The sequence below is a fragment of the Chryseobacterium metallicongregator genome, assembly GCF_031324065.1.
Lineage (GTDB): Bacteria > Bacteroidota > Bacteroidia > Flavobacteriales > Weeksellaceae > Chryseobacterium > Chryseobacterium metallicongregator.
This window is the reverse complement of the sequence record NZ_JAVIXS010000006.1, coordinates 57,672-173,014: the sequence shown is the minus strand read 5'-3', so window position 1 is coordinate 173,014 and position 115,343 is coordinate 57,672. Positions and strand designations below refer to the sequence as shown.

Genomic DNA, 115,343 nt, shown 5'->3' with positions numbered 1-115,343 from the left:
ATCATGCAAAAATAAAATAAATTTATTTCAATACGCTGAAATCAAAAATAAATTTGATGTTACATTTATAAAATCTAACAATTTCATTGCGGTACAGCTAAACCCACAGACAAAAATCGTACCATAGAAACTGTTTAAGAGGGCGATATTTATCTATGTAAATTCTTTATTCCAGCTGTTTTTTCTTTAAAAGAAATATTAAATCTTTATATATCAATCTTTTTCAATGAACTGATTGTTTTTTTTCCTAAAAGTCATACGTCAAGTTTTTTTTATTTATTAATATTTAGTCAAAAATATCAATTATTTTCTCATACTCAAAACCTTTACTCATCAAATATTTTATAGTTTTGGTTTTTTTTTGATATTCTTTCAAGCCAGTTTGTTTGGTGTAATAATCATCAAAAATTTTTCTGATGGTTTTCTCATAATCTGAGTCATCAATCTCATCAAAACAAGAGCTTATCAGCCTCTCTGAAATCTGTTTTTGTTTCAGGCTGATCTTAATTTTGGTCTTTCCCCAGTGTTTGATGTAAAATTTCCCTCGGATATAGCTCCTGGTAAATCTTTCTTCGTTCAGAAAATTTTCTTTCAGCAGAAATAAAATAATTTCTTCTTTTGCTTCATCAATAAGCAGAAACTCTCTCATCTTTTGTTCCACTTCCGCATGGCAACGGTCCTGGTAAACACAATAATTAACAAGCTTCTGTTTAATTTCGTCGAAAGTATAAGATTTCTTTTCCATTGTAATAAAAAAAGAATGAGCAGTTTGCTCATTCTTTATATGATATTGGAATATTTGTTAGTAATTGAACAGAGCTTTACCTTCCATTAATTCGTTAACTTTCTTTCTTACAGATCCAAGAACTTCTTCATTCTTGATATTGTCTACCACTTCAGAAATTAATCCCGCAATAGTATCCATATCATTTTCCTTAAGTCCTCTGGTTGTAATAGCAGCAGTTCCTAATCTGATACCAGATGTTGTAAATGGTGATTTATCATCGAAAGGAACCATGTTTTTATTACAAGTAATATCAGCAAGTACTAATGCTTTTTCAGTTTCTTTACCGTTTACTCCTTTATTTCTAAGATCTACTAACATCAGGTGATTATCTGTACCACCGCTTACGATATCAAAACCTCTGTCAATCATTGCTTTTGATAACGCCTGAGCGTTAGATTTAACCTGTTTTGCATAGGTTTCGAACTGTACGTCCAATGCTTCACCGAAAGCTACCGCTTTACCAGCAATTACGTGCTCAAGAGGACCTCCCTGAATACCTGGGAATACAGCTCCGTCAAGTACCTGGCTCATCATTTTGATTTCTCCTTTTGGAGTTTTGTGACCGTAAGTATTTTCAAAGTCTTTACCCATCATGATCATACCTCCTCTTGGTCCTCTAAGAGTTTTGTGAGTAGTGGTAGTTACTACATGACAGTGCTCGAATGGTGAATTTAATAAACCTTTTGCCACTAAACCAGCCGGGTGAGCGATATCTGCCCAAAGTGTAGCTCCAACTTCGTCTGCTACTTCTCTGAATTTAGCATAGTCTAAATCTCTTGAATACGCTGAGAAACCTGCGATAAGCATTTTTGGTTTTTCTCTCAATGCAACTTCTCTCATTTGGTCATAGTCGATAAGACCTGTTTCCTGCTGAACTCCGTAAGAAACTACGTTATATTGAATCCCTGAGAAATTCACTGCAGAACCGTGAGTAAGGTGTCCTCCCATTGAAAGATCCATCCCCATGATTTTGTCACCTGGTTTCAAAACTGCAAGATAAATGGCTGCATTTGCCTGAGAACCGGAATGCGGCTGAACATTCACATAGTCTACTCCGAAAAGTTCTTTAGCTCTGTTGATCGCTAAAGTTTCAACCTCATCTACTACTTCACATCCTCCGTAATATCTTTTTCCGGGATATCCTTCAGCATATTTATTTGTCAGTACACTTCCCATTGCTTTCATCACGTTTTCAGAAACAAAGTTTTCTGATGCAATAAGTTCTAAACCATGGGTTTGTCTTTGTCTTTCCTTTTCAATCAGGTCGAAAATAATATCCATTTTACTTTTAGTTTTTGAAATTTTCACCCCAAATGTACGGAATTTTCGTCGAGATTTCTCTATTGAAAAAATGATTTTTAAACACTAAAAAATGAAAATACCTATGGACAAATCCAATATTATGATTGTTTTAATTGTAGTAAAAAGCCTCTAAAATTCTTCATCTGATAGTTCCTTATTTACCACAGCACCGGCAAAATTTCCTTGTGCAATTGCATTGGCTACAGAGCGCATCATGGTTACATTATCTCCACAGGCAAAAACTCCTGGAACGGTTGTTTTCTGCATCATATCTACCTTAATAAATCCCTGTTCTGTCAGTTCACACCCCAAATCATCGGATACATTGATATTCTGTTCAAAAGGGATTTTAGCATATAAGGCCTGTAAGGGAACTTCTTTTCCATTTTTGAAAATAATTTTCTGAATGGATCCGTTTTCATGTTTTATTTCTCCAATTTCCTCCTCGTTCAAAGTGATTTTATTCTGCTTCAGTTTTTCAATCTGTTCATCAGTAAGAACAGCCTTTCCATTGGTGAATAAGGTAAGGCTTTTGGTCAGATTAAAAATCAGTTTTGAAAATTCGTAGGCCATATCACCATTAGAAAGAACACCTGTTATTTTGTTTTTTACTTCATATCCATGACAATAGGGGCAATGTAAAACAGAAATCCCCCAACATTCTGCAAATCCGGGAATGTCCGGCATCAGATCCTTCACTCCTGCAGCAAGGATCAGCTTCTTGGTATGAAATTCTTTTCCGGATGAAGTTTCGATCACAAAACCTTTGGCTGTTTTTGCTGTTTTTATGACTGTTCCGTTATAAAACCTTACAGTGTTATATCTTTCTACATCTTCTTTTGCCAGCTTTGCAATTTCCGCAGGAGTTTTCCCATCGTGAGTCACAAAATTATGAGAATGAGGAGTCTGTCTGTTACAAGGTTTTCCGTTATCAATAATCAGAACATTTCTTAAAGATCTTCCCAAAGACATTCCTGCCGATAATCCTGAATAGCTCCCTCCTATTATAATAACATCAAAGTTTTTGTTTTCCATAGCTCAATTGATAGTTGATAGTTGATAGTTGATAGTTGATAGTGCAAAGATAGTCTAAAATCAATTAACGCAATAAAGTTGCAATAACATTTATCTATTAACTTTATCTTGTATACAAATCATCATTTCCAACTTTATTGAAAACTATTTCCATTCATTTTTAACTTCGATGATTTCGTTCTGAATTCTTTTATTGATGTCTATTTTAGCTCCCTGTAAACTGAAAATAGCCGTTCCTCTTTCTCTTGCATACGGATTGGCAATAGAGTCTTTTAATGTTGAAACTTCAAAAAAAGAGCCGGATTCTTCAAGTTCTTTCCCTGCTTCAGAGGCATCTTTAACTCTGATCACATTTTTGTATTTCTTGCTTAAATCTATCCAATTAATATAGTCTGCATGAAATGACATAGCTATCACTCCAGCTTTTGAATAATAATTAATCGCTCCGGTCTGTCCATAATTATCACAAAGGACCATGGTATTTCCGCTTTTTGATAGTCTGGAATATTCTTTATCTACTTTTTGAGCAAGTTCTTTCCAACCCTGCATATCGGCAAAATCCTGTGGCAGTGGGTGATCTTTTCCATCTTCCCAGCGAAGCAGTCCGAATTTTTTGTATTGATCCTGATGGGACTCAATATATTGAGGACTTTTATTTGGAAAAGCTACATTATATAGAGGAAGGAATAACAGTATTGGGATAAGTATACTGACCGGTTTTAAAAACCTTTTCCATCCTTTTTCAAACACATATCCAAGAAAAACAGCACCAAAAGCAATATAAACAGGATAAAGTCCTATTGCATAATAATCCTTCGCTTTAAAAAATAAAAAAAGAGTAATCGTAATGATATAACTCCAAAAGAAAAACCTGAATTTTTCAAAAGGTTTGTACAACAGTAATGCTCCCCAACCTGCAATCGTTACAAAAATAACTCCAACAAAAAATAAAATCTGTGATTTCATAAAACCCATTCGATCTACATGCACCAATTGTTTTTCAGAAAGTTCTTTCATATGATGAATAACCGGAAACTGGTTCTGATACTGCCAAAGAAGATTAGGGAAAATAATAATTAAAGCTAAAAGAGCAGCCCAATACACATGAGACTGCATAAAAATCCGCCTTTGCTCTGTCAGCAATAATGCAGGAATAAGCCCTAATAATGAAAAAGCAATATTATATTTGTTTAATATTCCTATTCCGACAATGATGGCACCTATATACAACCATTTTACTTTTTGAGAATTGAAATATTTAATCAGACTGTAGTAAATAAACAACCAAAGTAAGATCTCCAGAGATGTGGGCTGGAATAACATATTTACCCGAAGAAGTACAGAAAATAATAGCCCTAAGGAAGCCAATACTTTAGCAAACAGGTTTCCATTGAGTTCTTCAACAACTTTCCATGTCAGCACAATTGTCAAAGCTCCGAACAGCGCTGGAAAGAATTTAACCCAAAAAATAGAATTTCCCAACATTTTAATCATCCAGGCCAACCAGGAATTAACAGGAGGAACAGAGAGATATCCCCAGGCAAGATGATTGGCCTGATCAAGATGCAGATATTCATCTCTGTGAAGTTCATACTCAGGGCTTATCAGTGAGTATTGGAGTGCAAACTTTGCAATGATAAAAAGAAACAGAATCCAATAGTCTTTTTTCATGGAGATATTGTTTGAAGTTTAAAAGTAAGACAGTCTAAATCTCTTTTTTGTTACACTTATATTATTTTAAAGCTATTATTCATAATTTCAGTTTTAATCTTCTGAATATTGCCAGACCAATACTTAATTTCTTCAACCTTTTTAGGACATTCTTCTATAGGAGTCTTCTGACAGGCAGCTAAATATTCCTGATACGTTTTCAAAACATCATTCAGGTATGTTTCGTAGTCTTTAGGATTTTTAGGAATATAGCCTATTCCATCACAGCCACAGCTATGAAAGCATTTTCCAGTTTTAAAAAGACTTTCTATGATTTTCCATTCTTTGGCTGCTGTTTTTTTAGGGGCTTTGAAATCTTTTCCAAGATCAGCCATCACACTCGCGCACTCAGGACATTTTATAGTTCTGTTTTCAATCTCTGAAACAATTTTCTGAAACTCTTTTGTTTCTGCTTTTGTAAAAACGTATCCTATTTTACGAATTGATTTCCCATCGGGTTCATGATATATTTTCTCTTTTTCAATCCGACGTAAGATATCCACACTATCAGGTTGTTTAAATGATTTTCGGCATTTAAAACATACGTAATGTGATTTATAAGTTTTCCCTGCGTATCTGCACATTTTTCATAGATTATCCAATTCAAATATAGGAATTTACGCTTGTAAAAGTTTTGATCTAAAAAAAGAATCCCGGAGAAAAAAATTTCTCCAGGATTCACAGTTTAAAAGTGTATAGTGTAGTTTATTATTTTTTATTTGCTTTTTCTTTAAGCTCTTCTTTGTCTTTATCAGAAGGGTTCCAAACTTTCACTTCAGTATCTTTTGTGATATTTGATCCCGGAAGAATCTGAACGTTGATCCCGTCACTTGCTCCCAGTTTCACATATACTTTTTTGAATTTCCCATCTTTTTGTTTTGCCTCTACGAAAGGTACATCTTTTCCTTGTTTCTTTTCATACTGAACCAAAGATTCATCCAATAATAATGCATTTTTCTGAGAACTCAATACAATTTCACCATTTGCAGAAAAACCTGCTCTAATATACTCATTATTAGGATTAGATACGTTTCCTTCTACCGGAAATTTAATAGTTCCTGCATTATCTTTACCTTTTGGAGCAATCATCGTCAGTTTTCCAGGGAATGTTTTATTTTGAAGTGCACCGATCACAATGTTCATATCCATTCCTTCAGTTAGTTTTCCGGCTTGTGCTTCATCGATTTCACCTTTAAAGATCAAAACATTTAAATCAGCCACAGAGCAGATGGTAGTTCCGGCGTTAAAGTTGTTCGCTTCAATCACCTGACTTCCTGCTTTTACAGGAACTTCAAGTACGGTACCTGAAGCTTTGGAACGAATTTCTGTAGTTGCCAGACCTTGGCCTTTAAGTTCAGGGGTTGCTCCTGTTTTAGCAATCTGTAATCTTTTTTGAGCCGTATTTAATTGTTGCTGAGCGTTTTTCAACGTCTGCTGCTGAGAGTACAATTGCTGCTGAGAGTTGAGATACTCCTGTTTAGAAGCTACTCCTTGCTTGTAAAGCTTATCCTGCATTTCAAACTGCTTTTGCATATTTCCTACATTCATCTGAGCATTACTGATCTGGATCTGTGCATTCTGAACTTCTTGCTGAGCAGCGTTTACTTCGGAGATACTTGGAACAATTTTTACAGTAGCAATCAGCTGTCCTACTTCAACTTTATCTCCTTCTTTTACTAGAATCTTATCGATAATCCCTGCAATATTGGGTTTGATTTCAATTTCTTCTTTTGGAACAATTTTCCCTGTTGCCATTACTTTATCATCCATATTCTGGATAGTAGGTTTGCGGGTAAGGAAAGCCTCACTTTCTTTGGAGTTTGATTTGATAAAATAGCCAAGCCCTGAGAACAATGCCACTGCAAATAAAAGCCCCAAGACTATATAAATGGCTTTTTTCCAGGTGAATTTCTTTTTCATATGTATAGTTTATTTTTTATTAAATAGATGGAAAGATTTAAAAATTAAAAGATAAGTTCGTTATTTATGAACTGGGCACTTTCATTTCCAAATTGTATCATTTTCAAATTAATTATTCTGTTCTTAATGCTTCAATAGGTCTGATCTTTACCGCTCTCTGCGCAGGAATCATCCCGATTATCAATCCTAAAACCACCATTACAGCCATCGCTGCAAATACGTTTCCATAGTTAACGGTCGGATTATAAAAAGGAAATGAATCCTGACCCTGGGTAACAGCATTAAGGATCATAAGGACAAAAATTCCAGACATAAAACCTATTAATCCTGAGGAGAGTGTAATCACAACACTTTCCAGCAAAATCTGATTTCTTACTTCAGCAGGCTTTGCTCCCAATGCTCTTCTGATTCCGATTTCTTTGGTTCTCTCTTTTACCGTAATCAAAAGGATATTTGAAATAGCGATTACTCCTGCAAGAATAGTCAGTGTACCAACAATAATGGTCAGCAACTGCATTCCTGTAAGAAAACCGGTCAGTTTTTTAAACTCTTTTCCAAGGTTGAAACTTCCGAAAGCATTGGTATCTTCAGGTGAAACTTTATTCTTGGTTTTTAAAACCTGTTTCACTTCTTCTTCCACAGAATTAACGTTAGCATTAGGCTTGCTTACAATAGCAAACAGGTCGATCTGGTCTCCTGCATTATACATTTTCGTATAAGTGGAAAGTGGAATGAAAGCTGTCTGATCATTTTCAAAGCCGCCTCCTTTTTTAACACGGAAAACTCCGATGACATTAAAGAAGAGACCTTTAATATTAATTGATTTTCCTATTGGATTTTCTTTTTTCTTGGAATCAAAGAAGTTTTTATAAATTTCTTCTCCAATAACTACTACATTTTTATTCCCGGAAACATCGGCATCATTGATGTAGCGTCCGTAGATCAGTTTTTTTTCGGAAATTTTATTTCCTACAGAGTAGTCTCCGGTAAGCGAATAGGTTCCGTTTTTCCCGTTTCTTGACATTGCTTCTCCCGGTGTTCCGGTAAAACTTCCTCTGGCATTTTGGGGTGATATATAATCTATGGCAGTTACTTTTCTTTTCAGCATGTCCATATCAGTTAAGTTCAGATGAACTTCTCTTCCTTTAGGAAATCCTTCATATGGAATAGACGTTTTCTGTGCCCACAAGAAGATTGAGTTGGTAGCAAAACCGGAAAATAATTTATCAAAACCATTCTCCATTCCTTTTGCGGCTCCAAGAAGGCTTACATACAAAAACATCCCCCATCCTACGCCAATCATGGTAAGAAATGTTCGGAGTTTATTATTCCTCAATGAATAATAAATTTCCTGCCAAGTATCTTTTTTAAATATGATATTCACCTTTTTGAATTATAAGTTATAAGTTATAAATTATGAGTTATGAATTCCACCAAACTGATTTATTTGCCTTTGAGCTTATTTATCTGTTATTCTGTTCTCAATGCTTCAATAGGTTTGATTCTTGAAGCTCTGTATGCAGGCACAAATCCAGCAATCAATCCGGAAAAAATCAGTGCAATAAATGCCATAATAATAGATCCCCATCCTACACTTGGGCTTTTAATGAAGAATTCTTCAAGACTATCCCCAATAAGACTTAATGTCAAAACACCTATTCCTACTCCTACAAGTCCGGATACCACTGTAATTACAACGCTTTCCTGAACAATCAGACCTACGATTCCGCTTGGCTTTGCTCCAATAGCTTTTCGGACTCCGATTTCTTTGGTTCTTTCTTTCACGATATACACCATGATATTACTGATCCCGATAATTCCCGCAAGCAATGTCCCAAGACCAATGAATCCAACAATAGCAGTAAGAACTGCCATAAACATAAATGTATCATTCATATTCTTGGCGTTATTCCATACACGAACTCCATTTTCATCATCAGGAGAAACATTTTTTCTGGATTTCAATTTATCTTGTAACTCATCACCATATTTTATGGCCTGATCCGGAGTCAACTTATCATCATAAGTAATATATGCTATATTTACAGTATCAGAACCTTTTTTCATCTGCTGTAAAGTAGTAATAGGAACTGTAATATGCCTTTCATCTCTGTCTCCTCCATCATCTGAAAAGACTCCGATTACCTTGTACATCGTTCCATTAATATCCAGCTCTTTTCCAATAGGATTTCCATTTTTGATCAAATCCCGCTGAACCATTCTTCCGATTACGGCAACATTTAACTTCCTTGTTAAATCCATAGATGTCAGATAGCGACCATCAATAATTTTTCTATTTTCAATAACCTGCTCCCCCGGCTCAGCTCCATTGATCTGATAAAGACCACTTTCTTTCCCATATTTCACCATTAAATTGGCACTATACCTGGGACTTGAAGGACCCGCTTTTTTCTTGTCTGCATTAATCAAAAAATCATAGTCTGCGTTATTCATTGTAACATTTCTATCAGACTGTAATCCCTTATACGCTAAAGTGGCTTTCCCTGTTGAAATAATAATAAGGTTCTTAGCATCTCCGGCAAACCCTTCAGAGAAAGCATTCTGAAGTCCTTTTCCAATTCCAAAAAGTACAATGAAAATAAACAGTCCCAAGGCTACTGTAAACCCTGAAAGTACCGTCCTAAGTACATTACTTCGGATAGAACTGAATATTTCCTGCCAACGATCTAGGTCAAACATTTTTTATTGGTATTTAAAGATTGAAAAATTTAAAGATTAAAAACTGAATCAGTAAATTTTCACATTATCTTATTTTCAAATTATCAAATTCCTAAAGCACAATCTGCTTAATAAACTCATCACTTTCAATAATCCCGTCCTTCAGTACTACATTCCTTTTGGTTTGTGCAGCAACGTCCGGTTCATGGGTTACAACGATGATTGTTTTTCCTTCATTATTGATATCCTGAAGAAGTTTCATAATATCATGAGTAGTTTTGGAATCCAATGCTCCTGTAGGCTCATCCGCCAGTACTACTTTTGGGTCTGTAATCAAAGCTCTTGCAATAGCGACTCTTTGTTTCTGACCTCCGGAAAGTTCACTCGGAAGATGGTTGGCCCATTGTGCCAATCCTACTTTCTCCAGATATTCCATAGCTTTCTGATTTCGCTCTTTTCTCGGTACATTCTGATAGTACAGAGGAAGTGCTACATTTTCTAAAGCCGTTTTATAATTAATAAGATTAAAAGACTGGAAAATAAATCCTAGAAACCTACTTCTGTATTCCGCAGCTTTTACTTCAGATAAATGCTCGATAGGAACTCCATCCAATTCATAAGTTCCTGAATCTTTTTCATCCAGAATCCCAATAATATTAAGAAGCGTAGATTTTCCGGAACCGGAACTTCCCATAATAGAAACAAACTCCCCCTCAGAAATATTCAGATTAATTCCTTTGAGAACATGAAGTTTACTTTTCCCTGTATCGTATGACTTATTTAAATCCTGAATTACTAACATTAAGTGATGTATGTTTTATACCCAATAAGTAGATGATATTTTCAAATTGTTACAAGAATAAAAATTTATTCAAATATTTTTTTGTTTAACACTGTAATCCTTTATTTATAATACTTTATAAAATATCGTTTAACTGTAACTCAGTATTTGTATCTATTTATCCTCAAGATTGCTGTCTAGCCTATTATTCGAGCCAGTTTCATGTAAATGTGGAAAACTTTTCAGGCTAAAAGTCAGCCTATTAGTATTTACCTCTTTCAAAATCAGTTCTTTTTTTCGAACTTTGCTATTAGTTCTTTACAAGAAATATGGTTTTGTGAAAGTGAATAACTTTATTTTACAACGCACAGACAAACAAAAAGTTAAGTATTTCCGGAACGTTATCCACAGAGATCTAAATTATTTAATTATATAAATTTAATATGGGAATTTTTGATAAAAGAGTAAGTTATAAGCCATTTGAATACCCGGAGGTTCTTCAATTTGTAGAGGCAATCAACAAATCGTTCTGGGTACATTCGGAAGTGGACTTTACTGCAGATGTTCAGGATTTTCATTCGCAGTTGGAACCACATGAAAAGCATGCTGTGAAAAATGCGCTGTTAGCCATTGCACAGATCGAGGTGTCTGTAAAGACATTCTGGGGGAATTTATACAACCACCTACCAAAGCCGGAATTCAATGGATTAGGATCTACTTTTGCAGAATGCGAGTTCCGTCATTCTGAAGCATATTCCCGTTTATTAGAGGTATTAGGATATAACGACGAATTCCTTAACGTGATCGAAATTCCTGCTGTAAAAGGAAGAATCGAGTTCCTTGGAAATGCTTTAAAGCACGCTAATTCTGCTACACCTAAAGAGTATGTTTCTGCTTTACTATTATTCAGTATTTTAGTAGAAAATGTTTCTCTTTTCTCGCAGTTTGCCATCATCCTTTCTTTCACAAGATTCAAAGGTTTCATGAAAAACGTTTCCAATATCATTGCATGGACTTCCGTAGATGAACAAATTCACGCGAATGCAGGAATCTACCTGATCAACAAAATCCGTGAGGAACAGCCTGACTTATTAACAGACAGCGATATCGAAGACATTTACACTTTAGTAGATGAGTCTATCGCAAGAGAAGGAGACATTCTTAGCTGGATCTTTGAATTGGGAGAAATTGACAACGTTTCTAAAGAAGATCTTCTTAACTTCATGAAATACCGTGTAGATGACAGCTTGAAGAAAATCAACATGAAAACAAGATACAACATTACTCCTGAGCAATACAGACCAATGGTATGGTTCGAAGAGGAAGTTTTCGCCAATTCATTAGATGATTTCTTTGCAAAAAGACCTGTAGACTATACGAAGCACGATAAAAGTATTACAGCAAACGATTTGTTTTAATATTGGGGCGCGAGCGAAGCGAGCGTCAAAGCAGTCAGTATCAGGATTACCCTTTTCTGATTAATAAGTGGAATTGCTGTTCATGAATAAAGCACAAATACAAAAGAAATGATCAATGTAATAGTAACCTATACGGTAAACCCCGAATTTGTTCCAAATAATAAAACGAATATTCAACAATTTCTGGAAGATTTCAAAAATTTAGATCCTTCCACCTTTGAATATAAAGTTTTTGTAAAGGAAGATGGTGTTACTTTTGTACATTATTCAAACTACATCAATGAAGAAGTTCAGCATGAAGTTTTGAATGTTCCGTCTTTTAAAGAATTTCAGAGATTAAGAGATGAAAGCGGACTGAACGGTTCCCACAAAGTAGAAATTTTACAATCAATAATATAAAAAAACAAAATTCCGGAGTGATTCTCTCATTCCGGAATTCGAAAATATAACATCTATGGAAGAGCAAAATTCAAATATATGGTGGCTCAATGAAGAGTCTGAGCAAATGCTGAACAGAGGATATCTGTTGAAAGGTGAAACGGTAGACGGAGCTATCGACAGAATTACCACTGCTGCAGCAAAAAGGTTATACAAACCTGAACTTCAACCAGCATTCAAAGAAATGATCACAAAAGGATGGATCAGCTTCTCTTCTCCTGTATGGGCTAATATGGGAACAGAAAGAGGTCTTCCTATCTCATGTTTCAACGTTCACATTCCGGACAGCATTGAAGGAATTACTCATAAAATGGGTGAAGTCATCATGCAGACTAAAATCGGAGGTGGTACTTCAGGATATTTTGGAGAATTAAGAAACAGAGGAACAGCTGTTACGGATAATGGAAAATCTTCAGGAGCAGTTTCATTCATGAAGCTTTTCGATACGGCTATGGATGTTGTTTCTCAGGGAGGAGTAAGAAGAGGTGCCTTTGCTGCTTACTTAGATATTGACCACGGAGATATTGAAGAATTTTTATCCATTAAAGATATCGGTAGCCCGATTCAAAACCTGTTTACCGGAGTATGTGTACCAGATTACTGGATGCAGGATATGATTGACGGTGATATGGAGAAACGTAAAGTTTGGGCAAGAGTATTGGAAAGCCGCCAGCAAAAAGGTCTTCCTTATATTTTCTTCACAGACAACGTAAACAGAAATAAACCTCAGGTGTATAAAGATTTGGGAATGACGGTAAATGCAAGTAACCTTTGTTCTGAGATCATGCTTCCATCTACAATGGAAGAATCTTTCATCTGCTGTCTGTCTTCCATGAACCTTGAATTGTACGATGAATGGAAAGATACAGATGCTGTAAAATTAGCGGTATACTTCCTTGATGCTGTATTATCTGAGTTTATTGACAAAACTGAAGGTAATTATTATCTGCAGGGAGCAAGAAACTTTGCGATGCGTCACAGAGCTCTTGGATTAGGAGTTTTAGGATACCACTCTTATTTACAGAAAAATATGATTCCGTTTGAAAGCTTTGAAGCGACTCAGTTCAACGCAAGAGCATTCAGACATATCAAAGATCAGGCTGAGCAGGCTTCAAGAGAACTTGCCAACATCTATGGAGAACCAGAAGTATTGAAAGGATACGGATTGAGAAATACCACAACAATGGCTATCGCTCCTACCACTTCAAGTTCTGCAATCTTAGGACAGACTTCTCCTGGAATTGAGCCTTTCTCTTCTAATTATTATAAAGCAGGTCTTGCGAAAGGAAACTTTATGCGTAAGAACAAATACCTTGCACAACTATTGAAAGAAAAAGGACTGGATAACGAAGAAACGTGGAGAACAATCATGTTGAACCACGGATCTGTACAGCACCTGAACGAGCTTACTCCTGAAGAAAAGGCAGTATTCAAAACGTTCAAAGAAATTTCTCCAATGGAGATTATCTCTCAGGCTGCACAAAGACAGCAGTACATTGACCAGGCACAGTCACTGAATCTTCAGATTCCTTCTACAATGCCTGTAAAAGATGTCAACTACCTTTATATTGAAGCTTGGAAAAAAGGAGTAAAAACCCTTTACTACCAAAGAAGTTCATCTGTTTCAAAAGAAATGATGGTTAACTTCGTATCATGTTCAAGCTGTGAGGCATAGGACCAAGTAATAAACACGCTATATTTACAAAAGCACGCCGAGAGGTGTGCTTTTGTCGTTTTCATAGGCCTTTAGTTTCCCACAGATTGCACAGATTTTCACAGATGATTGGTAAAAATTGAAAAAATTTCACTTCAGCTCCTAATGTTGATAGGTTTTGGCTAAAGCCGTCGGAATTGGTCTTTATTTTTTAAACAGGCTGAAGCCCGTTCCTATTGAATAATTACAGTTTGTATATAATTACTTTGAGCATTTCCCACAGATTACGCAGATTTTCACAGATGATTGCGTGTATTTAAAATGATTTAGTAAGCATAAAAATGTATGCCTTTTATTGGTAAAATTCATCATTCATCATTCATCATTCATCATTCATCATTCATCATTCATCATTCATCATTCATCATTTATAAAAAAAGGTCCGGAAAGAAAATCCGAACCTTTGAAAAAGAATTATATGAAGTAAAATGTAAAAGCGTGATTAAAAATTATATCGAACTCCCAACTGAGCCTGAAATCTTGATGCAAACTGATCAATGGTATAAGGTAGCCCCGGAGTTTTAAAATTATAGGTAGGGTCTCCCGAAGAGGGTTGTCCTGTAGCTACATTCCCAACCTTTGTTAATCCTACACTTGCTGTTGAATTGAAAGTATTAGGTACAAAATATACTTTACCCCAATCTTTGTTCAACAGATTGGTAAAATTGATGATACTTAATGAGACCTGTATATTATTCTTGGACTTCTTACTCAATCTTATCTCATCCATGATTCTGATATCTGCCTGAATATTCCATGGGGTAACATCACCGTTTCTTTCTGTGAATTTGCCTCGTCTGGATTTCAGATAGTCATTGCTGTTGACAAAATTTTCGTAGTCTGCAATCTGCTGCTGAGCAGTTACCAATACATTTCCAGCAGCATCTTTTATAGGAACGATATATTTGGAAGCTTCTGTTGCATCTTTAAAGATATAGGCAAGTCCAGCGGCCTGTCCTGTATTGGCAATTGTACTGTTTACAAATCCCCATGAAAAAGGATTTCCGGACTGAGCATTGAAATATACATTGGTGGATAACCTGTTCATATCAGAAATGTTAAAGGCATATCCAAGATTGGCTACCACTCTGTTTTTGATGGCGAAATTGGAAGTGGTCAGTTTCGGATCATTAGGCGTAAGAGACTGGTTCATCTGCCAGTTACTTTCCATAGAGTTTCTGATACCATTGGTGATATCTTTAGCATCTCCGTAAGTATAAGCTACAAAGAAATTAAATCCGAAATCATACGACTTTGAAAGCTGTGCTGTCAGGTTATAACGATATCCTTCTTTGGTATTGGATAAAAGATAAGCGTTAGAGAAGTTACTGTTGATATTTGTGGTATAGACCGGCATTTCATGGTTCGTATCATAGCTGTAATAGGTCACATTATCCGTCTTGTTCACCTGCTGGAATTTCAGATCATAAAGTACTTTTGTATAGATTCCTTCCAAGGTTAATTTATATCCTGCCAAAGTATAATCAAAAGCTAATGAACTTCTCCACACTCTTGGCATTTTAAAATTATTATCAATAAGATCTACCTGTACTTTTGAAGAGTTCTGCCATTTCGGGAAATTGGCACTGTTCAGTGGATCTCCGTTGGCAGCAAGCTGTGCTGGTGTCGGTGCATTATAATCATAACTTCCAAAACCTACTCCATCATTATAATAAGCATATCCTAACCATGCGAAAGGAATTCTTCCTACAAAAATCCCTGATCCTCCTCGTAGTACCATCGATCTGTTTTCTGTAAGATCAATCGTAAATCCAAGTCTTGGAGAAAATGTTGGCTTATTCAGGTAGTTGTTGGTAAGCTGGCTCAATGGAGTATAATTGTAAGTATTTCCAGCATTTGGATCCTGAGGAGAATTGGTTACCAGTGGACTTAATTGTGGTTTATTTGGTAAATCTGTATAATCTACTCTTACACCTGGTGAAAGTCTCACTCTTCCCCAGTTGATTTCATCCTGAAGATACATAGAAAGCAGATTTACTTTATATTGTGCATAAGGATTATCAAAAAGGGTATCTCTGCTGTCTCCGTTGAAAGGGTAAGTACCTCTTATCCTTGCAGGTGTTCCATTATAAAAATCAGTTAAGTTTTTATAGGAAATTCTTCCGTTCAAAGCATTTACAAAACCATAATCAATATTGTAGAGCTCATTGTGAGTTCCCAGTAAAAAGGTATGATTTCCTTTTTTGTAAGTAAGATTATCTGTGATTTCAAAAGTTTTCTGCTTCATATTGAAAACAGTAGCCTCTCTGTCATTTCCCAGCAAGATTGTTCCTCCGTTGTAAGCAATTTCCACTTGTGGAAACATTGCATTACCAGAAGTAGGATCTCTGTAATCATGAATAGAAGAATATCCAACCACTAAATTGTTGCTCCATTGATCATTAAAACGGCTTTTCAGCTCAAGTGTAGTGGTAGACGCTGTATTTTTCTGAATGAAATCCATGCTGGAAAATCTGAAATTAGCTCCATCTCTTTCCAGGTTGGATGCCTGTGAAAATACTGTATTGTTTTTAATGGATAAAGTATGTTTATCATTAATTTTCCAATCTAACTTATTGAAAAGTTTAGAACTTTCAGAGAAGTTATTGTACTGGTTAAAGCTTCCTACATTGAATCCATATTTATTTCGTACAAAATCTGAAATCTGTTGAGCAACCTGTTCATTCACCAAAGCTCCAGGATCGTTGGCGTTATAGAAAACAGGATCCGTTCTTTTGGTATATTCAAGATTGGTAAACAGAAACACCTTATCTCTAACCACCGGCAATCCTACTCTTCCTCCATAGATAAAATCTTCAAAATCACTCGGCATTTTAGAATTATCTCCTACTCTGTTTCTTCCTGTAATGGCTGCATTTCTTCCATATGCGTAAATAGATCCGGTAACATCATTACTCCCACTACGGGTTACCGCATTAATACTTCCTCCAAGGAAATTCCCCAATTTTACGTCGTAAGGTGCAATATACACCTGTACATCCTGAATAGCATCCAGACTTATTGAATTGGAACGCGTACTGCTTCCCGGCATTCCTGAAGTACCAGTCTGCCCTCCCAATGAAGGACTGAAACCAATAGCATCATTATTGATAGACCCGTCAATCGTTACGTTATTATAACGGAAATTGGTTCCGTTGAAAGAGTTGTTAGCACTCTGAGGAACCAGTTTGGTTACATCCTGAATTCCACGATTGATATTCGGAAGACCGGAAATCTGAGCCTGGCTGATTCCTACTCCGTATTTTGCTGTAGTTTTTTTGGAAGTAATTTTTACCTCATCAATTGTTTTCTCTTTGCTTCCTACTTCTACTACAGGTAGGTCATTATTTCCTAAAGAAAGCTGCAGATTCGGGTTTTCATAGATCACCTGTGATCCGTCAGAAATTTCAATTTTGTAAGGTCCTCCCGGTTGAAGGTTATCTAAACTGAACTGCCCTTTGCTGTTACTTTTTGTTTCAAAGGTACTGTTGGTAGGAATGTGTACTACCTTTACTGTGACTTCGGAAGAGATTCCCTTTAATCTTCCAAAAATTTTAGAGCTGGTTTCCTGTGAAAATGCAAACCCAAATGATAACAGAGCAAAAGCACAGATGATTTTTTTCTTCATATTTTATTCGCTATAAACTTGGTGTAAAATTATATCTAGTAAAAACGAAGTATGGTAACATAGAATTAACATTACGTAACAGAATGTTTAACATTTCCTTAAAAAAAACTTAATAGAAAGAGGGTCAAAATTTTAAAAAATTTTCTAGACAACATTTAAAAAACGTTCTATTTTTCAGGTATCTCAAAAGGTTTCAATTTCTTAAAATTCTACTATGAACAACTATTCTCTGTTGAAGTATTTTCCGTAGAAACCATAGAATGCTCTGATTTTTTTGGTTTATATTTGTGTTTATTGTTTAATACCAAAACTACAGATATGAAATTCGGACAAGTAGAAGATCCTTCAAAAATAGATTTCACATTACCCAAAGATCATCCTAGAACCAAAGAAATGCTGGCTCTTAATAAAAAAGGGCTGGAAAACATTTCTATAGGATGTGCTAAATGGAACAAAACGGACCTTAAAGGATTTTATCCTAAAGGAACTAAGGATGAGTTAACTTATTATGCCACTCAGTTTAATTCTATCGAGCTGAATGCTACTTTCTATGGAATGCCCACTCCAGATCAGGTAAAAACCTGGAAAGAAAAAACTCCGGAAAATTTTAAATTCTTCCCTAAGATCACCAATACTGTTTCCCACTTCAGAAGACTGATTGATGTTACTGATCCCGTGACTCATTTTGCTTCTGCTATTATCAATTTTGATGAGAAACTGGGAATGGCTTTTCTTCAGCTTCACGATAATTTTAAACCTAAAGATTATGACAGGCTGGAAAAATTCGTAAAAGAATGGCCTAAAGAAGTTCCGTTAGCAATCGAACTCCGAAATACGGAATGGTTTACCGATGAGGAAATTCTGAATACAACCTGTGATCTTTTTGAAGCCCATAATATCACCAATATCATTGTAGATACTGCCGGAAGAAGAGATATGCTTCATATGCGCCTTACTACTCCTAATGCATTTATTCGCTATGTAGGAGCTAATGCTGAAAGTGACTACGAAAGACTGGATGACTGGTTGAAACACCTTACCCAATGGAAAAAAGAAGGTCTTCAGAATCTTTATTTCTTCGTACACCAGAATATTGAAAAAGCTTCTCCTTTATTATCTGCTTATTTTATCAAGAAGATGAATGAAGAATGGAAAACTGATATTCATATTCCGCAAATGGCAACAGAAAGTACCGGAACACTTTTTTAGTACAAAGGATTGCTGAGATAAAATTAAATAAGCTACATTCAGTTAATCTCTTACAGTCGATTCATTCCTTTTCGTAACGAAAAAAATCGTATATTAGAGTATAATGTATTTCACTAAACATTATGCTTTAAAACATAAATTATGGAAAAGGAAATTTGTACAATCAGCATTGCTACCAACTGGCTTGGTGATGAATATATTTTTTATGAAAATCATACCATAAAAAGAGTATATGACAGCCACAGTTTAAATTCCAATAAGAGCGAATGGCTTGATCCTAAAGAAATCAGTAAACAAAATAAGGATAAACTTGTCAAAGCCTGTCCTGAAGAATTTAAGGAACAGATTATGCAGATTCTGGATTATCCTTAATAAAAACTAAAAAGGTAATGAGTTTCCAATACTCATTACCTTTTTTATTTATTTTTTCTAAGCAGCAATACAAGATTGAGAAACAGAAGCAGAAAGTCCAGCGTAATCCAGATTCCTAATTTTGTATTCTCATAGTTATAGGCATCTACCTGCTTTTTGGCCGCATCAGACAGCTTCATACTTTGATTGATATAATTCTGTACTTCTACAATCTGATCAATGTTTTTATTGGGTACAGAATGTTGAGAAAAATAGACTAAGTTTTTCTTTCCAAGATAGCCTACAATCCAGTATTCATCAGACTTATCCATTTTCAGATATTCTATTCTGTAATATTCCGGACGTATTTTTCCGATATGTTTAGGCTCAAGGGTTGTATTTTGATCTGTTTTATCTACTTTGATTAAGTAAAAATCCAATGCCTGTGGAAGTTTATTAACCACCTGAAGCCCCACAGAATTATCCACAAATGCCACAGCACTTTTCTTGATAAACCAATACGTAAAAACAGAAATTGAAAAAACAACTGTTACAATACGAAACAGCTTTGCCCACTTGGCCATACTTCCTGATTTAACCTTAAACAGGACCAACGAAAGGACACAAGCCAGAAATATGATAAAAATAATGAGTGTCATATTTTACAAAGATACTTCTTCTCTCTATTTTATCCATATCTGAGGCCAATTTTTAATTTTAACCAGCCCTAAAAATTGGTTTTCTATCTTTATATTCCTTTGAGTTAACCAAGTATATCTGTTCATAAAAATATCCGAACAAATAATGTCGTATACAATATTTGTTCGGATTGTTAATTTTTGACAGGCAGAATCAGATTTAATTCATTCTAATTTTATTTTTTCTACTCTACATTCCATTCTTTATAAAACTGATCAAGGAAATTCAACATATAATTGTGTCTTTCTTCTGCCATTTGTTTTCCCTTTTCAGTGTTCATCATATCTTTTAGCAGCAGCAGCTTTTCATAGAAATGATTGATCGTTGTACCGTTAGATTTTTTATATTCTTCTTTTGACATTCCTAATTTGGGTTTCATATCCGGATGATACATCAGATTATTTTTAAAGCCTCCAAAGTTGAATGTTCTGGCAATTCCTATAGCTCCTATCGCATCAATACGATCGGCATCCTGAACAATCTGAAGTTCAATAGGTGGATTTTCTGGTGCCTGATCTCTGTTTTTGAACGAAATATTTTCAATCACAAATAAAACCTTCTGAATAGTTTCTTCAGATACATTCTGTTCTTCAAGAAAGATTCTTGATATTTTGGGAGCAATGGTTTCATCTCCGTTATGAAATTTAGGATCGGCAATATCGTGAAGAAGTGCAGACAACTCTACTACCTCTTTGTCACAATCTTCTGTTTCTGCTATCTGAGCAGCCAGTTTCCAGACTCTTTCAATATGGAACCAGTCATGACCTGCTTCTGCTCCTTCTAATTTTTCTTTTACAAATGCTACTGTGTTGTCAATCGTACTTTTCATTTATCTATCAGTTCATTTAAAATAATATCCCATAGTTTGCTGTTGTAGCTTCTAAAAAAATTGATATGTCCGATTTCATTTTTATCCGATTCTGAAGCAGCTACGAGCCTGTAAGTAGGTTTAAGATTTGAATAGGTATTATTTAATAAACTTAATACTCCTTTTTCTGTAAGCCATATATCATCTTCAGCCCGGATTACAAATACTTTCTGGGTCAAATTTTTAGAAAAGTCATCAATTTTTTCCAACAGCTTGTTGGTTGATTTCCTGTTTAAAATTAAGGTTCTCCAGTCATATGCGCAATTTTTTGGAAGACTTTCTCCCAATCCAAACCAATGTGCAGGGAAATATCCTAGCAATGAAGTTGTTAATGGCTGGGCAATTCCAAAGCCTAAATATGCTTCAACTTTTGTTCTCCCTTTAAGGTTTCCTACAAAGGCATTTTGTGTTCCTACAAAAACAAATTCTTCAAAGATGTTGGAATCTTCATTCATTCCGAGAATGAGTGCGCCTACTGAATGGCCCAAACAGTACTTTTTATAGTCTTTAAATTCTGATTTGATATATTGAGTGATCGCTTTATAATCTTTCGAACCCCAAAGCCTCATAGAGCCACGAAATCCTCTCATATTTTTCGGTTTGGAAAGTCCTATTCCTCTGTAATCATAGGTAATAACTGTAAATCCCTGTTCACAAAAGTAGCTGGCAAAAGAAAAATAGACCTGCTGCTTTACCCCTGTTGCTGAGTTGATCAGTAATAGTTTCCCATTATCTCTTTCCGGCTTAAATAAATGGGCAACGAGAGTAATATGGTCTTCGGTGGTCAGTATTAGTTTTTCCATAATATAAAAAAAGAAAAAATCCACTATAAAAGTGGACATTTTACTTATATGTTTATGTTAAGTTTCAAACTTTTGATATGTTGCAAATAGCTTTAAGAAAAGAAATCTGAAATTCTCGGAAGCCCTGTCTGAGATCCTTTGCCTCCTGAAACTCTTGAGGAAACTTCATTTCCGAATTTCACACATTCTTCGATAGAATTCCCATGGCACAATGCAATGGCAAATCCTGACGTAAAGGCATCCCCCATCCCCATTTTATATACTTTTTCGTCCTTATCGTTTCTGTAATATTTCATTTCTGTACCATCAAAATAAATGGTGGAGTTGGTATCATCTCTTACAAATACTTTATTGAAGTACTTTTTAAGAACTTCTTCTCTTTTCTCTTCCCCAAAAATAACGTACAGTTCATTACTTTTAGCCACAATAAAGTCAACCATTTCTAAAATTTCTTCGTTGACTCTCATTGCCGGAGACGCATATAACCCTACTTTCTTTCCGTATTTCTTAGCTTTTCTAACGGTATGCTCTACAACATCCATAGAAACTTCAAGCTGTACCAGCACAAGATCTGTAGTATGAAAATATTTATCGGCTTCGTCTATATGCGATTTGCTAAGATGCTTATTGGCTGCCGGTACTACCACAATAGCAGCATTTCCGTGAGAAGTTGTTACATAGGCAGTTCCTGTAGCTTCTTTATCTGTTTCATGAACAAATCCTACATTTACATTTTCGCTTACCAGATTCCTCATGATCTGTTGCCCAAGAGGATCCATCCCAACGCATCCGATAAAGTATACACTGGCTCCCAACCTGGCCGTACCTACTGACTGATTAGCACCTTTACCTCCAAAATAACTATCTGATTTGATGGCTAAGACGGTTTCATTAGGCAAAGGAAGTTTTTCGGTTTCAAGAACCAAATCTATCGATGAGCTGCCCACAACAATAATACGAGGTTGTTCTGATGAGAAATTCATTGTGTTTTGTATTAGCTTTAAAATTTATAACTGACAAAATTGTGTCTCAAAAATAACTAATTTATAATTAACTTATTTCAATAAATTCAGTAATTATTTTCACTGGCTGTTGATCTTTGTTGTAAGCTATATAACTGGCATAAAATCCTTCTCCATATCCGGTTTCAAAAGCAAAGATAGTTCCGGGATGTTCTTTTGCCGGTTTAAGAAAGGCGTATTGATCTATTGCTCCGTTTTCATCAAAGAAATAGTCATGGAAAAATTCTTCATAGATTCCCATAAAATCACCTCCTTTATTTTGATATAATCTTTGTTCCAGTTCATTAAGGCTGTTTTGGGTATCTACATCCATCAGACATCCCATCCCACTTTCTACAGGATATCCAAAAACTTCTCCTTCTTCAAGATCTTTTATTTTCTGCCCTGCTGTAGTAGCCATTTTCCATTCTTTAATTTCAGAATTATTGAATATAATTTCGGCATAGGCTACACAGTTACTTTCTCTTTCTTTGTGAAGCATTACTGTGAAATCTCCTTTCGGAAATTCCGTAGTAAAAGGAAGCATATCGTTGGTGATCAATGGATCACAAGCCACCAGTTTCCCGCTTGAAAGATAAATCTTTCCTACTTCAAAACTTTCAAGCAACGGACTTTCTACAAAGTCTTTCGAGAATAGTTTTTGTATGTTTTCTATATGTGTCATTGTATTTATTCTTTAAACCATCAGGCTGGATACAATTATTCATGTGTATCCAGCCTGAGATTTTGACAAAATTTATTGTCTATACTTTATAAACTTTTCAGTTTCTCTTCAAGGATCGCAATCTTATCCTGAGCGTCTTTTTGCTTCTTACGTTCACCTTCTACAACTTCCGGCTTAGCATTGGCAACAAACTTCTCATTGGAAAGCTTCTTTTCTACTGAAACTAAGAATCCTTTTAAATATTTCACTTCTTCTTCAGTTTTAGCCTTTTCTTCTCCTAAATCTAAGTTTTCACTTAAAGGAATCGAAACTTCAGTTGCTCCTACAAGGAAAGTAAAGCTAGGCTTATCAGTTTTCTGTCCAAAATGAATTTCAGAAACATTAGCTAATTTTCTTACTACCGCTTCGTTGGCAAATTCAGATGCATTGGTAAATACTTCAACTGCTTCTCTTGGTGAAATTCCCTTTGTCTGGCGGTAATTTCTAACTCCCGAAATCAATTCAGCTGTAATTTCAAAGTTTTTAATGACTTCTTCATTAAAGCTATCCGCCTCCTTCTGCTGAGCAATAACAAGCGCTTCATCAATGCCTCTCTCTGAAATCAATTGCCAGATCTCTTCAGACTGGAATGGCATGAACGGATGAAGCAGCTTCATCAGTTCTTCAAAGAAATAGATCGTTTTATGATATACTTCTTTAGAAATTCCTTCTCCATAATTAGGTTTGATCGCCTCAAGATACCAACCACAAAAATCATCCCAAATTAATTTGTAGATCAAATGCAATGCATCAGAAATTCTGAATTTCTCGAATTGATCATTAATTTCGGCAATTGTTTTATTCAATTTATTTTCAAACCATTCAATAACCTGAGTGTCTGTAGCAATAGCAGGCTTATCTTCATGATTCCACATGTTGATCAGACGGAATGCATTCCAGATCTTCGTCATAAAGTTTCTTCCCTGAAGCATTAAATCTTCATCAAAAAGAAGGTCATTTCCTGCTGCAGAGCTCAATAGAATTCCTACACGTACTCCATCTGCTCCATATTTATCCATTAATTCAAGAGGATCCGGAGAGTTTCCAAGAGATTTTGACATCTTTCTTCTCTGCTTATCTCTTACAATTCCTGTAAAATACACATTCTTAAATGGAACTTCTTTTCTGTATTCCAATCCGGCCATAATCATTCTGGCTACCCAGAAGAAAATAATATCCGGACCTGTAACCAGATCAGATGTTGGATAATAATAGTTGATATCTTTATTTTCAGGATCAAGCAATCCGTCAAATACAGACATTGGCCATAACCAAGATGAGAACCATGTATCCAATGCATCATCATCCTGTCTAAGGTTTTCTATCGTCAGAGTTGAATTCCCTGTTTTTTGTTTTGCCAGTTCTAAAGCAGTTTCTTTAGTTTCTGCAACTACAAAATCTTCATCACCTTCTCCATAGTAATAAGCAGGAATCTGCTGTCCCCACCAAAGCTGACGGGAAATATTCCAGTCGCGGATGTTCTCCATCCAGTGTTTGTAGGTATTTTTAAACTTCTCAGGATAGAATTTTACTTCGTCATCCATTACTACATCCAAAGCGGGCTTAGCAATTTCAGACATTTTAAGGAACCACTGTACTGAAACTTTAGGCTCAATAACAGCACCTGTTCTCTCGGAAGTTCCTACTTTATTTACATAATCTTCTGCTTTCAGCAAAAGATCTTTTTCTTCAAGTTCTTTAGCGATCTGCTTTCTTACATCAAATCTGTTCTTTCCGGCATAATGTAAACCATGTTCGTTAAGATTTCCGTCATCATCCAAAGCATCAATCATCTTTAACTGATGTTTCTGTCCTATTTCATAGTCATTGATATCGTGAGCAGGAGTAATTTTCAATGCTCCTGTTCCGAATTCTATATCCACATATTCATCCTCAATAATCGGGATCACTCTGTTTACAATCGGTACGATTACATTTTTACCTTTCAGGTGAGCATATCTTTCGTCATTCGGATTGATACATACTGCTGTATCCCCAAAAATGGTTTCAGGACGTGTAGTGGCTACTGAAAGGAACTCTTCTGAACCTTCAATTTTATATTTAAGAAAATATAATTTTCCGTTTTGTTCTTTAAAGATTACTTCTTCGTCAGAAATATTAGTCTTTGCTTCCGGATCCCAGTTGACCATTCTATAGCCTCTGTAGATCAGCCCTTTATTATATAGGTCTACGAAACTTTTGATAACCTGTTGAGAAAGTTTATCTTCCATGGTGAAACGGGTTCTGTCCCAATCACATGAACATCCCAGTTTTTTCAGCTGTTCTAGGATAGTCCCGCCATACTTATTGGTCCAGTCCCATGCATGAGTTAAAAATTCCTCACGCGTAATATCTGACTTATTGACTCCTTCAGACTTCAGTTTAGCAACAACTTTAGCTTCAGTAGCAATTGAAGCGTGATCTGTTCCCGGAATCCAACAAGCATTAAATCCGCGCATTCTTGCACGACGGACCAGAACATCTTGAATGGTATTGTTCAGCATATGCCCCATGTGTAGTATCCCCGTCACATTTGGTGGAGGAATAACTATGGTATATGGTGGTTTGTCATTAGGTTCTGAGTGGAAAAATTTGTTTTCCAACCAGTAATTGTACCATTTTTGTTCTGTTTCCTGTGGATTGTACTTTTCTGAAATCTGCATAAATTCTATTTCTTTGGCTTGCAATTTGCAAAAATAGTCTAAAGAAAAAAATTTTTAAGCATGAATTAAAATAATTTTTAACTTTGTTTCACAAAATTTATCTAACAAACGTATTAACATTCAAGAATATGAAAAAATTAATTGCAGGAATTGCACTATTCGGGACATTTGCTCTTGCATCTGCACAAACTATTACATTTGATAAAACGACTTTCGATTACGGAACTATTAAGCCTAGTGCTGATGGTACAAGATTCTTTACTGTAACGAACTCAGGTGATAAGCCTTTGATTCTTTCAAATGTAAAACCTTCTTGTGGATGTACGACTCCTGAATTCAGTCAAGATCCTATCATGCCTGGAAAGTCTGCTAAGATCAAAGTTGGATACAACACAGCGATCCCTGGCCCTTTCAACAAAATGATTGAGGTTTTCTCTAATGACCCTGCAAATAGCAGAAGTGTAATCTACATCAAAGGTAACGTAGATGCTAATGCTCCTGAGCCAAAAGTATTGACTCCTGCTGAACAGAAAGAAGCTGCTAAAGCTGAGAAAAAAGCTGCAAAACTTGCAAAAAAGGCTGCTGCGAAGTAATCTCTACTCAAAAAAATAAAAGAACCGTCTCCAATGAGGCGGTTTTTTTATTACATTTATGTTTGATTAGGTGGCAGATGATAGGTAATAGATGGCAGCAAATGTATTGACGTTTATCAAATATATTATTTAGGTTTTGGCGAAGCCTTCGGATTTATTTATCTTTAACATGGCTGGGCTAAAGCCCACCCCTATTGAATTTTAATAACTTAATCTTTTAATCTTTTAATCTTTTAATCTTTTAATCTTTTAATCTTTTAATCTTTTAATCTTTTAATCTTTTAATCTTTTAATCTTTTAATCTTTTAATCTTTTAATCTTTTAATCTTTTAATCTTTTAATCTTAAAAATATATGGACACCGATTTCTCAGATAACTTTAAGGTAAGTGAAAAATTTTCGATAAAAAAAACATCAACGTCTTATAAAGGAAAGCTCGCGAAAGAAGAAGGAGAGCAAATGCTGATTCAGGAGAAAGAAAAACTTCGTGAGTTACAGGAAAAATTATATGCTGACGGAAGCCAGTCTTTGCTTGTTGTATTACAGGCTATGGATGCGGCAGGAAAAGACAGTATGATAGAGCATGTTTTCGGGGGAGTGAATCCTCAGGGATGTAATGTGACCAGTTTTAAAACACCAAGCTCCAAAGAATATTCTCATGACTTTTTATGGAGACATTATCTGGCACTACCACAGAAAGGCATGATCGGAATTTTCAACCGTTCTCACTATGAAAGTGTTCTCGTTTGTAAGGTGCACCCTGAATATAATTTGAGCGAAAAAACATGGTCTTCCGTAAAAGATTTTGATGCTAAATTCTGGGAAAACAGGTATGAAAGTATCCGTAACTTTGAAAAACACCTTTCACAAAACGGAACTACAGTTGTTAAAATCTTTTTGCATGTTTCTAAGGATGAACAGAAAAAAAGACTTCTGGACAGAATTGACGAACAGGAAAAAAACTGGAAATTCTCTGCAGGTGATCTTCCGGAAAGAGCATTATTCGACCAGTATATGGAAGCCTATGAAACAGCCATCAATGAAACCTCAAAAGATGATGCTCCATGGTATGTACTTCCTGCAGACAGTAAGTGGTTTGCAAGAGTAGCGGCCATTCAGATCATTATTGATACTCTGGAGAAAATGAATCCTAAATATCCTACTCTTTCTGATAAAGACAGACAGGAATTACAGGAATCTAAAAAACAGTTGGAAAGTGAATAAATTGGGTTGAAATTTAGAGGCTTGAAGATGGAGGTTTAAAATTATTACGTTAAAAACTTCACTCTTCCAGCCTCTAACTTCCAGCTTTTTAAAAAAAATCACGAGAAAATCTATAAGCCGGATTTTGTACTTCCGAAGAAGTGCCTGTTATTTATCTACGCATTACATTACTGCAATACTTGAGCTGATTACCCCTCGGTTTTCAGGACGAGCCGCCCCTATTTCCATTGCTGAAAAGAACCGATATACTTACCATTGCACCGCAAAGAGTTTACCTGGTTTCACTACAGCCGAACTGTACTTGCTTTCTGTTGCACTTGTCCTACCCTCACGGGTGACGGATGTTATCCGCTTTGCTGCTCTATGGTGTCCGGACTTTCCTACCCTTGCCGAAACAAGAATCAACAAGCCGATTTTCTCGCGGAGGCAAAGGTACACAAATTTTGTGGTAAAAAGGTAAAGAGTAAAAGGACTCAAGAGTTTTTAGCCCAATGTAAATAATATTGATTGAAAAATATCTTTCCTTTGCTTTTTGATGAAAATATAGAGTATTATTCAAATATTACTCTGGATCTTTAGGTCTTCTTCGATTTTCTTTTTTTTTACCGTTTTACGATTTTTAATTATAATTTTCACCAATTACTACTTTATTATTATCTTCGTGCCATTATATATCTATGGATTCCAGAGAAAAAGAATTTGCGCAGCTTATCAAAGATAATCAGGGACTGATTATTAAAGTATCGCGTTTGTATACCAATTCTCTGGAAGATGAAGAGGATCTTTTCCAGGAAATCGTGTTACAGCTCTGGAGAAGTTATGATTCTTTCAAAGGAAACTCTAAAATTTCCACATGGATGTACCGTGTAGCGCTCAATACAGCCATTACCCTCTTTAGAAAAAAAAGCAAAAGCCTTCCTACGAATGAATTGGACATCAACCACAAGGATTTTGTGGAAGATGACGATGAAAAACAGCAGCAGGTATCACTTTTGTATACTGTAATCAAGACTCTTCCTAATGTAGAAAGAGCCATTGTCATGATGTATCTTGACGATCTGCCTTACAAGGACATCGCAGAAAACCTCGGAATCACTGAAGTCAATGCACGCGTGAAAATGAACAGATTAAAGAAAACCCTTAAAGAACAGATGGAAAAATATGCCTGAATTTGATTTAGATAGCTTTAAGAAAACATGGCAGGAACAACCTGTACAGCATAAATATGACAACACTGAGATTCTTCAGATGTTGAACAGAAAGTCGCGTAACTATGTGAAATATATTTTCTGGATCAGTGTCGTAGAATTTCTTTTCTTTTCAGTATTAGGACTATTTTACTTTTTCCCGGAAGAGGAATCAGACAGTTTCCGTAAAATGTTGGAAAGATTAGGTGCTCAGGAAGCTCCTGAAGTAGAAAACAACTTCGGGCATGCTTATTTAGCGATAAAGGTCTTAAGTTTATTGATAACAGCATATTTTGTACTGAAATTCTACCAGAATTACCGAAGAATCAAGATTGAGGAAAATCTGAAGGGTCTTATCACCAGAATCATTAAATTCAAAACAACAGTCAATGCGTTCATTCTCATCAGCATTGTATTATTGTTAATATTCACTTTTGTATTGGTGGCTTTTATCTTTTATATATTAGATTCTCAGAATATACAGCCAAGTGGTTCCAATCTTACTATTATTATCGTGGGGATTGTCGTAAGTACATTGCTTGCGATTTCTATGATCTGGTTTTACTACAGGCTTGTATATGGTACTATTATCAGAAAGCTTGATAAAAATCTGAAGCAGCTTAAAGAAATAGATTCTCAGGAAAATTAATCTACATAGGCATAGTTCGGGATATAATTGTTAATTTTATTCCACCAAATCTTAAACTATGCCCTTATCTTATGTGTATGGAACTTCTGAGGTGCCATTATTAGGCCAGACCATCGGAGCCAATCTTAAAAGTACTGTCGAAAAATATCCCCATCAAGAAGCATTAGTCTGTGTTCATCAGAATTACAGAGCTACTTATCAGGAATTTTACAATCAGACAACAGCTGTCTCAAAAGCTTTACTATTTTTAGGAGCAAAAGCAGGCGACAGAATCGGAATCTGGTCTTCCAACCGCTATGAATGGGTACTTTTGCAATATGCGACTGCAAGAATAGGAACTATTTTAGTGAATATCAATCCGGCCTATAGAACTCACGAACTGACCTATGTACTCAATCAATCGGAAGTTCGCTTTATTTTTTCTTCTTTAAGCTTTAAGACCAGTAATTATAAAGAAATGGTTGAATATGCAAAAGAAGTATGTCCAACCCTTGATCACGAAATATTCTTTGATGAAAACTGGGAAGAATTTGTGAATAACGGACAGGAAATTTCAGATGAAGTGCTTCATAGTTTTGAAGAACATGTACAGTTTGACGATCCGGTTAATATTCAATATACTTCCGGAACGACCGGTTTTCCGAAAGGAGTTACCCTTTCCCATCATAATATTCTCAATAATGGTTATTTTATTGGTATCAGACTAAAATATACTGAGAAAGACCGCGTCTGCATTCCTGTACCTTTTTACCACTGCTTTGGGATGGTCATCGGAAATATGTGCTGCACAGCTCACGGAGCCTGTATGGTAATCCCGAATGACAGTTTTGATCCGGAGATTACTTTAAAAGCTGTTTCAGACGAAAAATGTACTTCTTTGTATGGAGTACCCACCATGTTTATTGCTGAACTGGCCGTAAAAAATTTTGACACCTATGATTTTTCAAGCCTAAGAACCGGCGTTATGGCAGGCTCTGTATGTCCTCCTGAAATCATGAAGAAAGTAGAAAGCCTGATGAATATTAAAGAAATGAGTATCTGCTACGGAATGACAGAAACTTCACCTGTATCTACTCAGACTTTAATAGGAACACCGCTGGAGAAACAGGTTGGTACCGTAGGAACTGTTCAGGATCACCTTGAAATAAAAATCATTGATGAAAGCGGCAGAACTTTAAAACGTGGGGAGCATGGGGAACTTTGCACCAGAGGATATTCTGTGATGCTTAAATACTGGAATGATCCTGAAAACACGAAGAAAGTACTGGATGATGCCCGCTGGATGCATACCGGAGATATGGCAGTAATGGATAAAGATGGCTATATTACCATTTCAGGAAGGATAAAAGACCTGATTATCCGTGGTGGAGAAAATATTTCCCCTAAGGAAATTGAAGACTTTTTATATACGTATACCAACATTCTTGATGTCCAGATTATTGGGGTTCCCAGTGAAAAATTCGGGGAAGAAGTAATGGCGTGGGTAAAAGTGAGAAAAGGATTTACTATTACTGCTGAAGAGCTACAAGAATACTGCAAAGGAAGAATTGCCCATTATAAAGTTCCGAAATACTGGAAATTTGTAGATGAATTTCCAATGACCATTTCCGGAAAAATAAGAAAGGTGGAAATGCGGGAGATTTCAATGAAAGAACTTGAATTAGGTAGCTTTAAAGATTAACTCAACACAAATAAAACGATAAATAGATTAACATCCATTATCAAAAAACCTGTTTAATCTTTAAACAGGTTTTTTGATATGAATTTACTTTTGAATAACTGCTTATCTTTAATTACCAGAAAACCCTGAACATTTTATAGTTCAAAATAATTCAGACATACTTATTCAGGTTCTGCAATTCCGAGGAAAATTACAACTCCATCACCACCGGGATTATCAAAAACATCTACCAGAGCTGACGGTTTCCAGTTGTTCATACACCAAAGATTTCCTGCGCCGTCAATATTCGTTGAAGTAAGTCTCATAATAGGCTGATAACATTGCATTCGTAACTCTTCGTGTTTTGACTCGTGCAATTTTGGTTGATGCTGAGTACCATATAAAGGATATCCGTTCGCTAAAGTAACCTCAGAACCTCCTGTAGGAAGAGTAAGCAGCATTGCTGTTTCCGGCTTTGAGGGATCACGAAGCATCGTTACTCCAAAAGGTCCCTGCATATCCAGCCCAGAATTATTCTTAAAATCCGTTTCATGACCAAAATTGGCTAGAAAAACTGTCTGATTTTTATCTATTTTAACTCCCCATGGAGCATAAGTATTGACATCATAATATCCCATAATGGTTGAAAGATCTTGACTAAGAACTGTAGCACGGCTGCTGCTTACTCCTACCACAACAACATTTCCATCTCCATTTATTGCAATCTGACGAAGTGATTCATACCCTTCCTGTTTATTGGCACTTTCAGAATAATTGCTAAACCAGCTATGGGTAACCACCAATTGATCTTCCTCAATTGTAACTTTATAAACCGCTGAAAAGGCACAGTTTTCAGGAAAATCTTTATCATAATTTCCAATACAAGAAACATAAGCACTTCCTTTGTGATCAGGAGTTACATCAAATATTTTCAAATAAGGGGTTCGGGTTGGTAACGGAGGTAAGCCTGGAGATTTTTTTACAGGAAATTCAGTACAGATAAGGGTGAGGGCTGCAGTGGGACCTTTCTCAAAGTCGTTATCCTCTGGTTTTAAATAAACCACTACAGCACTTGGTTCGTTTTCAAAAGGATAAACTCCTGGCTTGGCAGGCGCAAAAGGTTCCTGACAACCTACTGAAGCCATCCAAAGGTTCCCCTGATTATCATATTCCATTCCCTGGACACGGGAAAGTCCTAATGTAAAGCCATTGGAAGGACTTACGGGCTTTCCGTCTTTATAATAAAAACGAGAAATACTTCCCTCTTGTGGATTATTATATTCTGAGCCCCATCCGAAGTTTCCGAAAGAAATATATTTTTTATCAGGGCTAACGGCAGCTCCAAAAGCTACTCCAAGTAATCCGCCACCCTGAACCGGAGAAAAATCGGCAGGCGTAGCATCATATTTGTAAACAGGGCAATGAGTTCCGGAATCCGGAGAACCCGCCCGAAAGTTATTAGCAATCCATGCGTTATCATCTGCATCAAAAACAACAAAGGCTGCACCACTCGGAATAAAGTTCTTAGCTCCTGATGAATTACTTTTTAATGTAAGAGTCCAGTTATTAGGAATCTTTTGATCCTCGGTCATATTTTTCATTGAGACTAATGAATCAGAGTAGATTTCTTCCAATCCAAAAAGCATCTGATAAATATTACCTGCATTATTACAGGGATCATGCAGTAGATTTCTTATTGCCTGAAGGAAATTTTTGTTTGATTCAGAAGGTTCATGCCACGCATAATCCAAAAATTGTCTGTAAAAAGGCTTTCCTGTACTGATGATTGGATTTGTTATAGAATAATAGTATAAATTACATAAAGAGTTGAACATTGGATAACTGTTCGTTTCAAAACCGTTTGGCGAAGTACTGATCATATCTCCGATGGCTCCTTCTGTTTTATACAGATTCTTCTTCATTCCATAAGAGATTTTCACATTTCTCTCAGTTCCTGAAATGTGTACTGCTCCATCGTCATCTACTTTTGTCATACGTGCAAATGTATAGATTGAAGCAATAGAGGATTCAGGATTCACAATGACTGGAAAAAGGATATCAGGAAGATAAAATGTTGCTAATAAACTTAAAGGTTCACCGTCAATTTTGTATACAGTATTATCAATTATATATTCATGTATCCAAACGGTTACAGCATAATATTCAGATTCTGCATTCTTAATTTCAACACTGAAAGTGTTGCCTTCAAATGACGTTTTGTTATTAACAGCGCCAATGAAATTTTCAGCAATTCCAAAAACTTGGAAACTCCCTGAAGTGATGGTTATATTCTTCACCTCAACACTAAATTGAACGGTTTTTGTGGACATAAGCAAATGATTAATTGTTCAGTTAGAAATTAATCAAATGTCGGAATAAACGATTGGATTTTATTCAGTAGAAATACGGTACTGAAATAAGTTACAGAAGATCTTTATGTTACAATATGGATGAAAATCTAAACATGTTCAATAATAAAAAAAGCATTCCAAATTGAAATGCTTTTTTATATTGTTAAAGTTCTTTTCTTAACCTCGCGACAGGAATATTGAGTTGTTCACGATATTTAGCAATCGTTCTTCTGGCAATATTATAGCCCTGTTCTTTCAGAATGACTACTAATGCATCATCTGTAAGTGGTTTTCTCTTATTTTCTTTGCTGATCACTTCCTGAAGATGGGTTTTGATCTCCTTGGTAGAAACTTCTTCTCCATCATCATTCGTTAAGCTGTCTGAGAACAGATCTTTAAGGTATACAATCCCATTAGGTGTATCTGCATACTTACTTTTTACCACCCTTGAAATGGTAGAGATATCAAAACCTGTAATATCTGCAACATCCTTCAGAATCATTGGTTTCAGAGACTTTTCGTCACCGGTAATAAAATAATCCTTCTGGAACTTTACAATGGCTGTAATCGTCTGTAATAAGGTATTCTGACGCTGATTAATGGCATCAATATACCATTTTGCAGCATCCAGTTTTTGCTTGATAAATAAAGCAGCCTGCTTGTGTTCCGATGAGTTTTTATCATGGGAATATGTGGTCAGAATATCTTTATACTCTTCAGAAACTCTTAGTGTAGGGGCATTCTTGCTGTTCAGCATAGGAATTACCTGCCCGTCTTTCACCTGAATAACAAAGTCCGGAATAATCTCCTGATTAATCGTAATTGTCTGCGTATCAAAGTTTCCTCCTACTTTAGGAGAAAGTTTTGATATTTCATCCAGAGCATCTTTCAGATCGTCTTCTTCAATATCATATTTCTGAATGATCTTGTTATAATGCTTATTGGTTAAAGCTTCAAACTGATGTCTTAAGATATTGGCAGCCAAAGAAACAGCTTTATCTGAGCTTACTTTCTTTTCAATCTGTAATAAAAGGCATTCCTGCAGACCTCTTGCTCCTACTCCGGGCGGATCTAGTTTCTGAACATAATTTTCAAGGATATCCTCCACTCTTTCTTTAGTAGTATAAATTCCCTGTGAGAAAGCAAGATCATCAACAATAGATTTGATCTCTCTTCTCAGATATCCGTCTGTATCTAAATTCCCGATCAGGTATTCTGCAATCTTCAGATCTTCATCACCAATATTCACCAGGTGAATCTGTTCTGTAAGATAATCATATAGGGACTGGCCTTCCGTTAAAAGACTCTCGTTATCAAATTCTTCATCATCCGGAGAGTAGTTGCTGGATGCGGTTTTATAGCTTGGTTCATCGTCATAAATATATTCATTGACGTCGAAATCTGTTTCAATGCTTTCTGTACCCTCATCCTGATAAGCATCTTCAAGGGAAGAATATTCGTCTTCCTTAGAATCCTCTTTTGCAATTTCCAAAGCCGGGTTTTCTTCTAACTCTCTCTCCAGTTCCTCTTCAAATTCAAGAGTATGAAGTTGAATAAGCTTCATCAACTGGATCTGCTGAGGGGCCAGCTTCTGTCCTAATTTGAGTTGTAAGTGTTGTTTAAGCATATTCTTATTTGCGTTTTAACATAACATATTCTACGAATTTAATAAATTTATTTGATAAAAAACACATTTAGCATGATTTTTGCATTACTTACCCTAATATAATAAACTATTAAATAATAAAAAAAGCCTTAACTTGTGATTAAGGCTTTTTTTATTGTTCTAGAATTCAGCGCTTTTCGGTGTTCTAGGGAAAGGAATTACATCTCTGATATTCGTCATTCCTGTTACGAAAAGAACTAGTCTTTCAAGTCCTAAACCAAAGCCTGCATGCGGCACGGAACCGAATTTTCTGGTATCAAGATACCACCAAAGTTCGTGCTCATCTACGTGCATATCTTCCATTTTCTGTTTTAAAACATCTAATCTTGCTTCTCTCTCTGATCCACCGATGATCTCACCGATACCAGGGAAAAGAACATCCATAGCTGCTACGGTTTTGTTGTCATCGTTCAGTTTCATATAGAAAGCTTTGATTTCTTTCGGGTAGTCAAATAATACTACCGGGCTTTCAAAATGTTTTTCAACAAGGTATCTTTCGTGCTCAGACTGAAGGTCAGTTCCCCATTTTTCAACCGGGTAAGCAAATTTCCCTTTTTTATTTTCTTTAGAGTTCAGTAAGATTTCGATAGCTTCTGTATAGCTTACACGCTTAAAACGCTTAGCGATAACATTCTGAAGTTTTTCGATAAGACCTTCTTTTGCTCTTTCTTTTTCTGGTTTTGTCTTTTGTTCTTCCGCAAAACGGTTGTCTAAGAACTCAAGATCATCTTTACAATTATCCAATACGTACTGGATCACATATTTTAAGAAATCTTCCGCAAGGTCGATATTATCTTCAAGGTTGTTGAATGCCACTTCCGGTTCAATCATCCAGAACTCGGCAAGGTGTCTTGTCGTGTTAGAATTTTCAGCACGGAAAGTAGGTCCGAATGTATAAATTCTTCCCAATCCCATCGCTGCAGTTTCTCCTTCCAGCTGTCCTGAAACGGTAAGGTTTGTTTTTTTACCGAAGAAATCCTGTGCAAAATCAATTTCACCGTCTTCCGTTTTCGGCATATTGTTCAGATCAAAGTTTGTTACGCCAAACATTTCACCTGCTCCTTCCGCATCTGCCCCTGTAATAACCGGAGTGTTGATATAGAAAAACTGATTCTGGTTGAAGAATGAATGAACGGCAAAACTTACTGCGTGACGTACTCTGAACACCGCTCCGAAAAGGTTCGTTCTGAATCTTAAGTGAGCCTGCTCACGAAGTTTCTCAAGACTATGTTTTTTAGGCTGAAGAATTGTACTCTGAAGTTCTTCTGTAAAGTTATCTCCTAAAATAATGATCTTTTTAGCGATAATTTCCACAGATTGTCCTGCTCCCTGGCTTTCCACCACTTCTCCTACTACTTTCAGGGAAGAAGCTGTACTGATATTCTTAAGAATAGCTTCATCAAAATTTTCGAAATCAACAACTATCTGCAAATTATTAATCGTAGAACCATCATTAAGCGCAATAAAGCGATTAGCACGGAAGGATCTTACCCATCCGTAAACTGTAATGTCATGATGTAATACTTTCTTGTAATCCTTTAGGATTTCTTTGATCGTTTGCTTTTTCATTTGTTGATGATAAATTTTTTATATAAAAATTAATGTCTGCAAAGTTACAAAAAAACAGCGCAACTTGATGATTGCGCTGTCTTTAAAAATCATTTAACAGGTATTTAAACTTTCAGTTCAGGAAATTCACCTTTTTTCTTCTGCCAACTCTTCTGCATTTTAAGGTTACATTTCCACTCAATATTGTCCTGAACTTCAATAATATCCGGAATATCCCCGGAATGAACACTTACACTATCACTTTTAAAAAGAATAAAATATTATTTTACTTTGAGTTTTCATGGAATTAGTTTTATTGAAATGGTTATTAGTTTTTAAGTGATAAGTTCGTGGTAAATTACCGGGTTATACATCCATTTTTAGACTATACTATACTTTTAAACTGTGTGGCGGATTAACCGGATTTACTGTTTAATGATTTTTAAATGATCACTACACTTTACATCTCTAAATTCTGAACAATTACTTCATGATTTACATTTTAGTTTTCTTGGTTATTAGTTTTTATCCTCTTCTTCATTATTAGTTTTTATGATACAATTCCTGACTTGATTTTTTTAATGATCAACAGTTTGGAACTGATATCTTGTATTGTGCACATACAAAATAAATGGTTGTGTTTTTACCTGAAGCAAAGATGCAGGAAGTGGAAGAATGATACAAGGGAATGCTTTATAGATTCATAAATTTATATACCTAAAAACATGAATCTATAAACAATAAACAAATGAAAACCAATGAATTAAACTTAATCTAAAGACATGTTTTCAATTTCTTTCAAGTAGATAGAAAGTGGTGTTCCGGTTCGTTTTTTAAAGGCTAAAGTGAAGGCCTGCTCATTATTATATCCTAATTCTTCGGCGATAAAAGTGATTTTATAAGACCTGAATTTTTTGTCATTGGCCAATCTGCTGATGGCATAATCAATACGAAGATCATTAAGATAGGTTGCAAAGTTTTTCCCTTTATAAGTATTGATAATTTCTGACAGATATTTTGAGTTTGTTTTTATTTTTTTGGCAAGACTTCCCAATGTAATTCCTTTATTCAAAAACTGATCATTGTTTTCAAATATTTCTAGTTCTTTTAAAATATTCTGGGCAATATCTTCAGAAATAGTTCTGGATGTTTTGTCCTCAACATTTTCTGTACTGATTGTTTGAACAGGTGCTGCTAAAATTTCATTTTTAATTTCCTGATCTCTGTTTTTTTCTCCTTTATTTTCATTAACAGATTGAATAAGATCCTGAGCAATCTTCTTATAGTTCTTTTCAGATTTCTTATATTTAAAGTAAACGTTGATAAACAGCAGATGTGATATCAATAAAAGACTTAAGACAATATAGAAAAGACTTTTTCTTTTGGTAAGCTCATTGGTAATACTTTCTTTTTCCTGTTGAAGTTCCGGAGTATCATATCTTCTCGGAAGCTCTCTGGAAATATATCTGAACTGCATATCCAAAACCTGATCTACTTTTAAAAAACGGTCTACATAATACAGTTGTTTTTCCTTATCACCGTTTTCTTTATAATAATCAATAAGATAGGTATATACATCTCTCAGCTCAGGATAGATATAGTTGGTTTTAAGAACCAGAGAATCTATCTTCCTGAAAAAGCCTACTGCTTTTTCTTTTTCCTGAATTCCGGCATAGGATTTTCCTAAATACAAAAGCGTATAATTATGATTTCTTTTACTGCCATTATTTTTTGTAAAGAAATATTTTTCGCATTCCAATAAGCCATCGATCGCTTTCTGATAATTTCTGGAATGCAGATTATAATATCCAAGCAGCCCAAGATTCTGATGATATCGGTAAACATCTTTATTTTTTTTAGAATCCAGCAACCCGTCCTTTATCAATACATAAGCAGAATCCATTTTATTGATCTCTATGTAAGCATCCGCCAGATTCAGTTTGAGAGAATTTTTCTCATCTTCATTCATATAATCTGCATCATAAGCATAGTGTCTCAGTACTTTTGCTGTCTCTGCATGTTTTCCGATATAATTGTTCAGGTAGGCAATACTAATATGGGCCATAGCAATCTGCCTCTTATTTCCCTTTTCTTTTGCAAATTTCAGTCCCAGGATATAATTATTAAATGCAGATTGAAGATTATCATTCTTAGAATATAAATTTCCTCTTAGCAAATAAATTCTCGCCGGATAGGTGTTTTCTTTGGAATTTTTTGTGATATACTGTAAGCTGTCTAAGTATTTTAATGCGTTGGGTAAGTCTTCATCAAAATGAAGCATAACATATCCTTCAGCAATATGAGTGGTGTTTTTTTCAGCTTTTGCCTTTTTAAGATAATAACTGGCTATACTTTTACTGTTTTCCTCATCCGTATGATTGCCATAGAATTCCTTTTCCAATTCCTCATAGGTACGTTGTTCCAGAGTTTTTTTTTCAACATTCAGAGTTTGTGCATGATAAAACACAACCCCTATAATTAAAAACAGTAGTAAAGATTTTATTTTCATCATTCATCCTAGCTATATTACAAAAATATTATTTTTCTTCAGTAGATTCACCACTCCTTTTGCTTTTTTTCCATGTATTCATCCATATTTTCATTAAAATTTATAATAATAATTCAACAAAAAGTGAATACATACTAAAGATTATACTCTTTTCGAATATCATTTCCACTCTACTTTACCTTCCAGATAGTATACTCTTCCATTGCTCTCATAAAGAAGATCATATCCTTGAGAGGTCAGATAAAAATGACATACCTTCATTTCACCGTTTCTGTCTTTAAACTGAAGAACTGCAGGACACATTATAGCCTGATCCATTTTCTTTACAATAAGATTAAAATCCTTCTGAATATTTTTTTTATTGTACAGAGACAACATCCGATCATTAATAAAACGAATATATTTTAAAGATGACAGAGGATAAGTAATCAACTTAAAAGGCTTTCCTGCAAGCTTCGCAGCATTCTCATTGAAAAAATTCGTGATCGAAATACTATCCTGTGTAATAGTTTTCACCACACTTGATTCATATCTCTGACCATCTGCAAATTCCATACTGTATATAGCTTCCATCTTAATGGCAAAACCTTTCCCAGATTTTCTTAAATCTGTAAGATCTGTAAATTCTTTTCCTTTCTTAATAACGATCAAAACATTTCCTTCTCCGAAATCACAGGTATAAAATTTTTTATAATCAAAAGGTTCTTCTGTTTGGATATTCACAGTACCATTCGTGGTAATTTGTGAAAAAACACGTACTGAAAACAGGAATAAAAATACTATTAATTTATAATTTTTCATGGTTTGATTATTTACTTAATTGTTTCAGGTATTGATAGTGTGAAGCTACAGCATCCACAATACCTTTCTCATGGTATGGAAAATTATTTCTTGCAGCTGCTCTTTTGATTGCAGGAGTAATAATAGTATAAACTGTGTGTGGCAGACCTGGAAAAAGATGATGTGCCGCATGGGAATTGAACCCTCCGAAAATCCAGTTGGCGAAACTGTTGGTTGGATGATAATCCAATGAAACTGCTAGCTGATGTTCATAATAATCATAAGGTAGATATCCATTTTCATCTGCTTGGGGGAAATCGGTTTCAAGACTCAGGTGAGAAATAATCAGAGTCAAAACAAAAAATAATGAAATCGTCACATGCATGATAATAAAAGAGATGAAAATTGTCATGACCGAAAAATCTGTAAAAAGCGCTGGCAGTATCAACATATAACCGAAGTAAGCTAATTTTAGCAGGATAACTTCTGTTACAGATAGGATAGAATGTTTCTGATTTCTGAGATTAGCCAGGTCTTTTTTCCTTACATAAATAAAATCTTTGATCATAATCCAATGCAAGGTGTAAAAACAATACAGCACAGTAGCATATAAATGTTGATAGGCATGAATTCTTCTTTTGGGATGATGTACAGACAGACGCAAAAAAATATTATCATCGATATCAGCATCACAGCCATCCACATTAGGAAACACATGATGAGAGGCAATGTGTCTTTTCCTCCACAATCTTGCATTTACGCCCTGCAGGTTAAATGTGATATAATAAATAATCCGGTTGAGTTTTTTATACTTTGAGAATGTGTTGTGCACACAATCATGAGCACAATTAAAAGCCAACAATATTCCGGTAAGCCCTAAAGCAATATAATTCAAAGTTACCAGCCAGTTCTTATCTGATATATAAGGATTGAAAAGATTGACATACAAAAGCAAAAAGGTAAGAGAATAAAACAGGAATTTTATGATCATCAGTCTTCCTGCCTTTTTAGTCACTTCATCTGTAAGCAATATATTCACCTCTTCACGCAATTCCGAATAGAAAGGAGAGGTTGCTTTTTTAAATCTGATTTTTGGTTTCATAATCATTATGTTAGTCATTTAAAAAACAAGGTTAATTCCTATACCGTAGCGAAATCCTTTAATCGGGAACGGCTTATACGTGTTATATTCAAAGTTGTACCCGAATTCTGCACAAAAGAAATGGTAGAAATTGATTCCTGCTTTGGGTGAAACCGCATAAGGTGAAACTCCTGCGCCCGCATATAAAGAGGATACTCCGGCACCATCCTGAAACGAAACAACTTTTCTGAAATAATCAAACTCAGGAATAACCAACAATCTTCTTTCGTCCCACCAGTTAAAGTGACCTCTTAAGCTGTAGTAATTTTTATCCCCATCAGTCAGTTTTGTTCCTATTGACCAAAATGCTTTGTTATCCATTGAAGTTCCTTCAATTCTGGTACTGACAAGAATAGCCAGCCATTTTTTTTCTTTGATTTCTTCAAACTGGGCTTTCAGAAAGCCACAAAGAAATACTGCGGTGATTGCAACAAATTTTTTCATAACTCCTTATTTACTTTTTGTTTTTTAAAATTCCAGTTGATCAAAGGAAGTTTCCTTCTTCCATTCTCATTCCATCCACCAATCTGGATTCCTCTGAAATCTTTACATTGATTGTACAAACCGATCTGTATTCCTCTGCATTTCTGCCCGATATTGGCTAATGGTGCTACAGAAATACCTTTCATCTCATGATGCAGGTTAAAAAATGGAGAAACAGACATTCCGTTGGTCACTGCATAAGTGCTGACATTGCTTGAAATATTGATTTCCAAACCATTGGTAACTGTGGGTTCCATGTTGATGATTGACAACTGCAAACCATTAATGGTATTCATCTTTTCACGGGGAACAATGGCATAATCATGGTTTCCGGGTGGCTGTAAAGTGAAAAGCATCAATGGTGGAAGAAAAATCCCTACAAAATTGAATCCCATACCTAAGCCATTTACTTTTTTAGGCTTAAAATGTTCTTCTTCGTCAAAATATTTAAATAAAATTCCGTTGACATTTTTGGCAGTCTTTGAAGGTGAAGCTGCAATCAGTCTTGGTTTCAAAGAATCTGCTTTTAGCCTGTCTGATGCATAAACCAGACAGTTGATTAAAAGAACTGCTATTAATAAAATTCGTGTTTTCATAATTCGTTATTTTAAAATTACAGTTCAAAATTATCAGCGAAAGGCTTAGTTCCGAATGTGAAAAAAAATTAAAAAAAATACTACATTTGTGAAAATCACAAAACTATGCACCAGGAAGCTCTCCTCAAGGAAATCCGAAGAAAAATCGGTGAAAAATCTTTAAATGATGAGATCGCCAACATTCTTAATATCAGCTATGATGCGGCTCACAGAAGAACTTCTATGAAAGCTAAGTTCAGTTTTGAGGAAGCTCTGGAGCTTGCCAAATACTATCAGATCTCACTGGATCAGTTTTTGGGAACAGAAAATCAATTGGTAGTCAAGAGAACACAGCCTGTAAAAACTACCGAAGATCTTCTCAACTACTTCGAGAACTCTTTAAAGATTTTGAATGTTTTTCAGAATATTACCAATTCTAAAGTATTTTATTCAGCAAAAGACATCCCGTTTTTTTATACGATTTCAGATTCAGTGCTGTCCCGTTTCAAATTTTATGTCTGGATGAATTTATTGAACCAGGATAAGTTTTTAAGTCCATTTCATGAGTTTACGATGGAATACCATTCTGTAAAAAATGAAATGCTTAAAGATCTTTATGATAAACAAAATGTAACGGAAATATGGAATGACACCACCATTATGAGTGCATTGAGACAAATTTCATTTTACTATGAAATGGGATTGTTAAAAAAGAATGATGTGGATCTTATTCTGGAGGATCTGAGAAAATTGCTGGAAGGACTTGAAATCAAAACACTGGAAAAAAGTAATTTCCAAATCTATGTGAATGATTTAGTCATTTTAAACAACGCTATTCTATTCAAAAACGAAGAACAATGTTCCTTTTTTGTACCTTTCAGCATGTTCGGATATATGATGACCAACGATAAAATAACATGTGAAGATTCTTTGAGCTATTTTGAGCATCAGATCAAAAACTCCAGATCACTGAATGAATCCGGGAACAGAGAAAGGAAAATGTTTTTTAATAAAATGTATGAACAGATTGACCGATTAAAACAGAATTTATTATGAATACGCTTCGTAACGGCGAATATTTTGGAGATACCAATCAAAGAGTCAATTTAGATGGATTGACCATCACCGATACGGAGTATACTCATCCTTATGTAGACTGGCATTATCATGAAAATGCTTATTTCACTTTTCTTCTTCAGGGGAATATGACGGAAGGAAACAGAAAGGAAGTCTATGGCTGCTCTGCCGGAACATTATTGTATCATCATTGGGAAGATCCGCATTATAATATTAAACCGGATATTTTCACAAGAGGCTTTCATATTGAGCTTTCGCAAAGCTGGTTTAACCGGTTTGATATTCAGAAAAATAAAGTGGAAGGCAGTTTTAACATAAAAAATCCGGCTTTAAAACTATTGGTTTATCAGATGTTCAAAGAAACCAAAGGTGATGATATTTCATTTGAACTGGCTTTTAATCAACTATTACTAAATCTTTTCGGTCAGTTGACCCATCAAAAAGAAAGCACAGAAAGAAAACCTTTATGGGTAGGCCAGATTAATGAAATTCTGCATGAAAGCTTTACAGAAAGCCTTAATCTAACAGAACTTTCCAAAATCCTGAACATCCATCCTATTCATCTCAGCAGGGATTTTCACAAATATTTCCATTGTAACCTGGGTGAATATCTCAGAAAATTAAAACTCAATAAATCTCTTGAGCTTCTTACCTTACCCCATTCTTTAACGGACATTGCATTAGAATGCGGTTTTTCAGATCAAAGTCATTTTATCAGATGTTTTAAAGAAAATATGGGCATCACTCCTTTGAAATACAGGAATCTTTTGAAAACTCATTGAAATCATTCCGAATAAAATCACCATTCACGATTTGGATACATCATTCCCCGATTCGGCTACATTTACCTTTTCGTAAGTTTCCATCTTTGTACCATCATTTAAACAAAAAAATATTTAAAAATGGAAACAAAAAAAGTATGGTTCGTGACAGGAGCTTCAAAAGGCTTAGGATTCGAGTTGGTAAAAAAATTACTATCCGAAGGATTTCAGGTTGCTGCTACAAGCCGTACCGTTGAATCCCTGATCTCCTCCATCGGAGAAACTTCAGAAAACTTCCTCCCGCTCAGTGTCAACATCACAGACAATGATGACATCAAATCTTCTATTGAAAAAACAGTTAAGCATTTCGGACGAATTGATGTAGTGGTCAACAATGCAGGATATGGACAAATCGGAACACTGGAAGAACTGACAGATGAAGAAGCAAGAGAAAATTATGCTGTGAATGTTTTCGGAACATTGAATGTGATCAGAAATGCAATGCCTTACCTTCGTGAACAAAGATCAGGAAACATCTTCAATATTTCTTCTGTTGGTGGATATTCTGCTAATTTTCCGGGCTGGGGAATCTATTGCTCTACAAAATTTGCCGTTGCCGGATTTACGGAAGCTCTGGCTGAGGAAGTAAAAGACTTCGGAGTTCATGCTACGATTGTTTATCCCGGATATTTCCGTACAGATTTCTTAACCAAAGATTCGGTGAAAACACCTGCAAATCCTATTCAGGCTTATGAAGCTGCAAGAAATTCGGAACAGGCTCACCTTAACGAAATCAATGGAAACCAACCCAATGATCCTGAAAAAGCAGCGGATGTTCTGATCCAGATCAGTAAAGAAAAAAATCCTCCGGTACATTTATTATTAGGGGTAGGAACAGTGGAATTCCTGAATAACAAAATTGATATTTTAAAGAAAGACGCTGAGAAATGGGAAAGCCTTACTGTTTCTACAGCAATTTAATCTGCTAATATCCTTCGACTCCGCTCTGACTGACATTCCTAATACTTGATATTTCAATTTATACAGATGAATTAAATATAAAGTTTCACAAAAGTCAGTCAAAGCGGAGCCGAAGACTTATAAAACCAGGCTTTATACTTTTTACAAAAACAACTAACTTCGTTCTATGAAACAGCCCGTTCGTTTTAATTCTATTTCAGATTTTCATGCTTTCTGTAGCCTCCAAAATCCTGAGCATCCACTGATCAGTTTGGTAGATTACAGTAAAGTCCGCTATATTGTAGACCACGAAGAACTGAAATGGATTCAGAATTTTTATTCCATTGGTCTGAAAAAGAATGTAAGCCCAAAGTTCAATTATGGACAGCAACAATACGATTTCGATTCTGGAGTACTGTGTTTTGTTTCGCCGCAACAATATTTAAGCCTTGAAATAAATCCGGATGTAGAAGTAGAACCTACCGGATTTTTATTGTTGATTCATCCTGATTTTCTGTGGAATACTTCATTAACCAGAAAAATAAAATCATATGATTTCTTTAGTTATCAGGTGAAAGAAGCCCTTTTTCTTTCTGATAAGGAAGAGAAAATTCTTATTGATATTTTTAAAAATATTGAACGGGAATATCAGGCCAATACTGATAGATTCACGCAGGATCTGATCATTGCTCAGATTGAATTATTACTGGTTTACTCTGACCGTTTTTATGAAAGACAGTTTTTCACCAGAAAAAAATCAAGTCACGAATTATTGTACAAATTCGAAGACATTCTTTCTCAATATTTCGAAAGTGGAAATCTCCTTGAAAACGGGATTCCATCAGTGAAGTGTATTGCCGAACAGATGAATATTTCACCTAATTATCTGGGAACACTTTTACGTCTTCACACCCAGCAAAATACACAACAGCACATTCAGAATAAATTAATTGAATCTGCCAAAGAACGTTTAAGCACCACAAGTTTATCTGTAAGTGAAATTGCTTATGAATTAGGATTCGAGCATCCACAGTCTTTCAGTAAACTCTTCAAACAGAAGACCAATCAGTCTCCGGGAGAATTCAGAAAGCTATTCAATTAGATTTCTTAGAAGATCAATACTACAATAGAAATGTTAATTTCATTCTATTTTGTGATGAGGAAGTTCTGTATTTTTGTTTAAATACTTCTTTAAAATGAAACCTATTCTATTATTGATCTTTATTTTTACAGTTTATTTCTATCAGGGACAAAGTAAAGATATAATCAATGCTGAAAAAACAGAGCATCCCAATCAAAAAAAGTATACCGGGAAAATTGTTTTTCTTACCCAAAACATTGCCACGGAAAACCTGAAAGATTCCGATATTGTTCCCTCTACAGTATTGCAGGAGAATGAAGATCTCAGAATTCATGCTTTCTTTGATAACTCTCTGGTCAATTATCTTCATCAGCTAGAACCCAGCTGGTCTGTGGATGAATTGCTAAAAAAAGGAAATTATCAATTCTCATTTTACGTAGATGGAAAGCTTATCTATAAAGAAAATCTTAATACTGGTGCAGGAACTCCGGACCATAAAAAAGTAAAAACCACATTACAAATTCCTCTTATCAGCAGTAAAAATGAAGATTCCTGGGGAAGGTATTTATGGATGCGTTTTTATATGGCTCATAACGGAATTGATGCACTGACAGCAGGAAATCATATTTTAAAAATTGAAATCAGACCTTATCTCAATACTGCTACAATCAAAACGGGATCAGTCATTGCAGAAGGACAAATCAATCTTACAGTTCCTGCTCAAAATATTACGGAGCAGCAAATCGCCATCCAACCTATTCAGCCCAATAGCGGATGGAAGGTGTCACAGGAAAAAATCAATACTGAAACCATCAGAACCCTGAATAAGAAAATTGCAGAAAACAGGTTTAAAAATATCACCGGAATTGTCGGTATAAAGGGGGGGGAAATTACTTCTTGAAGAGTATTTCAACGGGTCTGGAAGAGACTCGTTGCAGGACACACGATCGGTAGGAAAATCTTTTTCTTCGGCTTTAACGGGGATGGCCATCAAAGAAGGATATCTAAAAAATGAAAACCAGAAACTGAGTGAGTTTTATGACCTGAAGCTTTTTAAAAATTATTCTTCTCAAAAAGATAATGTCACCATCAAAAGTTTACTGACAATGAGTTCAGGATTTAACGGGAATGATGAGGATTATGAATCTCCCGGAAATGAAGAAAATATGTACCCCACTGAAAACTGGGTGAAGTTTACCCTGAATCTACCGATGGCAGAGAATCCCATTGCCAAAAACTGGAATTATTTCACCGCAGGAGTAGTATTATCCGGAGATATTCTGGATAAAAGTGTTCCACACGGATTAAAGAATTATGCAGATAAAAAGTTGTTTCAACCTCTTGGAATTACAAACTACAAATGGCAGTTTACACCCCAGCAAAAGCCTTCACTGGCGGGAGGTCTTCGTATGAAAGCACTTGATTTTGCAAAATTCGGGCAATTGTATCAAAATAACGGGATCTGGAATGGAAAAACCTTATTGAGTAAGGAATGGATTAAGAAATCTTTCACCAATTATTTTACAGACAATCCTGATTTTGAAGGATATGGATATTTATTCTGGAGAAAGGTTTACACTGTTGGAAACAAAAATTATGAAGCATTCCAATCCAGTGGAAATGGGGGAAATAAAATTATTATTTTTACGGAAATACCTGTTGTGATCGTGATTACCGCACAAGCTTACAACAAACCTTATGCCCACCAGCAATCTGAAAAAATAGTACAGGACTATCTTTTACCAGCCTTGAATATGAGTAATGAATAATCAGTAATGAGTAATGTGGAAAAGTGAAAAGAATTGCTTATTGCAAAACTATTCGTCTTTTTTCGAAGGAATCAGAAACACATCAATAAGACCTTCAGGAAGTTCCATTTTGATTGTTCTTTCTTCCCTGTCAACTGCAAGAATCCAGTCTTTGATCATAGGAATAACCACTTCTTTTCCATCCAGATTGGTAATGAAATATACCTGTGCAGTCTGATCATTTACGGATCTGATTACTCCACAGTTGTTATCATTCTGGTCAAAAATTTCAAATCCGATGATTTCGTGGTAATAGAATTGTTTTCCTGAAAGCTTAGGCAGTGAAGCAAGTGGAAGGTAAACACTTTTACCCAACACCTGATCTACCATAGCCTCAGAAGAGTTTTTGAATGCAAGATTCAGAGCATCCAGTTTGCTCCATGATGATTTTTCAATAAAAAATGGAACCAATAATCCGTTGATTTCAACGAATATTGATTCCAATTTATTGTAAAGCTCGGGTTGATCGGTATCCAATTTAAGGATCACGTTACCCGCAAGTCCATGTCTGCGTGTGATTTTTCCTAAAAAATAGCAATCTTCTTTACGCATAACAGGGTTTGTTCTTAAGCTTCAGTGTTTTCTTCAGTTTCAGCAGCAGGAGCTTCTCCTTCTGTAGCTTCAGCAACAACTTCTTCAGCAGGTGCGTTTGCAGCTTCTTCAGCAGCTTTAGCATCAGCTTCAGCTTGTGCAGCAGCAGCAACTCTAGCTTCGTTTACTTTTACTTCAGCCTCTAAAGCAGCTTTCTTAGCATCAGCTTTAGCAGTTGCTAAACCATCTACTTTACCTTGTACTTTAGAATCTTTAGCTTCTACCCAAGCATTGAATCTTTTTTCAGCTTCAGCTTCGTCAAAAGCACCTTTAGCTACACCACCTTGTAAGTGTTTTTTGTAAAGAGCACCTTTGTAAGATAGAATAGCTCTAGCAGTATCAGTAGGCTGAGCACCGTTGTTTAACCACTGTACAGCAGAATCAACGTTCAATTCGATAGTTGCCGGGTTAGTAATTGGGTTGTAAGTTCCTAGTTTTTCGATGAATCTACCATCTCTTCTAGATCTAGAATCTGCAACCACGATGTGGAAAAAAGGTTTTCCTTTTTTACCGTGTCTTTGTAATCTGATTTTTACTGACATAATGTTTGAATTTTACGGGAACTCGTCCCAGTTAAATATTTAAGAGTGCAAAGATAGTAAAAAAGTTTGAAGTAAAAAGCTCCAAGTAGAAAGTTTTATAAAATTCATTTTTTTTTCAGAAGCCGGGAACCTGCTCTCGCTACTCGCTTTTTTCTTCTACAAAGAAAAAGAGCTCAAACAAACCGCTCCATCAGGGCTATTTATTCCAAATTTCCCATATAGAAAAGTCCCAGACATTTCTGGTTTTCCTCAATGATCAGAGAGTCTTTCAGCTCGTCCACAATTTTGGGAGAACTCCAGTAACATCCTATATTATTTGCGGTACAGGTAAGATACATATTCTGAACCGCCATTGAAGTCGCCGCTATTTCTTCCCACTCAGGAACCATTCCGCTGAAATTGACTACAATAGAAACTACAACATCTGCTTTATTGATTTTAAAACCAATATCGTTGTATTTTTTTTCCAAGAAAAGCTGTTCTGGAGTAACCGTTTTATAGATAGCCTGCATTTCTGATGCAAGCTGTGCTTTTTCTTCTCCTTTGAATATTTTGAAACGCCAAGGTTTAGTCCGTTTATGATTGGGAGCAAACGTGGCAGAGTTTACAATCTCCTCCAAAACTTCCTGAGATATTTCTGCTTCTGTATAATCTTTTGGGAAAATACTTCTTCTTTGCTCTATAATTTCTTTTAAAATGGATGCATTATTCATGTAACAAAATTACGAAAAAGATGGAAGCAGGAAGCAGAATGAAGGAAGTTTAATCTGTAACGAGTGATAAAGATCCCGAAAGCTTATCAACATTACTTTTTACTTTTACAAAACCTCAATAACCTTCTGATGGATTTTGTTTAAGGTAAATTCATCTCCGGATTTCATACCCATCATCTTTTTAGCCATGGGACTTTCCGGAGAGATGGCGTAGAACCTGTCTCCCTCAAAAAAGAACTCTCCCAGTGACACAGAAATATAAAACCTTGCCTTATTGGTAATGACCAGTGAACCAAGCTGTACTCTTTCTGTAGCCGTATTCAGGACTTTTGCCATATTTCTTTTAAGATCATTCAGAGCACCAAGCTGTCGCTGCATCTGATAAATTTCCTCCTGCATTTCTTCTCTCATACTGTCATATTTAGGAGTTTTTTTGATGTCACGGCTGGCTTCCAGGGTAAATTCAATAAAGTTTTTAAGCTTTTCAATTTTCTCTGTTATGGTAGTTTTCACAAAGTCTCTGATATCACTTTTTTCAAATACAATCTTCTCCATACAATCTATTCTTTATATAAAGATAATATTTTAGAATAATATTTCTCTGACTTTATACAAAAACGTTAACAAAATAAAGGGAAATATGATTTATTCGAATAATAGGTTCTCATAAAAAAGCCCTGTAAAATTTACAAGGCTTTTTTATTATTTTTCAGCAAGCTTTTTCAGATCGCCCAGCCCCTGACTGAACATCTTATCCATATTGCTATTCATCATCGGCTTCATAATCTTCATCATAGGAGTAAGCTCATTATCGATCATCCATGTCACTTTCGTTCCGCTTCCTTCAGGAATCATAATAAAATTAGCTTTCATATCTCCTTCAAAAGGTTCTATAAAGTGGAGTTTCGTAGCCATTTTCTGGTTTGCAACCAGTTCAGTAATGGATTGTTCACCTTCTCCTACATTTTTATCACCCTTCCAGTGATAAGAATCTCCTACTTTATCGCCGTTCCCTGAATAAGTAATGACAATGTTTTTATCAGCTTTGGAAAAAGGATCCCATTGGTTATACCCTTTTAGATTACCTGTATAGGCCCATACTTTTTCCTGTGGTGCATTGATAACGATTGATTTTTCATAGTGATAATCTTTACTGAAAGCCAGTACGGCAATAACAGCATAGATAAGAATCAGTACAATGATGATACCGATAATTTTTAAGAGTGTTTTCATAGTCTATATATTTAAGGTTATTTATTTTAATGATGACTTTTAAATCTGTTCTCAAAATTAAATATTCCCACATCACTCCTTCTTTCCATATGACAAGATTAATTAAAGATAAGGTATTTTTGTCATAACTTGCCAGTAAGGCATTATTTTTGAGGATTTCAGCTGTGATTCCCTATGAATCATTAAATTTACCTTATATAAAAAGATCAAAAAATGAATATTTTAACAGAAAAATTTAATACACCATATCATTCGGCTCCGTTCAACAGTATTAAAAATGAAGATTATCTTCCTGCATTTAAAGAATTGATACAAAAATCTGAAGCAGAAATTGATGCGATTGTCAACAATACTGAAGCTCCTACTTTCGAAAATGTAATTGAAGCTTTGGCGTATTCCGGAGAGCAACTGGATGTGGTTTCCAATATTTTTTTCAATTTAAATTCTGCAGAAACCAGCGACGAAATCCAGCAGATTGCTCAGGAAGTTTCTCCAATTTTAACAGAATATTCTTCAAAAATTTCTCAAAACGAAGCCCTTTTTAACAAAATCAAAAAAGTATATGATGAAAAGGAAAAATATAATCTCAACGAAGAGCAGGAAATGCTTTTGAATGAAACCTACAAAGGTTTTGTAAGAAGTGGTGCTTTATTGAATGATGAAGACAAAGAAAAATTAAAGAAAATCAGCATGGATCTTTCTTTAAAGTCTTTAAAGTTCGGACAAAATGTACTGGCATCTACCAATGCTTATTTTAAACATATCACCCATAAAGAAGATCTTGCAGGAATTCCTGAAGCAATCATTGATCAATATGCGGAAGAAGCAAAAGAAAGAAACCTTGAAGGCTGGGTAGTGACGTTACAGTATCCAAGCTATATTCCGTTTATGACCTATGCCGAAAACCGTGAACTGAGAAAGGAACTCGCTTTAGCCAATGGTAAAAAATCTTTTGACGGCGGAGAATATGACAACCAGAATCTGATTAAAGAATTGCTTACTCTTAAACAACAGAAAGCTGAACTCATCGGATATAAAAACTATGCAGATTTTGTTCTGGAAGAGAGAATGGCTAAGTCTCCAGTAAAAGTTCTAGATTTTTTAAATGAACTTCTGACAAAAGCAAAACCTTACGCAGATAAAGAGATTGAAGAATTAAAAGCTTTAGCTAAAGCTGACGGAATTGAAGACATGCAAGGTTATGACCACGCATTCTATGCTGAAAAACTACGTAAGGCGAAATTCGATCTTAATGATGAAGAATTAAAACCTTATTTTCCATTACACCAGGTACAGGATGCTGTATTCGGGCTGGCTGGAGAACTTTTCGGGCTGAAGTTTGAAGAAAGAAATGACATTCCGAAATACCACGAGGATGTAAAAGTATATGAAGTAAAAGAGAACGGGACTTACAAATCTCTTTTATACGTTGATTATTTTCCAAGAAAAGGAAAAAGAGCCGGTGCATGGATGACCAGCTACAAAAATCAGTACAAACAAAACGGTGAGAATTCCCGTCCGCATATTTCCATTGTCTGCAATTTCAGCAAACCTACCAAAGATACACCTAGCTTATTGACTTTCCAGGAAGTGACTACTTTATTCCACGAGTTCGGACATGCGCTTCACGGAATGATGGCAGATACTCAATACCCTACTCTTTCCGGAACTTCTGTGAAATGGGACTTTGTGGAACTTCCGTCACAGTTTCTGGAAAACTTCTGCTATGAACCTGAATTTTTAAAAACGTTTGCAAAACATTATAAAACCGGAGAAGTACTTCCTGACGAAAAAATTGAAAAGATTGAGCAGTCTAAAAACTTTATGGAAGGATATCAGACTTTAAGACAGCTAGGCTTCGGGCTTCTGGATATGAACTATCATACGAAAGTTGAAGAATTAGAGAAAGAAAGTGTAAAAGAGTTTGAAGATAAATATACCAAAGCAACGACTCTTTACCCTTCCAACGCTGAAACGGCAATGAGTCCAAGTTTCTCACATATTTTCCAGGGAGGATATTCTGCAGGATATTATTCTTACAAATGGGCCGAGGTTCTGGATGCCGATGCATTCCAGTATTTCAAAGAAAACGGAATCTTCAATCCTGAGATTGCAGCCAAATATAAAGTACTGCTTTCTTCAGGGGGAACAAAAGATCCGATGGAGCTTTACAAAAATTTCAGAGGCAGTGAACCGAAAGTGGAAAGTTTACTGAAAAGAGCATTTGGATAGAATACAGGTTGAGATGACGACAGAAAAAATTAACATACTGGAAGCAGTTTTTAATCAATCTTTAAAAGCAGCTCTTGACAATATTACTTTGGAAAAGATTGATGAAATTCTTGACAACAGAGATTCTGCAGAGTTTTCAGATGAATGGATGAAAGCTTATCAGCTGATTGAAGAAAAACCTTTTGATGAGGAAACGGAAGACCAGATAAGTGGTATCCGAAAGGAGATTTTTGTTTCCACGTTCAGAAGTACCGGTTCTTCAGATCTTCCGGCTTATATTTCCGATGATTTTGGTTTGATATGTTCTTACTACATTCATCAGATTGAAAACAGCTGGGTCACCAATTTGCTTTTTACTTATCTTCATCATCAGATTCCACAAGGAGACCTGATGAAAACAGAGAAAACAATAAAAGAACTGATTCAATAAAATCAGGAAAATACAATATAAAAGAACAGTGATTGCTGTTCTTTTTTGTTTTAAATTAGTCGCTTGTTAACCTCAAAAACCCATTAACTGATCCATGACCATCCAAGAACAAATCCAGGACTATATCAACAGCCAGCCGGAACTGAAGCGTAATGATATGCAGGAACTTCACAACATTATTCTCGAACTCATGCCGGAATGCCAGCTGTGGTTTCTGAATGGTAAAAACGGTGAAAATAAAACCGTTTCCAATCCCAATATCGGATATGGACTGTATACATTACAATATGCCGATGGAAAAACCAGGGATTTTTATCAGATTGGGATGAGCGCCAATACAGCAGGCATTTCCATCTATATTATGAATATCAGTGATAAAACTTACCTTTCAGAAACTTACGGTGAGAAGATGGGTAAAGCCAGTGTAACGGGATATTGTATTAAGTTCAAAGCATTGAAAGATATCAACATTGAAATCCTGAAAGCGGCCATACTGGATGGACTTAAAGAGTAAAAAGCTAAATTTGCACCTTATAAGTAAACATCCATTCTGTAATTCTAAATAATGAGTACAATAACAACAAGATTAGAAAACGTAAAAAAACTTCAGGCTAAAAGATGGGAAAATGAAGACCATTGGGATACTTTAAACGATCTGTTGGTGAAAGAATTAGATGAGATTTTATTGATTGAGCCAACAAATACAGCAGCTTTAATCAATATTGGTGCTATTTACTCGGATATGGGAGAAAATGAAACAGCACTGGAGTATTTAAAAACGGCATTAAATTTGGGTTCTAAAGACAAAAATCTTTTTGTAAACCTCGCCATTGTGCTGGTTTATATGGAGAAACATCAGGAAGAGTATCTTGAATATCTTGAAGAAGCGGATGATAAAACGGAAGACCCTCTCACTTTTAAAGCGTATTTCGATCCTCAATCCCGTTAAAATCAAATTAATTAAAAACGAAAAATCATGTTATTAGCCATCTTACTTCCCTTCTTATCTTTCATGGTCCGTGGAAAAGTCTTCACCGGAATTATTTGTCTTATTTTACAGATCACTCTGATCGGATGGCTTCCTGCTGCTATCTGGGCTGTACTTTCTTTAAATAATGAAAGAGCTGAAAAACGAAATGATAAACTCATTAAAGCAATGCGGGAAAATAAACGCTAGAAACATGATCTGCAATTGAAAGTTCCATAAGTTAAGAACCTTATTTGAATACTCTAGTTCCTTTTAAGTAACCGAAAAATTGCAAGTTATGAAAGAAAATAAATACGACCATCCGTCATTTTTTGACCAGTATGAAAAAATGCTCCGTTCTCAGATCGGATTGGAAGGAGCTGGAGAATGGCATACTTTGAAAAATATGCTGCCAGATTTTCAAGGAAAAAATATACTGGATCTTGGATGTGGCTTTGGATGGCATTGTCGCTTTGCCATAGAAAACGGAGCAAAATCAGTGATTGGAATTGATCTTTCAGAAAGAATGCTGTCTAAAGCTCTGGAAATTAATAATATTAAAGGAATTCACTATGAAAGAAAAGCTCTGGAAGAAGTGGATTGTCCTGCCGAAAAATTTGATCTAATACTCAGTTCACTCACGTTACATTATGTAGAATCATTCGATACCATTGCGCAGCATATTTATAAATGGCTTATTCCTGGCGGATCATTTGTATTTTCAATAGAGCATCCTGTTTTCACTGCGGAAGGTAGCCAGGATTGGGTATATGATAAAAATGGTGAAAAAATCAACTGGCCGGTAGACCGCTATTTTATTGAAGGAAAAAGAAATACTACTTTCCTCGGGGAAAATCTCATTAAATATCACCGTACTTTAACTTCCTATTTGAATATTTTATTACAACACGGCTTCACCCTCAAAGAAATTATCGAGCCGGAGCCAAGTCAGGAAATGTTGAAAGAAATTCCGGAAATGAAAGAAGAACTCCGCAGACCTATGATGTTATTAATCTCTGTATTGAAATAATTTTTAGAAAATCAATTTTAATATTTTAAAAATAAAACACATCCTACTATATTGTATAGCATAGTAATTAAAATAAATCATATCTTTGTATAACACAATACATAAATATGATTATTAAAAAACTGATAACCCCACTTGTTCTGCTTTCATTTGTAACCCACACAATTAATGCGCAGACATTATCAAAAGGATATGAAAAGAAAATTGACAGCATTATCCAGACTGAATTCGGGAATAAAAATGAGCCCGGCGGAGTTTTCCTGATTACCCGAAACGGAAAAAATCTGTATCGAAAAGCATTTGGGAAAGCCAATCTTGAACTCAACGTTGATATGATTCCAGACAATGTATTCCAAATTGGTTCAATGACCAAACAGTTTACTGCCGTGGCTATTCTGCTGCTTGAGCAACAAGGAAAACTTAGTGTCACTGATCCTGTTTCCAAATACATCAAAGATTACCCTAACGGAGATAAGATCACCCTTCATCATCTTCTGACCCATACTTCAGGAATAAAGGACTTTACGAAAATGAAGTCAATCTCTTCCATTGCCCAAAAAGAAATGAAACCGGAAGAAATGGTGAATTTTTTCAAAAACGAACCTTTAGATTTCGCACCTGGAGAAAAATTTGATTACAACAATTCCGGATATGTCGTTTTGGGATATATTATCGAGCTCGTTTCAGGAAGTTCATATGAAGACTTTATTAAGAAAAATATCTTTGATAAAGCAGGAATGATCCATTCTTATTATGCTTCCGACAGAAAAGTAATTCCTCAAAGAGCTTACGGCTATCACAAAAAAGAACAAGGGTTTGTGAATAAAACCGTCATCAGTTTCAGTGTTCCATTTTCTTCCGGATCACTGATGTCTACAGCAGGTGATATGCTGAAATGGCAGCAGGCTTTAAATCAAAATTTAATATTGGATTTAAAAGAAACTCAAAAAGCCTTTCAGAAATATAAACTGAATAATGGTGAAGAATTTACTTATGGCTACGGATGGCATTTGAAAGATATCAATGGAATTCCTGACCGTGAGCATGGAGGAAGCGTCTTCGGATTTAAAAGTATGGGAGTTTACATTCCTGCTGAAGATATTTATGTGGTTGGGCTCAGCAACTGTGACTGCCACTCTCCTACTGAGGTAACCAAAAATATGGCAAAAGCTACTTTACAAGAAGTCAAAAACTCATCAAAAAAACCCTGATTTTCATTTTCGATGTCTCATTTCAGGAAGAACTTCATCAGGAACTTTGAAAACACAGATCATCACAAAAATCAGACAAAAAATATTAATCAGTAATGCAACGGAAAAAGCTTCTTGATAATACTCTATAGAAGGCTTTACTCCCAAAACATAATAGAAAACACTTCCTACAGCAACAATTCCGACTATAGCAGCAATCTGCTGAAAAGTATTATAAACACCGGAGGCATTTCCACTCAGTTTTTCAGACATTCCAGACATCGCTATGTTAGCCAGCGAAGGAATGACGAATCCTATTCCCAATCCATGTAGAAACAGCAGCAGACAGAAAACCATAAAATTCGTTTGTATCCTGAATAAAAACAACTGAACAATAAGAATGATCATGATAAAACTAAGTCCTGCTATCAGGGCTTTTTTACCATATTTTAAAATCAGTCTTACTGAAATGAATGACGCAAGGATAAAACCCAATCCCTGAAAACCGATAATCTCTCCCGCTGCTAACGGGCTGATTTTTAATCCGTCCTGAAAAAAGAGTGACAAAATATAAAAGTAGGAATCAAGCATGATAAAAAAGAATGACACCGCTATAATCCCGAGATTGAAATTTTTATAACAGAACAACTCAAAATCAATCAGATAAGCATGTTCCTTTTGGATTTTTTTCTTCTGATTTTTAATAAAGATGAATAAAATTCCGGCCGAAACCATCATTAATGAAACACTTTTGAAATGCAGTCCATCATACTCAGACATGGTTAAAGCATAAGTAGCACAGAACAATCCTGCAGAAAGAATTAAAACGCCGCCTATATCAAAGGGTTGTTTCACAGAAATTTTAGATTCGTCCAATAGCTTCAGGGTAAGGAAAATTGCTGGTAAACCTATGGGAATATTCATCAGAAAAATAAGTCTCCATGACTCTTCCATAACTGTAAGGGACGAAAAATAGCCGCCAAGAAACTGTCCCAAAACAGTTCCTATACCTATAGTAATTCCGTACCAGCCCATTGCTTTGGTGCGCTCCCTATGGTCAGAAAACAGGATCTGTATCATTGAAAGTACCTGAGGAGCCATCATTGCTGCACTTATTCCCTGCACAAATCTTGAAATAACCAACTGACCTGCTCCTACAGAAATCCCACAGGCAACAGAGCTTATCATAAAAGCTAATAATCCAATCACATACATTTTTTTTCTTCCGTAAAGATCTCCAAGTCTTCCTCCGGTAATCAGTAAAGATGCAAATCCAATAAGATAAGCCGCAATCATAAACTGCATTTCTCCGTGGGAAGCATGAAGATCACGCTGTATGGATGGTATGGATACATTAATGATAAAAATATCCATAATCGTCAATAATTGACCAAACAATACAACTATTAATTTCAAATACTTACGTTTCATTTTTATATAGATATATCTATTTTTAAATATTAAAAAAAATTAGGGAAGTAAACCCTGAATTATTTTTTTTATCTGATCAAAAGAATCATTTTGTCTGTTGATGGTAGAGGTGACAACGGCCCCTTCTATTAAAAGGAAAATATTTTCTGCTATTAAATCGGGATCAGCTATTTGACCTTTTGTAGCATATTCATTAACAAGGGTTTTGATCAAATCTTTTTGTTTTTCTTTATGCAGTTTGGCAAAACCTGAAACAGAAGGATTACCTTCTCCTATTTCAGAAACAATTTTAATGAAATGACATCCTGCAAACTTTGAAGTCTGCTGCAGCTTTTTTCTGTAATTAATAAGCGCAAGAATCTTTTCTTTTGGATCTGAAATTCTGGATGTGCTGTTTTCAAATCCTTCAAACCACTCAATTTCTTCTTTGATAAGATAAGCCTGAAGAAGATCATTCTTAGATGAAAAGTGATTGTACAAAGAACCAATAGCAATATCAGCCTCTGCAATAATCTGATTGATTCCTGTAGAATTGTATCCTTGCTTATAAAACAAATCTGAGGCAACTCTGATAATTCTTTCGCGTACTTTTTCCTTTTTCATCGTGAAAATTTTTACAAATGTAAATAAAAAAATAGATAAGTCTATCTATTTTTAAGTTAAGATAAAAAACTATATTTTAGATTCAAGAAATCATTCTCTCGTTTAAACTCTGAAATCATGAAACCGCTATCCTATTTTTTGACCTTTTTATTGCTAATAGGCGTATCTTGCACTCAGTCACAGAAAACCAATCCTGTAAAAAATATGAAATCTACTAATCCTGTTGTCTACTTTGAAATTCCCGTGAATGATCTTGAACGTGCTGAAAAGTTTTATACGGCTGTTTTCAACTTTAGTTTTGATAAAGAGATTATAGATGGCTATGAGATGGCTTTGTTTCCTTTTGAGGAGAAAAACAGTGGCATCACGGGATCCTTGGCTAAAGGAGAAGTTTACAAACCTTCTAAAAACGGAGTGATCATTTATTTTAAAACAGAGAATATTGATCAGACATTAGAAAAAGCTGTTCAGCATGGAGGTTCTGTTCTTTACCCTAAAAGGATAGACGAAAAATATGGATTTGCCGTAGCAGAATTTGAAGACTCAGAAGGAAACAGAATTGCATTGCATGAAACGGTAAAATAGCCATGCCATTCACTGCATATTATTTTTTTTAATACAGTTGACGCATATTTTGTATATTTAAACAACCATTTGAAATCTAATTGGGTAAATACTTATGGCGGAAGAACTTTATTTCATCAAGACCAATCCAACTATTGCCAAAATTAATTTGTACAATAAGCTGAGTCGTGAAGAAGAAAATATTTTAAAATTTCTTCAGCCTGAAGCGAAAAATACTCTTGAAACAATTAAAGAAAAAATAAAAGATTCCGTTGAAGAACTTACTCAGGAAGAACTTCTGCTTATTTTTCAATGGTTTCATAAAGTATACTCTTCAGATCACGAAGAAACCAAAACACAGCTTTTCATCAATGGTATTGATCTTTTTTATGAAATTCCTACAAACGTTCATGCCGAAAATTTTCTTCAGATTCTTTCAGATTATGAAAAACTGCTGAAACAGGATATGAATTATATTGTTGATTCTAAAAACTTCAATCAGTTTTTGATCTACGGAATATTTCTGACAGAAATGATCAACAGAAAACAGCATCCTGATAATATCCTTTGTGAATATCTGAAACCGGATAACCAGTCTTTGTACCTCCTGGCAGAAGACCAATGTGGTTTGAAAGATTTTGATCCCAACATCATTCCGAATCTACAGCATTATTTTGCAGACCTGTATGATCTTACCAAGTTTTACAAGGGATCTATCATCAAGCTTGAGCAGGAATAGAAAAATATTTGCAACTCATGTAACATCTTGCATTCAATAATTGTCTTTTATACATAACCAAAAAACTGCAGCTCAAAATACAGTAAAAATAATTATTGAACCAGGATAAAAACTATAACACAGCCGGCAGTCTCCTTTTACGATGTGAAGCTGCTGGCTTTTTTTATTATTTTACCAACGAATGTCTGTGACTAAGAAAATAATACATCATTCCTCCTGCAAAATAAGCCAGCACATCAAAAAAATCTGCAGTAAAATGGTTAGAAAGTTTCGGACAGATCACTTCAAATAAAAAAGAGATATACAGCACTGAGGTCAATACAAACTTCAAATCAGGTTTCCATTGATATCCAAGAATCCCATTCATTATATATTCTATCAGATAACAATACATGGGAATTGTAATACAATCTGTGAAATGATTATTGATAATGGGAATAATAATTTCGTTTCTTCTCAGCAGAATAATGAGTCCCCATACTATCATTCCCAGCAGGAACCAAAATGAAATTCTTTTTTTCATCACATATGCAAAGCAGCCATTATCACCCCAAGAATCACCTGCAATATTTTTGATATAACTTCCTGAGGATCTGTTTTGCTTTCTTGATCAGTATTTTCTGTTGATTCATAATTGAATTTCTGTTTACCTTCCATTGTCCTAAGATTTGATACTGCAAAGATATTAAATTAGAACAATTGTTCTAATTTTAAAAATATGATTTATATACACTCTGATATTCTTATCTTTGGGTTATGAAGACCAAGGATAAAATTCTGTCTAAAGCACTAGAATTATTTAATGATAAAGGGTACAACAATATTACCACAAGACATATTGCGGCTGAAATTCATATCAGTGCAGGAAATCTACATTATCATTTCAAGCACTCGGAAGACATCATTACAATCCTTTTCTCAGAGCTTACCCTGAAAATGGATGAGCTGCTGAACCAGATGAAAAAAAAGGAAAATAAAAGTCTGGAAGATCTTTACCAGTTTACCTATTCTACATGTGAAATTTTTTATTCTTACCGTTTTATATTTATCAATTTTATAGATATTCTGAATCGGAATCCTGACATCAAAACCAATTATGAAGGGATTAATTTCAGCAGAAAAGAGGAATTTCAAATGATCTTTTCAGATCTTCAGAAGAACAATATATTTCTGAAAGATGTACCTCATTTTATTATAGATGGCCTTGTTGAGCAGATTTTCATCATTGCCGACAACTGGCTTACCCATAACAGGCTTATTTTGAAACTCAATCCAAAAGAAGCCATTCAGCATTATACGCTGTTACAAATGAATCTTTTCTATCCGCTTCTCAATAAAAAACAGCAAAAGCTTTATGAACAGCAATACATCAGATAATCATATCATCATCAGAAAAGGAATTTACGATGATCTTCCGGCAATGCTGCAGCTGTTTACTGCAACAATAGATGAAGTGTGTAAAAAAGACTATGATCTTCAACAACTTGAAGCCTGGAAATCCGGTACCGAAAATAGAGAAAGATGGGTGAAAGTCATTACAGAGCAATATGTTTTGGTTGCTGTCACGGAGAATAAAATAGCAGGTTTCTGTACGCTCGATCAGGGAAATTATATTGATCTGCTTTTTGTACACAAAGATTTTCAGCACAGAGGAATTGCAACCCTTCTTTATCAACAAATTGAAAAAGAAGCTTTATTGAAAAAGAAGAAAGAACTTACTGCAGATGTAAGCAAAACAGCCAAATCATTTTTTGAAAAATCAGGTTTTAAGGTTATCCAGGAGCAGGCTGTCTACGTAAAAGGAGTTGCCATAACCAATTATAAAATGGTAAAAAACCTCATCTATTAACTTTCAGGATTATGGAATTACGTTCAGAATATAACGAGTACAGAATTTCAGTTTCACAGGAATTTGAAAATGTATTTACTCATTTCTATTTTGCTGAAAATACTTCTGAATCCTCAATGACTAAAACCCTTCTGCCTACTTATCAGACCATTCTCTTATTTTGTTTTGGGGAAAATGCTACCATGTCTACCCGGGAAAAGACCATCATAAATGTAGATAAATGTATGGTGTTCGGACCAGTGAGACAAGCCTTTGAATATACACTTCCCGCTGGCTGCTCTATCCTGGTTGCTAATTTTAAAGATGATGCGTTTTTCCGATTTTTTGGAAAAATATCCATTCAACAGTCGGTAAGGCATCCTGATGAATTATTGAAAGATAATTGTTTTACTGACCTTTGGCATCAGCTTACCCGATTAGATCCAGTCACAAAACAGGTAGATCACATTCTTGAATTCTGTAAACCTTATTTGCAGGATAGGGATATTACCAGCCAGCTTTTGAGCAGTTTTGAGAACGATCTTTTAAATCCCGTTAAAGTCATTGCAGAGCAGGCTCAACAGACGGAAAGAAACATACAGCGAAAGCAGAAAGAACAGTTTGGCTATTCTTTAAAAGAACTTAACCGTTACAACCGCTTTTTAAAAGCAATACAACTCATCGAAAAAGAAACTGAAAAACAAAATCAGGTCAAATGGTTTACCATCATTGATGAGTGTGGTTATTACGATCAAAGCCAGCTTATCCATGATTTTAAGCATTTTATCAACATTTCACCGTCTCAGTATTTAAAGTTCCAGCAGGAGATCTGCAACCCAAAATCGAAATAGTCTGTTTCGTTTTCTTACAATTTTTGAGAAGTACGTCGTACTACTTTTGTCTCATTAATCTTAACAATCAAAACAATGAGACATTTAATCATTTACACGCACCCCAATGAAAACAGTTTAAATCATCATCTTTTAAACACTGTTGTGGAAACCCTTCAATCTCACAACGAGGAAATTATCGTGAGAGATCTTTACAAAATCGGTTTCGATCCTGCTCTTTCTTTGAATGATATGCAGGGACAACGGATGGGAAAAGTATCAGATGATATAAAAACCGAACAGGATCATATTTCATGGGCAGAACAGATTACTTTTATTTATCCTATCTGGTGGACAGGCCTTCCCGCTATGATGAAAGGATATATAGACCGTGTTTTTAGTTATGGTTTTGCTTACCGCTATGATCAGGGTATACAGAAAGGGCTTCTGAAAGATAAAAAAGCTGTTATCATCAACACCCATGGAAAATCTCATGAGGAATATGAAAAAATGGGAATGGATAAAGCGCTTACCCTAACTTCCGACCATGGCATTTTCATTTATTCCGGACTGGAAATTATCAGACATTTATTTTTTGATAAAGCAGATAAAGCTTCTCCCGAAGATCTGGAAATCTGGAAAGATCAGATTAAAAATTTATACACTGAACATGTATTTAATTATTAATTTTTTTCTATGAAAACACTTATTGAAAAATAGAGAAACAACGCTATTTTACGGACTTCCTATCAAGTAACAAAGAAAATAATAAAATACAGTTTTTACATCTTTATCCTGTATTTTATTATTAAAGGATTTATGGCATGAAATTAGCTTCAAAAACCGCAAGTAAAATTGTTTTGAACCATTATTTTAAGCCATTAAGATTGATGGATGGTTAAGTTTTTCTTTTAAAACAAATCTTGTTATAACCCTACAATGCGTCTTAATGGTTTAAATATTGGATCTCCAGGAAACTCCTGTATTTTTTGCATCACAATGAAACATCTGAACAGTATATTACGTCTTCCATTCTTCAGTGAATATTATACTCCGGGCTATCGTTCGGGAAGACTTTCTATATTTGTAATCCAATAAAATAATCTAACGTATATATAGAGCCCGGACAGTACCTGTCCGGGCTTTTTCATTTTAAAACTATTCAAACATGATTCATCCATTACAAGAAAATGTGGCTATCATCCTGCCTGAAAACGGTTTGGAAGAAAAATTGGCTCAAGCCGAAAGAGAAAACAGAAAACTTTCCATCAAACTGGGATTTGATCCTACCGCTCCGGATCTGCATCTGGGACATGCGGTAGTCTTAAAAAAACTGAAACAGTTTCAGGATCTGGGCCATCAGATCATTATTGTCGTGGGAAGCTTTACGGCAAGAATTGGCGATCCCACCGGAAAAAATAAAGCCAGAAAACCTTTAAGCACTGAAGATGTTCAGCATAATGCCCAGACTTATATCAATCAGCTTTCAAAGGTAATTGATGTACAGAAGACAAAGATTGTTTTCAATTCTGACTGGCTGGACACGTTGAACTTTTCTGAGGTAATTCAGCTGCTTTCAAAAGTGACTGTTGCCCAATTGATGCACCGCAATGATTTCAATAAAAGATTCACAGAAAATATACCTATTGCCATGCATGAACTGGTTTACCCGATTCTTCAAGGCTTTGATTCTGTAAAAATAGAGTGTGATATTGAAATGGGTGGTACAGATCAGCTCTTCAACTGTACCATGGGAAGGCAGCTTCAGGAAGTACATCAAATGCCTGCTCAGATTGTGATGTGTATGCCTTTACTAAGAGGGCTTGACGGAAAGGAAAAAATGAGCAAATCCCTGAACAATATTATCGGATTGACTGACGAACCTAATGAAATGTTTGGAAAAACCATGTCTATTCCGGATGCTTTGATTGAAGAATTTATCAACCTGACTACCGATTTTTCTATTGAAGAAAAAACAACGCTTCTTTCCAGAATACAAGAAGGTGAAAATCCAATGAATATTAAGAAGCTGATTGCAAAGAATATTATCAGTCAATACCACGATACTGCTTGGGCTGAAAGTGCGGAACAGTTCTTTATCAATCAGTTTCAGAATAAAAATTTTGAAGAGAAAGTATACGAATCTGTTGCGATCAGTTCATTGAAAAGGACTGAAAATAGCATATCACTTATTGAGCTTTGCCATCAGCTTAAAAAAGACCTTAGCAAATCGGCAATCAGGAGATTAATTGAGGATGGAGGAGTTCAGATCAATACAGTCAAAATAACGGACTCAAATGAAGAAATGGAGCTGATCCCTCAAACGAAAATAAAAATCGGGAAAAGGGGCTTTTTTGAATTAGTATAAGGATGGAGGATGGGAGCTGGAGGATGGAAGTTTTGTCACACGATAAACTTATTAAGTTTTTTGATTGAGATATTTTTTAAAAGAACTTTTTAAATTAAAAGACAAAAGTGTTCTTGACAACACAAAAATAACTTCCAGCTTCCCTCCTCCATCTTCCATCTCTCAGCTTATTTCAATATCTTCGTTTTCTTAAAACTATTTCCAATGAGCTACATCATGGTTGACATAGAGTCGGACGGCCCTATTCCCGGAGATTTTTCAATGATCTGCTTCGGAGCAGTACTCGTGAATGAGGAACTGGACACTACTTTTTATGGAAAATTAAAGCCTGTTTCTGAAAAGTTCAACCCTGATGCTTTAGCCGTCTCGGGCTTCAGCAGGGAAGAAACAATGAGTTTTGATGATCCCGAGAAAGTAATGTTTTCTTTTGAAGAGTGTATTAAAACCCATTCCAAAGGAAGGCCCATATTTATCAGTGATAATAACGGTTTCGACTGGATGTTTATCTGCTGGTATTTCCATCATTTTATCGGAAGAAATCCTTTTGGCTTTTCTTCCCGAAGACTTTCTGACCTGTACTGCGGACTGGAAAAAGATACTTTTGCCCAATGGAAGCATCTCCGCAAGACGGAACACACGCACAATCCGGTTGACGATGCCAGAGGAAATGCCGAAGTTTTATTGTACATGAAAGAAGAAATGGGACTAAAAATTGCATTAAAGTAAGAACTCTAATTTTTTATTTTCAAATATGAATCCTGATCTGCATTACAAACAAGCTGATGAAACTGATATTTATTTTCTTCTCAATCTCAGAATGAAAACCATGAATCCTCATTATGAAACTTCGGGGCTTTCTACTGACAGAGAAACAACCCTTCAAAGAGTTCTGTATCAGTTTGAAAAAGCTAATATTATTTTTTTAGATAACCAACCCATCGGACTGTTAAAAGTAAACCGAACATTTACCAATATTGAGGTACTGCAGCTTCAGATAGATCCCAGCCAGCAAGGTAAAGGACTTGGGAAAAGGATTTTGTCTGATATCCTGGAGGAAGCTTCATTAGCAGGAAAAACAGTTTCATTAAGTGTCTTAAAAACCAATAAGGCCCAGCATCTTTATAAAAGTCTTGGTTTCAGAACCGTAGATGAAGATCAGTATTCTTACTTTATGGAAACGGAAAGACAGTAAATTGAATTTATTCAGGTTTCGGCTAAGGCCGTTGAATTCTTCCTTTGATTAAAACGGGCTAAAGTCCGTTTCTGTTGAATCATAATATGAATTAACTTTATAACAATCTGAAGCAAAAATCAATCAGTCTTTTGTTCTATATTTTGTGACAGGCTGACCATAATTCAGGTACTTATTATATACTATTTCGGGTGTATCGGATATAAAAAATTCCTGATCATAGTGAAAAAACGCACATTCTCTGTTACTTATATCTATTGTTAATACTCAATAGATACAGCATTTTATTTCCATCACCTTTTCCGCATTCTAAACCTGTATATCTTTGAACCGTTTCAAAAGACCGGTCATTGTGAACTTAATCATTATAAATGATTTAAACCTTTAAAGAATACTAACAATCAAATTAAAAAAGAATGCAGACAAATTTACTTTTTCAAAGGATTTTAATAATTTCCTGTATCATTTTCTGTTTAAAAAGTTTTGGTAAAACAATTGTATTGAATATCAACAATGGCAATCCTGACGGTTCTCTGTATCAGATGAATGAAAATGTAGTTATTGGAGATAAAATACGATTCACCAACAATTTAAATTACACGATTAGTCAACAAAACAGCAGCTTTATAAGTGGTCCCGAAGGCAATATTGCAATCAATATCCAGCCCGGAGCATATTATGAGCTGGAACTGACCTCAGAGACCCAGACCATGTTTACTTTTGTCCATATGAATATGCCTCAGAATAAATATTATAACAGCAGAATAAATTTAACATTTGCTGCTTTAGGGGTAAATGAGCGATCAGCAAAAGACCATGGAATGAAGGTATTTCCTAATCCATCCCGTGATATAATGCATATAACATCGGAAGAGAATATAGAAGAGATTACTCTTTTTGATGCCAGTGGAAAATTACTGTTCACTAAAAAAATAATCAATACAAAAAATAATTTCAAAGAAAATATCAATATGTCTTTTTATGTAAAAGGCAGGTACTTTCTGAAGGTAAAAAATTCTGACGACACTTACTCTACCATTCATGTGATCAAAGAATAAAAATCTGATTAAGAAATTCTCATAATTAGTTTTAATTTTTTTCTTCCGGCAATTGTTTTCAGACTTCATTCAAAAGCCGGAAGAATTTCCCATAGTTGCAAAAAATACAATATGTTTTTCATCCTTTTTCCTGACATAGAGGAAGTACTGATATGGCTTATTAAGAAAAGTATTCCTCTTCACCATCATATCCAATCATTACTTTCACAATTTAAGCTATATTTTGCACTCTTAAAAATAGGCGTCCTTATTGTGGATAAAACTTATATCCACAGGACAATTTGATTGATAACAACTTATAACTGATTGGCCATTGTGACATACATGAGCCTTCCCCCTTCTTCCGCAGACAACAGTATTTTTTTACCATCAGTGAGCTCTACCATAGAACCTGGCGGAATCTCTTTCTGTTCTGTGACATCTTTCATTCCGGATAACCCCTGATTCACAAGAACCCATTTCCCTTGATGGAAGGTAAAATATCCTACCGGCATTTTATCCTGCATCGTCAGATTTTCATTTCTTATCACTTTTCGGGAAACATGCCATTTGAACAGATACTGATTATGATATACCATTAATCTGTGATTTTCCGGCTTCCATACCTCATCATCAAATCTGAAATACAGATCTAATACCGGAAGTGTTCCCTGATGTGGTGTTCCACAGAACGGGCATTTTGGATTGCTGGTATTATCAAAGACATACCATTTTTCTGTACAGCCGGAATTCTGGCAAGGCTGTATCAGATCTACAGTTTTCAGTAATGCGGTTTCCCATTCATTGGCCGTGGGACGTCTGATGGGATCATGTAATCCGTCTATGAATGTTTTTCTGAACAATTCCGAAATATAAGGACCTGTAATGGTGTACGGAATCTTTTGGGGATCTCCCCAGAATGCATCCCATTTTCTGAGATGATCTGATTTTACATGGTTGGAATTATTTTCCGGATGTTCTACAAACATGGCTTTTTCTCCCATGGATAAAATTTCATCCTGTTCAGAATCTAAATCCCAGATTTTTCCTCCACGCAGCGGATGTCTTCTCAGCAGATACATATAAATCAGAACAGCAAGGGCATGTAGATCTGTTTTTTGATTGGGTAAATGTCTTTCCGGATCCTGAAGCTTCAAATGTTGGGTTTTCAACACTTCGGGTGCAATGAAATCTGCAGTTCCTATAACTTCCGGTGGAAAGAGTTTGGGAACCACAAGACCGTCAATATCGATGATACAGGCAGATTTTGTCACAGGATCTACCAGAATATTGTTATAAGACAAATCGGAGTGAGCCAACCCCATCTGATGGAGCTTTTTCACGCCTCTGCTGATATTAACTGCAATCTGGAAATAGCTCAGCCAATCTCCCAATTCTGACTGATCCAATCTCAACGGATATTGCTGATTTCTGAACATGGGAGCGGTAAACCATTTACCCACTTTATCCTGTCCCTGGATGTTATCTGAACCAATATAGCCTTTCGCAAAATAAAATTTATTGTGATAAACAGGAACTACAATTCCTGTGAGTTTATTTCTTTCAACGATATCATAAGGCCATCTGAATATTTCGTTCAGAAAATATTCAGAAGTATTGCCACTCTGTATACTTTGCAGATAAGTAGAAACAATCCTCATGATTCTTTCCTTCTGTCCTTCATCCAGCGGATTTCGGTAGAAAGCGACTACATAGTTTTTATCGGGTGAAAAATAAACATCTTTCATTCCGCCTCTGATAGGGTTTTCATCTACATATTCATAGGATTTGGCTGTATCCAGAACAGAAACAACTTTAATGGTCTTTTTCATGGTATTAATAGATTATGGCCAATGTACGATCATCATGATTTCCTCTGCTCCAGAAATCGCTCCAGATTAAAAGTTCTTCATCAATTTTTTCATCGTTGATAAAATCGGCTTTCGTCCGGTCATCATTATTTCCGGCAAGATCTTCAAAAAGTGCTTTCCAGCTTTCTGTATCTTCCAGTTTATTTTCTGTGGTAAATTTAGGATCATAAATACCGTCTGTCATCAGCACGAGATAGGAAAAATCTTCTACACAGGTGATCTGAAAACGGGAAACCATTCTATCATTAAAAATTTCTTTCATAGTGATAAATCGTGTACCACCACCAAACTCTCCCACATCCATTCGGTTTAAAAGTTTTACTTCAGAAAAGTCTGTATTAATCAGATTGATCGGACAGTCACCCACTCCAAAGCTCAGAATAACATATCCGAAACTGAACTTTTTAAGCAAAATAAAAATAAGTGTAGCGTGCAGATCATTCACTGAAAGGGCATTTTCTGCTGCTGTTTTTTCTAATATGTGATGAACATGTGAAACACTTTCCGATAAAATATTGATAATACTCTGTTTCGCTTCAAGCTGTTCCTGATCAGAAGGCTGAATGGTGTACAGAGTGTTGATCTTATTTTCAATCTGTTTTAAAATTTCCTGTGAGTTGAAAAACTGGTTGATCGTTGTGGTTGCCAGCCTTGAACCTTCTCTGGCAGCTTTTGCTGAACCTGCTCCATCTGAAACAGAAATAATATTCCAGCCGTCGGGAATCGTATTTACGGCGAAATCATCTTCACGAAATTTACCTTCATGAGCGTGGGAACGTCCTCTTTTGGAGGCTACAACAATTTTTTTGTCTGAAAAAGAGCCTTTGTATGAATCTTCTTCCGATTTATAAAAAGCAGCGTTCATATCACTTGGAATATTCTTCCATAAATCTTTGGGATCTGCGTTGACAAGCAGCTGTATTTTCTTAGTTTCAAGCTGATCCTGATCATAAATGTGATAAAACTGAACATGCAGATGGTACATATTATTTGTTACCGGAGTTCCTGAAATTGTATTGTTTTCAAAAGTAAGTCCTGTTTCTTCCAGGTTTCCGATATTCTGAATCTTGATGTTGGGAAACTCTTCCATATCGAAACTGAATTCATAGAACTGTTTGACACTAGCATTTTTCAACACCCAATGAACGTCTTTGAATTCTTCTTTTTCTTTATAGATAAGAGACTGCGTCATACTTTTTGGTTTGGATTCGTCAGCTGACTTCCTGAAAAACTTACCCATCATTAGCCCAGAGTTCTGTTAATATCAAACCCTCCACCGGAAAATCCGTAATAATCGGAAGTTCCACACCATGGACATTTACTGTATCCTTCTCCCCTCAGGCAGTGAATACCTCCGCACGAGCAGGTAGCTAATGCAATGGGATTGGCACAGTGAGGGCATGAAGTTCCGCCATCCAGTTCTTCGATATTGATTTTAAGATGAGTTTTCTGATTGGAAGAAAGTCTGTAGTAAGCCTTTTCATCAATTTTATAAGCCCCGTCCAATCTGTAATATCTTGTAGCCATTCCCGGTATGCTGGATTCTGCAAATGCTTTTTTAAATTTCATCAGATAAAGCTTTTCCGTTTCCTGACATTTTCCGTTCAGTACAACAAAGTTATTATCCGGAAATCTCTGTTCCATCTCTGGATCTACTTTCTCCAGAATAAGAGAATCAATTTTGGATAGATTAATTCCTTCTTTTTTTGCTTCTGTTACGCTCTGACTGGTAGTTTTAATAGAATCCGTTACCCATTTGAAAAACTCTTTGTAAGAATTCTCATCAGAATTATTGAACAGTAAAACATTGTCTGCCAAAGAACCGAGAAGTTTATAATTGGTATTTTCTCCGATAGAAACGGCAATAGTGTTAGATTTTCCGTTGTATTTGGTAGTCCATCTTTCAATGGCTTTGGTGGCATCATCCGTGGGAACTCCGTCTGTAAAAAGGAAGACGATAGGTTTCCAGTCGCCTTTTCTTTCATACGTTGTTTTCACAATATCCCTGTCGATACAATCCATCACTTTAATTAATCCCTGAGAAAGTGATGTCCCGCTTCCAATAGGAATTTTAGGTGGATAAAAACTGATAATATCCTGCATCGGAGTAATCACTTCAGCTTCTCCTGCAAAACCTATCACAGAAATGTAAACGGTTTCAAGTGAATAAGGATCTTTTTTTAATTCCCTGATGATATTGGCGATACCTTCCTGTACCTGCTCAATAGGCTCTCCTACCATAGATTCGGAGATATCTACTAAAAAATAAATAGGCAGTCTTCTCATGGTGTAAAGACAATTTTTTAAATAATAATATTAAGCTCTGATGGTGGCGGAGGTAATGTGATATTTTCTCCCGTATTCTGTGATTGTCCTCCCTGAGTAATGGAAGAACTCACCCATTTGAAAAAAGAAGAAAGGGTAATGGCATCTGTAGTATCCAGTTTTACTACATGATCGGTCAGTTCTTTCAAAAACTGTTCATCCGCTTTCGGTCCTGCCGCACATCCTACGATGGCACCAAATTCCAGTCCTCTGATTACAGGGATCATCTGCCTGTACTTCTGAATATCTGACGGTTTTCCATCTGTAAATATAAACAGTAACGGCTGCCAGTCTCCTTTTGCATCTGCCGATTCTTTCACAATTTCCCTCTGAACCAGTTCAGAAACCATTTCCAAAGCAGCTCCTGTATGCGTTGGGCCACTATCCGGACAAGTAATCTCCATTGGATAAAAACTTGCCAGATCTGTTAAGGGTATAATATTCTTAACATCTCTATCAAAGGTAATGACACTTAAATGCAAGCTGTCCATCGCCTGCGGATCCGCACGAAGCATACTGATGAGGCCATTGAAACCATTGTTCAGTGCCTGAATAGGTTCTCCGTTCATAGACCCCGAAGTATCTAATAAAAAATAAGCTAATAATCTCCTGCTCATTATAGACAAGTATTAATTCTGAAGCCGGTGAAGGGAGTCGGAGACTTCCTAGCCGGCTTTTATGTGAGTTGAAAAAAATTGAAAATCTAGTTGGAATAAGCGTATTGCTGTCTCAGAATATCAATAAAATTATCTGTATTATGCGGTTCTCCCACAGCACGGAATTTCCAATCACCATTATGACGGTATGCTTCTGCAAAAACCATTGCACATTTACCATTCATACTTGAGTCACCGGAAAGGCTGTATTTTGTTATTTCTTTTCCTGAAGCATCTACTGCACGGATAAATGCATTTTCGATCATTCCGAAGTGCTGATTATTAGTTCTTCCCTGATAAATGGTAACAATGAACACAATCTTCTGATAGCTTTGATCCAGCTGATCCAGTCTTACAATAATCTGCTCATCATCTCCATCACCTGCTCCGGTTCTATTATCTCCTGTAAGCCATACATTTCCGCTTGGATGCTGCATAGAATTGAAGAAAACCACATCTCCCTGGTAAAGCCCCATCTGTCTTCCGTCATTGGTCTGTACCGTTCTTCCAAGATTAGCTACTTTTCCGTTGCCATCTAAAAGAAATGCTACTGCATCAAGATCATATTCTGCTTCCTTGCTGAACAGTTTACCGAAGAATCCGCTGCTTTGTTTTCTTACATCCCATCCTAAACCGATGGTTACTTTTGAAAGATCATAAACGCTTTCTCCGCGGTCATTCTTTCTTAAATCTATCGTTTGTCCTTTCTGTAAATTAATTGCCATAGTTATAGTTTTTGTGTATTTGATGATTTATTTGATGATTTGTCCTTTGTAGTATTTTTCGAGGAAGAAGCCTAAATCTGCTCTGTATCCTATTCCTGAAGCTTCAAATTTCCAGCTTCCGTTTCTTTTGTACAGTCTTCCGAATTCTACTCCGGTTTCAATAGAGAAATCTTCATCCAGTTCATATTTTGCAATCTCCTGGTTGGAATGATTGTCTACCACTCTGATATAAGAGTTTCGTACCTGTCCGAAATTCTGTCTTCTTCTTTCAAAATCTTCAATCGTTACCACGAAAAGAATCTCTTCCACTCTTGAGTCTACTTTATCAAGATCTATAATAATAGCTTCATCATCGTCACCATCACTGTTTTTACCACTCGGGTCATCTCCTGTGTGGGTAAGAGCTCCATCCGGAGAATTCAGGTTATTGTAAAAAACAAAGTATTCTTCACTTACTAATTTTCTGTCAGAATCAATCATGATTGCAGAAGCATCCAGGTCAAAGTCGTAGCCGGTTCCTTCATTCGGATCCCAACCTAATCCAATCGTCATTTTCGTCAATCCTATCTCGATCTTTTGTCCTTTCTGTAGATTAATTGCCATAGTGTTTTATATTATGATTATTTTTTGCATTAAGATAGAAGTGATTTACGAATTGACCAAATTTATTGATGAAAAAATGTTCTATACCGCTTAATTTTAAACTCTTTAAGTCACAAAATAGTCATAAAAAAAGGTCCAATTAAAAAATTGAACCTTGTATAGTATACCATGTATATTGAATTAATTTTCAAATTCTTTATCTGAAACAGCATTGTTTCTTGCTTTTGCGAGCATAGGAATGGAAATTAATCCCATCACCAGCATAATGACAATCTGCAGCGGTAAAGAAATAAAAGAATAAGTAAGCCCCATTTCCCCTCCGAAATCTGCACTTTTTCCTACTGAGATGAAAAGAGCCATGAAACCATACTTCATAGCCAGGTTATACGCTCCGATTCCTCCACTGGCAGGAATAATCATTCCCAGTGTTCCCACTACAATAATGAAGAAACCGTCTGCAAAAGTAAATGCTGAGGTTTCAGGAAGGGCAAAGCAAACAAGATACGCGGCTAAATAATAGCAAATCCAGATTCCTAATGTATACAGAATGAATTTTCCTTTTTCTTTTAATTTAAAAATGGAAGTGATCCCTTGAAAAATACCATCAATAAAATTAACTACTTTTCCTAAAAACGGAACTTCTGCCAGTTTCTTTTTAAAAACAAAAAATACAATTGTTCCTATGATCAGAATGGAAAGGATCAATATTATTTTATTAGGATTTATATTCACACCTGAATTTTTATAGAATGACAGAATTGCATCATATTTGAACAATAATGTCAGTCCTAAAAACCCCATCATACAAATAAGATCCACCACTCTTTCCAAAATGATAGTCCCAAAAGATTTGTCCACAGGTACTTTTTCTACTCCATACAAAGCTGTCGCTCTAGCCACTTCTCCACTTCTCGGGATGGTAAGGTTCATCAGATATCCGAATGATATGGACCAAAGTGCATTGGAGTTTGAAATTCGGTGTCCCATCGGCTCCAGCATCAGATTCCAGCGGATCGCCCTGAACCAGTACGCCAGAAGACCAAATACGGAAGCAAACAATACCCAGATATAATTCGCTTTCGCCAGTGATTTCTGAATGACTTTAAAATCCAGCCCCCTTAAGGCCAACCATAAAAAAAAGCCTGCAAAAGCAAGCGATATTACTATTGTAAGTATTGATTTTACAGGACTTTTTGATGTGTTTTCCATGTACTACGTAAGAAGGTTTGTTTTTTCATCCGGAAAAACGATCTTTGGCTGGAAGTCTTTAGCCTCCTCTGGAATCATCTGAGCATAAGCAATAATAATGATAATATCATCTTTCTGTACTTTTCTTGCTGCAGGCCCGTTCAGACATACTTCTCCGGATTTTCTTTTCCCTTTGATCACGTAAGTATCAAAACGTTCTCCATTGTTCACATTGACAATATAGACCCTTTCTCCCACTACCAGACCGGCAGCTTCTATAAGATCTTCATCGATCGTTATACTCCCTATATAATTAAGGTCAGAGGCAGTTACTCTCACCCTATGAATCTTAGACTTGAAAACTTCTATTAACATGCTGCAAATTTATTAATAAAAATTAATAAAACAGGTCTTTATTATCATTTTAAAACTCCCACAAACACAGGGGTTTAATTTCACAAAACATAAGAAATTTAAAAATTACTTATAGATTTAACAATCATATGGTCAAAAAAATTAATTGTTTGTACACAATTTAGGATTTAATAAATACGAAAAATAATATTAACTTTTTGCTAAAGTCAATACACATAAGCATTTGGCATGATTTTAGTAACCTGTAACGTAGATTTTCTGTGAAAAGTGGAATTATCATATTTTAACTGATTTCAGTGAAAAGCAAAAAAATTTTACAAGTTTTAATAAAAAAATTGCACAATTAGAAAATAGTATTATATTTGCTATAATTACGAACTAACTTTAATATTAAAAATTATGAACAAGTCTGAATTAATCGACGCAATCGCAAAAGATGCAGGTATCACTAAAGTTGCAGCAAAAGCTGCTTTAGAATCTTTCATTGGTAATGTTACAACTACTTTAAAGAAAAAAGACGGAAAAGTTTCTTTAGTAGGTTTCGGTACTTTCTCAGTAGCTGAGAGAGCGGCTAGACAAGGTATTAACCCTGCAACTAAAAAACCAATCAAAATTGCTGCTAAAAAAGTTGCTAAATTCAAAGCTGGAGCTGATTTATCAAATGCAGTTTCAGGTGCTAAGAAAAAATAATCATTCAGATTACAAAAATTCAGGGCTGTTTCTTAGAAACAGCCTTTTTTATTTTAAATGATGAGATATAGAATTAAACCATTAAGAAGATTTAAGGGGGTAAGAATTATTAAGTTTTGGCTGAAGCCCCTATCATTATGCATAATAAAAATAAGCAGGCTAAAGCCCGCTTCTATTGATATTATAAATTTTATATTTTCAAGTGGTTTGTCTCATATTAAAACCACCACTTCTAACTTTCCCATTACGGAGCCAGTCTTGAAATTTTCCAGTCCAGATCTTCAAGCTGATAAATAATCCTGTCATGAAGACGATTGGGTCTTCCCTGCCAGAATTCAATTTCATAAGGTCTTGCAAGATATCCACCCCAATTGGCAGGTCTTGGCACTTCCGTATTTTCATACTCTTTTTCCAGTTCTTTTAATTTTTCTTCCAAAAACTCTTTGTTGGGGATCACCTGGCTTTGCGGAGAGACTACAGCTCCCAGCTGACTTCCTTTGGGTCTTGAATGAAAATAGCCATCACTCAGATTTTCTGCTACCTTTTCAAGATCCGCTTTGATAATAATCTGTCTTTCAAGATTAGGCCAGAAAAAATGCAGACAAGCTTTATGATTACTTTCTATTGCTTTTCCTTTTCTGCTGTTATAATTGGTATAAAAAATAAACCCTTCATGGGTATAGGCTTTAAGAAGTACCATTCTTGTTCTTGGACACCCATCTTCTTCTACTGTAGAAACCGCCATAGCATTAGCTTCTGAGATCATTGGACTCTCATTTGCTTCCAAAAACCAGTCTCTAAACTGCTCAATTGGATTTTGTTTTATCTCACTTTCAATAAGTTGGGATTTCTCGTACACTTTTCTTTTGTCGTGCAGGTTTTCCATAAATATTTTTTATTAAATTTGAGTATGAATCACTCATACAAAGGTAAAATATTAATCTCGACACCTGACATTTCCGGCGATATTTTTTCAAGATCGGTAGTATTGGTTATTGAACATAATGAAAGTGGTGCATTTGGTTTGATATTAAATAAAAAGAACAGCCAGATGAGTAGCAAGTTCAAAGATTTTTTTGACTTTAAGATTGAGGTATACGATGGAGGACCTGTAGAGAACGACAAGGTATTTTTCATTGTAAAAGGCAAAAGAGTTACAGAGATCTATACAGACATTACTGATGAATACTATCTTACAGAAGATATTGAACGTATTATTAATGGGGTTTTAAGCAGTGAACTGGATATTAACCATATCAAAATCTTTTCAGGATATTCCGGGTGGTCTCCTAATCAGCTGGATACAGAGGTTCAGAGGAAAATGTGGACGGTAGTGGATGTTTATAACCTTGATTATACGCTTCCAAACGATCAGACGCTTTGGAAGTCTATCATGCAGAATCTTGGAGGAGAATTTCTTCTCTGGGCCAACTCTCCTGAAGATATTTCACTAAACTAAAAGTATATTTTTCGTATCATACTGACAATTAACAAACTTTAAGATTCTTTTAACCAATTTTAAAGAAAGTTTTTCCGTTCTTTGGAAAACTAAAATCACTGATATGAAAGGTATTACATTACTTGCTTTATCAATATTTTCTACAGCTTTTTTATCATTTACTCCTATCAACAAAAAATACATTGTCATCGATGCCGGACATGGCGGAAATGATTTTGGGGCTATTCATGGTGAAATTCTGGAAAAAAATATTTCATTAAGTGTTGCTAAGGAAATACAGAAGATCAATGAAAGCCAGGATAAATATGAAGTTATTTTAACCAGGGATTCAGATAGTGCTCCTACTCTTGCCGAAAGAACAGATCTGATCAACAAGCTGAACCCTGAAATGGTGATTTCCCTTCACGTGAACAGTTCTCCTGAAAAAGAAAAATCCGACAACGGATTTGAAGTTTACGTTCAGAATTCTGATGTTTCAAAGGAATTGGCCGGAAAAATCTATAAGAAATTCAATGCCCGTAAAATATCGGAGAGTAATCTTCACATGCTAAGAGAAACCAAAGCACCTGCTGTATTGGTAGAACTTGGCTTCATTAATAATTCTGACAACAGGAATTATATTACCAGTGAAAAGGGGCAAAAAGAAATCGCACAAAAATTTGTTGAAATTATCAACGAATATTAAATAAAAAAACAATTTCTGATTTACTCAGAATAAAACCCGGTAAAGGACTTCTGGAACTTTGTTGTTTACCGGGTTTGTCAATTTTTATGCATTAAAACTTTTCTTCCAGCTTTCTACCAGTTCTGAGAAACGGGAAGTTTCAAAAGTCTTGTTTCTTATCTTACCTACAGAAAACATACCTTTCTCGTCAGAAATCATTAAAATTTCTTCAGCTTTCTGAGATTCAAATGCGATAATCTCGTGTTCCTGGATATCAGCAAGGTTATTTTTATGTAAAAAAGTTACAAAGTTTTCCATCAAAGGAGAAATGTAAGCTCCTTCAGTCTGTTTTGGTACTTTAATCACGTCACCTTCTAAAAAAAGAAGATTTCCGGTAGTGGTACGTGCTATTCTTTTGTTTGGATTAAGAAGAATCACGTCGTCAAGGTCATTTTCCTGGGCATAGATCACTCCATAAATATTTTCCGGACAATGAACTCTGATATTGCTCAAAAGGTTGTTATTAACGTTAATTTCTTTAATCAAATCCAATTCCAAAGGTCTTTGATGAACCGCAAGCACATCCTCCATTTCTATTACTTCGTAAAAATAGGAAACGGAAGATTTTGCCAATGTCACTCCATCATTATTTCTGAACACCTGGAAATTGATAATCCCGTTCTTTACTCCTTTACCTTCAATGATTTCTTTTTGAAAAAGAGTCTGGAAAAACTCCAGGGTGTAAGTTAAAGGAATATTGAGTCTCATCTTTCTCATGGAAGCCATCAGGAAAAAGTAGCATTCTTCGTCCATGATCAATCCACCATTTCTTACAAAGAAAGAAACCTTCACTGAGTCTCCCCAAAGAAAAGCTCTGTTCTTTACATTTAACTCGTCTGATGTAAAATATTGATTTTCCAATTTTTGATGTGATTTATTTACAAAAAAATAATGAACGATAAATCGTTCATCAGTTTTATCATTTCATATAGCCCGGTATTATGCCGCACCTAGTTTTATTCTCAGGTTTTCGATAAGATTTTCCCAATACATTGCATTTTCCTCTTCATCACCTTCTTCACAGAAATCTGTAATATTTAAAGCAAGATCTTCTGTAATATCATCAATTGTGATAGTCATTTCAAAGAAATTTTTTGTTCCTTCATCTTCTTCCCATCTGAAACGCACGAAACCTTCAGGCTTATATCTGATCAAAGTGGCCTTCTCAGCAGGTCCTCCACCCCAGCTAAAAAAGAAATCATCGCCTTTCTCTGTTACCTCATCCGCAAACCATTCAGACAATCCCTCTGCAGTCGCCAGATATTCATATAAAATCTCTGATAAACAGTGCATTGGAAATTCGTAATGGACTTTATGTTTCGCCATATAATCTTTGTTTTATCGTCCCGCAATATATAAATTAATTTTTTTATTACGCAAAAAAACAATTACTTTTTTATAGAATCTGTATGATATTTATCACTGGATTCAAATCCCTGTGATGTCAGGTTTTAAAGCTAAAAATTACCATGCAAAACATAAAAAAACCCCTCATTTACAGAGAGATTTTATCTTTAATTTTCATTCAGTATATCAAGAATAATGTGGCATCCTTCCCTGATTTCGTCCAAGGATAATGTAAGAGGCGGAGAGATTCTCAGGTATTCATTTCTATACAACTGCCAGAAAACAATAAGCCCTCTTTCCATACATTTTTTAGCTACTTCCAGCGTGTATTCGGGAGTTCCTAAGTTCACGGCAAGCATCAACCCTTTACCGTTTATATTTTTGATTTTAGGATGAACCAAAAGTTCTCTGAACAACTTTTCTTTTTCCTCTACTTCATTCATCAAACCGCTTTCCAGAACTTCTTTTAATGTGGCATAACTTGCTGCTGCAATTAAAGGGTTACCTCCAAAAGTGGTAATATGACCAAGTTTTGGTGAATGTGAAAGGGTTTCCATGATTTCTCTGGAACTCATAAAAGCTCCCACAGGAACTCCTCCTCCCATTCCTTTTCCCATTACCAGAATATCAGGAACGATTCCAAAGTGCTCAAAAGAGAATAACTTTCCAGTTCTTCCGAATCCCGGTTGTATTTCATCTAAAATCAAAAGTGCTCCTACTTCTTCACATCTTCTTTTTAATTTGATCAGATAGTCGTTATTTGGAACCAGAAACCCTGCCGCTCCTTGAATGGTTTCAAGGATAACACAAGCCGTCTTCTCTGTAATCTTATCAAAGTCTTCTTCATTGTTAAATTCAATAAAAGAAACCATTGGTAATAAGGGACGGAATTCTCTCTTGTGAGTTTCATTTCCTGAAACACTCAAAGCCCCATGAGTATTTCCATGATAAGAGTTTTTAAAGGAAACTATTTCTTCTCTTCCGGTATATCTTTTAGCCAGTTTTAAGCTTCCATCAATAGCTTCTGCACCACTATTCACAAGGTAAGTAACTTCCAGTGGATCCGGAGTAGCTTCTGCAAGCAGTCTGCATAATGCGATAGGTTTTTCCTGTGCATATTCTCCGTAAACCATTACGTGAAGATATTTATCGGTCTGCTCTTTAATAGCATTCACTATTTTAGGGTGCGAATGCCCCAAAGTATTGGCAGAAACTCCTGCTACAAAGTCAAGATATCTTTTTCCGTCTGTACCATAAATATAGCTTCCTACTGCTTTCTCTACTTCAAAACCAGCAGCAAACTTGGTGGTTTGAGCCTGATATATAAAAAAATCTTTATGCATTTCCATTGTCTCCAAAAATTTCAGCAAAGCTATAAAAGATTCATTAAACGCTGAAATTAATCCACAAAAAAGACCAGCGTTTACTGGTCTTTTATATTACTTTCTGGTTCGTTTAGGTTTTTTAGCTTCTTCTTTGGCTTTTTCGTCGTCAATTGCTTTCTGTGCTTTATCGAATAGCTCACTATCAGCTGTATATTGTATTTCTTCGTTATTCGGGCTATCTACAAGGATATCCTGCCATTTCCGGATTCTGTCTTTTGTATTCCAGTTGAAATCCGGGAATTTTCTTTTCGAAGGTTCTATCATACTCATCGGATAAGTATCTGAAGCAGCTCCAATACTACACGAAATAATCTGGAGTGCTCTTTCTTCAAACAATGCTCCGATAATTCCACAGGTAGAAAGCGTAATTCCTATTCTTTCCGGTTTCTTGGTTTCCTGATCAGTATCATCAACATAAACTATGGACTGGGCGTTTCCAACTACTCTTGCTTCTTTAATCGCATTGTTTTCATAATATACCGTCATGAATTTTCCTTTCACCTGATTGAATTCGTCTTTCAGCGTAAGTGAGTCTACTTTACTGATGGCAAAGGCATTCCCGATTACTTTTAGAGAGTCAATATCTTCTGTTTTGGTATTAAAGTAAGCTTCCACTTTATCTCCCGTAACCTGTTTTTCGCCGCTCCAAAGAATCGGGTTGGTATACATATGCATAATTCCGTCTGTTTCATTGAAGGCAATGGAATCTGCTCTTCCTTGTGCATTGGATTTAAAAATACGGGCTTTTTTGAAAGCTCTCAGATAGCTTTTTTTGACTTTGATATCTAATGTGTCCGGTCTTTGATAAGAGATAATTTTTTCTGCGGCAAAATAAATGGAATCCTTTTCCATTACTTTTACTGCGTAAGGATTTTTCGTCATCATTGCGGAGTCTTTTTTCTCAAAAATTTCTCCGTAACCTCCTTTTATATATCTTCTTTCGATAGGATCATCAAGGGTTACATTTCCTGTTGCTTTACCAAATCCTGAAATCTGATTATAGTACATATCATCACCGGTAAGGATTTTTTCATTATAATAGATCCTGGAGTTTTTGGTTAGAAAAGCCTCTTTGGAATCCATTCTATAAGTTCCTTTTTCCGTATAGATTCTGTTTCTTGGATTGGTTTTGCTGGTAATGGTTGTAGGACCAAGAAAATCAGCAATTTTTGTATTTTGATTCTGCTTGATGTTAGGTCCTTCTATGATATACTGAGGGGTTTCAATTTTTACATTTCCTGTAAGATCCACCACTCTTGTATTGAGAAAATAGGTTCCTACTTTGGCATAGGTTACATTCTGACCGTCAGAAATTGTCCCTCCCGTATTAAAATAAGCCTGATTAGCCAGCCTGTCATAATACAGAATATCTGTTTTTATGGTTTGTTTTGGATCAGTCAGAACCACATTTTTTCTGGCAACACCTTTCTGGGTATTGGCATCATATTCCATTTCTCCTGCCGTGATTACGGAACCATCGGTATTTTGAAGCCTTGTATTTCCGATCGCTTTTACAAAGTTCTCTTCATTATACAAAACGACTTCATCTGCTGTAAGAATAGAGCCTTGGTGTTCTATCTGAACATTTCCGGTAAAGTACTGATTCCCGTCGTATTTTTCAGGGCTTTTCTTGATCTCGTCCGCATGGATGATCTTTACTTTATCTTCAGGTCTCACCTGTTTAGGCTGAGCTGGTGAAGGAGCCTGCAAATAAGGGTCTCTCTTCACAGGTGTTTTATCCTGCGCAAAGTTGAGCGTAGAAATAAAGATTAACAGAAAAAGGGCTATTCTCATTAATTAGTCATTCTTAGTGCCATAGAAATATAGCGAATGAGAATCAATTTTTACGCCAAATGCTTCTTCAATGGCTTCTTTGATTCCTTGGATTCTTGGGTCACAGAATTCAATAATTTCTTCAATTTCTTTATCAGAGTCTTTTTTGTAGATCACCAGGTGGTCATGCTGTTTGTCAAAATAAGACTTTTCATAAGATGAAGAGGTCAATGTCTTTTCTCCGAACTGATGCTTACGGATTAAGCCTGCATCAAGGAAAATTTCAATCGTGTTGTAAATAGTTGCTTTGGAAACATGATATTTTTTCTGCATCATCAGAAGATACAGATCATCAACGTTAAAGTGATGATCCATATTATAAATCTCTTCCAATATCGTATATCTTTCAGGTGTGTTTCTGAACCCTTTTTCTAATAAGTAGTTTCTCAAAACATCCTTGATCAAAGCTATATTTTTTTCTTTTTGTATTGTATCCATTAAAAAAATTATCTACAAATTTATTGAATTTTATTTAAATAGATAGTATGGTTAAATACGAGTGGCTAGGAGTTGTGACGGAAATACCCGGACTGCTCGATCTTATTATCATAAACTGTTAATTCTGTAATCGGTGCAGATTCTACCTCTACGTTATGTGAAGATACTCCCCAAGCCTTAAAGTCATCACTTCCGATATACTTCACAAAGTTGTAAATGTTAAGAGTAATCTTCTGTTTAACAGTTAAAAGAATATCGTTGATATAGGTGTTATCTATGATCACATATTTAAGATCCGGTGGTATATCATGAGCTCTTAAAGATGGGTGGCTGCTTCTTGAAGGAATGGTTCCGTCTGCCATTAAATCTTTAAGAACCATATTGAAATAATCGTTGATTCTTCGGTCTACTTTAAATCCTAAAAGGAAGTTGATTTTATATACGGTTCCCGGAAGAATCTCGTCTACGGTATATCTGAAAGTATATGGATCTTCCTGGTTTACGATGCTCAGGATGAAATAATGATCTGCTCTTTTCGGTTGTTTTTTGATGATGGAATAGATAATTTTGGATTCCACTTCATCATTTCTCTTAGCTCTGCTCAGATAAGCCAGATTGGTAGCATATTTCGGAATGGTTTCGTCCAGTTTCATGTCTTTAAGAATAGACACATATTTTTCTATTTTCACAAACTGGATAAATCTTGTTTTGATCAGTCTTCCGTTATACCATGCATACATAGAAACTCCGATAGAACCTGCCAATACAACAGTGATCCATCCACCTTCCATGAATTTGATGATGTTGGCACTGAAGAAACCTAATTCGATAGCCATATAAACCATTGCGAACACCAGAATCAAGACCTTGCTTACTCTGTGTTTCAGGAGCCAGAATACCAATAGAACTGTGGTCATCAACATCGTTACGGTAATGGAAAGTCCGTAAGCCGCTTCCATTTTTCCTGATTCTCTGAAATGCAGCACAACAATAATACAAAGGATAAGAAGTCCCCAGTTAATTCTTGGGATATACATCTGTCCTTTAACTCCAGAAGGATAATCAATTTTCTGATTAGGCCAAAGGTTAAGAGACATTGCTTCTGAGAATATGGTGAAAGAACCTGTAATTAATGCCTGGCTGGCAATAATTGCAGCAGCTGTTGCCAGAATTACTCCCGGAATGATCATCCACTCTTCCATAATTCCAAAGAAAGGATTCACTACAGAAAACCCAGGTTTGTTATAATTGGTTAAAAGCCACGCTCCTTGTCCAAGATAGTTAAGAATAAGCATAATCTTAACGAATGCCCAGCTTATTCTGATATTTTTAGCACCACAGTGTCCTAAATCAGAATACAGTGCTTCTGCTCCGGTTGTACAAAGGAAAACAGCTCCTAAGATCACAATAGCACTCGGAGAGTTCACAATAAGCTTGTAAGCATAATAAGGGTTGAAAGATCTTAAAATCTCAAAGTTTTCACTTAAATGCATTACACCTAAACCTCCTAATACCAGAAACCAAACTACCATTACAGGACCAAAAAATTTCCCGATAAAGCTGGTTCCAAACTGCTGCACCACAAAAATAGCAATCAGGATTCCAATGGTGATAGGTACAACAGGAGTGTGCGGGTTATAAATTTCAAGTCCTTCAATAGCTGACATTACCGTCAGTGATGGTGTAATGACTCCGTCTGCAATAAGGGCTGCAGCACCAATGATTGCAATGAGGTACAACCATCCTTTCTTAAGGTTTCTTACCAGTGAAAACAAAGCAAGAATACCACCTTCACCTTTGTTATCTGCTCTCAAAGCAATGATCACATATTTTATTGTGGTCTGCAGGGTAAGAGTCCAGATAATACAGGAAAGAGCTCCTTCTATGTATTCATTGAAAGGCATATTGCTCCCTTGGGATCTTGCATTCACAATTGCTTTCATTACGTAAAGCGGAGAGGTACCAATATCTCCAAAAACAATTCCTAGAGACACTAAAACTCCTATGAAGGAAAGTTTCTTTATGTCGAAGTGGTAGCCATCTTCTGTAACTTCTGCCATATCAGCTTAATTTATTTTAAAGGCGCAAATTTATACTAATTTTATGACGTCAAGAATTTTTCTTCATGAATATAATAAATGAAAAAACTTCCTTTCGGAAGTTTTTCTCTATAACTATTTTACGTACATCGCTTTTTTGATTTCCTCTTTTACTTTTTCAAGTTTAGGGAACCATTCTGCAAATAATGCAGCAGAGTAAGGTGCAGGTGCATCAGGAGTAGTAATTCTCTTGATAGGAGCATCTAAATAATCAAATGCTTTTTGCTGTACCATATAAGTAATTTCAGAAGAAATAGAAGCAAATGGCCAAGCTTCTTCTAAAATAACCAATCTGTTTGTTTTCTTAACGGAAGCTAAAACAGTATCAAAATCCAGAGGACGAACTGTTCTAAGATCGATAACTTCTACAGAGATTCCTTCTTTCGCCATATCTTCAGCAGCCTGTAAAGCCAGCTTCATGATCTTACCGAAAGAAACTAAAGTAACGTCTGTACCTTCTCTCTTGATATCTGCTTTTCCTAATGGTAAGTAGTATTCTTCTTCAGGAATTTCCATTTTATCTCCATACATCTGCTCAGATTCCATGAAAATAACCGGATCATTATCCTGAATTGCAGTTTTCAACAACCCTTTCGCATCGTAAGGATTTGAAGGTACTACTACTTTAAGGCCGGGAATGTTTGCAAACCAGTTTTCAAAAGCCTGAGAATGGGTAGCACCTAATTGACCTGCAGAAGCTGTAGGACCACGGAAAACAATTGGGCAATTCCATTGTCCACCACTCATCTGACGGATTTTAGCCGCATTATTGATAATCTGATCAATTCCTACTAATGAGAAATTGAATGTCATATACTCTACAATTGGTCTGTTACCATTCATCGCAGCACCCACAGCAATTCCTGTAAAACCAAGTTCTGCAATTGGGGTATCGATTACTCTTTTAGGGCCAAACTCATCCAGCATTCCTTTTGAAGCCTTATAAGCACCATTGTATTCTGCCACTTCCTCCCCCATTAAAAAGATGGATTCGTCTTTACGCATTTCCTCGCTCATTGCCTGTGCAATTACCTCACGAAAAGTATATTCTGCCATATTTATTCGAAAAATTTAGACTACAAAAATAGTGTTTTTTTATTATACACATCATAAAAACGCTCTTCATTTCCATGAGAAGTCATAATATTAACTGTATTTAAAATTAATTTTCCTTCTTAAATGCTTCCTTTTTGTGGCTTTTTTATGTTCCGAAGAATTTTCACAGAATTTTTATCCACAAAAAATGACATCCCATTTCTGAAATGTCATCTAAAATTCTATTTAAACTTATATTAATTAGCTTTCTCCCAAACTTGGGTTCTTCCTAATAAAGATAATCCTAAGTATCCTCTTACGTTTAGTTTATCACCGCTTCTTGTAATGGTACATTTATAAGTTTTTCCGGTTTTAGGATCAGTAATTGTTCCTCCGGTGAACTCATCGCCGTCTTTTTTCAATCCTCTGATGATCTCCAATCCTAAAATTGGTTTTCCCTTTCTGTCATCTTTACAAGCTGTACAGTTTGGATCAGCTGGTTTTATCAATAACTGAGAAACTTTTCCATAGTATTTCCCGTCTGATTTTTTGAATACCTCAACAATAGATTTTGCCTGTTTTGTCTCATCATCTATCGTTTTCCACTTACCTTCTATCTGTGCAAATGTAAGTACACCACATAAAGAAAGAGCGAACGTTAACAATATTTTTTTCATATTTCTTATAGTTTTAATTTTATACAATATTCTTATCTACGTATTGATAAAAATATAAATTAATTTTCAACGAACAAAAACTTTTATTATACAAAGCATAAAGAGCTAAAGAAAAACAGAAATGCTAATTCTCAGTTAAGCGTTTTTAATACAGTTTCCTGTTAATAACTCTATCCATATAATCCTGATACCAGGCCTTTGCAGTTTTCTTTCCTTGTTCTATTTCTGGATTTTTAACCTCATTCATGATATTTTTTTCAAGGCTAAGATCAGATTGAGCATAGACTCCGATGATTTCTTTTCCATCAAAGCGGTAAATATAATTTCCAATCATGAACTGATCCGTACTTCCATCTGAGTTGACGACAATGAAAGGATATTTTTTATCACTCACCAAACTTCTTCCCCAGCTTCGGATAGGTTTGTTATACCCGATAAGATCTGCCAGTGTAGGATAAATATCCGCCTGTTGTGCAATTTCCTGGCTAACACCTTTTAACTGATAGGCAGGATTCGGAGAATAGAAAACCAACGGAACGGCATAACGGTTCATGGCTCTTTCATATTCAGGATAATAGACCTGATTGGTATGATCTCCCGTGAAAACAAAGATGGTATTGTTGTACCAAGGTTGCTTTTTAGCCGTTTCAAAATATTTTTTGATCGCATAGTCTGTATACTGCATCGGCTCATGGATTTCAATTTTTCCTTTTTTAAATTTCCCGTTATATTTTTCAGGGATCTTAAAAGGGTGATGAGATGATGCCGTAAATACAGTCGTCATAAAAGGTTGTTTCTTTCCTACATTCTTAGCGAAATACTGAAGGAAAGGTTCGTCCCAGATCGCCCACATTCCGTCAAAATCTTCATCATGATTGTATTCTGTTTTCCCGAAATAATGTTTAAATCCTAAGATATTTCCGAAACCAAGGAATCCCATAGAACCATTTGGGGCACCATGATAAAAAGATGTATCATAGCCAAGGTCATTACATACAGAAACAATAGACTGAATTTTCTGATTGGAATACGGAGATCCTGTAAATGCATCGGTAAGACTCGGAATTCCGGCCAACACACTGCTCATCCCATGAATAGACTGTCTTCCGTTTGCAAAAGTATTCGGAAAAATAAGACTTTGCCCAGCCAGACTATCCATAAACGGAGTGTAAGAAACGTAGTCTTTGATATTTTTATCTTTATTGAAAGCTCCCGAATATTCTCTTCCGAAAGATTCTACAATGAAAATAACAATATTGGGACGGTTCTCCACTTTTCTGTCGTATACTTTATAAGGCTGTACATAATCTTCAATATATTTTTCATCTACAAAATGAACTTCTTTAAAGTTATTGGTATTTAACGTCCTGAAAAAAGAGAATGTACTGTTGAGTACCATATTTCCCTGAAGTGGATTTGTCACAAAACGGGTTGCATCCACCATATTAATAGGTCTTGTACTATGTTTAAAATCGCCTCTGATTCCTCCTACAACCAACACCGCTGTAATACACAGTGTAAGAATGGAAGTGATAAAGTAAGGAAGCAGTTTCACAGGTTTTGTATTTTCTACTTTCACCCTTTTGTAAAGGAAAACCCATAAGATCATCAACACAACGTACCAAATTAGTACAAAAGGATGTTCTCCCACAGAGATCGTCAATGTTTTCGAAACATTGGATTCATGTTCTGCCACTTGAAATACTGCAGAAGTAAGCCTTGCCTGAGAAAATTTATAGTAAATAAAATCTCCGAAATTCATGGCATAAGCAATCCCGTTGGTAATGAAATACAGCCAGAAAAGAATCTTCTGAAAAACTTTCTTTGTATTGATGACCAATGGCAATAAACTCAAGAGGATAAATAACGCATTCACATATAAAATAGCCGTTGTATCGAAAGCTGTACCATGGAAAGCCAGCTTTATATATTCTGAAACAGAGTCAACTTTAATCAGATCTTTATTAAAATACCAGAATAAAAGCCTGGCTATCTGATAAAAAACATAGGCTAAAAAAATCCTGTAAACCAATGCCAGAACTTCCTGTTTTCTAAATCCTTTTAAAAATTTCATGGAGCAAATTTACATCAAAATCACTTTAATGCATTTTTTAGTTCAGATTATTTTGAGTTAGAATTTTTAAAAACTGTAATTTTGTGCTTATGGATTTTATAAAGAATAATCTGGCCAATGCCTTAACCCTGGCTAACTTATTTGCAGGTTGTGTAGGTGCAATACATTTAATTTTAGGAGATTATCAGACAACGGCAATCTGTCTTATCCTCTCTTCAATTTTTGATTTCTTTGACGGCTTTGTAGCCAGAGCTGTAAAATCAAACTCCAATCTGGGTCTTCAGCTGGATTCTCTTGCGGATATGGTGAGTTTTGGGGTAATTCCTGGACTTACGATGTATAAAGCACTCGAACCTTTTGGTACAGAACTGCTTGGAATGCATTTTCCGTTTGAGATCAAGTATCTGGGATTAATCGTTACCGTATTTTCCTGTCTGAGACTTGCCATTTTTAACCTGGATGAAGAGCAGCGTTATTATTTCAAAGGATTGAATACGCCTACCAACACCGTTTTACTGTTCGGTCTTTATTATGCCTTTAAAGAAACCGGAACTTTCAGCTTCCTGTTTGATAACGAATTGCTATTGGTTCTGCTGACTCTTCTTACGTCATGGCTTCTGATCAGCCCGATCAAGATGATGGCGATGAAATTTAAATCCAAACAATTAAAAGATAATTACCCTAAAGTTGTATTATTGGTGGGAGGAATTGCTATTCTTGCCTTATTCCAGATTGTTGGAATTCCAATGCTTGTTATTTATTATATATTGGTGTCTCTTATTTTTCAGGCACAATTAAAATAAACTCATTTAAATAAAACACGTTTCATATTATTAATAGTCAACATGAATTTAAAACTCCATAAACCACTTTGTATTTTTGATCTGGAAACCACAGGAACCAACATAGGAAAAGACAGAATTGTTGAAATCTGTATTTTAAAAGTAAATCCGGATGCTTCCAGAGAAAGCAAAACATGGCGTGTAAACCCGGAAATGCTTATTCCTAAGGAAAGCAGTGAGATCCACGGGATTTATGATGAAGATGTAAAAGATTCTCCTACCTTCAGAGACATTGCTTCTAAAGTAATGGAAATGATTACCGGCAGTGATTTGGGAGGATTTAATTCCAACCGATTTGATGTTCCGCTTTTGGCTGAAGAACTTTTAAGAGTAGGAATGGATTTTGATCTGAGTAAATTCAGACTGGTAGATGCACAGACTATTTTCCATAAAAAAGAGCCTAGAAACTTAGGTGCTGCTTACCAGTTCTACTGTGGAAAAACATTGGAAAATGCACACTCTGCAGAAGCTGATGTAATGGCAACATTTGAAGTTCTGGATGCTCAGGTTGGAAAATATGATGATATTCCGAATGAAATAGCACCGTTAAGTGAATTCACATTCCATAACAAGAATGCAGATCTTGCCGGATTCATTGGATATAATGAAAAAATGGAAGAAGTTTTCAACTTTGGAAAATATAAAGGTCAAGGGGTGAAAGCCGTATTCCAAAAAGATTTAGGATATTTCGGATGGCTTCAGAATGCTGATTTTCCGTTGTATACCAAAAAGGTTTTCACTAAGATTCAATTATCAAGTAGATTTTAACTATGTCTGAACTGGTTCGTTTTAAATTTTATGAAACTGCCCTGGAAGCCAACAGGGACAAGCAGATACTGGCCGAAAATGGTATCAATAGTTTCATTGCGAATGAGCAGCTTATCCAGTCGGATTGGCTTCTGTCACAGGCAGTAGGAGGTATACAGCTTCAGGTATTTGAAGAAGATGTGGAAAAAGCGAAGCAAATCCTGCAGGACTATAAAGACAATGAGCAATATTCATTGGAAGTGGAACACACTCTTGAAGAACCTGAGTTTGATTTTGTCTGTCCAAAATGTGGTTCCAACCATATTTACAGAGATGACAGTGCAACCAGCTTCTTTGGAATTTCATTTCTGACGAGTCACAAATTCAAATGTTATTATTGCGGAAATGAGTTTACGCATTAATATATTAGCAATTAATAGTATTTAAATGATCTACAAGATTACGTCGTTCCTTGCAATGACGAGATTAAAAAATATAATAAAAGAGTTATGAAAATAATCTGCATAGGAAGAAACTACAGTGAACACGCGAAAGAATTGGGAAATGAAATTCCTGAGAATCCTGTTATCTTTATGAAACCGGATACCGCTGTTTTAAAAGGAAATGATTTTTATATTCCTGAATTTTCCAATGATATTCACTACGAGCTTGAAGTGGTAATAAAAATTTCAAAAGGCGGAAAATACATTCAGAAAGAAACAGCACACAAACATTACGAAGAAATCGGTCTGGGAATAGATTTTACAGCCAGAGATCTTCAGAGCGAACTGAAATCAAAAGGGCTTCCATGGGAGCTTGCCAAAGGTTTCGATGGTTCGGCTGTGGTAAGCAGTTTCTTTAAAAAAGAGAACTTCAGCCTTGAGAACCTTCAGTTTTCATTATTAAAAAATAAAGAGAAGGTACAGGATGGCAATACGAAAGATATGATGTTCAACTTTGATGATATTGTAGCTTTTACCTCTCAGTATTTTACTTTAAGAGTAGGTGACCTTATTTTCACAGGAACTCCAAAAGGGGTTGGAAAGGTAGAAGAAAATGATATTCTGGAAGCTTACCTTGAAGAGGAAAAAATCCTTGATATCCGAATATTATAAGTATTTAACATCAAAGTCTGACAAATTTTTCCTATCTTTAGGTAACAAAATTAGAGGTTATGATAAATATTGTATTACCCGTAGATTTTGGGGACAAGACAGACCAATTGGTAGACGGTGCCATAAAATTTGCAAAACAGCTTAACGGCAGAATTTACCTGATCCACGTAGCACCATCAGATATTGGCTTTGCCATTGGTGATATGGGATTTCAATATTTTCCTGAAGTGGAAGCCAACGAAATCAGAGAAGAGCTGGTGCAGCTTAATAAAATTGAGCAAAGAATCATCGGCCATGATATCGATTGTGAGCACCTTTTAAAACAGGGACTTGCCAAAGATATTATTCTGGAACATGCAAAGGCAAAAAATGCAGATTATATTGTGATGGGATCACATGGCAGAAGCGGAATTTATGATGTATTCGTGGGAAGCTTAACGAAAGGAATTACGAAAAGTTCAAGTATTCCTGTGCTGGTACTTCCAATTCACGACTAAGCAAAAGAAATTTTAATCGTTAGTAATAAAAAAACCGATCAAAGCATAATGTTTGATCGGTTTTTTACTATATAACCAATTAATTAACCTTCTTTTTTGTAGATATTCGGATCGTAGTAAGGATTCTTACCTTCCGTTGGAGAATAATAGTCTTTGTCTTTGTCACCACCTAGTGTAACCACCAGTACGTAGCACCAATAAGTAAATAGTACACAGCAAACTATAAATAGAATCCAGTTTAAAACATTTCCAAACGCATCAAAGAAACCGAAAGTCCATTTGAAAACTTTGCTTAAGAATAGAAAGAAAGACGTCATTATTTTCCTTTTTTAAATTAACTTTGTACAAATTTATAAAAAATGTTTAAATTACTTTCAAAAGAAAGCAATATTTTTTCAATTCCTGTTTATATTGGTTTTCTTCTTTTAGTAGTCGTAATATTTAACATACTGAATTTCAACACTTACGAAGCTATAGTTGCCGGAATAACTTTTCTGGGAATTGCTTTGGGATATTTTTGTTTTCACAGTATTGCTCTTAATTATCAGACCCATCTGCCCTTATTTTTATATACCTTTTTTATTTTCGGGTTATATCCCGGAAATCTGGATATAGGAATTGCGGTTTCTCTGCTTACCAACTCTTTTCTTATTCTGCTTCTGACCAGTGCAGATGAAGATATCAGGAAAAAGTCCTATGTATTGGTGGGATCTATTGTAGCCCTGAACTTTATTTTTCTTCCTACAACATGGCCGATGGCTGTTTTTGTTATCATCCACGTGATTGCAACTTCTGCCAAAATTACCCTGAACCTTTTCAGGTTTCTATTGGGAATTGTTTTGATTACATTCAGTTATTTTTCTGTCATGTATTTTGTTCAGTTCACGTCATGGAATATTGATTATTTTCCGTTTGGAAGGATGAAACCGGTAACAGATTACACGGAACTTCTGCCGTTGATCCCTGTAGTTCTGATGCTTATTTATGCTGTATATGACCATTTTAAAAATTACAACAAGAAAAGTCCGATAAGTAGGTATAAATATACTTTCCTGCTGGTCTTTTCTGTAGCGCAGCTTGTTTCCATCATTTTATACATGAATAAAAGCTATGAATATCTGCTTCTTCTGGCATTTCCTTCTAGTATTATTCTGAGCAGAATGATGAGATTTTTACCTAAATACTGGATGCGTGAAGCCAGTGTATGGGTTATTATTATTAGTTTACTGACCTTTAAAGCAGGTACAGTTTTTGATTTATTTTAGAAAATTATGATTCAGATAGACGATAAATTGATTTCAGAGGAAATTTTTTCCGAAGAATTTGTTTGCAACCTTACAAAATGTAAAGGTGCATGTTGTGTGGAAGGAGATGTGGGAGCTCCGTTGGATAAAAACGAGCTTGAGATATTGGACAGTATTTTTGATAAAATAAAACCTTACCTTACTCAGGAAGGAATAAAAGCTCTTGAAGAACAAGGGACATGGACTACTGATCCACACGACGGAATGTATGTTACTCCAATGGTGGAGAACCGCGAATGTGCTTATGTAACCTTTGATGAAAAAGGAATTACGAAATGTGGTATTGAAAAAGCGTATGAAGATGGTGCCGTGGACTGGCAAAAACCAATCTCCTGCCACCTTTACCCAATCCGTGTTACGGAATATTCTGCATTTACGGCATTGAATTATCATGAGTGGAATGTATGCAGTGATGCCTGTACCCTTGGAAAAGAGCTTCAGGTACCTGTCTATAAATTTTTAAAAACTCCACTGACAAGAAAGTATGGTGAAGAATTTTATACTGTTCTGAGCGAAGCTGCTGAAGAATGGAAAAAAGAATATGGTTCTTAACCGATACGTATTTGAATAAAATAATAAAAACCGCTGAGAGATCTGCGGTTTTCTTATTTACTAAAACTTATAAAAATTTGATTAATTGGATGTTGCTGCTTTTTTAGTTTCATCTTTTTTAGCCTTTTCCCATCCGTCTTCCGGCATTAACGTTGCTATATTTTTTTCTTTTGTAAGGTATTTTTTGGCAACATCCTGAAGATCTTTTACCGTAAGTGCTTTTACTTTATCCTGATAATTTAAGATATCATATTTGTCACTTCCATCTAACTGATTTTGGGCAATACCCTGCAGCCAGAATCCATTGTCTTTAAGGCTTGTTTTATATTCGTTGTATTCACCTTCTTTGTATTTATCAAGATCCTTTTGCTCTGGTCCTTTATCTATCAATTTTTGTAATTCTGCCATGGCACTTTTGGTAAGCTTCTCTGCATTTTCAGGACCACAAGGGAAATTAACACTAAAATCATAAACACTGTATGGGATTTTACTGAAGCTTCCACTTGCACCTCCACCGTAGATACCACTTTCATCTTCTCTTAGCTTTTCGAGAACTTTAATGGTAGCAACTTCTCCAAGTGCAGATAATGCCATTGCTTCCTTCTCATTATAAGGAGCTTCTCCGCTGTAAGAAATTGTTACAAGACTCTTCGGTTCTTTTCCTTTTTTATAAACCTTTGTATATCCTCCTTTCACCGGTCTGTAACCTGTATCTTTAAATGTAGATGATTTTCCTGTTGCAGGAAGTGAAGCGATATACTGCAAGACTTCATTTTTAAGTTGTCCTTCATCTATATTCCCTACAAAATAGAAATGGAAGTTTCCTGCATTAGCAAATTTTTGTTTGTAGATATCATAAGCTGTCTTATAATCTGTATTCGCCCAATCTTTTTCGGTAGGTTCAAGGCTAGTGAATCTAGGGTTTTTCTGATTGATAAATTTGGAATATTCATTAGAGAAATAGTATTCTGGATCTGAATCTACATTCGCCAGCATTGCAGATTTCTTTGTTTTGTAGGCGTTGAATGATTCAGGATTGTAATTTAAGTCTGTAAAACAGGCATAGATCAGTTCCATGGCGGTCTTCAGATCTTTTTTTGAACTTGTTCCGGAAACACCTTCTGTAAGTCCACCCACGTAAGCGCTTGCACTTACCTGTTTTCCTGCAAGATAGTGTACAAGATCTGTTTTGGAAAGCCCTGCTAATCCAGCTTCCAGCAAAGCATCAAATGCAAATTTTGTTTTATTGTAATCAGCATCCGGAATGACAGACACTCCTCCCAGGCTTATTGCTGCAAAAACAATTTCATCATCTTTAAAATCTGTTTTCTTGAAAGTAACTTTAGCACCGTTGTTCAAAGTCCATGTGGTAGTTCCTAATTTGGCGTCTGCTTCTGTTTTAGTAATTTTTCCTTCAGATTTAAAAGGCTTTATTAAACTTTCGGTTTTCGTTTTTTCTGCATAAGGTTTAAGATCAGCCATTTTTATGGCATCGAATGTCTTCAGAACCATCGCTTCCGTTGGCATCGTAATATGATCCTTTTTTGGACCAGTAATAACAATGACCCTGCTGTCATCTTTTACCAGCTTTTTGATAATTCCATTGGTCTGTTCCAGTGCTATGGCTGGAAGGATTTCTTTAATATGTTCATATCCCCAGGTAATTCCAGGTATTGGCTCCTGTCTCAGGAAATTATTCACATAACCATCGATGAGCTCCCCGCTTTGGTTTTTATCTTTGTTGTTGTAAGCCCATTCATAAGATGAAAGCATCTGATCTTTTGCTCTGTCCAATTCAGATTGGGTAAATCCGAATCTTTTGGCTCTTTCCACTTCTTCCAAAAGGACCTTCAGTGCATTGAGCTGGTCTCCGTCTTTTGTTGCTGCTGATCCCTGAAATGCTTCTTTGCTTCTTGCAAAAGTTCCCCCGTGATAAACTGAACCATAAGTAAAAGGTGGATTTGTAGAGTTAACCAGTTCTGCCAATCTGCTGTTGAGCATAATATTCACAAGACTTTCTACAATACTTTGATCATACTGCTGAACCGTTACGTCCGGGTGGTACGCCTCAGAATCTTTGATAATGAATTGCACTCCGGAACCTGTTGCATCAGGATCTGTCTCAATAGCTACCAGTGATTCTTTATGGTTCGGAAGATCAAAAGATTTTCTTTCTCTGGGTTTTGGAGGATTTTTATATTGACTGAAGTTATTCTTAATCTTTTTCTCCATATCATCAACATTGATATCTCCTACGACTACAACTGCCATCAGATCCGGCCTGTACCAATCCTGGTGGAATTTTCGGATAAGATCAGGTTTGAAGTTTTCCAGTACTTCTTTTTTACCGATTGGCAATCTTTCTGCATACTGAGATTGGTATAAAAGTTTTGGAAGGTATTTATCCATCATTCTTTTATCGGGTCCAAGACCTAATCTCAGTTCTTCCAGTACCACTCCTCTTTCTTTATTGATTTGTTCGTCAGAAAGTGTTGCATTAAATGCCCAGTCTTCCATTACTTTCAGTCCCACATCCAGATTTCCCGGTTTATCTAATGGTACAGGAAGCATATAAACCGTTTCGTCAAAACCGGTATACGCATTAAGATGCTGTCCGAATTTTACTCCGATAGATTGCAAAAAATCTACTAATTTATTATCCGGAAAGTTTTTGGTTCCGTTGAAATTCATGTGCTCCATAAAGTGAGCCAACCCTCTTTGATTTTCGTCTTCAAGAATAGATCCTGCGTTAATCGCCAGACGGAATTCTACTTTTTTCTCAGGTAAAACATTTTTTTTGATGTAATACTTCATTCCGTTGGAAAGAGTACCGATTCTTAAGGACGGATCCACCGGAATGTTTTGTCCATAGACATTTAGAGACATCAGGAAGATGACTGAAAACGAAGATAATATTTTTTTCATCTACATTATTTTTTGACCTTTCAAAAATATCGATTCTCTGTACCATTAGCCTTTTACCACAGGGTTAAATTGGAGTTAAAAAATTTAAATATTATAAAATAACAGAAAATTGTTTGTTTTATATTACTTAAAATGATTTTTAATTAAAAACATTCATGAATTAATTAAAATAGACTAATTAAAAATAAGGTTATTTTCTTCATTTTTCAAAAGATTATGGTTAATCTACTATTATGTTATCCATTTTCAAACAAAAAAACCGTTGTATAGTACAACGGTTTTCTTATTTTAATTAAAAAAATTAATTAGTAGCACCTGCTTTTACAGTCACTGTTTCTGCTTTTTTAGGTTCCTCTTTTTTAGCTTTTTCCCAGCCATCTTCAGGCATAAGGGTTGCTACAATTCTTCCTTTTGTAAGATATTTTTTCGCAACATTCTGAAGATCTTTTACCGTAAGTGCTTTTACTTTATCCTGATAATTTAAGATATCATACTTGTCACTTCCGTCTAATTGGTTCTTAGCAATGGCGTTCATCCAGAACATATTATCTTTAAGTTCTGTTTTGTTGTCATTGTATTCTCCTTCTTTATATTTATCCAGGTCTTTTTGTTCAGGACCATTATCGATAAGCTTCTGAAGCTCTGTAATAGCACTTTTAGTCAGCTTCTCTGCATTTTCCGGACCACAAGGGAAATTAATACCGAAACTATACGTTCCGTAAGGTATTTTATTCATTCCTCCTCTGGCACCACCTCCATAGATACCACTTTCATCTTCTCTCAGCTTTTCGATAACTTTAATAGTAGCCACTTCTCCAAGCGCTGATAATGCTAAAGCTTCTTTTTCATTGTAAGGAGCTTCTCCGCTGTAAGAGATAGATACCATACTCTTAGGATCTTTTCCTTTTTTATACACTTTACTGTAATCTCCGGTCATCGTTCTGTACCCTGTATCTTTATACATTGCTGCTTTTCCTGAGGACGGCAGACTTGCAATATATTGCAGAACTTCGTCTTTAAATTTGGCTTCGTCTATGTTTCCTACAAAATAGAACTGGAAGTTTCCTGCATTGGCAAATTTATCTTTATAGATATCGTAAGCTTTTTTATAGTCTGTATTGGCCCAGTCTTTCTCCATTGGGAAAACGCCGATAAATCTAGGATTCTTCTGATTCATGAATTTTGCATGTTCATTAGAGAAATAAGCTTGAGGATTAGACAACAGGTTATTCAACATTGCAGATTGCTTTTCTTTATAAGCATTAAAGGAAGCAGGATTATAATTTAAGCTTGTAAAATAAGCATACATCAGCTCCATAGCAGTTCCTAAATCCTTTTGTGTAGTTCTTCCGGAAACCCCTTCAAAAAGAGAAGTTACCATAGGATTTACATTCACTTGTTTACCGGCAAGATAGTTGGTAAGATCTGCTTTTGAGAATCCTCCTACTCCAGCTTCTGTTAATGCTGAGAAAGCAAACTGAGTTTTATTATATTCTGCATCAGGGATAAGAGAACTTCCTCCTAAACTTCTTGCTGTAAATACGATTTCATCGTCTTTAAAATCTGTTTTCTTGAAAGTAACTTTCGCTCCGTTGCTTAAAGTCCAGGTTGTTGTTCCCAACTTGGCATCTGTTTCAGTTTTAGCAATTTTTCCTTCAGATTTGAAAGGTTTCACCAGGTTTTTGATGGCCGCTTTTTCTTCGTAAGGTTTAAGATCAGCCATTTTTACAGCATCAAATGTATTCAGTACCATGGCTTCCGTAGGCATGGTTACATTATCTTTTTTAGGTCCTGTAATTACAATTACCCTGCTGTCATCTTTCACCATTTTCTTGATGATTTCGTTGGTTTGTGCAAGGGTAACAGATGGTAAGAAAGATTTGGTATCTTCATATTCCCATGCTATTCCAGGAATTGGTTCCTGCTCCAGGAAGTTTCTCACATACTCATCTATCAGAATCTCACTTTCTGTTTTATCTTTATTGTTGTAAGATCTTTCAAGGTTGGATAGTACCTGAGATTTAGCTCTATCTAGTTCAGACTGGGTGAATCCGAATCTTTTTGCTCTTTCAACCTCTTCCAATAAGACTTTCAATGCGCTCAACTGGTTTCCTTCTTTCACCATGGCAAATCCCTGGAACGCCTCTTTGCTTCTTGCATATGTTCCTCCGTGGTATACTGACCCGAAGGTAAATGGTGGGTTTGTAGAGTTGATCAGTTCTCTCAATCTGTTATTTAACATGGTCGTTGAAAGATTTTCAACAAGGCTTTGATTGTACTGTTCTACTGTTACATCAGGTTTATAGGCATCAGCATCTTTCATGATAAACTGTACCATGGAATTGGTAGCATCAGGATCTGTTTCAATCGCTACTAAAGTTTCTTTATGATTCGGAAGATCAAAAGATTCTCTTTCTCTTGGTTTTGAAGGATTTTTATATTTGCTGAAGTTATCCTTGATTTTTTTTTCAATTTCGTCCACATTGATGTCTCCTACCACGATGATTGCCATCAGATCCGGTCTGTACCAATCCTGGTGGAATTTTCGGATAACCTCTGGTTTGAAGTTTTCCAACACTTCTTTTTTACCGATTGGCAGTCTGTCTGCATACTGAGATTTATATAAAAGTTTTGGAAGGTATTTATCCATCATCCTTTTATCAGCTCCAAGACCCAGTCTCAGCTCTTCCAATACCACTCCTCTCTCTTTATTGATCTGCTCATCGGAAAGCGTTGCATTAAATGCCCAATCTTCCATTACTTTCAGTCCGGCATCCAGATTTCCTGGTTTATCTAATGGTACAGGAAGCATGTAAACGGTTTCGTCAAAGCTTGTATACGCATTAAGATGCTGACCAAACTTTACTCCGATCGATTGTAAAAAGTCTACTAATTTATTATCCGGAAAATTTTTGGTCCCGTTGAAGTTCATGTGCTCCATAAAATGGGCCAATCCTCTTTGATTCTCATCTTCAAGAATGGAGCCGGCATTGATTGCCAGACGGAAATCTACTTTTTTCTCAGGTAACGTGTTTTTTTTGATGTAGTACTTCATTCCGTTGGAAAGAGTACCAATTCGCACAGATGAATCCACTGGAATATTCTGTCCAAAGGCATTAGCAGACATCAGGAAAATGACTGCAAATGAAGATAATACTTTTTTCATGGTTATTTGATTTTATTTACGGTTTAAAACTAACATTTATTCACAAGGTGAAGAAATCATACAATCTTTTTTATAGTTAAATTTGAGTTAAAATTATTTATATACTAAAAAAACCGGAAAATTCCCGGTTTTTATCTCTTAAAAAAGTATCTTATTATTTAAAATCAGCATCCGAAACTCCGGAGTTAATAACCACTTTTGTGGTTTTAATTGTCATTTTCTGGCCTCCACCTTCAGCATCTACTTCAGCAGGGAACTGTATTCCGTCTACTGCCATATAGCTTTTAATGGTTGCTTTACCTTCTCCGGCATCTGTCTTATACAAAAGACCTGTTCCGGCATCGAAATAGAATTTTCCTTTGTCTGAAGACAGTACATTATAATCTTTTCCGTCAAGTTTTTCTGTAGATACAGTCTGGAAATTAGAAGCATCGAATGCTAAAGCATCCATTGGTTTTCCTTTTTTAAGGTCAGCAATTTTGTCAGCAGGAATATCTGTTTTAGTTCCCATCTGATCAAAATATCCTTTCTCACCGTCAAAAAGCTGCACCATTTCTTTCCCCATGAAAGATTGTACAGATTTGAATTTATTCCCTAATTTCTTGGTTGTCATTTGGATTTCCATTCCCTGCACAGCAACGGTGTTATCAGTAATGGTAGATTTTACAGCGTCCAGTTTATCTTTTCCACCTAGTGCTTTGAAATAATTATCAACAACTTCTTTAGGTGTAAGTTTTGATTTTACGGCTTCTGTTTTAGCAGATGCAGCCCCTTTTTTCTGAGCTGCTGCAGGCACTGAGAAAAGTACAGCGCAGAAAAACGGAATGATGATCTTTTTCATATTTATAATAAAGTTTAAAAAGTAAATATAGGAATATTGGCGGACATACAAATAAATAATGAGTAATGAGCATTAGTAATGAATGATAATTGAGTGATGATGAGTGATAAATAATGAATTTTTAGGTGTGGATGGATAATAAAAAAAACCGTCAAAAAATTGACGGTTTTAAAATATTTATATCTGGGTATAATTATTTCTTAAGTTCTTCTAAAAATTCGTCGTGAGAAATTTTAGTTTCTTTTTTGCTAGCTTTTTCAAGAATTACATCTTTCAATTTAGCCATTGCTACTTCAGAAGAAATTTGTCTTACCTGCTCTTGGTCTTTCAACATTTCAACAGCATATTTTTGGATTTCTTCATCCCCTAAGTGGTGGATTCCGTAGATAGCCAATTGGTTTTTCACCAACTGCTCAGCCTGAGCTAATACATCAGCATAGTCAAGGTTAATTTCATTTTCAGTCATCAATTTACCTTCGATGATCTGATATTTCAATTGGTTTTTCTCAGCTTCAAGAATTTCTTTAGCCTGATCTTCAGACTGGATATTCTGGTTAGAGAATAATAACCACTTCACAAGGAAAGATTCAGGAAGTTTTACTTCTTCTTTCTCTGTTACTTGCTCTAATACTTTATTCACGAAGTGAACATCAGCATTCTGTTGGAAATACTCGTCTAATTCAGTTTTCACTTTATCTTTAAGCTCATCTTCAGACTTAATGTTTCCTTCTCCGTATACTTTGTCGAATAGATCCTGATTAAGTTCAGCTAAATCTAATGAATAGAAATCTTTTACTTTAACTTCTAATTCATTGTGGTGTAGGTGCTCAACTTCTTCTTTGCTGAATCCTAATTCTTTAGCTAATTCTTCGTCACCTGCAAGAGTTTCTTTCGTTACTTTTACAGAACCTTCCATTTTCAAACCTTTTACCAATTTGAAAGCTTCTTTGTTTTCAGCAGTAATAGTAAGGTTTTTTGGGTGGTGGTGGTGCTCTCCTTCAGCATCTTCTTCCACAACCTGAGAAACTTCTAAAGCAATGTAAGAATCTTTAGTAATTTTATCTTGAGGAACCTGCTCAGCGAAACGCTTCTGCATGTTTTCAATGCTCTTACCGATTTCTTTATCAGAAGCTTCTACTTTGTAATGAGGAGCTTCATATTTAGCTAAATCTATAGTGAATTCAGGCTCAAATCCTACTTCGAAAGCAACTTCTAATTGATCAGCATTGTAATCGAATTCGTTTACTGGCTGAGGAACAGGCTGACCAACTAATCTTAGTTTGTTGTCATTAACATAGTTGTTTAAAGCATCAGAAACTTGTCTGTTGATTTCTTCAAATGCAATACCTGCTTCATATTGTTTTTTAACCATACTCAAAGGCACTTTCCCTTTTCTGAATCCAGGAACTTGCGCATTTTTAGCATAATTAATCAACTGCTTCTCTACTTTTTCTTTGTAGTCAGATTTTTCCAATGTTACTGTAAGCAATGCACTTACATCATCATGGTTTTGTGCGGTAACCTTCATTATTGATTAAAATTTTAGGTTGCAAAAATAGGAATTTTTTATGAAAAATACCCATTTAAAATCAACTTATAAAGCCAAATATTGTTAAATAAAAAACCACCGGAGAATTCCGGTGGTCCAAACAAGATTAAAGGTATATTAATTAATAATATTATAGTTAGCCTGTGCATCCGTTTCTCCTCCTGTATGAGTACCGTAAGTCACTCCATTTCCGCTCACAGCAGAAGCTTCAGAAACCGTTACCGGCTCATGGAACAATGTAAGAACCAACTGACTAGGGGCAGAAGCATTTTTCACAGCAGTATTTACTACCCATTTTGTTTTCAACCCTACACGGTTTCCGTCTCCTCTTGTTGACTTTTCATCATCTGTACGGGTTAAAGTAATATCTGAGTTTGGAAAATTATATACTAAGAAATGTTCATCTTTTGCATCTTTGATTTCCTGAGTGGCATCTTCGTCACCGTTCTTGAAAATAACCTCTACATTATAAGTATGGCCATTGATCAGCTTCACATTAGGATTCGTAGTGCTGTTTACCTGATAATCATATACTACCGGAGCTCCACCGGCAGCATCTGTTACTCTTAAGAGAACATCTGAAAGTTCTTCCTGAGGAAGATCATCTGCTTCATCATCGCTTCTGTTACACGATGTTAAGCTTAAAGAAACAGCTAAGAATAAAAGTCCTAAAATAAGTGTTGTATTTTTAAAAATATTTTTCATTTTTTTGATTTTAAGTAATTAAAATTGATATTTAAGAGTTAAAATAAAGTTTCTTCCCATTTCGTTGGAAAAGAAACGAAGTCTGTTCAGATAATCTCTGTACGACGTGTTGAATACATTTCGGATTGAAAAATCAATGCCGAAATTTTTAGACAGATTTACCCCTGTCTGAAGGTTCCAAAGGGAATATCCGTTTGGAGGTGTAGAAATATCCACTTCTTCATTGTAAGCATTTCCGTCTGAATCAAATAATCTGATCGGAACATTATACACTGGAAATCTTGTCTGTTTCAGGAAAGTATTATTACTTACAGTGAAATAGAAATTTTTCCATTCTTTTTTATTGAATTCCAATGAATTGTTAAAATTCGGAGGCATCATAAGAATAAGCGGTACATCATGAGTCTGATCCTGCCCATAAACGTAAGATCCGCTTCCTTTGTAAGTCAGATTATCTGTGATCTTAAGCTGAGCATCAATATCCAATCCGTACATTTTTGCATTGATCTGTTGATAGTTGTATACCACAAAAGCTCCTCCCCACTGAGTATTCTGATATCCTGTAGGAATCTGGTTGATAAAATTCTGAGTATAAAAGAAATAGGGGTTTACTGAAATATTCAATCCTTTTAGAACATTCGCTTTTACATCTGCCACCAAGTTAAACTGATTTCCGGTTTCGCTTTTCATTCTCATATCTCCTCTTTCAATAATGGCTGCAGAATGGTGAAGTCCGTCAGCAAAAAGCTCTGCAATATTCGGAGACCTTGAAACTCTGGCATAATTAAATTTCAGATTGAAATATTCGGAAGGGTGATAAACAATTCCACCGTTTACTGAAATATTATTATACGTTAATGACGGCTTGGTAAGAATTCTGTTTTGGTTGATTCTTACTACAAAATCTGAATAATCTGCAGCATAAAGTTTATTCCAGTCGCTCAGATCATACCATTTTGTGACATCATAATGATCATAATCATATCTGCCTCCCAGTTCCAGATCCAATTCGGATGCAATTTTATATTTTAATACGGAATAAATCCCTGCATAATATCTGTCATAATTCGGAACAAGACGTCTTGCTTCGGTCTGCGTATTGGAATAATTATTCTGGTATCCTGCATTAATTCCTGTTTCAAGATTCCAGTTCCCTCTTTCTATCAGATGGTTTACATTCAGATCATTAGTGATCAGTTCAAGATCTAATGCCGGTTTTTTGCTCAAAGCTTCTGTACGTCTGATATCATATTCTTTTCTATGATTGTACTGAAAGCTATACGTAGCCGTGATTTTTCCAAAATTTTCAAATCTTTTGTAAGCAGAAACTTTAGCAATATGATGCTCAATTTCCTGTTTAGGATTGTCAATATCATAGCTAAAATCTCTCTGATAAATTGGTTCTGGTGATGTAAGAGCATTACGTAGATCTTCAGAGTTCCCTACGTGAGAACTTCTAAGAATCCCGACTGTGCTTTTCGTCAGATAATAATCAAATGAAAATCCTTTTTCAAATGTCATTTTCTGTACACCAAAATTAAATCCTGAACTCTCAAGACCAGTATTCATCAAGCCATACTCCGGAGCTTCAAGATCTCCCAGTTTTTTATAGCTTCCATTGGTTTTTATAGCCCAACCATTCTCCCAGGTTTTTGCCAATTTTACATTAAGATCAGCTCCTCTTCCGTTGGAAATCCCGGAAAGAGAAACATTTCCCATAATGGTATCTTTCTTAGGTAAAACCTGAGGCTGCAAAACAACTACTCCACCTACGGCTCCGGCACCATATTTCAAAGCAGATGCTCCTTTGATGACATCAATATGTTCAAAATTATTGACATCAACATTGGGTGCATGCTCTACTCCCCATTCCTGCTCGGCTAGTTTTACCCCATCATTAAGAATCGAAACTCTACTTCCATAAAGCCCATGGATAATAGGTTTAGCAATATTATTTCCTGTTTTAAGAACGTTGACACCGGAAATATTGGTTAATAAATTCCCTAAGTTTTCGGTGACATTTCTTGAAAGCGTTGATTTATCAAGTGTTTTCACCACCATACTTCCATTGTTCTTGTGGCTACCATGAATAGTCACAGTTTCAATATCTTTAACGTGATGTTCCAGTGTAATCACCAGCTGAACATCCTGATCAACTCCTATATTTTCAGTATAATCATCACAATCAGGATGCTGAGCAATGAGTGTATACTTTCCTGCAGGAATCTTGTCAAAAGAAAATTTACCTTTCTTGTTTGTTTTGGCTGTAAAGTTCCCGATTTTAATCACTGCATTTTCCAGCAATGTTTTATCATGGAAATCATGAACGGTTCCCTCTACAGTATAAGTTTTTTGTGCACTTGTAAATACTGATCCGCAAAAGATCAGCAGCAGGCAATATATCAATTTCATTGTAAATAGATTGATTGCGCACCCTTTTCAACAGGGTACATTTTTCGTTAAAATTTGTGGGAAGGGTCAGTTTTGATGGTACAATGTATTCCTGGTAAGAAGTTAGGAGCCGGAAAATAGTAATTGAACATTATTAAATATCAATTACAGATTATCAGGTATTTTTCCCAACAACTTTAAACATTGAATTTGAAGTAGTAAACATTGAACTTTAAAGTACAAAACTTTAAACCCTATAGAATCTGTGAATTATGCAAGTGCGGGCGGTCCCCGAAGCTGAAAAGTGAATTTGGTCTGTGACCAGATTTTCTCCTGGATGGCAATGATTTGTTTTACTTCATGGCTGTAATGCTCAAAAGTAAAGTTAAATTCTTCAGGAGCTAATGTATGTCCGGTAACCAAAAAGTGGCAGGCCAGACAGTCGCCAGCTTTCTCTTTAGTAACGGCTTTCGTCATCGTATTCTCAACTTTTTTAAGATGAAATGCCTTAAAATAATCTACAGAATCGTGATGGTGAAAGCTTTGAGAAAGCAGCGCAAGGAAATATACTCCAAACAATAGCTTGGAGATAAAACTCTTTAGGTTTCTGCTTTCTTTAAAAATCATGGTTCAAAATTATGAAAATAATTTAATTGTTTCCTTAAACTTTTATTAAATTACTTTATGATTGTTGACAATAGGTAGAAATGAATACGTTTTTGTTACAAAAAAAATGCTTCATCCTATTGATTTGATGAAGCATTTATATTTTAAGTTTAATCCAGTTGGGTTCCAAGATATTCCCACTCCTGCAATGCTGTTTCCAGCTCTTCCTTAGCTTTATTGTATTGCTCTAAGGTTTCATCGGAAGGATTTTCTTTGGTAAAAGAAGTTTCCATTTGCTCTATTTTTGTTTCAAGCTCGGAAATTTTCTCTTCTACTTTTTTGATTTTATTCTGAATATTTTTCTGTTCTTTACTTACAATATTTGAAGATTGACTGCTGGTTACTGCAGGTTTTTCTTCTACTTTCTTAGGTTCTACCTTTACTTCGCTGTGAAGTTTTGCCTTTTCTGCCGAAATTTCTCTGATGGTTTCCTTTTGTCTGTACTCAAGGTATTCATTAATATCTCCAAGGAATTCTTTCATTTTCCCATCACGGAATTCGTAGATCTTATCACAAAGTCCCTGAAGGAATTCCCTGTCGTGCGAGATTACGATTAAAGTTCCTTCAAAATTCTGCAGAGCCAGCTTGATAATTTCTTTAGACTGGATATCCAGGTGGTTGGTAGGTTCGTCCATGATCAGCGTGTTGAAAGGACGAAGTAGCAGTTTACAAAGTGCCAGACGGTTTCTTTCTCCTCCGGAAAGTACTTTTGTCTTTTTAGTAACAGCATCTCCCTGGAAAAGGAAAGATCCCAGTAAATCTCTTACTCTTGGTCTTGTTTCTTCTGTTGCAGCATCTTCGGCTTCTTCCAGAACCGTTTTATTAGGGGTCAACACCTCTTCCTGATTCTGAGCGAAATATCCAATGTTGACATTATGTCCAAGATTCCAGGCACCGGAATAATCTTTAATATCTCCGGCTAAAATTTTAGCCAATGTTGTTTTTCCTTGTCCGTTCTGTCCTAAAAGAGCAATTCTGTCTCCTCTCTGAACGATAAAGTCTACATCATCAAAAATCTGCTTCTGCCCGTAAGCTTTTCCAAGATTGATGGCTTCGAAGATCACTTTCCCCGGAACCATAGACTGTACGAAACGGATATTGAATTTCGAAACGTCCTCGTTATCAACTTCAATACGTTCAATTTTATCTAATTTCTTAATAAGGGACTGCGCGAAAGATGCTTTAGTAGCACTTGCACGGAACTTATTAATGTTGTCTTCCATTTGCTTGATCTCCGCATCCTGATTCTTTTTAGCCTGAATCAGTTTTTCACGGCGATCTTCTCTCATTACAAGATATTTCGAGTAATTAGCTTTATAATCATCAACTTTTCTATTGTTGATATCGAAAGTACGGTTACACACCGCTGTCATAAACTGTTTATCGTGACTTACAAGAACAATGGCTCCCGGATAGTCTTTCAGGAAGTTCTCCAGCCAGATGATGGATTCCATATCCAGGTGGTTGGTAGGCTCATCGAGAAGCATAATATCATTCTTCTGAAGAAGTAATTTTGCCAATTCGATTCTCATTCTCCATCCTCCGGAAAATTCATCAGTGATTTTTTGGAAATCATCTGCTTTAAATCCTAAACCAAATAATACTTTTTCCATGTCACCTTCAAGATTGTAGGCATCATGGTTCATCAAAAGGTCATTCAGTTCGGTCATTTTATTAATCAGATCTGTATAGGAATCACTTTCGTAGTCTGTTCTCACAGTCATTTGGTGATTCACCTCTTCAAGCTCATTTTTCCAGGCATTGATCTGTTCGAAAGCCTGCATGGTTTCTGCCCACACCGTTCTTCCTTTTACGAAATCAAGATCCTGTTTAAGGAAACCAATGGTAACACTTCCTTCAGTCACTACTTCTCCTTCGTAGAAATTAATTTCTCCGGAAAGCATTTTCAATAAAGTGGATTTTCCCGCTCCATTTTTACCAACGAGACCTACTTTATCATCCTTTTTAATGGTGAAATTGACATTTTGAAATAAATAATTTCCTGAATGGTGTAATCCTAAACTTTGAACCGAAAGCATCTTAATTAATAATTAGTAATGAATAATGAATTTTCGGGTGCAAAAATACGGAAAAAGAAATGAATAGCCCAGAAATAAAAAAAGCTGCTCCAAACGAACAGCTTTTTATTTTTACGAAAACGGATTTCAGAAAAGGATTTATTTAATGAATATTGATAAGCTGTAATATTGACTGTCCTTCTGATACAGGAGCTACCGGAGCTGCTCCGGGTGCGTTTGTAATACCATAAGTTCCGGGAATCATCTCTAAATCATATTTTACATTTTTATCATTGAATATGAGTTTACATCCCGGTGCCATTGTACGGTTGGTAACAGATCCTGAATTCATATTGGTCTGAGCAGCGAATAAAACTATATTTTCATTAGGCTGCATAGTCACCTGTCCCTGTGACATACAACTAAATGCACAGAATGGCTGAAACTCTCCGTTTACTTTTGCTGCAAGTCCAATGGTTATATTAGGTATACCCAGGAATCTGTCATTTCTTACTGTGATCATTCCTGCAGGAGCTGGTCCGTTTATCGAAAATGAACCATCCGGATGGAAAGTTACAGCTGTACCCAAGGGAATTTCCTCTGATAAAGCCTGCATCTGAATGGTTGAGTTCGGCTCAATAATTCCTTTATTATAAACATATACTTTATATTGGGGTTCACAATCAATTTCTATTGTATCAAAAACATCCAAAAAGTTGATGGCAAACCAAGCCGGCACTCCTGTATTAAGCTGATCAAAACCTGTGGCTCCTTTATATCCCATAAGCTGGTAACCATTTTCCTGAAGATACTGTAAAATGGCTTTTTGTTCTTGTGATGTAAAATCAAAATTAATTGTGTATAATGTAGTTCCTGATTTTTGCATGAGTGTCTTTTCCATTGTTTTAATCTTTGGTGCTCTTACTCTTTTTGATATTAGGCTTTTCAGAATACGCCTTTGTTCATATTTTTATTTTGAAGCTTCATGGAATGAACAATTCAAAGTAACGAGAATTACCGTTCAAAATCTACAGTATAATGTACTAAATGTATCACTCCGTAATTATACTCAACTGATCGTTAATAATTTATAAAAAAAGGAGACACCCTCAGATGTCCCCTAACCTAAATTTAAAACTGAGAAGTATTTTCATTAATTCTTCCATTCATTTAATATGGTAGTTGCCGGTATTTTTACAATAGAGCGAACCCATATATCATTATTGGGAACGTTTGTTCCATAAAGAAAATCTGCAACAAAACTGTCTTCCGGCAGATGAAGCTCAACGGAAAGCCTTTTTGTGTGGCTTGTTTCATCTACAGAGGTACGGCTTGAGACGTTTAATCCATTATTGATCAGTTCAATATTAATTTCACGCTGGGTTCTGTACTGAAAACTATCACTATACAATCCGAAGTTTGATGAAATATGAGTATAATCTGAAAATCTTCCGAAATCATATATGGGCTTTTTGCTTGTAGAAAGATCTTTTAAATACTCTTTCATTTTGATATAAAACCGATTGAGAAAAATATGTTTATTATAATCTGTTCCAAAATAGGCTTCATTCTCGGTACTAAATACTGATAATATGGTATTGGTCTCATCCATCATCAGTTTTCCATATACTTTTGACAGATCATTGTATACTTTATCCCTGCAAACATAGGCCTGTGAAAGGCCATCCACTGTTTCCACTTTATATTCCGAGAGTAAAGCATCCCATATTTTATTTCCATCAGCATTGGTTTTTGCATTTCTGATATCGGAAACATAGTTATGCAGATCATCAACATTAATGAAATCTGTAGAAATATAAACAGATTGTGGACCTTCCAGATATCCGCCTCCAATGTCTGCATGATCTCCAGGAACAAATACTTCTTTCCAAACTGATAACTGATTTTCTGATTTCTGATCCTGCATTGTTTTCGAATTCTCAAACAAACCTGTCAAGGGAAAGAAAAACCTGCCCTCATTGACTGCACAGAAGTGTAAAACATTCTCTACCTGTGCAGAAATCTTCATATTATAAGTATTAAAAGGCTTGGACTCAACCGTATCAAAAAGGCCCAAAAATTTTATTCTGCAATTTCCTACTGCATAAAAAGTCAGAAGCTGATTACAGAAAGTTCTTGCTAACATACCTCCTCTCCCGAATCCGTAGATGTAGAAATGGTATTCCTTGGTCTCATCATGGGTTATTTTTTGTACAAAATCTCCGGCTTTCTGAAGTTTATCATCAGATGAATACCCGCTTCCATAGGGTGGATTTGCACATGTTGCCATGGCAAAATTATTATCTTCACTGCCTGTTGCGGTGCCAATTCCTTCAATATATATTTTTTCATCTCCAACGAATAAACTGTATAATTTATAGATATTGCTGAAAGTACCATAATAGCTTTCATTATTGTTCAGCGGTTTATCCGGTGAAAGAATATTTACCCCATTATTTCCTGTACCGTCAAAGAAAATCCCGACGGAAATCACTCTGCTACCATTCATGTTTTTACTTTAATTTTTTATTACAGATCTTGTTTGTGTTTTTTTTCAACTAACATCCCTAAAAGAGACATTCCAAAATAACAGAAGAAAAATAAGGTTCGCTAGAGTGAAAAGTACCAAATAAAAAAATCCGTATTTCTACGGAATCAAATTACATTTTTTCAAGGGAGTAAATATTGTTTACAATGGCATAGATCACTATTCCCACAGTATTTTTAGCTCCGATTTTCTCCAGGATGCGTTGTCTGTGACTTTCTACAGTTCTTGGGCTGATAAAGAGTTTTTCTCCTATTTCATTGTTGGTCAATTCCTGGCAGATCAGTTTTACTACATCTTTTTCTCTTTCGGATAATTCGTCTTCTGTTTCAAAAAGTGAATTTTTCTTGGCAGAACTGTTCATATAAGTAAACAGCATCTGATGATCTTCAGCCGTGAAAAAGACTCCGTTTTTATCTACCATTGTAATGGCATCAATAAAGGTTTTCTTATTCGAATTTTTGGGAAGAAATGCTGATACTCCCAGCTTAACCATGTATCCAAGAATAGAGGTTTTATAGTGTGATGAGAGGATAATAATTTTAAGATCGGGATATTTTTCCTTCAGGATTTCTACCAGTTCAAAACCGTTCATAGGTTTCATCTGAACATCTACGAGGGCAATATCAGGAAATTCATCTTTTGAAAGTTTTCCGAGGTCTTCTATAAAATCGGGGCCATTATCTGCGGTAAGGCAAACCGATATATTTTTTTCATTGGACAGCAACATTTTTACCCCTTCGAGGATCAGCTGTTCATCATCAATCAGTGCTAGTTTGATTTGGGAACTCATGATATTTTGGAATTTTTATGATTAAACGACTTCCTTTATTCGAAAATGTTTTTTTCCATTTGTGTGTGGCATTCATTGATTTGATGCGGGATTCAATATTTTTAATTCCCATCCCTTTTTTAACATCTTCATATTCAAATCCCTGCCCGTTATCAGAAATTACTACTGCCATATTTTCGGGATAATCCTTAATATAAATCCAAAGATCTGTTGCATCTGAATGCTTGATCACATTGGTAGTAAACTCCTGAATAATCCTGTACAACTGCACTTCCACAAAAAGATCTTTCTTTTCATATCCCTGCATCACCTGCATAGAAATATTAATTTTATGGGAAAGGTTGGCGATTAATTCCTCTACATATAAAACCAGCCCCACTGATTCCAGATTTACAGGGTATAATGAATGGGAAATACTTCTGGCAGCATCAATCAAAGAAGACATCTGACCGTAGATATTTTTTTTGATCAGTTCATCACCCTGAGTATCGAGGTTATTCAGCCATAAAGAAAGAATATTGAGGCGGTTTCCGATATCATCATGAATCATCACTGCAATTCTTTTCCTTTCTTCTTCCTGAGCCTTAATATTTTCCAGAACTAATTTTTTCTGATGAAGAACTTCCGCTTCATGTTGTACACTTTTCTCCTTAATAATTCTGGTAATAAAAGCCCTGTAAGCTAGGAGAATAAAGGATACGATAACTGTTATGGTAACAATTATCAGGATCAGCAGATTGATATTTAAGGTTACTTCTTTAATCTGAAAAAAGTATATAAAAATGAACAGTACAAAATACTCGAAAGAATATTATTGGCACTGAGAATAGTATAATAATCGTTTTCGGACAGATTGGCGATCTGGTGCTGAATGATAAAAATAAATACTGAGACAGAGTAATAGAAAAAAATACTGGCATCTACAAGAAGAAAACGGTTCTGTGTAGAGGTATTCTTAATCTCCCGAATCAGGGTAAATCCGGAAAGGCAAATAATGATAATATTGGAAACCACTTTCGCTATATCAGCATTAGCAGGATAATCAAATCCGTATTTCGAGATCATAAAACCTGTCGCCAATGTACCTACAATCCACAAAACATATCTTGGCCAGTCCAGCTTTCTGATAAATAAACCTGTAAGCAGGAAAAACTCTCCCGCTATATAGATAGGATAGAGAAATGATGTATCATTCAATCTGAAGATATAAGGTAGGGCCAGATTCAGCATTTCAATAAAAAAAAGAAAAGCAATACAATGAAAATATTGCTTTTCTTTATGATTTAATATGCGGTATTTTGCTGCTCCCAGTAGTATAACGGACAGGAGCAGTGCATAGTTCAGGAATAAAATTGCCTTATAAAGTTCAGCCATTCCTCAGTATATCGTTTTAAAATTCACTTCCTACATCTACATCCGGGATACGGCAGATAGGAGGACATGGTTTTGCCCAGTCGTAAGTATTGGAAATTGATTCTGCTCCCAGTTCTGCATTCCTAAGGTTTTCACGGAAAGAGATAAAGATAAGCGTTACCAACATTTTCCCGTAAATATCATTGTATCTGATCCCAAAAGAACAGGTAATACCTGCTAAACCATCATCTGAAAGGCAAAGATCTGCTGTAGGAACATAAAATTTTCTAAAAATTCCACTTCCCTGATTTTCTCTGGTCTCTTTATAAAACCAGTCCATACCTTGATTTCTCCAACGTTCAATAGCATCTACAGCTTTGTCCTGTTCAAGAATTGGTGTATTGGAAACCGGCAATCCCATATTGGCATTTTTCTCCATGCTTTCAAGATCTTTAGAAAGAACGGCGTTTCTAATAAGCGTATACTCCTGAATTTCCTGCAATCTCAGATCTTTTTCAAGCTCGGTAAGAAAGCTGTATGGATATTCTTTTACATCTATTTTTACCCCATCATTGTTCATAGGATAAAAGATAAGAATCAATCGGTCTCTGTAAATTCCTACTGCAGCACAGAAGTCTTTATAATCCTTAAACCCCTTCATCCATTCAAGGTGTTCTCTGGAAATATTAAAAACATAGTTGGTAGGGATAAGCTTTTGAATTTTGGAAAAGTCAGAAAGACATGCTTTCCACTGGTTTGACGCTGCTCTACATTCTTCTACAGGCAGCATATAGTCTACAATGTTTAATGTTGACATAAGCATAGTTTTTAGTCGTATAAAAATATACAAACTAAATATGCTACGCAAGAGGATTTTAATTAATAATTTTTCACAGTAATATGATAACAGCTCTGCTGCTTCTCTTTAATGTAATATATTCTACCAGCCTTCTCATAATGCTTTAAAACTTTCTCCAGAGCTATTTCCATTTTCGGATTGTATTTTAAAACATTGTTGAATCTTATGTAAGAAATATCAAAAGAGTTGCCATAATTGTGAGAACTAATCCCTAGAGAGGCGTTTGAATTCACTCTTCTTAGTCTGCACTGGTCTTCAAGGGTTCTGGTAATAGATGAAACAGTAAATGTGCCGCCTTTAGTATCCTTACTGAACTTTGACCCTATCTTTTCCAGAGTGGTTTTTGCCTTGGATACCATATAAGCTCTGCTATAATCAAGCCTTTGGACCTGATATCCTTTGCCGGATTTCTTTATTTTGTGGAATTTTCCGTTGCTGATATATTTTTGTACGGTTTTGGAATCTTTCAATAACTGTACTCCAAAACCCTTGGAAGCATCAAGATGAGATTTATAAAGCGGCGTAGGTTCTACCTTCAATACAGTGGTAAGATCATAGCAGGGAAATGCTTTTTTGGCTGCCTGCGAATAATGTAAACTATAAATAAAAGGTACAAAGACCACACAAAAAAACTTTCTCATTCACCTTCCTTTTAAATTACAAATGAAAGATAAAACATTTATGTTAGATCTTTCAAGACTGACGATAATACTCTCTCAATAAATCCCAAACAAACATTACACCAAATTACAGATTTTGCAATTTTTGTTCCCTCTTTTTTGAAATATTTTTTCAGTTTTAACTTTTTACTTTAAGATTTAAATTTTACATTTGAGATACATAAACAATAAACAACATGATAAAAAAACTTTTCGCTGAATTTTTCGGCACATTTTGGCTTGTTTTCGGAGGGTGTGGAAGCGCTGTTTTCGCAGCGGGTGTTCCAGACATCGGCATCGGACTTTTAGGCGTTGCTTTAGCCTTCGGTCTTACTGTTCTTACCATGGCTTACGCTGTAGGGCATATCTCAGGAGGGCATTTTAATCCGGCAGTTTCTTTTGGGCTTTTAGCAGGCGGAAGATTTCCTGCAAAAGACCTTATTCCTTACATTGTAGCCCAGTGTTTGGGAGCGATTGTAGCAGCAGGATGTCTATACACAATCCTTAACGGTGCCGGAGCGGTAGAATTCTCAAAACCCGGAGATTTTGCCACTAACTTTTACGGTGAGGCCGTTTACAATGGAAAAGCTTTCAGTATGGGAGCGGCATTTCTTGCTGAGTTTCTATTAACCGCATTTTTCCTGATTGTAATCATGGGAGCTACAGATAAGTGGGCTAACGGTAAGTTTGCCGGTCTTGCCATCGGTCTTGCGCTTACTTTGATCCACCTGATCTCTATCCCGATTACCAACACTTCTGTAAACCCTGCGAGATCACTTTCTCAGGCAGTCTTTATGGGAGGAATTGCGATGTCACAACTTTGGTTGTTCTGGGTTGCCCCAATTTTGGGAGGAGTTGTAGGCGGATTGATCTACAAGTTCTTACTTCAGAGAGATACTGCTGAAATTGCAGATTAATTTTTAAAATAATATTCAATGATAAAATCCTGTCAGGCGGCAGGATTTTTTTTATTTCAGTTTTTTGATTTCAAAAGGGTTTTTAAAGATCAA

The 115,343-nt window shown here is 35.6% G+C and carries 112 protein-coding genes and 1 other RNA gene (1 of these 113 only partly in view); 44 read left to right on the top strand and 69 right to left on the bottom strand.

The window, feature by feature from the left end:
- Positions 1–286 precede the first annotated feature (286 nt).
- The 9 genes from REB14_RS09365 to REB14_RS09325 all read right to left on the bottom strand — a co-directional run bounded on the left by REB14_RS09365 (position 287) and on the right by REB14_RS09325 (position 10,235).
- Entirely contained in the window at positions 287–745 is a 459-nt protein-coding gene (locus tag REB14_RS09365; protein WP_079242936.1) for a regulatory protein RecX, read from the bottom strand.
- A 57-nt stretch (positions 746–802) separates the two neighbouring features.
- Positions 803–2,068 carry a serine hydroxymethyltransferase gene (gene glyA, locus REB14_RS09360; protein ID WP_034699074.1) on the bottom strand — a complete coding sequence of 422 codons (1,266 nt, stop codon included), beginning with the start codon at positions 2,066–2,068 and terminating at the stop codon, positions 803–805.
- A gap of 150 nt (positions 2,069–2,218) precedes the next feature.
- Complete coding sequence (locus REB14_RS09355) at positions 2,219–3,124, bottom strand: NAD(P)/FAD-dependent oxidoreductase (RefSeq protein WP_309522038.1); 906 nt, start codon at positions 3,122–3,124, stop codon at positions 2,219–2,221.
- A gap of 144 nt (positions 3,125–3,268) precedes the next feature.
- Positions 3,269–4,795, bottom strand: coding sequence for a glycosyltransferase family 39 protein (locus REB14_RS09350; RefSeq protein ID WP_309522037.1), 1,527 nt, complete (start codon positions 4,793–4,795; stop codon positions 3,269–3,271).
- 56 nt (positions 4,796–4,851) lie between these two features.
- A complete protein-coding gene (locus REB14_RS09345; protein ID WP_145953294.1) occupies positions 4,852–5,337 on the bottom strand; it encodes a hypothetical protein in 486 nt (161 codons plus the stop codon).
- Between the two features lie 205 nt (positions 5,338–5,542).
- The gene (locus tag REB14_RS09340) at positions 5,543–6,754 is read right to left on the bottom strand and encodes an efflux RND transporter periplasmic adaptor subunit (protein ID WP_034699066.1); all 1,212 of its coding nucleotides are present in this window, start codon (positions 6,752–6,754) and stop codon (positions 5,543–5,545) included.
- 112 nt (positions 6,755–6,866) lie between these two features.
- A complete protein-coding gene (locus REB14_RS09335; protein ID WP_309522036.1) occupies positions 6,867–8,138 on the bottom strand; it encodes an ABC transporter permease in 1,272 nt (423 codons plus the stop codon).
- An 86-nt stretch (positions 8,139–8,224) separates the two neighbouring features.
- Complete coding sequence (locus tag REB14_RS09330; protein ID WP_309522035.1) at positions 8,225–9,454, bottom strand: ABC transporter permease; 1,230 nt, start codon at positions 9,452–9,454, stop codon at positions 8,225–8,227.
- Between the two features lie 91 nt (positions 9,455–9,545).
- Positions 9,546–10,235, bottom strand: a complete 690-nt coding sequence (locus REB14_RS09325; protein WP_034699055.1) for an ABC transporter ATP-binding protein — start codon at positions 10,233–10,235, stop codon at positions 9,546–9,548.
- A gap of 422 nt (positions 10,236–10,657) precedes the next feature.
- On the opposite strand from REB14_RS09325, the gene REB14_RS09320 reads away from it, so the two are divergent.
- The 3 genes from REB14_RS09320 to REB14_RS09310 all read left to right on the top strand — a co-directional run bounded on the left by REB14_RS09320 (position 10,658) and on the right by REB14_RS09310 (position 13,745).
- Complete coding sequence (locus REB14_RS09320; protein WP_041461620.1) at positions 10,658–11,632, top strand: ribonucleotide-diphosphate reductase subunit beta; 975 nt, start codon at positions 10,658–10,660, stop codon at positions 11,630–11,632.
- Positions 11,633–11,740: 108 nt separating this feature from the next.
- Complete coding sequence (locus REB14_RS09315; protein WP_309522034.1) at positions 11,741–12,031, top strand: hypothetical protein; 291 nt, start codon at positions 11,741–11,743, stop codon at positions 12,029–12,031.
- Positions 12,032–12,086: 55 nt separating this feature from the next.
- Positions 12,087–13,745, top strand: a complete 1,659-nt coding sequence (locus tag REB14_RS09310; RefSeq protein ID WP_079242943.1) for a ribonucleoside-diphosphate reductase subunit alpha — start codon at positions 12,087–12,089, stop codon at positions 13,743–13,745.
- A 481-nt stretch (positions 13,746–14,226) separates the two neighbouring features.
- On the opposite strand, the gene REB14_RS09305 is transcribed toward REB14_RS09310, so the two are convergent.
- Positions 14,227–17,412: a TonB-dependent receptor gene (locus REB14_RS09305; protein WP_309522033.1), complete on the bottom strand. Its 3,186-nt coding sequence runs from the start codon at positions 17,410–17,412 to the stop codon at positions 14,227–14,229.
- Positions 17,413–17,730: 318 nt separating this feature from the next.
- Between REB14_RS09305 and REB14_RS09300 the strand changes: the two genes are divergently transcribed.
- Complete coding sequence (locus REB14_RS09300; RefSeq protein WP_309522032.1) at positions 17,731–18,621, top strand: DUF72 domain-containing protein; 891 nt, start codon at positions 17,731–17,733, stop codon at positions 18,619–18,621.
- A gap of 141 nt (positions 18,622–18,762) precedes the next feature.
- Positions 18,763–18,993: a hypothetical protein gene (locus REB14_RS09295; RefSeq protein WP_079242946.1), complete on the top strand. Its 231-nt coding sequence runs from the start codon at positions 18,763–18,765 to the stop codon at positions 18,991–18,993.
- 44 nt (positions 18,994–19,037) lie between these two features.
- Here REB14_RS09295 and REB14_RS09290 read toward each other — a convergent pair whose 3' ends face one another.
- The 6 genes from REB14_RS09290 to REB14_RS09265 all read right to left on the bottom strand — a co-directional run bounded on the left by REB14_RS09290 (position 19,038) and on the right by REB14_RS09265 (position 25,730).
- A complete protein-coding gene (locus REB14_RS09290) occupies positions 19,038–19,631 on the bottom strand; it encodes a hypothetical protein (protein WP_079242947.1) in 594 nt (197 codons plus the stop codon).
- Positions 19,632–19,855: 224 nt separating this feature from the next.
- Positions 19,856–20,500 carry an HD domain-containing protein gene (locus REB14_RS09285; protein ID WP_079242948.1) on the bottom strand — a complete coding sequence of 215 codons (645 nt, stop codon included), beginning with the start codon at positions 20,498–20,500 and terminating at the stop codon, positions 19,856–19,858.
- The gene (locus tag REB14_RS09280; protein ID WP_079242949.1) at positions 20,497–21,342 is read right to left on the bottom strand and encodes an alpha/beta hydrolase family protein; all 846 of its coding nucleotides are present in this window, start codon (positions 21,340–21,342) and stop codon (positions 20,497–20,499) included. Before REB14_RS09280 ends, REB14_RS09285 begins: the two co-directional genes overlap by 4 nt.
- 92 nt (positions 21,343–21,434) lie before the next feature.
- Positions 21,435–22,325 (bottom strand): ribokinase, encoded by an 891-nt coding sequence (locus REB14_RS09275; RefSeq protein WP_034699029.1) that lies wholly within the window; start codon positions 22,323–22,325, stop codon positions 21,435–21,437.
- A gap of 67 nt (positions 22,326–22,392) precedes the next feature.
- A complete protein-coding gene (locus REB14_RS09270; RefSeq protein ID WP_079242950.1) occupies positions 22,393–23,028 on the bottom strand; it encodes a DUF4241 domain-containing protein in 636 nt (211 codons plus the stop codon).
- Between the two features lie 86 nt (positions 23,029–23,114).
- Complete coding sequence (locus tag REB14_RS09265) at positions 23,115–25,730, bottom strand: valine--tRNA ligase (protein WP_079242951.1); 2,616 nt, start codon at positions 25,728–25,730, stop codon at positions 23,115–23,117.
- A gap of 128 nt (positions 25,731–25,858) precedes the next feature.
- On the opposite strand from REB14_RS09265, the gene REB14_RS09260 reads away from it, so the two are divergent.
- Both REB14_RS09260 and REB14_RS09255 read left to right on the top strand, forming a co-directional pair.
- Complete coding sequence (locus REB14_RS09260; RefSeq protein ID WP_034699021.1) at positions 25,859–26,323, top strand: DUF1573 domain-containing protein; 465 nt, start codon at positions 25,859–25,861, stop codon at positions 26,321–26,323.
- 353 nt (positions 26,324–26,676) lie between these two features.
- Entirely contained in the window at positions 26,677–27,546 is an 870-nt protein-coding gene (locus REB14_RS09255) for a polyphosphate kinase 2 family protein (RefSeq protein WP_309522031.1), read from the top strand.
- Between the two features lie 97 nt (positions 27,547–27,643).
- Here the strand turns inward: REB14_RS09255 and rnpB are convergent.
- Positions 27,644–27,967: RNase P RNA component class A (gene rnpB / locus REB14_RS09250), an RNA gene on the bottom strand.
- A gap of 256 nt (positions 27,968–28,223) precedes the next feature.
- Between rnpB and REB14_RS09245 the strand changes: the two genes are divergently transcribed.
- From REB14_RS09245 to REB14_RS09235, 3 genes are read left to right on the top strand one after another with little or no spacing between them, the layout of a single operon-like run.
- Entirely contained in the window at positions 28,224–28,715 is a 492-nt protein-coding gene (locus tag REB14_RS09245) for an RNA polymerase sigma factor (RefSeq protein ID WP_062673949.1), read from the top strand.
- Positions 28,708–29,382, top strand: coding sequence for a beta-carotene 15,15'-monooxygenase (locus REB14_RS09240; RefSeq protein ID WP_309522030.1), 675 nt, complete (start codon positions 28,708–28,710; stop codon positions 29,380–29,382). Before REB14_RS09245 ends, REB14_RS09240 begins: the two co-directional genes overlap by 8 nt.
- A gap of 58 nt (positions 29,383–29,440) precedes the next feature.
- Positions 29,441–31,063 (top strand): AMP-binding protein, encoded by a 1,623-nt coding sequence (locus tag REB14_RS09235; RefSeq protein ID WP_309522029.1) that lies wholly within the window; start codon positions 29,441–29,443, stop codon positions 31,061–31,063.
- Between the two features lie 161 nt (positions 31,064–31,224).
- On the opposite strand, the gene REB14_RS09230 is transcribed toward REB14_RS09235, so the two are convergent.
- The 8 genes from REB14_RS09230 to REB14_RS09195 all read right to left on the bottom strand — a co-directional run bounded on the left by REB14_RS09230 (position 31,225) and on the right by REB14_RS09195 (position 42,116).
- On the bottom strand, positions 31,225–33,372 hold the full coding sequence (locus REB14_RS09230) for a hypothetical protein (RefSeq protein WP_309522028.1): 2,148 nt from the start codon (positions 33,370–33,372) through the stop codon (positions 31,225–31,227).
- 184 nt (positions 33,373–33,556) lie between these two features.
- Positions 33,557–35,020 carry an RNA polymerase factor sigma-54 gene (gene rpoN / locus REB14_RS09225; RefSeq protein ID WP_079242956.1) on the bottom strand — a complete coding sequence of 488 codons (1,464 nt, stop codon included), beginning with the start codon at positions 35,018–35,020 and terminating at the stop codon, positions 33,557–33,559.
- Positions 35,021–35,179: 159 nt separating this feature from the next.
- The gene (gene asnS, locus REB14_RS09220) at positions 35,180–36,628 is read right to left on the bottom strand and encodes an asparagine--tRNA ligase (RefSeq protein ID WP_309522027.1); all 1,449 of its coding nucleotides are present in this window, start codon (positions 36,626–36,628) and stop codon (positions 35,180–35,182) included.
- A 748-nt stretch (positions 36,629–37,376) separates the two neighbouring features.
- Positions 37,377–39,119 (bottom strand): helix-turn-helix domain-containing protein, encoded by a 1,743-nt coding sequence (locus REB14_RS09215; protein WP_079242958.1) that lies wholly within the window; start codon positions 39,117–39,119, stop codon positions 37,377–37,379.
- Between the two features lie 156 nt (positions 39,120–39,275).
- Complete coding sequence (locus tag REB14_RS09210) at positions 39,276–39,917, bottom strand: hypothetical protein (protein WP_309522026.1); 642 nt, start codon at positions 39,915–39,917, stop codon at positions 39,276–39,278.
- A 7-nt stretch (positions 39,918–39,924) separates the two neighbouring features.
- A complete protein-coding gene (locus tag REB14_RS09205; RefSeq protein ID WP_158521386.1) occupies positions 39,925–40,998 on the bottom strand; it encodes a fatty acid desaturase family protein in 1,074 nt (357 codons plus the stop codon).
- Between the two features lie 18 nt (positions 40,999–41,016).
- The gene (locus tag REB14_RS09200) at positions 41,017–41,481 is read right to left on the bottom strand and encodes a hypothetical protein (protein WP_079242961.1); all 465 of its coding nucleotides are present in this window, start codon (positions 41,479–41,481) and stop codon (positions 41,017–41,019) included.
- Positions 41,478–42,116: a hypothetical protein gene (locus REB14_RS09195; RefSeq protein ID WP_309522025.1), complete on the bottom strand. Its 639-nt coding sequence runs from the start codon at positions 42,114–42,116 to the stop codon at positions 41,478–41,480. Before REB14_RS09195 ends, REB14_RS09200 begins: the two co-directional genes overlap by 4 nt.
- 105 nt (positions 42,117–42,221) lie before the next feature.
- On the opposite strand from REB14_RS09195, the gene REB14_RS09190 reads away from it, so the two are divergent.
- The 6 genes from REB14_RS09190 to REB14_RS09165 all read left to right on the top strand — a co-directional run bounded on the left by REB14_RS09190 (position 42,222) and on the right by REB14_RS09165 (position 47,743).
- Complete coding sequence (locus REB14_RS09190) at positions 42,222–43,151, top strand: helix-turn-helix domain-containing protein (protein ID WP_309522024.1); 930 nt, start codon at positions 42,222–42,224, stop codon at positions 43,149–43,151.
- Positions 43,148–43,954, top strand: coding sequence for a helix-turn-helix transcriptional regulator (locus REB14_RS09185; RefSeq protein ID WP_079242964.1), 807 nt, complete (start codon positions 43,148–43,150; stop codon positions 43,952–43,954). The genes REB14_RS09190 and REB14_RS09185 overlap by 4 nt, the downstream gene beginning before the upstream one ends.
- Before the next feature lie 120 nt (positions 43,955–44,074).
- Positions 44,075–44,914 (top strand): SDR family NAD(P)-dependent oxidoreductase, encoded by an 840-nt coding sequence (locus REB14_RS09180; RefSeq protein ID WP_309522023.1) that lies wholly within the window; start codon positions 44,075–44,077, stop codon positions 44,912–44,914.
- A 166-nt stretch (positions 44,915–45,080) separates the two neighbouring features.
- Positions 45,081–45,995, top strand: coding sequence for a helix-turn-helix domain-containing protein (locus tag REB14_RS09175; protein WP_309522022.1), 915 nt, complete (start codon positions 45,081–45,083; stop codon positions 45,993–45,995).
- 94 nt (positions 45,996–46,089) lie between these two features.
- Positions 46,090–46,875 carry a hypothetical protein gene (locus REB14_RS09170; protein ID WP_309522021.1) on the top strand — a complete coding sequence of 262 codons (786 nt, stop codon included), beginning with the start codon at positions 46,090–46,092 and terminating at the stop codon, positions 46,873–46,875.
- A gap of 31 nt (positions 46,876–46,906) precedes the next feature.
- Positions 46,907–47,743: a serine hydrolase domain-containing protein gene (locus tag REB14_RS09165; protein WP_309522020.1), complete on the top strand. Its 837-nt coding sequence runs from the start codon at positions 46,907–46,909 to the stop codon at positions 47,741–47,743.
- 48 nt (positions 47,744–47,791) lie between these two features.
- Here the strand turns inward: REB14_RS09165 and rimM are convergent, their stop codons facing one another.
- From rimM to REB14_RS09140, 5 genes are all read right to left on the bottom strand, one after another.
- Positions 47,792–48,334: a ribosome maturation factor RimM gene (rimM, locus tag REB14_RS09160; protein WP_079242968.1), complete on the bottom strand. Its 543-nt coding sequence runs from the start codon at positions 48,332–48,334 to the stop codon at positions 47,792–47,794.
- A 14-nt stretch (positions 48,335–48,348) separates the two neighbouring features.
- Entirely contained in the window at positions 48,349–48,915 is a 567-nt protein-coding gene (locus REB14_RS09155; RefSeq protein ID WP_079242969.1) for a 30S ribosomal protein S16, read from the bottom strand.
- A 200-nt stretch (positions 48,916–49,115) separates the two neighbouring features.
- Entirely contained in the window at positions 49,116–49,628 is a 513-nt protein-coding gene (locus tag REB14_RS09150; RefSeq protein ID WP_079242970.1) for a nitroreductase family protein, read from the bottom strand.
- 105 nt (positions 49,629–49,733) lie between these two features.
- Positions 49,734–50,183 (bottom strand): hypothetical protein, encoded by a 450-nt coding sequence (locus tag REB14_RS09145; protein WP_034698989.1) that lies wholly within the window; start codon positions 50,181–50,183, stop codon positions 49,734–49,736.
- A 147-nt stretch (positions 50,184–50,330) separates the two neighbouring features.
- Entirely contained in the window at positions 50,331–50,861 is a 531-nt protein-coding gene (locus REB14_RS09140; RefSeq protein ID WP_079242971.1) for an SRPBCC family protein, read from the bottom strand.
- Positions 50,862–51,074: 213 nt separating this feature from the next.
- Here REB14_RS09140 and REB14_RS09135 point away from each other — a divergent pair, with 213 nt between their 5' ends.
- The 7 genes from REB14_RS09135 (at position 51,075) to REB14_RS09105 (ending at position 56,731) form a co-directional block, all read left to right on the top strand.
- Positions 51,075–53,093 (top strand): M3 family metallopeptidase, encoded by a 2,019-nt coding sequence (locus REB14_RS09135; RefSeq protein ID WP_079242972.1) that lies wholly within the window; start codon positions 51,075–51,077, stop codon positions 53,091–53,093.
- Between the two features lie 13 nt (positions 53,094–53,106).
- Positions 53,107–53,523, top strand: a complete 417-nt coding sequence (locus REB14_RS09130) for a hypothetical protein (RefSeq protein ID WP_309522019.1) — start codon at positions 53,107–53,109, stop codon at positions 53,521–53,523.
- A 94-nt stretch (positions 53,524–53,617) separates the two neighbouring features.
- Positions 53,618–54,037 carry a DUF1801 domain-containing protein gene (locus REB14_RS09125; RefSeq protein ID WP_309522018.1) on the top strand — a complete coding sequence of 140 codons (420 nt, stop codon included), beginning with the start codon at positions 53,618–53,620 and terminating at the stop codon, positions 54,035–54,037.
- 51 nt (positions 54,038–54,088) lie between these two features.
- Positions 54,089–54,472 (top strand): tetratricopeptide repeat protein, encoded by a 384-nt coding sequence (locus tag REB14_RS09120; protein ID WP_079242975.1) that lies wholly within the window; start codon positions 54,089–54,091, stop codon positions 54,470–54,472.
- A gap of 27 nt (positions 54,473–54,499) precedes the next feature.
- A complete protein-coding gene (locus tag REB14_RS09115) occupies positions 54,500–54,700 on the top strand; it encodes a YqaE/Pmp3 family membrane protein (protein WP_202971504.1) in 201 nt (66 codons plus the stop codon).
- A gap of 88 nt (positions 54,701–54,788) precedes the next feature.
- Positions 54,789–55,520, top strand: a complete 732-nt coding sequence (locus tag REB14_RS09110) for a class I SAM-dependent methyltransferase (protein WP_309522017.1) — start codon at positions 54,789–54,791, stop codon at positions 55,518–55,520.
- Between the two features lie 107 nt (positions 55,521–55,627).
- Positions 55,628–56,731, top strand: a complete 1,104-nt coding sequence (locus tag REB14_RS09105) for a serine hydrolase domain-containing protein (RefSeq protein ID WP_309522016.1) — start codon at positions 55,628–55,630, stop codon at positions 56,729–56,731.
- 3 nt (positions 56,732–56,734) lie between these two features.
- Here the strand turns inward: REB14_RS09105 and REB14_RS09100 are convergent, their stop codons facing one another.
- Positions 56,735–58,141, bottom strand: coding sequence for an MFS transporter (locus tag REB14_RS09100; protein ID WP_309522015.1), 1,407 nt, complete (start codon positions 58,139–58,141; stop codon positions 56,735–56,737).
- A gap of 39 nt (positions 58,142–58,180) precedes the next feature.
- Entirely contained in the window at positions 58,181–58,744 is a 564-nt protein-coding gene (locus REB14_RS09095; RefSeq protein WP_309522014.1) for a TetR/AcrR family transcriptional regulator, read from the bottom strand.
- A 204-nt stretch (positions 58,745–58,948) separates the two neighbouring features.
- Here REB14_RS09095 and REB14_RS09090 point away from each other — a divergent pair, with 204 nt between their 5' ends.
- Positions 58,949–59,329, top strand: coding sequence for a VOC family protein (locus REB14_RS09090; RefSeq protein WP_079242980.1), 381 nt, complete (start codon positions 58,949–58,951; stop codon positions 59,327–59,329).
- A gap of 94 nt (positions 59,330–59,423) precedes the next feature.
- Positions 59,424–60,047, top strand: a complete 624-nt coding sequence (locus REB14_RS09085) for a hypothetical protein (RefSeq protein ID WP_079242981.1) — start codon at positions 59,424–59,426, stop codon at positions 60,045–60,047.
- Positions 60,048–60,213: 166 nt separating this feature from the next.
- Here the strand turns inward: REB14_RS09085 and REB14_RS09080 are convergent, their stop codons facing one another.
- Both REB14_RS09080 and REB14_RS09075 read right to left on the bottom strand, forming a co-directional pair.
- On the bottom strand, positions 60,214–60,570 hold the full coding sequence (locus tag REB14_RS09080; protein ID WP_079242982.1) for a hypothetical protein: 357 nt from the start codon (positions 60,568–60,570) through the stop codon (positions 60,214–60,216).
- Positions 60,570–60,704 carry a hypothetical protein gene (locus REB14_RS09075; protein ID WP_262487963.1) on the bottom strand — a complete coding sequence of 45 codons (135 nt, stop codon included), beginning with the start codon at positions 60,702–60,704 and terminating at the stop codon, positions 60,570–60,572. Before REB14_RS09075 ends, REB14_RS09080 begins: the two co-directional genes overlap by 1 nt.
- 99 nt (positions 60,705–60,803) lie before the next feature.
- On the opposite strand from REB14_RS09075, the gene REB14_RS09070 reads away from it, so the two are divergent.
- The 8 genes from REB14_RS09070 (at position 60,804) to REB14_RS09035 (ending at position 67,323) form a co-directional block, all read left to right on the top strand.
- Positions 60,804–61,424: a TetR/AcrR family transcriptional regulator gene (locus tag REB14_RS09070; protein WP_079242983.1), complete on the top strand. Its 621-nt coding sequence runs from the start codon at positions 60,804–60,806 to the stop codon at positions 61,422–61,424.
- Positions 61,402–61,896: a GNAT family N-acetyltransferase gene (locus tag REB14_RS09065; protein WP_309522013.1), complete on the top strand. Its 495-nt coding sequence runs from the start codon at positions 61,402–61,404 to the stop codon at positions 61,894–61,896. The genes REB14_RS09070 and REB14_RS09065 overlap by 23 nt, the downstream gene beginning before the upstream one ends.
- A gap of 11 nt (positions 61,897–61,907) precedes the next feature.
- Positions 61,908–62,726, top strand: coding sequence for a helix-turn-helix domain-containing protein (locus REB14_RS09060; RefSeq protein ID WP_309522012.1), 819 nt, complete (start codon positions 61,908–61,910; stop codon positions 62,724–62,726).
- Between the two features lie 75 nt (positions 62,727–62,801).
- The gene (locus tag REB14_RS09055; protein WP_309522011.1) at positions 62,802–63,392 is read left to right on the top strand and encodes an NAD(P)H-dependent oxidoreductase; all 591 of its coding nucleotides are present in this window, start codon (positions 62,802–62,804) and stop codon (positions 63,390–63,392) included.
- Positions 63,393–63,873: 481 nt separating this feature from the next.
- Positions 63,874–65,073, top strand: a complete 1,200-nt coding sequence (gene tyrS, locus REB14_RS09050) for a tyrosine--tRNA ligase (protein WP_309522010.1) — start codon at positions 63,874–63,876, stop codon at positions 65,071–65,073.
- A gap of 204 nt (positions 65,074–65,277) precedes the next feature.
- Positions 65,278–65,799, top strand: coding sequence for an exonuclease (locus REB14_RS09045; RefSeq protein ID WP_309522009.1), 522 nt, complete (start codon positions 65,278–65,280; stop codon positions 65,797–65,799).
- Positions 65,800–65,824: 25 nt separating this feature from the next.
- Positions 65,825–66,265: a GNAT family N-acetyltransferase gene (locus REB14_RS09040; protein WP_309522008.1), complete on the top strand. Its 441-nt coding sequence runs from the start codon at positions 65,825–65,827 to the stop codon at positions 66,263–66,265.
- Between the two features lie 416 nt (positions 66,266–66,681).
- A complete protein-coding gene (locus REB14_RS09035) occupies positions 66,682–67,323 on the top strand; it encodes a T9SS type A sorting domain-containing protein (protein ID WP_309522007.1) in 642 nt (213 codons plus the stop codon).
- A 296-nt stretch (positions 67,324–67,619) separates the two neighbouring features.
- Here REB14_RS09035 and REB14_RS09030 read toward each other — a convergent pair whose 3' ends face one another.
- The 8 genes from REB14_RS09030 to panD form a co-directional block, all read right to left on the bottom strand.
- Entirely contained in the window at positions 67,620–69,134 is a 1,515-nt protein-coding gene (locus REB14_RS09030) for a helix-hairpin-helix domain-containing protein (protein ID WP_079242991.1), read from the bottom strand.
- A 4-nt stretch (positions 69,135–69,138) separates the two neighbouring features.
- The gene (locus REB14_RS09025; RefSeq protein WP_079242992.1) at positions 69,139–70,416 is read right to left on the bottom strand and encodes a PP2C family serine/threonine-protein phosphatase; all 1,278 of its coding nucleotides are present in this window, start codon (positions 70,414–70,416) and stop codon (positions 69,139–69,141) included.
- The gene (locus REB14_RS09020) at positions 70,416–71,459 is read right to left on the bottom strand and encodes a TerY-C metal binding domain-containing protein (RefSeq protein ID WP_079242993.1); all 1,044 of its coding nucleotides are present in this window, start codon (positions 71,457–71,459) and stop codon (positions 70,416–70,418) included. The genes REB14_RS09025 and REB14_RS09020 overlap by 1 nt, the downstream gene beginning before the upstream one ends.
- A gap of 17 nt (positions 71,460–71,476) precedes the next feature.
- On the bottom strand, positions 71,477–72,115 hold the full coding sequence (locus tag REB14_RS09015) for a vWA domain-containing protein (RefSeq protein ID WP_034698937.1): 639 nt from the start codon (positions 72,113–72,115) through the stop codon (positions 71,477–71,479).
- Positions 72,116–72,201: 86 nt separating this feature from the next.
- Positions 72,202–72,879, bottom strand: a complete 678-nt coding sequence (locus tag REB14_RS09010; protein ID WP_034698935.1) for a TerD family protein — start codon at positions 72,877–72,879, stop codon at positions 72,202–72,204.
- 27 nt (positions 72,880–72,906) lie between these two features.
- Complete coding sequence (locus tag REB14_RS09005; protein WP_034698933.1) at positions 72,907–73,482, bottom strand: TerD family protein; 576 nt, start codon at positions 73,480–73,482, stop codon at positions 72,907–72,909.
- 180 nt (positions 73,483–73,662) lie between these two features.
- Complete coding sequence (locus tag REB14_RS09000) at positions 73,663–74,691, bottom strand: lysylphosphatidylglycerol synthase transmembrane domain-containing protein (RefSeq protein ID WP_309522006.1); 1,029 nt, start codon at positions 74,689–74,691, stop codon at positions 73,663–73,665.
- Positions 74,692–74,694: 3 nt separating this feature from the next.
- Positions 74,695–75,045 (bottom strand): aspartate 1-decarboxylase, encoded by a 351-nt coding sequence (gene panD, locus REB14_RS08995; RefSeq protein ID WP_309522005.1) that lies wholly within the window; start codon positions 75,043–75,045, stop codon positions 74,695–74,697.
- A 399-nt stretch (positions 75,046–75,444) separates the two neighbouring features.
- Between panD and REB14_RS08990 the strand changes: the two genes are divergently transcribed.
- Positions 75,445–75,735 carry an HU family DNA-binding protein gene (locus REB14_RS08990; RefSeq protein WP_002976900.1) on the top strand — a complete coding sequence of 97 codons (291 nt, stop codon included), beginning with the start codon at positions 75,445–75,447 and terminating at the stop codon, positions 75,733–75,735.
- A 244-nt stretch (positions 75,736–75,979) separates the two neighbouring features.
- On the opposite strand, the gene pdxH is transcribed toward REB14_RS08990, so the two are convergent.
- Complete coding sequence (gene pdxH / locus REB14_RS08985) at positions 75,980–76,621, bottom strand: pyridoxamine 5'-phosphate oxidase (protein ID WP_034696874.1); 642 nt, start codon at positions 76,619–76,621, stop codon at positions 75,980–75,982.
- Between the two features lie 24 nt (positions 76,622–76,645).
- On the opposite strand from pdxH, the gene REB14_RS08980 reads away from it, so the two are divergent.
- Together REB14_RS08980 and REB14_RS08975 are read left to right on the top strand one after the other, a co-directional pair.
- Positions 76,646–77,194, top strand: a complete 549-nt coding sequence (locus tag REB14_RS08980) for a YqgE/AlgH family protein (RefSeq protein WP_034696873.1) — start codon at positions 76,646–76,648, stop codon at positions 77,192–77,194.
- Positions 77,195–77,297: 103 nt separating this feature from the next.
- Positions 77,298–77,879, top strand: a complete 582-nt coding sequence (locus REB14_RS08975; protein ID WP_079242995.1) for an N-acetylmuramoyl-L-alanine amidase family protein — start codon at positions 77,298–77,300, stop codon at positions 77,877–77,879.
- A gap of 84 nt (positions 77,880–77,963) precedes the next feature.
- Here the strand turns inward: REB14_RS08975 and REB14_RS08970 are convergent, their stop codons facing one another.
- The 9 genes from REB14_RS08970 to REB14_RS08930 all read right to left on the bottom strand — a co-directional run bounded on the left by REB14_RS08970 (position 77,964) and on the right by REB14_RS08930 (position 88,806).
- On the bottom strand, positions 77,964–78,779 hold the full coding sequence (locus tag REB14_RS08970; protein ID WP_079242996.1) for an aminotransferase class IV: 816 nt from the start codon (positions 78,777–78,779) through the stop codon (positions 77,964–77,966).
- 78 nt (positions 78,780–78,857) lie between these two features.
- Entirely contained in the window at positions 78,858–79,244 is a 387-nt protein-coding gene (locus tag REB14_RS08965; RefSeq protein ID WP_034696870.1) for an START-like domain-containing protein, read from the bottom strand.
- A gap of 188 nt (positions 79,245–79,432) precedes the next feature.
- On the bottom strand, positions 79,433–80,608 hold the full coding sequence (locus REB14_RS08960) for an aspartate aminotransferase family protein (RefSeq protein WP_309522252.1): 1,176 nt from the start codon (positions 80,606–80,608) through the stop codon (positions 79,433–79,435).
- A gap of 96 nt (positions 80,609–80,704) precedes the next feature.
- The gene (locus REB14_RS08955; RefSeq protein WP_079242997.1) at positions 80,705–82,444 is read right to left on the bottom strand and encodes an OstA-like protein; all 1,740 of its coding nucleotides are present in this window, start codon (positions 82,442–82,444) and stop codon (positions 80,705–80,707) included.
- Positions 82,445–82,447: 3 nt separating this feature from the next.
- Entirely contained in the window at positions 82,448–82,921 is a 474-nt protein-coding gene (locus REB14_RS08950) for a Fur family transcriptional regulator (protein ID WP_002976876.1), read from the bottom strand.
- A 65-nt stretch (positions 82,922–82,986) separates the two neighbouring features.
- Positions 82,987–84,981 (bottom strand): KUP/HAK/KT family potassium transporter, encoded by a 1,995-nt coding sequence (locus REB14_RS08945; RefSeq protein WP_079242998.1) that lies wholly within the window; start codon positions 84,979–84,981, stop codon positions 82,987–82,989.
- A gap of 114 nt (positions 84,982–85,095) precedes the next feature.
- Positions 85,096–86,076, bottom strand: coding sequence for a pyruvate dehydrogenase complex E1 component subunit beta (locus REB14_RS08940; RefSeq protein WP_034696867.1), 981 nt, complete (start codon positions 86,074–86,076; stop codon positions 85,096–85,098).
- 236 nt (positions 86,077–86,312) lie between these two features.
- Complete coding sequence (locus REB14_RS08935; RefSeq protein ID WP_079242999.1) at positions 86,313–86,732, bottom strand: DUF2147 domain-containing protein; 420 nt, start codon at positions 86,730–86,732, stop codon at positions 86,313–86,315.
- A gap of 145 nt (positions 86,733–86,877) precedes the next feature.
- On the bottom strand, positions 86,878–88,806 hold the full coding sequence (locus tag REB14_RS08930) for an LTA synthase family protein (protein WP_309522004.1): 1,929 nt from the start codon (positions 88,804–88,806) through the stop codon (positions 86,878–86,880).
- 89 nt (positions 88,807–88,895) lie between these two features.
- Here REB14_RS08930 and REB14_RS08925 point away from each other — a divergent pair, with 89 nt between their 5' ends.
- The 5 genes from REB14_RS08925 to REB14_RS08905 all read left to right on the top strand — a co-directional run bounded on the left by REB14_RS08925 (position 88,896) and on the right by REB14_RS08905 (position 92,007).
- Positions 88,896–89,609, top strand: coding sequence for a CDP-alcohol phosphatidyltransferase family protein (locus REB14_RS08925; RefSeq protein WP_079243001.1), 714 nt, complete (start codon positions 88,896–88,898; stop codon positions 89,607–89,609).
- 42 nt (positions 89,610–89,651) lie between these two features.
- Positions 89,652–90,416 carry a 3'-5' exonuclease gene (locus REB14_RS08920; RefSeq protein WP_079243002.1) on the top strand — a complete coding sequence of 255 codons (765 nt, stop codon included), beginning with the start codon at positions 89,652–89,654 and terminating at the stop codon, positions 90,414–90,416.
- A 2-nt stretch (positions 90,417–90,418) separates the two neighbouring features.
- A complete protein-coding gene (locus REB14_RS08915; RefSeq protein WP_079243003.1) occupies positions 90,419–90,817 on the top strand; it encodes a putative signal transducing protein in 399 nt (132 codons plus the stop codon).
- Positions 90,818–90,904: 87 nt separating this feature from the next.
- On the top strand, positions 90,905–91,510 hold the full coding sequence (locus REB14_RS08910) for a fumarylacetoacetate hydrolase family protein (protein ID WP_309522003.1): 606 nt from the start codon (positions 90,905–90,907) through the stop codon (positions 91,508–91,510).
- A 59-nt stretch (positions 91,511–91,569) separates the two neighbouring features.
- On the top strand, positions 91,570–92,007 hold the full coding sequence (locus REB14_RS08905) for a universal stress protein (RefSeq protein WP_034696860.1): 438 nt from the start codon (positions 91,570–91,572) through the stop codon (positions 92,005–92,007).
- 83 nt (positions 92,008–92,090) lie between these two features.
- Here the strand turns inward: REB14_RS08905 and REB14_RS08900 are convergent, their stop codons facing one another.
- Positions 92,091–92,324, bottom strand: coding sequence for a DUF6341 family protein (locus tag REB14_RS08900; protein ID WP_034696859.1), 234 nt, complete (start codon positions 92,322–92,324; stop codon positions 92,091–92,093).
- Between the two features lie 42 nt (positions 92,325–92,366).
- Between REB14_RS08900 and REB14_RS08895 the strand changes: the two genes are divergently transcribed.
- Complete coding sequence (locus REB14_RS08895; protein WP_034696858.1) at positions 92,367–93,272, top strand: DUF6427 family protein; 906 nt, start codon at positions 92,367–92,369, stop codon at positions 93,270–93,272.
- Positions 93,273–93,278: 6 nt separating this feature from the next.
- Positions 93,279–93,863, top strand: a complete 585-nt coding sequence (locus tag REB14_RS08890) for a DUF3109 family protein (RefSeq protein WP_034696856.1) — start codon at positions 93,279–93,281, stop codon at positions 93,861–93,863.
- 81 nt (positions 93,864–93,944) lie between these two features.
- Here the strand turns inward: REB14_RS08890 and REB14_RS08885 are convergent, their stop codons facing one another.
- The 15 genes from REB14_RS08885 to REB14_RS08815 form a co-directional block, all read right to left on the bottom strand.
- Positions 93,945–96,788 carry a M16 family metallopeptidase gene (locus REB14_RS08885; RefSeq protein ID WP_309522002.1) on the bottom strand — a complete coding sequence of 948 codons (2,844 nt, stop codon included), beginning with the start codon at positions 96,786–96,788 and terminating at the stop codon, positions 93,945–93,947.
- 301 nt (positions 96,789–97,089) lie between these two features.
- Positions 97,090–99,954 (bottom strand): M16 family metallopeptidase, encoded by a 2,865-nt coding sequence (locus tag REB14_RS08880; protein ID WP_309522001.1) that lies wholly within the window; start codon positions 99,952–99,954, stop codon positions 97,090–97,092.
- 154 nt (positions 99,955–100,108) lie between these two features.
- Positions 100,109–100,795 (bottom strand): hypothetical protein, encoded by a 687-nt coding sequence (locus tag REB14_RS08875; protein WP_079243006.1) that lies wholly within the window; start codon positions 100,793–100,795, stop codon positions 100,109–100,111.
- A 193-nt stretch (positions 100,796–100,988) separates the two neighbouring features.
- Complete coding sequence (locus REB14_RS08870) at positions 100,989–102,323, bottom strand: trigger factor (protein WP_309522000.1); 1,335 nt, start codon at positions 102,321–102,323, stop codon at positions 100,989–100,991.
- A 138-nt stretch (positions 102,324–102,461) separates the two neighbouring features.
- Complete coding sequence (locus REB14_RS08865) at positions 102,462–103,049, bottom strand: hypothetical protein (protein ID WP_079243008.1); 588 nt, start codon at positions 103,047–103,049, stop codon at positions 102,462–102,464.
- Positions 103,050–103,067: 18 nt separating this feature from the next.
- Positions 103,068–105,461 (bottom strand): TonB-dependent receptor, encoded by a 2,394-nt coding sequence (locus tag REB14_RS08860; protein ID WP_309521999.1) that lies wholly within the window; start codon positions 105,459–105,461, stop codon positions 103,068–103,070.
- A gap of 249 nt (positions 105,462–105,710) precedes the next feature.
- Positions 105,711–106,067: a hypothetical protein gene (locus REB14_RS08855; RefSeq protein WP_034696841.1), complete on the bottom strand. Its 357-nt coding sequence runs from the start codon at positions 106,065–106,067 to the stop codon at positions 105,711–105,713.
- 149 nt (positions 106,068–106,216) lie between these two features.
- Positions 106,217–108,145, bottom strand: a complete 1,929-nt coding sequence (locus REB14_RS08850; protein ID WP_079243010.1) for an ABC-F family ATP-binding cassette domain-containing protein — start codon at positions 108,143–108,145, stop codon at positions 106,217–106,219.
- Positions 108,146–108,287: 142 nt separating this feature from the next.
- Positions 108,288–109,025 (bottom strand): hypothetical protein, encoded by a 738-nt coding sequence (locus REB14_RS08845; RefSeq protein WP_145953295.1) that lies wholly within the window; start codon positions 109,023–109,025, stop codon positions 108,288–108,290.
- A gap of 252 nt (positions 109,026–109,277) precedes the next feature.
- A complete protein-coding gene (locus REB14_RS08840; protein ID WP_079243012.1) occupies positions 109,278–110,633 on the bottom strand; it encodes a T6SS phospholipase effector Tle1-like catalytic domain-containing protein in 1,356 nt (451 codons plus the stop codon).
- A gap of 151 nt (positions 110,634–110,784) precedes the next feature.
- A complete protein-coding gene (locus tag REB14_RS08835) occupies positions 110,785–111,462 on the bottom strand; it encodes a response regulator transcription factor (RefSeq protein WP_079243013.1) in 678 nt (225 codons plus the stop codon).
- Positions 111,431–112,012, bottom strand: a complete 582-nt coding sequence (locus REB14_RS08830; RefSeq protein WP_238594290.1) for a sensor histidine kinase — start codon at positions 112,010–112,012, stop codon at positions 111,431–111,433. Before REB14_RS08830 ends, REB14_RS08835 begins: the two co-directional genes overlap by 32 nt.
- Before the next feature lie 200 nt (positions 112,013–112,212).
- Positions 112,213–112,836 carry a hypothetical protein gene (locus REB14_RS08825; protein WP_309521998.1) on the bottom strand — a complete coding sequence of 208 codons (624 nt, stop codon included), beginning with the start codon at positions 112,834–112,836 and terminating at the stop codon, positions 112,213–112,215.
- A gap of 16 nt (positions 112,837–112,852) precedes the next feature.
- Entirely contained in the window at positions 112,853–113,632 is a 780-nt protein-coding gene (locus REB14_RS08820) for a hypothetical protein (protein WP_238594291.1), read from the bottom strand.
- Positions 113,633–113,694: 62 nt separating this feature from the next.
- Positions 113,695–114,315, bottom strand: coding sequence for a DUF5715 family protein (locus REB14_RS08815; protein ID WP_079243017.1), 621 nt, complete (start codon positions 114,313–114,315; stop codon positions 113,695–113,697).
- Positions 114,316–114,533: 218 nt separating this feature from the next.
- Here REB14_RS08815 and aqpZ point away from each other — a divergent pair, with 218 nt between their 5' ends.
- Entirely contained in the window at positions 114,534–115,250 is a 717-nt protein-coding gene (aqpZ, locus tag REB14_RS08810) for an aquaporin Z (protein WP_034696881.1), read from the top strand.
- Between the two features lie 51 nt (positions 115,251–115,301).
- Here the strand turns inward: aqpZ and REB14_RS08805 are convergent, their stop codons facing one another.
- Positions 115,302–115,343, bottom strand: the 3' portion of a protein-coding gene (locus REB14_RS08805) for a hypothetical protein (protein ID WP_309521997.1). The gene runs 504 nt beyond the window's last position; only the last 42 of its 546 coding nucleotides appear in the window; the start codon falls outside the window, past its right edge; its stop codon occupies positions 115,302–115,304.

Excerpts from the sequence above, each read along its gene's own strand:
- REB14_RS09365 (WP_079242936.1), bottom strand. The coding sequence starts at position 745 with ATGGAAAAGAAATCTTATACTTTCGACGAAATTAAACAGAAGCTTGTT.
- glyA (WP_034699074.1), bottom strand. The coding sequence starts at position 2,068 with ATGGATATTATTTTCGACCTGATTGAAAAGGAAAGACAAAGACAAACC.
- REB14_RS09355 (WP_309522038.1), bottom strand. The coding sequence starts at position 3,124 with ATGGAAAACAAAAACTTTGATGTTATTATAATAGGAGGGAGCTATTCA.
- REB14_RS09350 (WP_309522037.1), bottom strand. The coding sequence starts at position 4,795 with ATGAAAAAAGACTATTGGATTCTGTTTCTTTTTATCATTGCAAAGTTT.
- REB14_RS09340 (WP_034699066.1), bottom strand. The coding sequence starts at position 6,754 with ATGAAAAAGAAATTCACCTGGAAAAAAGCCATTTATATAGTCTTGGGG.
- REB14_RS09330 (WP_309522035.1), bottom strand. The coding sequence starts at position 9,454 with ATGTTTGACCTAGATCGTTGGCAGGAAATATTCAGTTCTATCCGAAGT.
- REB14_RS09325 (WP_034699055.1), bottom strand. The coding sequence starts at position 10,235 with ATGTTAGTAATTCAGGATTTAAATAAGTCATACGATACAGGGAAAAGT.
- REB14_RS09320 (WP_041461620.1), top strand. The coding sequence starts at position 10,658 with ATGGGAATTTTTGATAAAAGAGTAAGTTATAAGCCATTTGAATACCCG.
- REB14_RS09315 (WP_309522034.1), top strand. The coding sequence starts at position 11,741 with ATGATCAATGTAATAGTAACCTATACGGTAAACCCCGAATTTGTTCCA.
- REB14_RS09310 (WP_079242943.1), top strand. The coding sequence starts at position 12,087 with ATGGAAGAGCAAAATTCAAATATATGGTGGCTCAATGAAGAGTCTGAG.
- REB14_RS09305 (WP_309522033.1), bottom strand. The coding sequence starts at position 17,412 with ATGAAGAAAAAAATCATCTGTGCTTTTGCTCTGTTATCATTTGGGTTT.
- REB14_RS09300 (WP_309522032.1), top strand. The coding sequence starts at position 17,731 with ATGAAATTCGGACAAGTAGAAGATCCTTCAAAAATAGATTTCACATTA.
- REB14_RS09295 (WP_079242946.1), top strand. The coding sequence starts at position 18,763 with ATGGAAAAGGAAATTTGTACAATCAGCATTGCTACCAACTGGCTTGGT.
- REB14_RS09290 (WP_079242947.1), bottom strand. The coding sequence starts at position 19,631 with ATGACACTCATTATTTTTATCATATTTCTGGCTTGTGTCCTTTCGTTG.
- REB14_RS09285 (WP_079242948.1), bottom strand. The coding sequence starts at position 20,500 with ATGAAAAGTACGATTGACAACACAGTAGCATTTGTAAAAGAAAAATTA.
- REB14_RS09280 (WP_079242949.1), bottom strand. The coding sequence starts at position 21,342 with ATGGAAAAACTAATACTGACCACCGAAGACCATATTACTCTCGTTGCC.
- REB14_RS09275 (WP_034699029.1), bottom strand. The coding sequence starts at position 22,325 with ATGAATTTCTCATCAGAACAACCTCGTATTATTGTTGTGGGCAGCTCA.
- REB14_RS09270 (WP_079242950.1), bottom strand. The coding sequence starts at position 23,028 with ATGACACATATAGAAAACATACAAAAACTATTCTCGAAAGACTTTGTA.
- REB14_RS09265 (WP_079242951.1), bottom strand. The coding sequence starts at position 25,730 with ATGCAGATTTCAGAAAAGTACAATCCACAGGAAACAGAACAAAAATGG.
- REB14_RS09260 (WP_034699021.1), top strand. The coding sequence starts at position 25,859 with ATGAAAAAATTAATTGCAGGAATTGCACTATTCGGGACATTTGCTCTT.
- REB14_RS09255 (WP_309522031.1), top strand. The coding sequence starts at position 26,677 with ATGGACACCGATTTCTCAGATAACTTTAAGGTAAGTGAAAAATTTTCG.
- REB14_RS09245 (WP_062673949.1), top strand. The coding sequence starts at position 28,224 with ATGGATTCCAGAGAAAAAGAATTTGCGCAGCTTATCAAAGATAATCAG.
- REB14_RS09240 (WP_309522030.1), top strand. The coding sequence starts at position 28,708 with ATGCCTGAATTTGATTTAGATAGCTTTAAGAAAACATGGCAGGAACAA.
- REB14_RS09235 (WP_309522029.1), top strand. The coding sequence starts at position 29,441 with ATGCCCTTATCTTATGTGTATGGAACTTCTGAGGTGCCATTATTAGGC.
- REB14_RS09230 (WP_309522028.1), bottom strand. The coding sequence starts at position 33,372 with ATGTCCACAAAAACCGTTCAATTTAGTGTTGAGGTGAAGAATATAACC.
- rpoN (WP_079242956.1), bottom strand. The coding sequence starts at position 35,020 with ATGCTTAAACAACACTTACAACTCAAATTAGGACAGAAGCTGGCCCCT.
- asnS (WP_309522027.1), bottom strand. The coding sequence starts at position 36,628 with ATGAAAAAGCAAACGATCAAAGAAATCCTAAAGGATTACAAGAAAGTA.
- REB14_RS09215 (WP_079242958.1), bottom strand. The coding sequence starts at position 39,119 with ATGATGAAAATAAAATCTTTACTACTGTTTTTAATTATAGGGGTTGTG.
- REB14_RS09210 (WP_309522026.1), bottom strand. The coding sequence starts at position 39,917 with ATGAAAAATTATAAATTAATAGTATTTTTATTCCTGTTTTCAGTACGT.
- REB14_RS09205 (WP_158521386.1), bottom strand. The coding sequence starts at position 40,998 with ATGAAACCAAAAATCAGATTTAAAAAAGCAACCTCTCCTTTCTATTCG.
- REB14_RS09200 (WP_079242961.1), bottom strand. The coding sequence starts at position 41,481 with ATGAAAAAATTTGTTGCAATCACCGCAGTATTTCTTTGTGGCTTTCTG.
- REB14_RS09195 (WP_309522025.1), bottom strand. The coding sequence starts at position 42,116 with ATGAAAACACGAATTTTATTAATAGCAGTTCTTTTAATCAACTGTCTG.
- REB14_RS09190 (WP_309522024.1), top strand. The coding sequence starts at position 42,222 with ATGCACCAGGAAGCTCTCCTCAAGGAAATCCGAAGAAAAATCGGTGAA.
- REB14_RS09185 (WP_079242964.1), top strand. The coding sequence starts at position 43,148 with ATGAATACGCTTCGTAACGGCGAATATTTTGGAGATACCAATCAAAGA.
- REB14_RS09180 (WP_309522023.1), top strand. The coding sequence starts at position 44,075 with ATGGAAACAAAAAAAGTATGGTTCGTGACAGGAGCTTCAAAAGGCTTA.
- REB14_RS09175 (WP_309522022.1), top strand. The coding sequence starts at position 45,081 with ATGAAACAGCCCGTTCGTTTTAATTCTATTTCAGATTTTCATGCTTTC.
- REB14_RS09170 (WP_309522021.1), top strand. The coding sequence starts at position 46,090 with ATGAAACCTATTCTATTATTGATCTTTATTTTTACAGTTTATTTCTAT.
- rimM (WP_079242968.1), bottom strand. The coding sequence starts at position 48,334 with ATGCGTAAAGAAGATTGCTATTTTTTAGGAAAAATCACACGCAGACAT.
- REB14_RS09155 (WP_079242969.1), bottom strand. The coding sequence starts at position 48,915 with ATGTCAGTAAAAATCAGATTACAAAGACACGGTAAAAAAGGAAAACCT.
- REB14_RS09150 (WP_079242970.1), bottom strand. The coding sequence starts at position 49,628 with ATGAATAATGCATCCATTTTAAAAGAAATTATAGAGCAAAGAAGAAGT.
- REB14_RS09145 (WP_034698989.1), bottom strand. The coding sequence starts at position 50,183 with ATGGAGAAGATTGTATTTGAAAAAAGTGATATCAGAGACTTTGTGAAA.
- REB14_RS09140 (WP_079242971.1), bottom strand. The coding sequence starts at position 50,861 with ATGAAAACACTCTTAAAAATTATCGGTATCATCATTGTACTGATTCTT.
- REB14_RS09135 (WP_079242972.1), top strand. The coding sequence starts at position 51,075 with ATGAATATTTTAACAGAAAAATTTAATACACCATATCATTCGGCTCCG.
- REB14_RS09130 (WP_309522019.1), top strand. The coding sequence starts at position 53,107 with ATGACGACAGAAAAAATTAACATACTGGAAGCAGTTTTTAATCAATCT.
- REB14_RS09125 (WP_309522018.1), top strand. The coding sequence starts at position 53,618 with ATGACCATCCAAGAACAAATCCAGGACTATATCAACAGCCAGCCGGAA.
- REB14_RS09120 (WP_079242975.1), top strand. The coding sequence starts at position 54,089 with ATGAGTACAATAACAACAAGATTAGAAAACGTAAAAAAACTTCAGGCT.
- REB14_RS09115 (WP_202971504.1), top strand. The coding sequence starts at position 54,500 with ATGTTATTAGCCATCTTACTTCCCTTCTTATCTTTCATGGTCCGTGGA.
- REB14_RS09110 (WP_309522017.1), top strand. The coding sequence starts at position 54,789 with ATGAAAGAAAATAAATACGACCATCCGTCATTTTTTGACCAGTATGAA.
- REB14_RS09105 (WP_309522016.1), top strand. The coding sequence starts at position 55,628 with ATGATTATTAAAAAACTGATAACCCCACTTGTTCTGCTTTCATTTGTA.
- REB14_RS09100 (WP_309522015.1), bottom strand. The coding sequence starts at position 58,141 with ATGAAACGTAAGTATTTGAAATTAATAGTTGTATTGTTTGGTCAATTA.
- REB14_RS09095 (WP_309522014.1), bottom strand. The coding sequence starts at position 58,744 with ATGAAAAAGGAAAAAGTACGCGAAAGAATTATCAGAGTTGCCTCAGAT.
- REB14_RS09090 (WP_079242980.1), top strand. The coding sequence starts at position 58,949 with ATGAAATCTACTAATCCTGTTGTCTACTTTGAAATTCCCGTGAATGAT.
- REB14_RS09085 (WP_079242981.1), top strand. The coding sequence starts at position 59,424 with ATGGCGGAAGAACTTTATTTCATCAAGACCAATCCAACTATTGCCAAA.
- REB14_RS09080 (WP_079242982.1), bottom strand. The coding sequence starts at position 60,570 with ATGAAAAAAAGAATTTCATTTTGGTTCCTGCTGGGAATGATAGTATGG.
- REB14_RS09075 (WP_262487963.1), bottom strand. The coding sequence starts at position 60,704 with ATGGAAGGTAAACAGAAATTCAATTATGAATCAACAGAAAATACTGAT.
- REB14_RS09070 (WP_079242983.1), top strand. The coding sequence starts at position 60,804 with ATGAAGACCAAGGATAAAATTCTGTCTAAAGCACTAGAATTATTTAAT.
- REB14_RS09065 (WP_309522013.1), top strand. The coding sequence starts at position 61,402 with ATGAACAGCAATACATCAGATAATCATATCATCATCAGAAAAGGAATT.
- REB14_RS09060 (WP_309522012.1), top strand. The coding sequence starts at position 61,908 with ATGGAATTACGTTCAGAATATAACGAGTACAGAATTTCAGTTTCACAG.
- REB14_RS09055 (WP_309522011.1), top strand. The coding sequence starts at position 62,802 with ATGAGACATTTAATCATTTACACGCACCCCAATGAAAACAGTTTAAAT.
- tyrS (WP_309522010.1), top strand. The coding sequence starts at position 63,874 with ATGATTCATCCATTACAAGAAAATGTGGCTATCATCCTGCCTGAAAAC.
- REB14_RS09045 (WP_309522009.1), top strand. The coding sequence starts at position 65,278 with ATGAGCTACATCATGGTTGACATAGAGTCGGACGGCCCTATTCCCGGA.
- REB14_RS09040 (WP_309522008.1), top strand. The coding sequence starts at position 65,825 with ATGAATCCTGATCTGCATTACAAACAAGCTGATGAAACTGATATTTAT.
- REB14_RS09035 (WP_309522007.1), top strand. The coding sequence starts at position 66,682 with ATGCAGACAAATTTACTTTTTCAAAGGATTTTAATAATTTCCTGTATC.
- REB14_RS09030 (WP_079242991.1), bottom strand. The coding sequence starts at position 69,134 with ATGAAAAAGACCATTAAAGTTGTTTCTGTTCTGGATACAGCCAAATCC.
- REB14_RS09025 (WP_079242992.1), bottom strand. The coding sequence starts at position 70,416 with ATGATGGGTAAGTTTTTCAGGAAGTCAGCTGACGAATCCAAACCAAAA.
- REB14_RS09020 (WP_079242993.1), bottom strand. The coding sequence starts at position 71,459 with ATGAGAAGACTGCCTATTTATTTTTTAGTAGATATCTCCGAATCTATG.
- REB14_RS09015 (WP_034698937.1), bottom strand. The coding sequence starts at position 72,115 with ATGAGCAGGAGATTATTAGCTTATTTTTTATTAGATACTTCGGGGTCT.
- REB14_RS09010 (WP_034698935.1), bottom strand. The coding sequence starts at position 72,879 with ATGGCAATTAATTTACAGAAAGGACAAACGATAGATTTAAGAAAGAAT.
- REB14_RS09005 (WP_034698933.1), bottom strand. The coding sequence starts at position 73,482 with ATGGCAATTAATCTACAGAAAGGACAAAAGATCGAGATAGGATTGACG.
- REB14_RS09000 (WP_309522006.1), bottom strand. The coding sequence starts at position 74,691 with ATGGAAAACACATCAAAAAGTCCTGTAAAATCAATACTTACAATAGTA.
- panD (WP_309522005.1), bottom strand. The coding sequence starts at position 75,045 with ATGTTAATAGAAGTTTTCAAGTCTAAGATTCATAGGGTGAGAGTAACT.
- REB14_RS08990 (WP_002976900.1), top strand. The coding sequence starts at position 75,445 with ATGAACAAGTCTGAATTAATCGACGCAATCGCAAAAGATGCAGGTATC.
- pdxH (WP_034696874.1), bottom strand. The coding sequence starts at position 76,621 with ATGGAAAACCTGCACGACAAAAGAAAAGTGTACGAGAAATCCCAACTT.
- REB14_RS08980 (WP_034696873.1), top strand. The coding sequence starts at position 76,646 with ATGAATCACTCATACAAAGGTAAAATATTAATCTCGACACCTGACATT.
- REB14_RS08975 (WP_079242995.1), top strand. The coding sequence starts at position 77,298 with ATGAAAGGTATTACATTACTTGCTTTATCAATATTTTCTACAGCTTTT.
- REB14_RS08965 (WP_034696870.1), bottom strand. The coding sequence starts at position 79,244 with ATGGCGAAACATAAAGTCCATTACGAATTTCCAATGCACTGTTTATCA.
- REB14_RS08960 (WP_309522252.1), bottom strand. The coding sequence starts at position 80,608 with ATGCATAAAGATTTTTTTATATATCAGGCTCAAACCACCAAGTTTGCT.
- REB14_RS08955 (WP_079242997.1), bottom strand. The coding sequence starts at position 82,444 with ATGAGAATAGCCCTTTTTCTGTTAATCTTTATTTCTACGCTCAACTTT.
- REB14_RS08950 (WP_002976876.1), bottom strand. The coding sequence starts at position 82,921 with ATGGATACAATACAAAAAGAAAAAAATATAGCTTTGATCAAGGATGTT.
- REB14_RS08945 (WP_079242998.1), bottom strand. The coding sequence starts at position 84,981 with ATGGCAGAAGTTACAGAAGATGGCTACCACTTCGACATAAAGAAACTT.
- REB14_RS08940 (WP_034696867.1), bottom strand. The coding sequence starts at position 86,076 with ATGGCAGAATATACTTTTCGTGAGGTAATTGCACAGGCAATGAGCGAG.
- REB14_RS08935 (WP_079242999.1), bottom strand. The coding sequence starts at position 86,732 with ATGAAAAAAATATTGTTAACGTTCGCTCTTTCTTTATGTGGTGTACTT.
- REB14_RS08930 (WP_309522004.1), bottom strand. The coding sequence starts at position 88,806 with ATGAAATTTTTAAAAGGATTTAGAAAACAGGAAGTTCTGGCATTGGTT.
- REB14_RS08925 (WP_079243001.1), top strand. The coding sequence starts at position 88,896 with ATGGATTTTATAAAGAATAATCTGGCCAATGCCTTAACCCTGGCTAAC.
- REB14_RS08920 (WP_079243002.1), top strand. The coding sequence starts at position 89,652 with ATGAATTTAAAACTCCATAAACCACTTTGTATTTTTGATCTGGAAACC.
- REB14_RS08915 (WP_079243003.1), top strand. The coding sequence starts at position 90,419 with ATGTCTGAACTGGTTCGTTTTAAATTTTATGAAACTGCCCTGGAAGCC.
- REB14_RS08910 (WP_309522003.1), top strand. The coding sequence starts at position 90,905 with ATGAAAATAATCTGCATAGGAAGAAACTACAGTGAACACGCGAAAGAA.
- REB14_RS08905 (WP_034696860.1), top strand. The coding sequence starts at position 91,570 with ATGATAAATATTGTATTACCCGTAGATTTTGGGGACAAGACAGACCAA.
- REB14_RS08900 (WP_034696859.1), bottom strand. The coding sequence starts at position 92,324 with ATGACGTCTTTCTTTCTATTCTTAAGCAAAGTTTTCAAATGGACTTTC.
- REB14_RS08895 (WP_034696858.1), top strand. The coding sequence starts at position 92,367 with ATGTTTAAATTACTTTCAAAAGAAAGCAATATTTTTTCAATTCCTGTT.
- REB14_RS08890 (WP_034696856.1), top strand. The coding sequence starts at position 93,279 with ATGATTCAGATAGACGATAAATTGATTTCAGAGGAAATTTTTTCCGAA.
- REB14_RS08885 (WP_309522002.1), bottom strand. The coding sequence starts at position 96,788 with ATGAAAAAAATATTATCTTCGTTTTCAGTCATCTTCCTGATGTCTCTA.
- REB14_RS08880 (WP_309522001.1), bottom strand. The coding sequence starts at position 99,954 with ATGAAAAAAGTATTATCTTCATTTGCAGTCATTTTCCTGATGTCTGCT.
- REB14_RS08875 (WP_079243006.1), bottom strand. The coding sequence starts at position 100,795 with ATGAAAAAGATCATCATTCCGTTTTTCTGCGCTGTACTTTTCTCAGTG.
- REB14_RS08870 (WP_309522000.1), bottom strand. The coding sequence starts at position 102,323 with ATGAAGGTTACCGCACAAAACCATGATGATGTAAGTGCATTGCTTACA.
- REB14_RS08865 (WP_079243008.1), bottom strand. The coding sequence starts at position 103,049 with ATGAAAAATATTTTTAAAAATACAACACTTATTTTAGGACTTTTATTC.
- REB14_RS08860 (WP_309521999.1), bottom strand. The coding sequence starts at position 105,461 with ATGAAATTGATATATTGCCTGCTGCTGATCTTTTGCGGATCAGTATTT.
- REB14_RS08855 (WP_034696841.1), bottom strand. The coding sequence starts at position 106,067 with ATGATTTTTAAAGAAAGCAGAAACCTAAAGAGTTTTATCTCCAAGCTA.
- REB14_RS08850 (WP_079243010.1), bottom strand. The coding sequence starts at position 108,145 with ATGCTTTCGGTTCAAAGTTTAGGATTACACCATTCAGGAAATTATTTA.
- REB14_RS08845 (WP_145953295.1), bottom strand. The coding sequence starts at position 109,025 with ATGGAAAAGACACTCATGCAAAAATCAGGAACTACATTATACACAATT.
- REB14_RS08840 (WP_079243012.1), bottom strand. The coding sequence starts at position 110,633 with ATGAATGGTAGCAGAGTGATTTCCGTCGGGATTTTCTTTGACGGTACA.
- REB14_RS08835 (WP_079243013.1), bottom strand. The coding sequence starts at position 111,462 with ATGAGTTCCCAAATCAAACTAGCACTGATTGATGATGAACAGCTGATC.
- REB14_RS08830 (WP_238594290.1), bottom strand. The coding sequence starts at position 112,012 with ATGATTCATGATGATATCGGAAACCGCCTCAATATTCTTTCTTTATGG.
- REB14_RS08825 (WP_309521998.1), bottom strand. The coding sequence starts at position 112,836 with ATGGCTGAACTTTATAAGGCAATTTTATTCCTGAACTATGCACTGCTC.
- REB14_RS08820 (WP_238594291.1), bottom strand. The coding sequence starts at position 113,632 with ATGTCAACATTAAACATTGTAGACTATATGCTGCCTGTAGAAGAATGT.
- REB14_RS08815 (WP_079243017.1), bottom strand. The coding sequence starts at position 114,315 with ATGAGAAAGTTTTTTTGTGTGGTCTTTGTACCTTTTATTTATAGTTTA.